Annotated in this window: 109 protein-coding genes (2 of these 109 only partly in view); 56 read left to right on the top strand and 53 right to left on the bottom strand. The window is 72.8% G+C overall.

All coding sequences use genetic code 11. The features are described 5' to 3' along the window. The 9 genes from B085_RS0125310 to B085_RS0125270 all read left to right on the top strand — a co-directional run. Window positions 1–1,409: the 3' portion of a fumarate hydratase gene (locus B085_RS0125310; RefSeq protein WP_018561402.1), read on the top strand. The gene continues 250 nt to the left of window position 1, outside the view; only the last 1,409 of its 1,659 coding nucleotides appear in the window; its start codon lies beyond the left edge, outside the window; it ends in the stop codon at window positions 1,407–1,409. A gap of 170 nt (window positions 1,410–1,579) precedes the next feature. Beyond that, entirely contained in the window at window positions 1,580–2,989 is a 1,410-nt protein-coding gene (locus B085_RS0125305) for a class II fumarate hydratase (RefSeq protein ID WP_018561401.1), read from the top strand. Between the two features lie 116 nt (window positions 2,990–3,105). Continuing rightward, entirely contained in the window at window positions 3,106–3,789 is a 684-nt protein-coding gene (locus tag B085_RS0125300) for a DUF402 domain-containing protein (protein ID WP_037732393.1), read from the top strand. 127 nt (window positions 3,790–3,916) lie between these two features. After that, a complete protein-coding gene (locus B085_RS0125295; protein ID WP_018561399.1) occupies window positions 3,917–4,603 on the top strand; it encodes a class I SAM-dependent DNA methyltransferase in 687 nt (228 codons plus the stop codon). 59 nt (window positions 4,604–4,662) lie between these two features. Next, a complete protein-coding gene (locus B085_RS0125290) occupies window positions 4,663–7,254 on the top strand; it encodes a SpoIIE family protein phosphatase (protein WP_026251420.1) in 2,592 nt (863 codons plus the stop codon). A 162-nt stretch (window positions 7,255–7,416) separates the two neighbouring features. Next, window positions 7,417–8,865 (top strand): catalase, encoded by a 1,449-nt coding sequence (locus B085_RS0125285; RefSeq protein WP_018561398.1) that lies wholly within the window; start codon window positions 7,417–7,419, stop codon window positions 8,863–8,865. Between the two features lie 234 nt (window positions 8,866–9,099). Next, a complete protein-coding gene (locus B085_RS0125280; protein ID WP_018561397.1) occupies window positions 9,100–9,624 on the top strand; it encodes a PadR family transcriptional regulator in 525 nt (174 codons plus the stop codon). A 17-nt stretch (window positions 9,625–9,641) separates the two neighbouring features. After that, entirely contained in the window at window positions 9,642–10,307 is a 666-nt protein-coding gene (locus tag B085_RS0125275; RefSeq protein WP_199789237.1) for an ABC transporter ATP-binding protein, read from the top strand. Continuing rightward, window positions 10,304–12,697 carry an FtsX-like permease family protein gene (locus B085_RS0125270; RefSeq protein ID WP_018561395.1) on the top strand — a complete coding sequence of 798 codons (2,394 nt, stop codon included), beginning with the start codon at window positions 10,304–10,306 and terminating at the stop codon, window positions 12,695–12,697. The genes B085_RS0125275 and B085_RS0125270 overlap by 4 nt, the downstream gene beginning before the upstream one ends. 18 nt (window positions 12,698–12,715) lie before the next feature. Here B085_RS0125270 and B085_RS0125265 read toward each other — a convergent pair whose 3' ends face one another. After that, window positions 12,716–13,618: a hydrogen peroxide-inducible genes activator gene (locus tag B085_RS0125265; protein ID WP_018561394.1), complete on the bottom strand. Its 903-nt coding sequence runs from the start codon at window positions 13,616–13,618 to the stop codon at window positions 12,716–12,718. 295 nt (window positions 13,619–13,913) lie between these two features. Between B085_RS0125265 and B085_RS0125260 the strand changes: the two genes are divergently transcribed. Together B085_RS0125260 and B085_RS0125255 are read left to right on the top strand one after the other, a co-directional pair. After that, the gene (locus tag B085_RS0125260) at window positions 13,914–14,468 is read left to right on the top strand and encodes a peroxiredoxin (protein ID WP_018561393.1); all 555 of its coding nucleotides are present in this window, start codon (window positions 13,914–13,916) and stop codon (window positions 14,466–14,468) included. Between the two features lie 2 nt (window positions 14,469–14,470). Continuing rightward, window positions 14,471–15,007 (top strand): alkyl hydroperoxide reductase, encoded by a 537-nt coding sequence (locus tag B085_RS0125255; protein ID WP_026251418.1) that lies wholly within the window; start codon window positions 14,471–14,473, stop codon window positions 15,005–15,007. 325 nt (window positions 15,008–15,332) lie between these two features. Here the strand turns inward: B085_RS0125255 and B085_RS0125250 are convergent, their stop codons facing one another. From B085_RS0125250 to B085_RS0125235, 4 genes are all read right to left on the bottom strand, one after another. Beyond that, complete coding sequence (locus B085_RS0125250; protein ID WP_018561391.1) at window positions 15,333–16,652, bottom strand: AI-2E family transporter; 1,320 nt, start codon at window positions 16,650–16,652, stop codon at window positions 15,333–15,335. 112 nt (window positions 16,653–16,764) lie between these two features. Then, window positions 16,765–17,433: a transglycosylase SLT domain-containing protein gene (locus B085_RS0125245; protein ID WP_018561390.1), complete on the bottom strand. Its 669-nt coding sequence runs from the start codon at window positions 17,431–17,433 to the stop codon at window positions 16,765–16,767. Window positions 17,434–17,831: 398 nt separating this feature from the next. After that, a complete protein-coding gene (locus tag B085_RS0125240; RefSeq protein WP_018561389.1) occupies window positions 17,832–19,151 on the bottom strand; it encodes a PhoH family protein in 1,320 nt (439 codons plus the stop codon). 439 nt (window positions 19,152–19,590) lie between these two features. Continuing rightward, window positions 19,591–20,364, bottom strand: coding sequence for an isoprenyl transferase (locus B085_RS0125235; protein ID WP_018561388.1), 774 nt, complete (start codon window positions 20,362–20,364; stop codon window positions 19,591–19,593). Between the two features lie 110 nt (window positions 20,365–20,474). Between B085_RS0125235 and mgrA the strand changes: the two genes are divergently transcribed. After that, the gene (gene mgrA, locus B085_RS0125230; protein ID WP_086020731.1) at window positions 20,475–21,515 is read left to right on the top strand and encodes an L-glyceraldehyde 3-phosphate reductase; all 1,041 of its coding nucleotides are present in this window, start codon (window positions 20,475–20,477) and stop codon (window positions 21,513–21,515) included. A 32-nt stretch (window positions 21,516–21,547) separates the two neighbouring features. Here the strand turns inward: mgrA and B085_RS0125225 are convergent, their stop codons facing one another. Beyond that, entirely contained in the window at window positions 21,548–22,261 is a 714-nt protein-coding gene (locus tag B085_RS0125225) for a prepilin peptidase (RefSeq protein ID WP_018561386.1), read from the bottom strand. A 47-nt stretch (window positions 22,262–22,308) separates the two neighbouring features. On the opposite strand from B085_RS0125225, the gene B085_RS0125220 reads away from it, so the two are divergent. Next, window positions 22,309–22,743 (top strand): DUF192 domain-containing protein, encoded by a 435-nt coding sequence (locus tag B085_RS0125220; RefSeq protein WP_018561385.1) that lies wholly within the window; start codon window positions 22,309–22,311, stop codon window positions 22,741–22,743. Here the strand turns inward: B085_RS0125220 and B085_RS43710 are convergent. The 12 genes from B085_RS43710 to B085_RS43700 all read right to left on the bottom strand — a co-directional run bounded on the left by B085_RS43710 (window position 22,740) and on the right by B085_RS43700 (window position 32,716). After that, window positions 22,740–23,240, bottom strand: coding sequence for a DUF3592 domain-containing protein (locus B085_RS43710; protein ID WP_158689822.1), 501 nt, complete (start codon window positions 23,238–23,240; stop codon window positions 22,740–22,742). The two genes, B085_RS0125220 and B085_RS43710, sit on opposite strands and share 4 nt — an antisense overlap. A 412-nt stretch (window positions 23,241–23,652) precedes the next feature. Beyond that, window positions 23,653–24,306: an OmpA family protein gene (locus B085_RS0125210; protein ID WP_018561383.1), complete on the bottom strand. Its 654-nt coding sequence runs from the start codon at window positions 24,304–24,306 to the stop codon at window positions 23,653–23,655. A 3-nt stretch (window positions 24,307–24,309) separates the two neighbouring features. Further along, window positions 24,310–24,885 carry a hypothetical protein gene (locus B085_RS0125205; protein WP_018561382.1) on the bottom strand — a complete coding sequence of 192 codons (576 nt, stop codon included), beginning with the start codon at window positions 24,883–24,885 and terminating at the stop codon, window positions 24,310–24,312. 14 nt (window positions 24,886–24,899) lie between these two features. Then, a complete protein-coding gene (locus B085_RS49520; protein ID WP_267881098.1) occupies window positions 24,900–25,454 on the bottom strand; it encodes a pilus assembly protein TadG-related protein in 555 nt (184 codons plus the stop codon). 32 nt (window positions 25,455–25,486) lie between these two features. Then, window positions 25,487–25,690, bottom strand: coding sequence for a hypothetical protein (locus B085_RS49515; RefSeq protein WP_037732388.1), 204 nt, complete (start codon window positions 25,688–25,690; stop codon window positions 25,487–25,489). Window positions 25,691–25,969: 279 nt separating this feature from the next. Continuing rightward, entirely contained in the window at window positions 25,970–26,854 is an 885-nt protein-coding gene (locus B085_RS0125190) for a DUF5936 domain-containing protein (RefSeq protein WP_026251417.1), read from the bottom strand. 19 nt (window positions 26,855–26,873) lie between these two features. Beyond that, window positions 26,874–27,812, bottom strand: coding sequence for a type II secretion system F family protein (locus tag B085_RS0125185; protein WP_392610137.1), 939 nt, complete (start codon window positions 27,810–27,812; stop codon window positions 26,874–26,876). Further along, window positions 27,809–29,146 carry a CpaF family protein gene (locus B085_RS0125180; RefSeq protein ID WP_018561377.1) on the bottom strand — a complete coding sequence of 446 codons (1,338 nt, stop codon included), beginning with the start codon at window positions 29,144–29,146 and terminating at the stop codon, window positions 27,809–27,811. Before B085_RS0125180 ends, B085_RS0125185 begins: the two co-directional genes overlap by 4 nt. Continuing rightward, window positions 29,143–29,538 (bottom strand): TadE/TadG family type IV pilus assembly protein, encoded by a 396-nt coding sequence (locus B085_RS0125175; RefSeq protein ID WP_018561376.1) that lies wholly within the window; start codon window positions 29,536–29,538, stop codon window positions 29,143–29,145. The genes B085_RS0125180 and B085_RS0125175 overlap by 4 nt, the downstream gene beginning before the upstream one ends. Further along, a complete protein-coding gene (locus B085_RS0125170) occupies window positions 29,535–31,100 on the bottom strand; it encodes an AAA family ATPase (protein ID WP_018561375.1) in 1,566 nt (521 codons plus the stop codon). Before B085_RS0125170 ends, B085_RS0125175 begins: the two co-directional genes overlap by 4 nt. Continuing rightward, entirely contained in the window at window positions 31,097–31,810 is a 714-nt protein-coding gene (gene cpaB, locus B085_RS0125165) for a Flp pilus assembly protein CpaB (protein ID WP_026251416.1), read from the bottom strand. Before cpaB ends, B085_RS0125170 begins: the two co-directional genes overlap by 4 nt. Before the next feature lie 12 nt (window positions 31,811–31,822). After that, the gene (locus tag B085_RS43700) at window positions 31,823–32,716 is read right to left on the bottom strand and encodes a hypothetical protein (RefSeq protein ID WP_018561373.1); all 894 of its coding nucleotides are present in this window, start codon (window positions 32,714–32,716) and stop codon (window positions 31,823–31,825) included. Window positions 32,717–32,947: 231 nt separating this feature from the next. On the opposite strand from B085_RS43700, the gene B085_RS0125155 reads away from it, so the two are divergent. Continuing rightward, window positions 32,948–34,453 (top strand): chitinase, encoded by a 1,506-nt coding sequence (locus B085_RS0125155; protein ID WP_018561372.1) that lies wholly within the window; start codon window positions 32,948–32,950, stop codon window positions 34,451–34,453. Window positions 34,454–34,588: 135 nt separating this feature from the next. On the opposite strand, the gene B085_RS0125150 is transcribed toward B085_RS0125155, so the two are convergent. The 3 genes from B085_RS0125150 to B085_RS0125140 are packed head-to-tail and all read right to left on the bottom strand — an operon-like array spanning window position 34,589 to window position 36,656. Next, the gene (locus B085_RS0125150) at window positions 34,589–34,993 is read right to left on the bottom strand and encodes a RidA family protein (RefSeq protein WP_018561371.1); all 405 of its coding nucleotides are present in this window, start codon (window positions 34,991–34,993) and stop codon (window positions 34,589–34,591) included. After that, a complete protein-coding gene (locus B085_RS0125145) occupies window positions 34,990–35,748 on the bottom strand; it encodes an IclR family transcriptional regulator (RefSeq protein WP_018561370.1) in 759 nt (252 codons plus the stop codon). Before B085_RS0125145 ends, B085_RS0125150 begins: the two co-directional genes overlap by 4 nt. Next, complete coding sequence (locus B085_RS0125140; RefSeq protein WP_051102165.1) at window positions 35,745–36,656, bottom strand: sugar kinase; 912 nt, start codon at window positions 36,654–36,656, stop codon at window positions 35,745–35,747. Before B085_RS0125140 ends, B085_RS0125145 begins: the two co-directional genes overlap by 4 nt. A 125-nt stretch (window positions 36,657–36,781) precedes the next feature. Here B085_RS0125140 and B085_RS0125135 point away from each other — a divergent pair, with 125 nt between their 5' ends. Beyond that, window positions 36,782–38,032 (top strand): alanine racemase, encoded by a 1,251-nt coding sequence (locus B085_RS0125135; RefSeq protein WP_018561368.1) that lies wholly within the window; start codon window positions 36,782–36,784, stop codon window positions 38,030–38,032. Between the two features lie 293 nt (window positions 38,033–38,325). On the opposite strand, the gene B085_RS48240 is transcribed toward B085_RS0125135, so the two are convergent. Beyond that, window positions 38,326–40,857: a hypothetical protein gene (locus B085_RS48240; protein WP_018561367.1), complete on the bottom strand. Its 2,532-nt coding sequence runs from the start codon at window positions 40,855–40,857 to the stop codon at window positions 38,326–38,328. Window positions 40,858–41,229: 372 nt separating this feature from the next. Here B085_RS48240 and B085_RS0125125 point away from each other — a divergent pair, with 372 nt between their 5' ends. The 3 genes from B085_RS0125125 to B085_RS0125115 all read left to right on the top strand — a co-directional run bounded on the left by B085_RS0125125 (window position 41,230) and on the right by B085_RS0125115 (window position 44,580). Then, window positions 41,230–42,798 carry an N-acyl-D-amino-acid deacylase family protein gene (locus B085_RS0125125; RefSeq protein WP_018561366.1) on the top strand — a complete coding sequence of 523 codons (1,569 nt, stop codon included), beginning with the start codon at window positions 41,230–41,232 and terminating at the stop codon, window positions 42,796–42,798. Between the two features lie 76 nt (window positions 42,799–42,874). After that, the gene (locus B085_RS0125120; protein WP_018561365.1) at window positions 42,875–44,086 is read left to right on the top strand and encodes a pyridoxal phosphate-dependent aminotransferase; all 1,212 of its coding nucleotides are present in this window, start codon (window positions 42,875–42,877) and stop codon (window positions 44,084–44,086) included. Between the two features lie 92 nt (window positions 44,087–44,178). Beyond that, window positions 44,179–44,580, top strand: a complete 402-nt coding sequence (locus tag B085_RS0125115; RefSeq protein ID WP_018561364.1) for a hypothetical protein — start codon at window positions 44,179–44,181, stop codon at window positions 44,578–44,580. 191 nt (window positions 44,581–44,771) lie between these two features. Here the strand turns inward: B085_RS0125115 and B085_RS0125110 are convergent, their stop codons facing one another. Then, window positions 44,772–46,592, bottom strand: coding sequence for a phosphoenolpyruvate carboxykinase (GTP) (locus tag B085_RS0125110; protein ID WP_026251413.1), 1,821 nt, complete (start codon window positions 46,590–46,592; stop codon window positions 44,772–44,774). 254 nt (window positions 46,593–46,846) lie between these two features. Between B085_RS0125110 and trhA the strand changes: the two genes are divergently transcribed. Together trhA and B085_RS0125100 are read left to right on the top strand one after the other, a co-directional pair. Further along, window positions 46,847–47,548: a PAQR family membrane homeostasis protein TrhA gene (gene trhA, locus B085_RS0125105; protein ID WP_026251412.1), complete on the top strand. Its 702-nt coding sequence runs from the start codon at window positions 46,847–46,849 to the stop codon at window positions 47,546–47,548. A 97-nt stretch (window positions 47,549–47,645) separates the two neighbouring features. Next, window positions 47,646–48,257, top strand: a complete 612-nt coding sequence (locus tag B085_RS0125100; RefSeq protein ID WP_037732386.1) for a TetR family transcriptional regulator — start codon at window positions 47,646–47,648, stop codon at window positions 48,255–48,257. Between the two features lie 72 nt (window positions 48,258–48,329). Here the strand turns inward: B085_RS0125100 and B085_RS0125095 are convergent, their stop codons facing one another. Further along, window positions 48,330–50,360 carry a thioredoxin domain-containing protein gene (locus tag B085_RS0125095; protein WP_018561360.1) on the bottom strand — a complete coding sequence of 677 codons (2,031 nt, stop codon included), beginning with the start codon at window positions 50,358–50,360 and terminating at the stop codon, window positions 48,330–48,332. 118 nt (window positions 50,361–50,478) lie between these two features. Here B085_RS0125095 and B085_RS0125090 point away from each other — a divergent pair, with 118 nt between their 5' ends. Continuing rightward, window positions 50,479–50,868, top strand: a complete 390-nt coding sequence (locus B085_RS0125090) for a helix-turn-helix transcriptional regulator (RefSeq protein ID WP_234018650.1) — start codon at window positions 50,479–50,481, stop codon at window positions 50,866–50,868. A gap of 61 nt (window positions 50,869–50,929) precedes the next feature. On the opposite strand, the gene B085_RS49510 is transcribed toward B085_RS0125090, so the two are convergent. Next, the gene (locus tag B085_RS49510; protein WP_158689821.1) at window positions 50,930–51,214 is read right to left on the bottom strand and encodes a hypothetical protein; all 285 of its coding nucleotides are present in this window, start codon (window positions 51,212–51,214) and stop codon (window positions 50,930–50,932) included. Between the two features lie 181 nt (window positions 51,215–51,395). Between B085_RS49510 and B085_RS0125080 the strand changes: the two genes are divergently transcribed. After that, complete coding sequence (locus B085_RS0125080) at window positions 51,396–54,557, top strand: tetratricopeptide repeat protein (protein WP_018561357.1); 3,162 nt, start codon at window positions 51,396–51,398, stop codon at window positions 54,555–54,557. A gap of 82 nt (window positions 54,558–54,639) precedes the next feature. After that, on the top strand, window positions 54,640–54,951 hold the full coding sequence (locus B085_RS0125075) for a hypothetical protein (RefSeq protein ID WP_018561356.1): 312 nt from the start codon (window positions 54,640–54,642) through the stop codon (window positions 54,949–54,951). Between the two features lie 49 nt (window positions 54,952–55,000). Here the strand turns inward: B085_RS0125075 and B085_RS0125070 are convergent, their stop codons facing one another. Together B085_RS0125070 and mca are read right to left on the bottom strand one after the other, a co-directional pair. Further along, window positions 55,001–55,279, bottom strand: coding sequence for a hypothetical protein (locus B085_RS0125070; protein WP_018561355.1), 279 nt, complete (start codon window positions 55,277–55,279; stop codon window positions 55,001–55,003). A gap of 4 nt (window positions 55,280–55,283) precedes the next feature. Next, the gene (gene mca / locus B085_RS0125065) at window positions 55,284–56,156 is read right to left on the bottom strand and encodes a mycothiol conjugate amidase Mca (protein ID WP_018561354.1); all 873 of its coding nucleotides are present in this window, start codon (window positions 56,154–56,156) and stop codon (window positions 55,284–55,286) included. A gap of 106 nt (window positions 56,157–56,262) precedes the next feature. Between mca and B085_RS0125060 the strand changes: the two genes are divergently transcribed. Together B085_RS0125060 and greA are read left to right on the top strand one after the other, a co-directional pair. Then, complete coding sequence (locus B085_RS0125060; protein WP_018561353.1) at window positions 56,263–56,673, top strand: DUF4307 domain-containing protein; 411 nt, start codon at window positions 56,263–56,265, stop codon at window positions 56,671–56,673. Between the two features lie 180 nt (window positions 56,674–56,853). Beyond that, entirely contained in the window at window positions 56,854–57,351 is a 498-nt protein-coding gene (greA, locus tag B085_RS0125055; RefSeq protein ID WP_018561352.1) for a transcription elongation factor GreA, read from the top strand. Between the two features lie 85 nt (window positions 57,352–57,436). On the opposite strand, the gene B085_RS0125050 is transcribed toward greA, so the two are convergent. The 3 genes from B085_RS0125050 to ilvA all read right to left on the bottom strand — a co-directional run bounded on the left by B085_RS0125050 (window position 57,437) and on the right by ilvA (window position 60,630). Further along, the gene (locus B085_RS0125050; RefSeq protein ID WP_018561351.1) at window positions 57,437–58,294 is read right to left on the bottom strand and encodes an ABC transporter permease; all 858 of its coding nucleotides are present in this window, start codon (window positions 58,292–58,294) and stop codon (window positions 57,437–57,439) included. Beyond that, entirely contained in the window at window positions 58,291–59,253 is a 963-nt protein-coding gene (locus B085_RS0125045) for a daunorubicin resistance protein DrrA family ABC transporter ATP-binding protein (protein ID WP_026251409.1), read from the bottom strand. Before B085_RS0125045 ends, B085_RS0125050 begins: the two co-directional genes overlap by 4 nt. A 216-nt stretch (window positions 59,254–59,469) precedes the next feature. After that, the gene (ilvA, locus tag B085_RS0125040) at window positions 59,470–60,630 is read right to left on the bottom strand and encodes a threonine ammonia-lyase (RefSeq protein ID WP_234018654.1); all 1,161 of its coding nucleotides are present in this window, start codon (window positions 60,628–60,630) and stop codon (window positions 59,470–59,472) included. A gap of 232 nt (window positions 60,631–60,862) precedes the next feature. Here ilvA and B085_RS0125035 point away from each other — a divergent pair, with 232 nt between their 5' ends. From B085_RS0125035 to B085_RS48235, 3 genes are read left to right on the top strand one after another with little or no spacing between them, the layout of a single operon-like run. After that, window positions 60,863–61,357 carry a MarR family winged helix-turn-helix transcriptional regulator gene (locus B085_RS0125035; RefSeq protein WP_018561348.1) on the top strand — a complete coding sequence of 165 codons (495 nt, stop codon included), beginning with the start codon at window positions 60,863–60,865 and terminating at the stop codon, window positions 61,355–61,357. Between the two features lie 32 nt (window positions 61,358–61,389). After that, on the top strand, window positions 61,390–61,854 hold the full coding sequence (locus B085_RS0125030) for a sigma factor-like helix-turn-helix DNA-binding protein (protein WP_018561347.1): 465 nt from the start codon (window positions 61,390–61,392) through the stop codon (window positions 61,852–61,854). Continuing rightward, window positions 61,851–62,093, top strand: a complete 243-nt coding sequence (locus tag B085_RS48235; RefSeq protein ID WP_018561346.1) for a hypothetical protein — start codon at window positions 61,851–61,853, stop codon at window positions 62,091–62,093. Before B085_RS0125030 ends, B085_RS48235 begins: the two co-directional genes overlap by 4 nt. Window positions 62,094–62,165: 72 nt before the next feature. Here B085_RS48235 and B085_RS0125020 read toward each other — a convergent pair whose 3' ends face one another. After that, window positions 62,166–63,320 (bottom strand): cystathionine gamma-synthase, encoded by a 1,155-nt coding sequence (locus B085_RS0125020; RefSeq protein WP_018561345.1) that lies wholly within the window; start codon window positions 63,318–63,320, stop codon window positions 62,166–62,168. A gap of 66 nt (window positions 63,321–63,386) precedes the next feature. Between B085_RS0125020 and B085_RS0125015 the strand changes: the two genes are divergently transcribed. The 3 genes from B085_RS0125015 to B085_RS0125005 all read left to right on the top strand — a co-directional run bounded on the left by B085_RS0125015 (window position 63,387) and on the right by B085_RS0125005 (window position 66,259). Further along, window positions 63,387–64,427, top strand: a complete 1,041-nt coding sequence (locus tag B085_RS0125015; RefSeq protein WP_026251407.1) for a membrane protein — start codon at window positions 63,387–63,389, stop codon at window positions 64,425–64,427. Next, window positions 64,424–65,068 carry a peptide-methionine (S)-S-oxide reductase MsrA gene (gene msrA, locus B085_RS0125010; protein WP_026251406.1) on the top strand — a complete coding sequence of 215 codons (645 nt, stop codon included), beginning with the start codon at window positions 64,424–64,426 and terminating at the stop codon, window positions 65,066–65,068. The genes B085_RS0125015 and msrA overlap by 4 nt, the downstream gene beginning before the upstream one ends. Before the next feature lie 75 nt (window positions 65,069–65,143). Then, complete coding sequence (locus B085_RS0125005; protein WP_018561342.1) at window positions 65,144–66,259, top strand: EstA family serine hydrolase; 1,116 nt, start codon at window positions 65,144–65,146, stop codon at window positions 66,257–66,259. Window positions 66,260–66,326: 67 nt separating this feature from the next. Here the strand turns inward: B085_RS0125005 and B085_RS0125000 are convergent, their stop codons facing one another. Then, a complete protein-coding gene (locus B085_RS0125000; protein ID WP_018561341.1) occupies window positions 66,327–67,337 on the bottom strand; it encodes a LacI family DNA-binding transcriptional regulator in 1,011 nt (336 codons plus the stop codon). Between the two features lie 160 nt (window positions 67,338–67,497). Here B085_RS0125000 and B085_RS0124995 point away from each other — a divergent pair, with 160 nt between their 5' ends. After that, on the top strand, window positions 67,498–68,010 hold the full coding sequence (locus B085_RS0124995) for a hypothetical protein (RefSeq protein ID WP_018561340.1): 513 nt from the start codon (window positions 67,498–67,500) through the stop codon (window positions 68,008–68,010). A 68-nt stretch (window positions 68,011–68,078) separates the two neighbouring features. On the opposite strand, the gene B085_RS0124990 is transcribed toward B085_RS0124995, so the two are convergent. Further along, window positions 68,079–68,765, bottom strand: a complete 687-nt coding sequence (locus B085_RS0124990) for an ABC transporter ATP-binding protein (RefSeq protein ID WP_018561339.1) — start codon at window positions 68,763–68,765, stop codon at window positions 68,079–68,081. A 48-nt stretch (window positions 68,766–68,813) separates the two neighbouring features. Continuing rightward, window positions 68,814–70,262, bottom strand: a complete 1,449-nt coding sequence (locus B085_RS0124985) for an ABC transporter permease (RefSeq protein ID WP_018561338.1) — start codon at window positions 70,260–70,262, stop codon at window positions 68,814–68,816. A gap of 311 nt (window positions 70,263–70,573) precedes the next feature. Here B085_RS0124985 and B085_RS0124980 point away from each other — a divergent pair, with 311 nt between their 5' ends. From B085_RS0124980 to B085_RS0124970, 3 genes are all read left to right on the top strand, one after another. Then, entirely contained in the window at window positions 70,574–71,911 is a 1,338-nt protein-coding gene (locus tag B085_RS0124980) for a hypothetical protein (protein WP_018561337.1), read from the top strand. Window positions 71,912–72,215: 304 nt separating this feature from the next. Continuing rightward, the gene (locus B085_RS0124975; protein WP_026251405.1) at window positions 72,216–73,091 is read left to right on the top strand and encodes a hypothetical protein; all 876 of its coding nucleotides are present in this window, start codon (window positions 72,216–72,218) and stop codon (window positions 73,089–73,091) included. A gap of 69 nt (window positions 73,092–73,160) precedes the next feature. Beyond that, complete coding sequence (locus B085_RS0124970; protein WP_267881097.1) at window positions 73,161–73,427, top strand: aldo/keto reductase; 267 nt, start codon at window positions 73,161–73,163, stop codon at window positions 73,425–73,427. Window positions 73,428–73,449: 22 nt separating this feature from the next. On the opposite strand, the gene B085_RS0124965 is transcribed toward B085_RS0124970, so the two are convergent. Both B085_RS0124965 and xylA read right to left on the bottom strand, forming a co-directional pair. Continuing rightward, window positions 73,450–73,953, bottom strand: coding sequence for a GNAT family N-acetyltransferase (locus B085_RS0124965; protein WP_018561334.1), 504 nt, complete (start codon window positions 73,951–73,953; stop codon window positions 73,450–73,452). 53 nt (window positions 73,954–74,006) lie between these two features. Continuing rightward, entirely contained in the window at window positions 74,007–75,176 is a 1,170-nt protein-coding gene (gene xylA / locus B085_RS0124960) for a xylose isomerase (protein WP_018561333.1), read from the bottom strand. A gap of 73 nt (window positions 75,177–75,249) precedes the next feature. Here xylA and xylB point away from each other — a divergent pair, with 73 nt between their 5' ends. The 3 genes from xylB to B085_RS0124945 all read left to right on the top strand — a co-directional run bounded on the left by xylB (window position 75,250) and on the right by B085_RS0124945 (window position 79,017). Next, entirely contained in the window at window positions 75,250–76,662 is a 1,413-nt protein-coding gene (xylB, locus tag B085_RS0124955) for a xylulokinase (protein ID WP_018561332.1), read from the top strand. Window positions 76,663–76,830: 168 nt separating this feature from the next. Next, complete coding sequence (locus B085_RS0124950) at window positions 76,831–77,982, top strand: ROK family transcriptional regulator (protein ID WP_018561331.1); 1,152 nt, start codon at window positions 76,831–76,833, stop codon at window positions 77,980–77,982. Window positions 77,983–78,129: 147 nt separating this feature from the next. After that, entirely contained in the window at window positions 78,130–79,017 is an 888-nt protein-coding gene (locus B085_RS0124945; protein ID WP_018561330.1) for a prohibitin family protein, read from the top strand. Window positions 79,018–79,118: 101 nt separating this feature from the next. On the opposite strand, the gene B085_RS0124940 is transcribed toward B085_RS0124945, so the two are convergent. Both B085_RS0124940 and B085_RS43695 read right to left on the bottom strand, forming a co-directional pair. Further along, window positions 79,119–80,408: a L,D-transpeptidase gene (locus tag B085_RS0124940; RefSeq protein WP_018561329.1), complete on the bottom strand. Its 1,290-nt coding sequence runs from the start codon at window positions 80,406–80,408 to the stop codon at window positions 79,119–79,121. 246 nt (window positions 80,409–80,654) lie between these two features. Beyond that, complete coding sequence (locus tag B085_RS43695; RefSeq protein WP_078620047.1) at window positions 80,655–81,050, bottom strand: hypothetical protein; 396 nt, start codon at window positions 81,048–81,050, stop codon at window positions 80,655–80,657. Window positions 81,051–81,239: 189 nt separating this feature from the next. Here B085_RS43695 and B085_RS0124930 point away from each other — a divergent pair, with 189 nt between their 5' ends. Further along, on the top strand, window positions 81,240–81,530 hold the full coding sequence (locus tag B085_RS0124930) for a hypothetical protein (protein WP_018561327.1): 291 nt from the start codon (window positions 81,240–81,242) through the stop codon (window positions 81,528–81,530). Between the two features lie 46 nt (window positions 81,531–81,576). On the opposite strand, the gene hutH is transcribed toward B085_RS0124930, so the two are convergent. The 5 genes from hutH to B085_RS0124905 all read right to left on the bottom strand — a co-directional run bounded on the left by hutH (window position 81,577) and on the right by B085_RS0124905 (window position 87,681). After that, the gene (gene hutH, locus B085_RS0124925) at window positions 81,577–83,157 is read right to left on the bottom strand and encodes a histidine ammonia-lyase (RefSeq protein WP_026251402.1); all 1,581 of its coding nucleotides are present in this window, start codon (window positions 83,155–83,157) and stop codon (window positions 81,577–81,579) included. A gap of 155 nt (window positions 83,158–83,312) precedes the next feature. Next, window positions 83,313–84,464: a sensor domain-containing diguanylate cyclase gene (locus B085_RS0124920; RefSeq protein WP_018561325.1), complete on the bottom strand. Its 1,152-nt coding sequence runs from the start codon at window positions 84,462–84,464 to the stop codon at window positions 83,313–83,315. A gap of 98 nt (window positions 84,465–84,562) precedes the next feature. Continuing rightward, window positions 84,563–85,366: an enoyl-CoA hydratase/isomerase family protein gene (locus B085_RS0124915; protein ID WP_018561324.1), complete on the bottom strand. Its 804-nt coding sequence runs from the start codon at window positions 85,364–85,366 to the stop codon at window positions 84,563–84,565. 232 nt (window positions 85,367–85,598) lie between these two features. Next, a complete protein-coding gene (locus tag B085_RS0124910) occupies window positions 85,599–86,747 on the bottom strand; it encodes an adenylate/guanylate cyclase domain-containing protein (protein ID WP_018561323.1) in 1,149 nt (382 codons plus the stop codon). A gap of 91 nt (window positions 86,748–86,838) precedes the next feature. Further along, window positions 86,839–87,681 carry a biotin--[acetyl-CoA-carboxylase] ligase gene (locus B085_RS0124905; RefSeq protein WP_018561322.1) on the bottom strand — a complete coding sequence of 281 codons (843 nt, stop codon included), beginning with the start codon at window positions 87,679–87,681 and terminating at the stop codon, window positions 86,839–86,841. Window positions 87,682–87,898: 217 nt separating this feature from the next. Here B085_RS0124905 and B085_RS0124900 point away from each other — a divergent pair, with 217 nt between their 5' ends. The 4 genes from B085_RS0124900 to B085_RS0124885 all read left to right on the top strand — a co-directional run bounded on the left by B085_RS0124900 (window position 87,899) and on the right by B085_RS0124885 (window position 90,559). Beyond that, window positions 87,899–89,488: an acyl-CoA carboxylase subunit beta gene (locus B085_RS0124900; protein ID WP_018561321.1), complete on the top strand. Its 1,590-nt coding sequence runs from the start codon at window positions 87,899–87,901 to the stop codon at window positions 89,486–89,488. Window positions 89,489–89,503: 15 nt separating this feature from the next. Beyond that, window positions 89,504–89,710 carry an acyl-CoA carboxylase subunit epsilon gene (locus B085_RS0124895; protein ID WP_018561320.1) on the top strand — a complete coding sequence of 69 codons (207 nt, stop codon included), beginning with the start codon at window positions 89,504–89,506 and terminating at the stop codon, window positions 89,708–89,710. A gap of 91 nt (window positions 89,711–89,801) precedes the next feature. Further along, a complete protein-coding gene (mmpB, locus tag B085_RS51505; RefSeq protein ID WP_018561319.1) occupies window positions 89,802–89,933 on the top strand; it encodes a morphogenic membrane protein MmpB in 132 nt (43 codons plus the stop codon). Window positions 89,934–89,947: 14 nt separating this feature from the next. After that, window positions 89,948–90,559, top strand: a complete 612-nt coding sequence (locus B085_RS0124885; RefSeq protein WP_026251400.1) for a nucleoside triphosphate pyrophosphatase — start codon at window positions 89,948–89,950, stop codon at window positions 90,557–90,559. 53 nt (window positions 90,560–90,612) lie between these two features. Here the strand turns inward: B085_RS0124885 and B085_RS0124880 are convergent, their stop codons facing one another. Next, complete coding sequence (locus tag B085_RS0124880; protein WP_026251399.1) at window positions 90,613–91,080, bottom strand: hypothetical protein; 468 nt, start codon at window positions 91,078–91,080, stop codon at window positions 90,613–90,615. A gap of 376 nt (window positions 91,081–91,456) precedes the next feature. On the opposite strand from B085_RS0124880, the gene B085_RS0124875 reads away from it, so the two are divergent. Continuing rightward, on the top strand, window positions 91,457–93,229 hold the full coding sequence (locus B085_RS0124875; protein WP_018561316.1) for an acetyl/propionyl/methylcrotonyl-CoA carboxylase subunit alpha: 1,773 nt from the start codon (window positions 91,457–91,459) through the stop codon (window positions 93,227–93,229). 83 nt (window positions 93,230–93,312) lie between these two features. Here the strand turns inward: B085_RS0124875 and B085_RS0124870 are convergent, their stop codons facing one another. Then, complete coding sequence (locus tag B085_RS0124870) at window positions 93,313–94,302, bottom strand: DeoR/GlpR family DNA-binding transcription regulator (RefSeq protein WP_018561315.1); 990 nt, start codon at window positions 94,300–94,302, stop codon at window positions 93,313–93,315. 180 nt (window positions 94,303–94,482) lie between these two features. Next, the gene (locus B085_RS0124865) at window positions 94,483–95,931 is read right to left on the bottom strand and encodes an NAD(P)H-quinone dehydrogenase (protein WP_026251398.1); all 1,449 of its coding nucleotides are present in this window, start codon (window positions 95,929–95,931) and stop codon (window positions 94,483–94,485) included. A gap of 63 nt (window positions 95,932–95,994) precedes the next feature. Here B085_RS0124865 and B085_RS0124860 point away from each other — a divergent pair, with 63 nt between their 5' ends. The 3 genes from B085_RS0124860 (at window position 95,995) to B085_RS0124850 (ending at window position 99,415) form a co-directional block, all read left to right on the top strand. Further along, window positions 95,995–96,432 (top strand): gamma-glutamylcyclotransferase, encoded by a 438-nt coding sequence (locus tag B085_RS0124860; protein WP_026251397.1) that lies wholly within the window; start codon window positions 95,995–95,997, stop codon window positions 96,430–96,432. A 134-nt stretch (window positions 96,433–96,566) separates the two neighbouring features. After that, a complete protein-coding gene (locus tag B085_RS0124855) occupies window positions 96,567–97,400 on the top strand; it encodes a purine-nucleoside phosphorylase (protein ID WP_018561312.1) in 834 nt (277 codons plus the stop codon). Window positions 97,401–97,684: 284 nt separating this feature from the next. Next, complete coding sequence (locus B085_RS0124850) at window positions 97,685–99,415, top strand: phospho-sugar mutase (protein WP_018561311.1); 1,731 nt, start codon at window positions 97,685–97,687, stop codon at window positions 99,413–99,415. A 75-nt stretch (window positions 99,416–99,490) separates the two neighbouring features. Here the strand turns inward: B085_RS0124850 and B085_RS0124845 are convergent, their stop codons facing one another. From B085_RS0124845 to B085_RS0124835, 3 genes are all read right to left on the bottom strand, one after another. Continuing rightward, window positions 99,491–100,144, bottom strand: a complete 654-nt coding sequence (locus B085_RS0124845; protein ID WP_018561310.1) for a PH domain-containing protein — start codon at window positions 100,142–100,144, stop codon at window positions 99,491–99,493. Between the two features lie 78 nt (window positions 100,145–100,222). Beyond that, entirely contained in the window at window positions 100,223–101,164 is a 942-nt protein-coding gene (locus B085_RS0124840) for a hypothetical protein (protein WP_018561309.1), read from the bottom strand. Next, window positions 101,161–101,754: a SigE family RNA polymerase sigma factor gene (locus tag B085_RS0124835; protein ID WP_018561308.1), complete on the bottom strand. Its 594-nt coding sequence runs from the start codon at window positions 101,752–101,754 to the stop codon at window positions 101,161–101,163. The genes B085_RS0124840 and B085_RS0124835 overlap by 4 nt, the downstream gene beginning before the upstream one ends. Before the next feature lie 130 nt (window positions 101,755–101,884). Between B085_RS0124835 and deoC the strand changes: the two genes are divergently transcribed. Genes deoC through B085_RS0124820 form a run of 3 tightly spaced genes read left to right on the top strand, consistent with a single transcriptional unit; the run spans window position 101,885 to window position 105,283 of the window. Further along, entirely contained in the window at window positions 101,885–102,880 is a 996-nt protein-coding gene (deoC, locus tag B085_RS0124830; RefSeq protein ID WP_026251396.1) for a deoxyribose-phosphate aldolase, read from the top strand. An 8-nt stretch (window positions 102,881–102,888) separates the two neighbouring features. Continuing rightward, the gene (locus B085_RS0124825; protein WP_018561306.1) at window positions 102,889–104,379 is read left to right on the top strand and encodes an aldehyde dehydrogenase family protein; all 1,491 of its coding nucleotides are present in this window, start codon (window positions 102,889–102,891) and stop codon (window positions 104,377–104,379) included. Continuing rightward, window positions 104,369–105,283, top strand: a complete 915-nt coding sequence (locus B085_RS0124820; RefSeq protein ID WP_018561305.1) for an aldehyde dehydrogenase family protein — start codon at window positions 104,369–104,371, stop codon at window positions 105,281–105,283. Before B085_RS0124825 ends, B085_RS0124820 begins: the two co-directional genes overlap by 11 nt. Window positions 105,284–105,406: 123 nt before the next feature. On the opposite strand, the gene B085_RS0124815 is transcribed toward B085_RS0124820, so the two are convergent. Beyond that, window positions 105,407–105,757 (bottom strand): hypothetical protein, encoded by a 351-nt coding sequence (locus tag B085_RS0124815; RefSeq protein WP_018561304.1) that lies wholly within the window; start codon window positions 105,755–105,757, stop codon window positions 105,407–105,409. A gap of 174 nt (window positions 105,758–105,931) precedes the next feature. On the opposite strand from B085_RS0124815, the gene B085_RS0124810 reads away from it, so the two are divergent. After that, window positions 105,932–106,555, top strand: coding sequence for a uridine kinase family protein (locus B085_RS0124810; protein WP_026251394.1), 624 nt, complete (start codon window positions 105,932–105,934; stop codon window positions 106,553–106,555). A 148-nt stretch (window positions 106,556–106,703) separates the two neighbouring features. Here the strand turns inward: B085_RS0124810 and B085_RS0124805 are convergent, their stop codons facing one another. Further along, window positions 106,704–107,480: a SigE family RNA polymerase sigma factor gene (locus B085_RS0124805; protein WP_018561302.1), complete on the bottom strand. Its 777-nt coding sequence runs from the start codon at window positions 107,478–107,480 to the stop codon at window positions 106,704–106,706. Window positions 107,481–107,667: 187 nt separating this feature from the next. Between B085_RS0124805 and B085_RS0124800 the strand changes: the two genes are divergently transcribed. From B085_RS0124800 to B085_RS0124780, 5 genes are all read left to right on the top strand, one after another. Next, window positions 107,668–108,345 carry a response regulator transcription factor gene (locus B085_RS0124800; protein WP_026251393.1) on the top strand — a complete coding sequence of 226 codons (678 nt, stop codon included), beginning with the start codon at window positions 107,668–107,670 and terminating at the stop codon, window positions 108,343–108,345. Then, entirely contained in the window at window positions 108,342–109,895 is a 1,554-nt protein-coding gene (locus B085_RS0124795) for a sensor histidine kinase (RefSeq protein ID WP_018561300.1), read from the top strand. Before B085_RS0124800 ends, B085_RS0124795 begins: the two co-directional genes overlap by 4 nt. Then, entirely contained in the window at window positions 109,892–110,563 is a 672-nt protein-coding gene (locus B085_RS43690; protein ID WP_018561299.1) for a hypothetical protein, read from the top strand. Before B085_RS0124795 ends, B085_RS43690 begins: the two co-directional genes overlap by 4 nt. Window positions 110,564–110,616: 53 nt before the next feature. After that, window positions 110,617–111,105, top strand: a complete 489-nt coding sequence (locus B085_RS0124785; protein ID WP_018561298.1) for a VanZ family protein — start codon at window positions 110,617–110,619, stop codon at window positions 111,103–111,105. A gap of 84 nt (window positions 111,106–111,189) precedes the next feature. After that, window positions 111,190–111,390, top strand: coding sequence for a PspC domain-containing protein (locus tag B085_RS0124780; RefSeq protein WP_018561297.1), 201 nt, complete (start codon window positions 111,190–111,192; stop codon window positions 111,388–111,390). A gap of 76 nt (window positions 111,391–111,466) precedes the next feature. Here B085_RS0124780 and B085_RS0124775 read toward each other — a convergent pair whose 3' ends face one another. Together B085_RS0124775 and B085_RS0124770 are read right to left on the bottom strand one after the other, a co-directional pair. Next, window positions 111,467–111,796 (bottom strand): hypothetical protein, encoded by a 330-nt coding sequence (locus tag B085_RS0124775; protein ID WP_018561296.1) that lies wholly within the window; start codon window positions 111,794–111,796, stop codon window positions 111,467–111,469. A 165-nt stretch (window positions 111,797–111,961) separates the two neighbouring features. Beyond that, a protein-coding gene (locus B085_RS0124770; RefSeq protein WP_018561295.1) for an adenosine deaminase crosses the window boundary here: on the bottom strand, window positions 111,962–112,466 show its 3' end. It continues 689 nt past the right edge of the window; only the last 505 of its 1,194 coding nucleotides appear in the window; its start codon lies beyond the right edge, outside the window; the stop codon is at window positions 111,962–111,964.

Raw genomic sequence — 112,466 nt, 5'->3', positions numbered from 1 at the left:
TCGCCCTGGACCTGCTGAAGAACGCCAACATCGCCGCGGCCGGCGTCCTGCCGATGTGCCAGGACACCGGCACCGCGATCGTGATGGGCAAGCGCGGTCAGAACGTGCTCACCCAGGGCGGCGACGAGGCAGCCCTGTCGCACGGCATCTTCGACGCGTACACCAAGCTCAACCTGCGCTACTCCCAGATGGCCCCGATCACCATGTGGGAGGAGAAGAACACCGGCTCCAACCTGCCCGCGCAGATCGAGCTGTACGCGACCGACGGCGGCGCCTACAAGTTCCTCTTCATGGCCAAGGGCGGCGGCTCCGCCAACAAGTCGTTCCTCTACCAGGAGACCAAGGCGGTCCTGAACGAGGCCTCCATGATGAAGTTCCTGGAGGAGAAGATCCGTTCACTCGGCACGGCCGCCTGCCCGCCGTACCACCTGGCGATCGTGGTCGGCGGCACCTCCGCCGAGTACGCGCTGAAGACCGCCAAGTACGCCTCCGCGCACTACCTGGACGAGCTGCCCGGCGAGGGCTCCCCGACCGGCCACGGCTTCCGGGACAAGGAGCTGGAGGAGAAGGTCTTCGAGCTGACGCAGCGGATCGGCATCGGCGCGCAGTTCGGCGGCAAGTACTTCTGCCACGACGTGCGTGTGGTGCGGCTGCCCCGGCACGGCGCCTCCCTGCCGGTCGCCATCGCCGTGTCCTGCTCCGCCGACCGCCAGGCCGTCGCGAAGATCACCGCCGAGGGCGTCTTCCTGGAGCAGCTGGAGACCGACCCCGCCCGGTACCTGCCCGAGACCACCGACGAGCACCTGTCGGACGACACCGTCGTACGCGTCGACCTCAACCGCCCGATGGACGAGGTGCTGGCGGAGCTTTCCAAGTACCCGGTCAAGACCCGGCTGTCGCTGACCGGCCCGCTGGTCGTCGCCCGCGACATCGCGCACGCGAAGATCAAGGAGCGGCTGGACGCGGGCGAGGAGATGCCGCAGTACCTGCGCGACCACCCGGTCTACTACGCGGGCCCGGCCAAGACCCCCGAGGGCTACGCCTCCGGCTCCTTCGGCCCCACCACCGCCGGCCGCATGGACTCCTACGTCGAGCAGTTCCAGGCCGCGGGCGGCTCCAAGGTCATGCTCGCCAAGGGCAACCGCTCGAAGCAGGTCACCGACGCGTGCGCCGCGCACGGCGGCTTCTACCTCGGCTCGATCGGCGGCCCGGCGGCGCGCCTGGCGCAGGACTGCATCAAGAAGGTCGAGGTCGTCGAGTACGCCGAGCTCGGCATGGAGGCGGTCTGGAGGATCGAGGTCGAGGACTTCCCGGCCTTCATCGTCGTCGACGACAAGGGCAACGACTTCTTCACCGATCCGGCCCCCGCGCCGACGTTCACCAGCATCCCGGTGCGCCCGGGGGCGTGACCCTTCCGGGACGGCCCGGCACCGCGTGCGCGGTGCCGGGCCGTCCTGTGTCCGCGGGCCCGCTCCGGGGGAATGAAACCTCCCGCGCCGCTGTCCTACCGAGGGATTCGGGTTCTACTGGGAAGTGCCCGGTACACCCGGCGATGTCCGCGATGGAAGGAATTCCGGCCATGCCCGAGCAGGACGCAGGGGACCAGCACGAGTACCGCACCGAGCACGACTCGATGGGCGAGGTGCGCGTCCCGGCACACGCCAAGTGGCGGGCGCAGACGCAGCGGGCGGTGGAGAACTTCCCCATCAGCGGACGGGGGCTGGAGCGCGCCCACATCGAGGCGCTCGCCCGCATCAAGGCGGCGGCGGCCAAGGTCAACGCGGAGCTGGGCGTCCTGGACAAGGACGTGTCGGAGGCGATCCAGGAGGCCGCCGCCGAGGTGGCCGAGGGGCGCTGGGACGGGCACTTCCCGATCGACGTGTTCCAGACCGGGTCCGGCACCTCCTCCAACATGAACACCAACGAGGTCATCGCGACCCTGGCGAGCGAGCGGCTCGGCCGCGCGGTGCACCCCAACGACCACGTCAACGCGAGCCAGTCCTCCAACGACGTCTTCCCCTCCTCCCTGCACATCGCCGCGACCGCCGCGGTGACCGGCGACCTGATCCCGGCGCTGGAGCACCTGGCGGCCTCGCTGGAGCGCAAGGCCGCGGAGTTCGGTGACGTGGTGAAGTCCGGCCGTACGCATCTGATGGACGCCACGCCGGTGACGCTGGGCCAGGAGTTCGGCGGCTACGCGGCCCAGGTCCGGTACGGGGTGGAGCGGCTGCGGGCCTCGCTGCCCCGGCTGGCGGAGCTGCCGCTGGGCGGCACCGCGGTCGGCACGGGGATCAACACCCCGCCCGGCTTCTCGGCGGCGGTGATCGCCGAGGTGGCGCGGACGACCGGGCTGCCGCTGACCGAGGCGCGGGACCACTTCGAGGCGCAGGGCGCCCGCGACGGCGTCGTGGAGACCTCCGGGCAGCTGCGCACGATCGCCGTGGGCCTGACCAAGATCGCCAACGATCTGCGCTGGATGGGCTCCGGGCCGCGCACCGGTCTCGCCGAGATCGCCCTGCCGGACCTGCAGCCCGGTTCGTCGATCATGCCGGGCAAGGTGAACCCGGTGATCCCCGAGGCGGTGCTGATGGTGTCCGCGCAGGTCATCGGCAACGACGTGACGATCACGACGGCCGGCGCCGCGGGCAACTTCGAGCTGAACGTCATGCTCCCGGTGATCGCCCGGAACGTCCTGGAGTCGGTCCGGCTGCTCGCGAACGTCTCCCGGCTGCTGGCGGACCGCACGGTCGACGGGATCACGGCGAACGTGGAGCGGGCCCGCGAGTACGCGGAGTCCTCGCCGTCGGTCGTCACCCCCCTCAACAAGTACATCGGCTACGAGGAGGCGGCCAAGGTCGCCAAGCGATCGCTGGCCGAGCGGAAGACCATCCGCGAGGTGGTGCTGGAGACCGGCTACGTGGAGCGCGGGCTGCTCACCCTGGAGCAGCTGGACGAGGCGCTGGACGTGCTGCGGATGACCCGGCCCTGACGGCGCGGCACGCCGCCGCCCCGGCCGTCCCGCGCCCGGCGTGACGAACGTCCGGCGTGACGAACGTCCGGCTCAAGGGTGACGCCTCCGTAACACGGGGTCCGTAAGATCCGTTCATGACAGCGGACATCCTTCTTTCCCAGGGAGCGGGCCGGGACGGTGGCACGGGCCACTGGGCCCCCGGCGAGCAGGTGCTGTGGCGTTACCGCGGCAACGGCAGCGACGCGGTGCACATCTGCCGTCCGGTGACCGTGGTCCGCGACGACCCGGAACTGCTCGCGGTGTGGATGGCGCCGGGCACCGAGTGCGTCAAGCCGGTCCTCGCGGACGGCTCGCCGATCCACCACGAGCCGCTGGAGACCCGCTACCTCAGGCCGCGCACGACGTGCGTCGACCGCTGGTGGGGCGCGGGCGTGCTCAAGCTGGCCCGGCCGGACGAGCCCTGGTCGGTGTGGCTGTTCTGGGAGCAGGGCTGGCGCTTCAAGAACTGGTACGTGAACCTGGAGGAGCCCCTGCGCCGCTGGTCGGGCGGGGTCGACTCGGAGGACCACTTCCTGGACATCCACGTCACCCCCGACCGGGACTGGCAGTGGCGGGACGAGGACGAGTTCGCCCAGGCGCAGGCCGCCGGCCTGATGACGGCTGCGACGGCCGAGCGGGTGCGGGAGGCCGGCCGCCGGGCGGTCGACGTGATCGGAGCCTGGGGGCGGCCCTTCCGGGACGGATGGGAGCACTGGCGTCCGAATCCGGCGTGGCCGGTACCGGCCCTTCCGGTTGACTGGGATCGTCCGGCAAGGTGACCGCGTGAGCGGCTTGCCGGGGACCCCTGCCCCAATCGTAAGATCGTGGCCCATAGTGCTGCACAAAACACAGGCTCACACTAGAGTTTGACGCTATGTCACCAAGGTCATACGGGAGGCCCGGGCTGTGGGAGTCGGCGGCTACGAGGACATACGGCTGGACCGCACCGGCCAGGCCGAGGGGTTCGACGCCATAGGTGACCGCTACGACGAGGCCTTCCCGCACAAGGAGGGCCAGGTCACCGCGGGCGAACGGCTCCTGACGCGACTCCCCGCGGGCTCCCGGGTCCTGGACCTGGGCTGCGGAACGGGGCTGCCGACCAGCCGTCAGCTGGTCGAGGCCGGGCACAAGGTGACGGGTGTGGACCTCTCCGCGGGGATGCTCGCGCTCGCCCGCCGGCACGTGCCGAGGGCGGACTTCCACCGGGCCGACATCGCGGACCTGCGGACCGGCGGCCGCTACGGGCCGGGCGGCCCCGAGGACCTGGGCCGCTTCGACGCCGTCGTGGCCTTCTTCTCGCTGCTGATGCTGCCTCGGGTGGAGATCCCGCTGGCCCTGCGCAGCGTCCACGACCTCCTCCTCCCGGGCGGTATGTTCACCCTTTCGATGGTGGAAGCCGACGTGGACGACTTCGCGATTCCGTTCCTTGGTAACACCATCCGGGTATCGGGTTATCTACGGGATGAATTGCGCCAGGTGGTCGCCGAAGCGGGATTCACGGTCCTTGAGGAGGATTCGTACGCGTACGCGCCGCACAGCACCGAAGTGCCGCCGGAGGAGCAGCTCTTCCTGCACTGCCGACGACCCGCCTGACGCGGCTGCCCCGCCACGTGCCCGGCATGTGACGCACCCGACCGGATGGAACGACCAGCGTGAGCACGGAGCGCATTTCTGAGCAGGCCGCCGTCCAGGAGACGACGGCAGGCCCGGCACGTCCGGGCGACACCGAACCGGTACCGGATCCACGGGCCGGCTTCCGGCTGCCCGCGGACCCCGCCCCGGGCGACGAGGCGGTCGCGCCCCCGTCCGCGGCGCAGGCCCCCGGCCGGTCCCCGGACCCGGCCGGGGCAGGCGGCCGCCCGCGCCGGGGCCGCCGGGGCGGCGGCACCAAGCGTGGCGCGGCCGCCGGCGGCACGGGCGATCCCGGCGGCGCGGCCACGCCGCCGGCGCAGCGTCAGACCCCCTCGGACGCCCCCACGTCGGCTCCCGCCCCCGTCAAGCCCGGCCGCGGCGGCGGGCGTGCGCGCGGCGGACGTTCCGCGCGGCGGTCCTCCGAGGTGCGGGACCGTCAGGCCGCCCGGGTGGTGGCCGGGGAGGGCGTGGCCGCCGTCCAGCACATGACCGCCGTCCCCGCCGACGGCTCCCGCGGACGGCAGACGGTACGGCTGCGCACCCCCGAGGCCCCCGACGGTGCCCCGGCGACCGGCGAGTCCTGGAACCGCTCCGCGGGCCGGAACCGGCGGGCCGCCACCGCGATGGCCGCCCCCGTGGAGCCCGGCCGCCGGGCCACCGCGGGCGGCGGGACCCCGGGCGTCCCGGGCCCCGCGCAGCCGGAGGGCGGCGAGTCGCGCGCCCGTCAGCGCACCCCGGACACGACGCTGCCGACCTCCCGGGCGACCGGCCGGCAGGGCGGCCGCGGAGGCCCCGCGGGCGGGCACCCCGTCGACGAGGACTCCACCGGCGGCCAGCCGCTGAAGAAGATCGGCCCGCAGAACCGCGGCCGGGCGGGACAGGCCGAGACCGATCGGCTGCGCTACATCGGCGCGGCCACCCGCCGCATCGCCCGCGGCCTGGACCTGGACGAGATCGTGCTGGGCCTGTGCCGCTCCGCGGTGCCCGCCTTCGCCGACGCGATCCTGGTCTACCTGCGCGACCCGCTGCCCGTGGGCGACGAGCGCCCCTCCGGTCCGCTGGTGCTGCGGCTGCGGCGCACCGACCGGGTGCCGGACGAGGACGCCCCGGAGCCGGTCGAGGGCCTGCTCATGCCGGTCGTCCCCTCCACGGAGGGCGCCTACGGCTCGGCCGCCGAGGTCGTGAACGTCCCCACGGACGGCCCGCTGGCCGAGGTCCTGCGCGGGGTGCGGCCGGTGTTCTCCGAGAACGCGCAGTCCACGGCGGCCCTCCACGAGCTGGTCGGAGGCTGCCGGGAGGCCGAGTTCGGCGGGACGTTAGACCTTCCGGCCGGACGCCGGGCGATCCTGGCACCGCTGCGCGGCCGCCGCCGGGTGATCGGCGCGACCGTGCTGCTGCGCCGTCCCGAGCGCGCCCCGTTCGACCCGGACGACCTGCTGATCGCGGCCCAGCTGGCCACCCACACCGCGCTCGGCGTGGACAAGGCGGTGCTCTACGACCGCGAGGCGTCCATCGCCGACTCCCTGCAGCGCGAGATGCTGCCGGACTCCCTGCCGGAGCCCACCGGGGTCCGGCTGGCGAGCCGCTACCTGCCCGCCGCCGAGTCGGCCCGGGTCGGCGGCGACTGGTACGACGCGATCCCGCTGCCCGGCAGCCGGGTGGCGCTGGTGGTCGGCGACGTCATGGGCCACTCCATGACCTCGGCGGCGATCATGGGCCAGCTGCGGACGACCGTGCAGACCCTGGCGGGCCTGGACCTGTCGCCGCAGGAGGTGCTCTACCACCTGGACGAGCAGGCCCAGCGGCTCGGCCAGGACCGCATGGCCACCTGCATCTACGCGGTCTACGACCCGATAGCGCACCGGGTGACCATCGCCAACGCGGGCCACCCGCCACCGGTGCTGCTGCACGCCAGCGGCCTCGCCGAGGTGCTGCGCGTGCCGCCGGGCGCGCCGATCGGCGTGGGCGGCGTGCCCTTCGAGGCGGTGGAGCTGCCCGCCCCGGCCGGGGCGACGCTGCTGCTGTACACCGACGGCCTGGTGGAGTCACGGGCCCGTGACGTGTGGGGCGGCATCGAGATGCTGCGCGAGCGGCTGCACACGGCGTCGGCGGTGGTGTGCCCGCCGCCTCTGGAGCCGCTGTGCGACGAGGTGCTGGAGATCGTCGGCCCGGGCGACCGGGACGACGACATCGCGCTGCTGGCCGCCCGCTTCGACGGCATCGCGCCGCGCGACGTCGCCTACTGGTTCCTGGAGCCGCGGGCGCAGACGGCCGGCCGGGCCCGGAGGCTGGTGCGCCAGGCGCTCAGCCGCTGGAACCTGGAGCCGCTGGCCGAGGCGACGGAGTTGCTGGTCAGCGAGGTGGTGACCAATGCGGTGCGGTACGCCGAGCGCCCCATCACCCTGCGGCTGCTCCGCACCGACGTGCTGCGCTGCGAGGTCGGCGACGACGCCCCGACGCTGCCGCGGATGCGCCACGCCCAGCCGCAGGACGAGGGCGGGCGGGGGCTCTACCTGGTCAACCGGATGGCGCAGCGCTGGGGAGCGACCCGGCTGAGCGCCGGGAAGGTGGTCTGGTTCGAGATGGGCATTCCGGGCGGTGTCGACCGGTAGACACTCCGTGTCCGTACACGTTTTATTTTTGGACATTGTCCAGATCCATGGCGTGAAGCCATTGTCCGGCGTGCCGAGCCGGTGATTCAGTGTTTGTGTGGTCGTTAGCGACCAGGAGCCCCCGACGGACTCTTCCGAAGATCGACGGGAGGACACACTCACATGAGCACCCCCTACACCACCAACAACGCCGGGATCCCGGTGGAGAGCGACGCGCACTCGCTCACGGTGGGCTCGGACGGCCCGGTCCTTCTCCAGGACCACTACCTGATCGAGAAGATGGCGCAGTTCAACCGCGAACGGGTCCCGGAGCGTGTGGTGCACGCCAAGGGCTCGGGCGCGTACGGCGTCTTCGAGGTGACGAACGACGTCAGCCAGTTCACCAAGGCCGACCTCTTCCAGCCCGGACGCCGCACGGAGATGCTGGCCCGCTTCTCCACCGTCGCCGGCGAGCTGGGCAGTCCCGACACCTGGCGCGACCCGCGCGGCTTCGCCCTGAAGTTCTACACCGAGTACGGCAACTACGACCTGGTCGGCAACAACACCCCGGTCTTCTTCGTACGCGACGCGATGAAGTTCCAGGACTTCATCCGCAGCCAGAAGCGCCGTCCCGACTCCGGCCTGCGTGACAACAACATGCAGTGGGACTTCTGGACACTGTCCCCCGAGTCGGCACACATGGTCACCTGGCTGATGGGCGACCGCGGCGTGCCCAAGACGTACCGCCACATGAACGGCTACGGCTCCCACACCTACATGTGGGTCAACGGCGGCGGCGAGCGGCACTGGATCAAGTACCACTTCAAGACCGACCAGGGCATCGACTTCCTCACCCAGGAGGAGGCCGACCACCTCGCGGGCGCCGACGGCGATCTGCACCGCCGGGACCTCTTCCAGGCCATCGAGCGCGGCGAACACCCCTCGTGGACGCTGTACGTGCAGGTCATGCCGTTCGACGACGCCGCGGACTACCGGTTCAACCCCTTCGACCTCACCAAGGTGTGGCCGCACGGCGACTACCCGCTGATCGAGGTCGGCCGGATGACCCTGAACAGGAACCCCGAGGACTACTTCATCCACATCGAGCAGGCCGCCTTCGAGCCCAGCAACATGGTGCCCGGCATCGGCCCCTCGCCGGACAAGATGCTCCTCGGCCGGCTCTTCTCGTACGCCGACACCCACCGCTACCGGATCGGCCCCAACTACGCCCAGTTGCCGCCGAACCGGCCGCACACCGAGGTGCGCTCGTACGCCAAGGACGGCCCGATGCGCTACGAGCCGTCGCGCGCCGCCGCCCCCTACGCCCCGAACTCCGTGGGCGGGCCCGAGGCCGACATCGCCCGCTTCGGCGACCCGGCCGGCTGGGAGGTCGCGGGGAACATGGTGCACGAGCCGTACAAGCTGCACCGCGAGGACGACGACTTCGGCCAGGCCGGCACGATGGTCCGGAAGGTCCTGGACGACGCCGCCCGCGACCGGCTGGTCTCCAACGTGTCGGGCCACCTGAAGAACGGGGTCAGCGCCCCCGTCCTGGCGCGCGCGGTCGAATACTGGCGCAACATCGACAAGGAGGTCGGCGACCGCATCGCCGCCAACGTCAACGGCCTGTAGGCCGCACCTCCCCACGGCCGCAGCCCCGGAGCACGTGATGTCCGTCCGTGCCTCGGGGCTGCATCGCGCTCCGGGACGAAACCGGGCGGGCCGGGCTGCGAGCCCACCGCGTATCAGACGCGTCCCGGGCACGGAATGAGAAAGGACCTGTTCAGGAGGGGTCAGGTCACCGGTGCGTCACTATGCACAAGATCTATACACCGTAGGTATACGCGTCGTGTAGAGTCCTCGGTCATGAGCATCGGCCACACCCTGCTCGGACTCCTGGAGTCCGGCCCGCGTCACGGGTACGACCTGAAGCGGGCATTCGACGGCAAGTTCGGTCACGACCGCCCGCTGCACTACGGGCAGGTCTACTCGACGATGGCACGGCTGCTGAAGCACGGGCTGGTCGAGGTCGAGGGCATCGAGCCCGGCGGCGGCCCGGAGCGCAAGCGGTACGCGATCACCGACGCCGGGATCACCGACGTCGACAAGTGGCTCGCACAGCCGGAGAAGCCCGAGCCCTATCTGCAGAACACCCTCTACACCAAGGTCGTCCTCGCGCTGCTCACCGGGCGCAGCGCCGCCGGTCTGCTCGACACCCAGCGGTCCGAGCATCTGCGGCTGATGCGGGAACTGACCGAACGCAAACGGCACGGCGACCTCGCGGACCAGCTCGTCTGCGACCACGCCCTGTTCCACCTGGAGGCGGACCTGCGGTGGCTGGAACTCACCGCCGCCCGCCTCGACCTACTCGCGGCGGAGGTAGCCGAGTGAGCACCACGGACAACCTGATGGAAGCCGTCGACCTGCACAAGGCGTACGGCCCGACCCCCGCCCTGGACGGCGCGGAGTTCGCGATCCGCGCCGGTGAGGTGGTCGCCGTCATGGGGCCGTCCGGCTCGGGCAAGTCGACGCTGCTGCACTGCCTGGCCGGCATCGTCCGGCCGGACTCCGGCAGCGTGCTGTACCGGGGACGCGACCTGACCGCGATGAGCGACGCCGAGCGCAGCGCGCTGCGCCGCGGCGAGTTCGGCTTCGTCTTCCAGTTCGGCCAGCTCGTCCCGGAGCTGACCTGCGTGGAGAACGTCGCGCTGCCCCTGCGGCTGAACGGGACCCGGCGCAAGGAGGCCGAGGCCCGGGCCTCGGAGTGGCTGGCCCGGCTGGAGGTCGACGAACTGGCGGGCAAGCGGCCCGGCGAGATCTCCGGCGGCCAGGGCCAGCGCGTCGCGGTCGCCCGGGCCCTGGTCACCGGCCCGCGGGTGATCTTCGCCGACGAGCCGACCGGCGCCCTGGACTCCCTCAACGGCGAGCGCGTGATGCGCATGCTCACCGACGCCGCCCGCGACACCGACGCCGCCGTCGTCCTCGTCACGCACGAGACGCGGGTGGCCGCCTACTCCGACCGCGAGGTCGTCGTGCGCGACGGCAAGTCCCGCGACCTGGAGAAGGTGGCATGAGTTCCGGAACCACGACGCGGGGCGGCACCCTGTCCGGCTGGGTCCGCGATGTGGGCCTGGGCTTGCGTTTCGCCACCACCGGCGGACGCGAGGGCTGGACCCGTACCGCGCTCACCGCCGTCGGCGTCGGCCTCGGCGTGGCACTGCTGCTGGTGTCCGCCTCCGTCCCGGCCATGCTGGGCGCCCGCAGCGACCGCGGCTACGAGCGGGACTACTCCTGGTTCAAGGAGCCGCCCAAGGTCAGCGCGAGCACCGTGCTGTTCGCCGTGGCGAACACCACCTTCCGTGAGGACGAGATCCGGGGCCTGCTCCTCAAGGCCGAAGGCGACCGGCCCGCACTGCCGCCCGGCCTCACGAAGATGCCCGCCGCCGGCGAGATGGTCGTCTCCCCCGCGCTGCAGAAGCTGCTCGAGCAGCCCGGCAGCAAGCTGCTGCGCGAACGCCTGCACTACCGGATCACCGGCGTCATCGGCGACCAGGGCCTGGTCGGCCCCGCCGAGATGGCCTACTACGCGGGCAGCGACAAGCTCGTCGCGCGGTCGGCCGACGGCTCGACGGGCAACGCCACCCGCATCCCGTACTTCGGACGCGGCTCCGTCAAGCCGGAGCCGCTCGGGGGCGTGCTGTCCCTGCTGGTGATCATCATCTTCGTGGTGCTGTTGCTCCCGGTCGCGGTCTTCATCGGCAGCGCCGTCCGCTTCGGCGGCGAACGCCGGGACCGGAGGCTGGCCGCACTGCGGCTGGTCGGCGCGGACAGCCGGATGACCCGGCGGGTCGCGGCCGGGGAGGCGCTGTTCGGCTCCCTGCTCGGACTGGCCGTCGGCACCGCGCTGTTCCTCGGCACCCGGCAGTTCGCGGCCGACGTCACGCTGTACGACGTCAGCGTGTACCCCTCCGACATCACCCCGAGCATCGGCCTCGCCCTGCTCGTGGGCCTGGCGGTGCCGGCGGCGGCGGTCGCGGTCACCCTGCTGGCCATGCGCGGCATCGCCATCGAGCCGCTCGGCGTCGTGCGCAACGCGACGGCGCGACCGCGGCGCCTTTGGTGGCGCCTGCTGATCCCGCTGGCCGGCGTCGGGCTGCTGGCCCCGCTGTTCGGCGCGATCCGCAACGAGAGCAACGTCAACGCGTACCAGGTGACCGCCGGTGTGGTCCTGCTGCTCGTGGGGCTCACCGCCCTGCTCCCCTGGGTGGTCGAGTCGGTCGTCGGCCGGCTCCGCGGCGGCCCGGTGGCGTGGCAGCTGGCCACCCGCCGGATCCAGCTCCACAGCAGCGCCTCGGCCCGCATGGTCAGCGGCGTGACGGCCGCGGTGGCCGGGGCGATCGCCCTGCAGACCCTCTTCAGCGGGGTGCAGAGCGACTTCGTCCGCGACTCCGGCATGGATCCGCACCGGGCGCAGGTGGTCGCCAATCTGAGCGTCGCGAGCGGAGCCGACGGCCACCGGGTCGAGCAGGCCTTCGCCGCCACCCCGGGCGTGCGGGGCACGCTCACCGTCCTCTCCTCGTACGCCGTGCCGGCGGACACCTCCACCAAGAAGTCCACGGCCGACCTGCACTTCGCGCCGGTCCTGGTGGCCGACTGCGCCACCCTGCGCCAGCTGGTGGACCTCAGTCGCGGTTGCGCGGACGGCGACGTGTTCCTCGCCGACGACCCGCACGTCGTCGGCGACGCCGACTCGTTCGTGCGGCCGGGTCAGGCGATCGACCTCAACGCGCCGCCGGGCGAGCACTACACCGGCACGCCTCGTCTGTGGACCGTGCCGGCCGGCGCCCGCAAGGTGACCTCGATCACCGCGCCGGACGGCGACTACGAGTCGGGTGTGCTGGCCACCCCCCGGGCTCTGGACGTGGCATCGCTGCGCAGCCCGGAGGCGAAGGTCATGCTCCGGACGGACCCGCACGTGCCGGACGCGGTCGAGCAGATCCGCAACACCACGGATCGCCTCGACCTCTGGGCCGACGTGTTCCAGCTCCAGGCGAAGAGTGAGGACTCGAAGTTCGCCAACATCCGGCGCGGCCTGCTCGTCGGCGCTGCCGCCACCCTGGGCCTGATCGGCGCGAGCCTGCTCGTCTCGATGCTGGAGCAGCTGCGCGAGCGCAGGAAGCTGCTGGCGGTCCTGGTCGCGTTCGGCACCCGGCGCTCGGTGCTCGGGCTCTCCGTGCTGTGGCAGACCGCGCTCCCGGTCGCGCTCGGTATGGCCCTGGCCGTCGTCGGCGGTGCCGGGCTGGGCGCCGCCCTGCTGAAAATGGTCGGCGCGCCACTGGACCTCGCCTGGGGCAGCGTCGCCGCGATGAGCGGCATCGCCGCGGGGGTCGTCCTGCTGGTGACCCTGTTGGCCATGCCGCCGCTGTGGCGCATGATGCGGCCGGACGGGCTGCGCACCGAGTGACCCCGGGCGGTTCGCCCGTCAGCGGGCGAACCGCACCGGAAGCGGTTTCAGGGCACCGCGCAGCGCGGAGGCGAAGGCCTCGAACTCCTCCGCGCGCGCGGTGCCCGCGCGCATCGCCAGCGCGATGCTCCGCGACGGCGCCGGGTCCGCGAAGTACCCCGTGGCGAGGTCCGCGCTGCGTCCGGTCTCCACCGGGACCGCCGTGCGCGGAAGCAGCGTCACCCCGAGCCCGCCGGCCACCAGTTGTACCAGTGTGGACAGTCCCGCCGCGGTCGTGGTGGCGGTGGCCCCCTCCGTGCGGCCCGCCTCCCGGCAGACGTCCAGCGCCTGGTCGCGCAGGCAGTGGCCCTCCTCCAGCAACAGCAGGTCCAGCTGCCGCAGGGCCTCCCGCGGGATGTCCGTCCGTCCGGCCAGCCAGTGGTCCCGCGGGGTGACCAGGACGAAGTCCTCGTCGAAGAGCGGTAGTTCGGCGACGGAGGGAACACCGAGCGGGACGGCGAGCAGCAGCAGGTCGAGGCGGCCCGCCGCGAGGCCGTCCAGCAGCGAGGACGTCTGCTCCTCGTGCACCTGGAGGTCGAGTTCCGGGTACGCGTCGTGGACCAGCCGCAGCACGGTCGGCAGCAGATAGGGCGCGACCGTGGGGATCACCCCGAGGCGCAGCACCCCGGTGAAGGGCGCGCGCGCCGCCTCCGCCTCGTCCAGCAGGTCGCCGAGCGCCTCCAGCACCGCCCGCGCCCGGACCGCGACGCGCTCCCCCGCCGAGGTCAGCAGAACCTTGCGGGTCGTGCGCTCCACGAGGACCACTCCGAGCGTCTCCTCCAGCGCGGCGACCGCCCCGGACAGCGCCGGCTGGCTCGTCCCGATCGCCGAGGCCGCGTCCCTGAAGTGCAGGTGCTCGGCGACCGCCGCGAAGGCCCGCAACTGGGACAGACTGGGCTGGCGCTGGGTCGCGCGCTGACTGGCGATAACCGCCTCCGATCAAGAAGCTCCAGTCTAGTCGCGCAGCCGATCAATGGCCTGGGGCCCAGGCGGCCGCGGACCCTAGCCGAAGCCGTCACTCTCCGCAGCGACCTCATGGATCGATAAGTGCGGCCGATCAATGCCACCCGCTGCGGCGATTTCACTGATCAAAGGGCGCATGGCAGGGTGATCGGGACCAGACAAGGGACCGGTGCGCCACCCCGCAACCGGCTCCCCACCCTCACAAGGAGTGCGCGTGCTCACCGTCGGTGACAAGTTCCCCACGTTCGAACTGACCGCCTGTGTGGACCTCGACCCGGAGAAGGCCTTCGCCCAGATCGACCACAAGTCGTACGAGGGCAAGTGGAAGGTCTACTTCGCGTGGCCGAAGGACTTCACCTTCGTCTGCCCGACGGAGATCGCGGCGTTCGGCAAGCTGAACGACGAGTTCGCCGACCGTGACGCGCAGATCCTCGGCTTCTCCGTGGACTCCGAGTTCGTGCACCACGCCTGGCGCAAGGACCACGAGGACCTGCGCGACCTGCCCTTCCCGATGCTGTCGGACATCAAGCGCGAGCTGTGCACCGACCTCGGCATCCTCGGCGAGGACGGCGTCGCCCAGCGCGCCACCTTCATCGTGGACCCGAACAACGAGATCCAGTTCGTCATGGTGACCGCCGGCTCCGTCGGCCGTAACCCCAAGGAGGTCCTGCGGGTCCTCGACGCGCTGCAGACGGACGAGCTGTGCCCCTGCAACTGGAAGAAGGGCGACGAGACCCTCGACGTCGTCAAGCTGCTGGCCGGTGAGTGACCGTGGCGCTCGATGAGCTGAAGTCCGCGCTGCCGGACTACGCCAAGGACCTCAAGCTCAACCTGGGCTCCGTGATCGGCAACTCCGAGCTCCCGCAGCAGCAGCTGTGGGGCACGGTGCTGGCGACCGCCATCGCCTCCCGCTCCGCGATCGTGCTGCGCGCGCTGGAGCCCGAGGCCCGGCAGAACCTCTCGCCGGAGGCGTACCAGGCCGCCAAGGCCGCCGCCGCCATCATGGCGATGAACAACGTCTACTACCGGACCCGGCACCTGCTGTCGGACCCGGAGTACGGCAACCTGCGGGCCGGTCTGCGGATGAACGTCATCGGCAACCCGGGCGTCGACAAGACCGACTTCGAGCTCTGGTCGCTGGCGGTCTCGGCGATCAACGGCTGCGGGATGTGCCTCGACTCGCACGAGCAGGTGCTGCGCACGGCGGGTGTCGAGCGCGAGACGGTCCAGGAGGCCTTCAAGATCGCCGCCGTCGTGCAGGCGGTCGCGGCGACCCTGGACGCCGAGGCGGTCCTCGCCGACGCGTGACGCGTGCTCCCCGGGGCCCGGCCACCCTTGCGGTGGCCGGGCCCTCGGGTTGTCAGGCGCCGGGCGACCGCGCTCGACGCCTGACAACCCGGTGGAAGTGCGGGGACTGCGGCAGCCGCCGGGGACCACGCCGTCCTCGAAGGCGCGGGCCGGGCCGTAGGCGTCGGCGAGGCAGGCCTCCAGTGCCCTGACCCGCCGGGGCGGTCCTGGCCGCACCCGGCCGCTCGAACATCTCGTCCCATGCGCCGGTCACGGTGCGATTCCCGGGGAGCGCGCACGCGCGCGGCCGCCCCGAGGGGCGGCCGCGGCACCGGGTGTCACGCCGTCAGGCGGTCCCCTCCGGCGTGCCGTCGGGCAGCCCGGGCGCGCCGACCGGCGCCACCTCGGCGGCCGTCGCGCCGTGCGGCGGGGGCTCGTCGGCCATCGCCGACTCCCGGGCGTGGGCGCGCAGGTAGCCGACGACGGTGTTGGCGACCGCGACCAGCGGCACGGCGACGACCGCCCCGCCGATCCCGGCGATGAGCGAACCCGCCGCCACCGAGAGGATCACACCGAGCGGGTGCACCCGCACCGCCCGGCCCAGGATGAACGGCTGCAGGATGTGGCCCTCGATCTGCTGCACCAGCAGGACGACGAAGAGCACCATCAGCGCCGTGAACGGACCCTCCGTCACCAGCGCCACCACCATCGCGATGGCGCCCGAGGCGACCGCGCCGACCAGCGGCACGAACGCGGCCAGGAAGATGATCACGGCCAGCGGCACCGCCATCGGCACCCCGAGGAAGAAGATGCCGATGCCGATGAAGATGGCGTCGATGAGGGCCACTATCACCGTGCCGCGCACATAGAGGGTGAGCGTGCGCCAGGCGCGCGGCCCGGCGCCGCCGAGCCCGTCGCGGGCGGCCACGGGGAAGAGCTTGAGGAACCAGTTCCAGATGTTCCGGCCGTCGTAGAGCAGGAACAGCGTGCTGAACATCGCCAGCAGGATGCCGGTCAGCATCTCCACCACGACGGTGACGCCCTGCAGCCCGGCGTCGGTCAGCGCCTTGGAGTTGGTGCCGATCGCCTCCTGGAGGTTCTTGGCGATCTGGTTGATCTGGTCCTCGGTCACGTGGAACGGGCTGTTGAGCAGCCAGCGCTTCAGCTCGGTGACGCCGTCCTGGAGGCTGTTGGAGAGGTTGTCGACGTTCTCCATGACCTGCCAGACCACGAACCAGCCGACCAGGCCCATCATCACGAAGCCGCCGATGAAGACGATGGCCGTGGCGAACCCGCGCGGCACCCCCATCCGCTTCAGCCGGCCCACGAAGGGCTGCAGCAGCGCGGTGATCAGGAGCGCGGCGACGAAGGCGAGGACGACGAGCTGTATCGTGCCGATCACCCGCATCAGCACCCAGACGGTGCCGGCCAGCACCAGCAACCGCCAGGCGAGTTCGGCGGCGACCCGCATGCTCCACGGCACCTGGGCGACCGGGTCGCCGGGGCCGGAGGCCCGCGGCACGTGCCGGCGCGCGATCTGCTCCTCCTGGCGGCGGGCCTCCTCGCGGGCGCCCGCGGCCGCGGCACGGCGCTGCTCCTCCAGCCTCCCGGCGAGCTTGGCCAGCTCCGACGCCAGCCCGGAGCCCCATTGGCGCTTCTCCGACATCACTTCCCCTGTCCCCCGCCCCCCGGCCTGTCCGACCGCACCACCGTACGCGCAACAAGCCCCCGATCCCTCAAGGGGTCGGGGGCTCGTCGGCGTTTTGTGGACAGGCGGCCTAGTACCAGTGGTTGGCCTGCCAGAACGACCAGGCACCGCAGGGGCTGCCGTAACGGACGTTCATGTAGTTGAGGCCCCACTTGATCTGGGTGCCGGGGTTGGTGCGCCAGTCGGCGCCCGCGGAGGCCATCTTGGAGCCGGGCAGGGCCTGGACGAGGCCGTAGGCGCCGGAAGAGGCGTTCGTCGCGGTGTAGTTCCAGCCGCTCTCACGGGTCACGATGTTGGAGAAGCACTGGTACTGGGAGGCGTCGCCGATGATCCCCTGCGCCATGGCCTGGACTTCGGCGACGGTGTACGAGGCCTTGACGACCAGCGCGGCGCGCTCGGCGGCGCGGGAGGCCTCCTTGGCCTTGCGCTCGGCCTCGGCCTTCTCCTCCGCCTTCTTGCGGGCAGAGGCGTCCTTGGCGGCCTGCTTGCGGGCCGACTCCTCGGCGGCCTTCTTGGCCCCGGCGTCGGCGGCGTCGGACTGCGCCTGCACCTGCTGGGTCAGGGAAGCCTGCTGAACCTGCTGTCCCGCGGGTATGTCCGCGAGGACGGTCGGCGCATCGGCGGCGGCGACGGGCTGTACGACGCCCTCGCTGCCGGAGGCGACACCGACGACGGCGCCCACAGTGGTGACCGCAGTGGCCGAAGCCACCGCGAATCCCCGGACCGAGATCCGGCTCACACGGTTTCCTTCCAGCGTCGCCCGCTTGGTGACCTCGCGGACGCGATCGTGCCCCTTCGCACTGGCTCCTACTGCACCGGTCACAGAAGCACTGGCCCGGTGGGGCTCCCCCCGACGGGGCGGGAGTCCGCTGATTCAACTCGGGCGGCCCACGGCGAACGCTGTTCAGTTCTGAGGTTCCGTACGTTTGCGGGTACGGGTGTGCCGAGGGCGGGGGCCTGACAGAACCGACAGCCTGCCGTAGCCGGACGCGTCAACGCAATTCCCCGTTGCGTGTCAAAGCTCACACGCCACGTGGGCCACAGAAATTTCCGTTACGCATCCGTAGCCTCCGCGGACGGCGCTAGGCTGCTGCGCCCTTGCGGCGCAGCAGCCTAGCGGACCGTCCAACTCGCCTGTTACGCCCGGCCGTCCTCCAGCATCTCCGTCACGAGCGCGGCGATCGGCGAGCGCTCGGAGCGGGTCAGGGTGATGTGCGCGAAGAGCGGGTGGCCCTTGAGCTTCTCGACGACGGCGACCACGCCGTCGTACCGACCCACCCTCAGGTTGTCGCGCTGGGCGACGTCATGGGTCAGGACGACCCGGGAATTCTGCCCGATTCGGGACAACACGGTCAGCAGGACGTTGCGCTCCAGGGACTGCGCCTCGTCGACGATCACGAAGGCGTCGTGCAGGGAGCGGCCCCGGATGTGCGTGAGGGGCAGGACCTCCAGCATGCCGCGCGCCACGACCTCCTCGATGACCTCCTTAGACGTCACCGCGCCCAGGGTGTCGAAGACCGCCTGGGCCCACGGGCTCATCTTCTCGGCCTCCGAGCCCGGCAGGTAGCCGAGCTCCTGGCCGCCCACGGCGTACAGCGGCCGGAAGACCATGACCTTCTGGTGCTGCTGACGCTCCAGCACCGCCTCCAGCCCCGCGCACAGCGCCAGCGCCGACTTGCCGGTGCCGGCCCGGCCGCCCATCGACACGATGCCGACGTCCGGATCGAGCAGCAGGTCCAGCGCGATCCGCTGCTCGGCGCTGCGGCCGTGGATGCCGAAGGCCTCCCGGTCGCCGCGCACCAGCCGGACCCGGCCGTCGGCCGTCACCCGGCCGAGCGCCTTGCCGCGTTCGGACTGCAGGACCAGACCGGTGTGCACCGGCAGCCCCTCCACGTCGGGCAGGTCGACGGTCTCCGACTGGAAGAGCTCGTCCACCTCCTCGGCCGCGATCTGCAGCTCGTGCATGCCCGTCCACCCGGAGGTGATCGCCAGCTCGGCCCGGTACTCCTCGGCCAGCAGGCCGACGGAGGAGGCCTTGACGCGCAGCGGCAGGTCCTTGGAGACGACGGTGACGTCGTACCCCTCGGCCTGGAGGTTCCGGGCGACCGCGAGGATCCGCGAGTCGTTGTCGCCCAGCCGGAACCCCGCGGGCAGCACGCCCGGGTCCGAGTGGTTCAGTTCGACGCGCAGGGTGCCGCCCAGCTCGCCGATCGGGATGGGTGCGTCCAGCCGCCCGTACCGGATCCGGTACTCGTCGAGCAGCCGCAACGCCTGGCGGGCGAAGTAGCCGAGCTCGGGGTGGTGGCGTTTGGCTTCCAACTCGGTCACCACCACGACCGGCAGGACCACCTCGTGCTCGTCGAAGCGGAGGAGGGCATGCGGGTCGGCAAGCAGCACGCTGGTGTCGAGTACGTAAGTGCGCCGGTCGTGCTCACGGCGATTCTTGCTGGTCACCACGTGTGGACGAACCCCCTCGGAAGAGGTGCGGGTGCGACGGCGTCGCGCGGGACAGGGCCGGGACCGACCAGAAGGGCCGGACCGCGGCCCTTCGAGTCGACGCGGTCAATGCCGTCCGAGTCAAGGGTTGACAACGGCACGTCCGTGAGCAATGGGCCTCCCGGGCGGACGGGCCAGGTGCCGTCCGCTTCTGTCCGACATCCATGGGCCGGATGTCGGTCTGACGGGTCTATTCCCTCGAAAGTGAAGGCCTATGCGACTGCATATGACAGGTGTTGGCCCGGGCCCTACCCTTGCCGTCCCGTCGCCGCGCGTTCCCGCGCCCTTCGCCGGGACGTAATCAGGCCACCGCGCCTTCCGCCGTTCACCGCGACCACGGTGTGGCGCATCTCTCCCCGGTACCGCCGTTCGGGTGACACCCGAAGCCGGGGTCCCGCGCTCAGGACCCGTAGCGCCGGTGCCGCGCCGCGTAGTCGCGCAGCGCCCGCAGGAAGTCCACCCGGCGGAACGCCGGCCAGAACACCTCGCAGAAGTAGTACTCCGAATGCGCGCTCTGCCAGAGCATGAAGCCCGACAGGCGCTGCTCGCCGGAGGTGCGGATGACGAGGTCGGGGTCGGGCTGGCCGCGGGTGTAGAGGTGCTCCGCGATGTGGTCGATGTCGAGGATCTCCGCGAGGTCCTCGATGGAGGTGCCGCGGCCGGCGTGCTCGTGGAGGAGGGAGCGGACCGCGTCGGCGATCTCCTGGCGGCCGCCGTAGCCCACGGCGACGTTGACGAGTATGCCCTCGACGCCCTCCGTGGCCTGTTCGGCCTCCTTGAGGACGGACTGGGTGCGGGCGGGCAGCAGGTCCTTCGCGCCGACGTGGTGGACACGCCAGCGGCCGGTCGCGGCGAGGCCGCTGACCGCGTCCTCGATGATGCCGAGCAGCGGGACGAGCTCCTCCGCCGGGCGGTCGAGGTTGTCCGTGGAGAGCAGCCAGAGCGTCACGACCCCGACGCCGGTCTCCTCGCACCAGCCGAGGACCTCGGTGATCTTGTCCGCGCCGGCCCGGTGGCCCTGCTCGGTCGTGCGCGCCGCGGCCTTGGCCCAGCGGCGGTTGCCGTCGAGGATGACGCCGATGTGCTTCGGGGCCTGGGCCAGGTCGAGACGACGCTCCACACGATGGGCGTACAGGTCGGTCAACCTCAGACGTACCAGGTCGCGCAGATTCATTGGCGGGCCCCTCCTGCGGTCGTCACCCCTTCGCCACCCTACTGCGCGCGTCTGCGGGCCGCCGAACCGGGTGCGAGGCTGTGGACCACCGTCGTGATAGGACCGTTTCTGTGGATATTCGTTCTCTCTACCGCGCCGCCGACGAGCGCTACGACGCCATGGCGTACCGCCGTACCGGCCGCAGCGGCCTGAAGCTCCCCGAGATCTCGCTCGGGCTCTGGCACAACTTCGGTGACGACCGCACCCTCGACTCGCAGCGCGCCATCCTGCGCCGCGCCTTCGACCTCGGCGTCACCCACTTCGACCTGGCCAACAACTACGGCCCGCCCTACGGTTCGGCCGAGAGCAACTTCGGGACCATCCTCGCCCAGGACTTCCGGCCGTACCGCGACGAACTGGTCATCTCGACCAAGGCGGGGTACGACATGTGGCCCGGCCCGTACGGCGAGTGGGGCAGCCGCAAGTACCTGCTCTCCTCGCTCGACCAGTCCCTGGGCCGGATGGGCCTGGACTACGTCGACATCTTCTACTCGCACCGGTTCGACCCCGACACCCCGCTGGAGGAGACGATGGGCGCCCTCGCGTCCGCCGTCCACCAGGGCAAGGCGCTCTACGTCGGCATCTCCTCGTACAGCGCGCAGCGCACCCGCGAGGCCGCCGGACTGCTGCGCCAGATGGGTGTGCCGGCGCTGATCCACCAGCCCTCGTACTCGATGATCAACCGCTGGGTCGAGGACGACGGGCTGCTGGACGTCCTGGACGAGGAGGGCATGGGCTGCATCCCCTTCGTCCCCCTGGCCCAGGGCCTCCTGACGGACAAGTACCTGAACGGCATCCCCGAGGGATCGCGGGCCGCCCAGGGCAAGTCCCTCGACCCCACCCTGATCACCGACGAGGTCGTGCGGCGGCTGCGCGGCCTCAACGACATCGCCTCCCGGCGCGGCCAGTCGCTGGCGCAGCTCGCGCTGAGCTGGGTGCTGCGCGACAGGCGGATCACCTCCGCGCTCATCGGGGCGTCGAGCGTCGCCCAACTGGAGGCCAACGTCGCCGCGGTGGGCGCCGCCCCGCTGACGGCCGAGGAGCTCGCCCAGATCGACGAGTTCGCCCTCGAGTCGGGCGTCAACCTCTGGTCCCGCAGCAGCGACGCGTGACAAGCGACGCGTGACGTCGGCGGGCGCCCTGGTCAGGACGGCAGCAGCGGTCCGGCCAGGGCGCCGGCCAGGATGAACGGCCCGAAGGGCAGCGGCGTCCGGCGCCCGGCGCGGCGAGCCGCCAGCAGCACCAGGCCCGTGACCGCGCCCAGCCCGAAGGCAGCGAAGGTGCCGGCGGCGAGCGTCCCCCAGCCGTACCAGGCGAGGACCAGGCCCGCGGTGGGGGCGAGTTTGACGTCGCCGAAGCCCATGCCGTCCGGGTTGACCAGGTGCAGGGCGAGGTAGAACAGGCCCAGCGCGGCCGCCCCCAGCAGCGCCCGGGGCCAGGAGCCCTCGTGGCCCGGGAGCAGTGCGGCCGCCCCGAGCAGCGCGGCCGTCCCAGCGGCGGCGGGCAGTGTCAGCACGTCCGGGAGCCGCAGCACCGTCAGGTCGACGCGGGCGAGCAGCACTCCGAGCGGGACGAGCAGCAGCCACACCGTCAGCTCGGGCCGCGGCCCGGTCGCCGTCGCCACCGCCGCGCAGACCACGGCGGTGAGCAGCGCGGAGCGCCAACCGGACGCCGGGTGCCCGGCGTTGCGCACCGGCCCCGCCCAGCCGCGCCATCCGCCCGGATAGGGCAGGTCCGCCGGGCACCGGTCCAGCCGGGGCCGCTCCGGCGCGACGGACAGGCGGTACGCCGCGCGCGGCAGGGCGAGCCCCGTGACGGTTCCCCACACGACGGCCGCGGCGATCGGATAGACATGCATCGCGCCCGACCGTACACGGGCGCACCACGCGAAGGGACGTGAGCCGCATGGGTGACCTCCGCCGCGACGGGACCGGGCTGCTGCGCCTCGCCGGGGCCACGGACGGGGCCACGGACGGCGCGGGACGGGCGGACGGCGCGGGGATACCGCTGGAGATCGCGGCCTCCTACCGGGCCCGCACCCGGGGGCTGCTGGGCCGTACGGGCATCGCCGGGGCGCTGCTGCTCACTCCCGCCGCGAGCGTGCACACCCTGGGCATGCGCTTCGCCATCGACGTCGCCTACCTCGACCGCCGGCTGCGGGTGCTCGCCGTCCGCACCATGCCGCCGGGCCGGCTCGGCCGCCCGCGGCTGCGGGCCCGTCACGTGCTGGAGGCGGAGGCCGGCGCGATGGCGGCCTGGGGCCTGGTGCCGGGTACGGAGGTGACCGTGGAGAAGCAGGCGGGGCGGGACGGGGCGGCCGGACACCGGTCCGGGGCCTAGAAGCCCTCGCCCCCGAAGCCGGCGGGGTCGGAGACGCCGCCGAAGGCGTCGGCGAACTGCACACCACCCACGACCAGCACGATGCCCACGGCGACGAAGAGCCCCAGGAACGCGAGCGTCAGCGCGAGTTGGCCGTACGGCACCCGGTAGCCGGCCGGGACGACCAGCGCCCGCTCCGGCGCCCCGGGGACATAGGCGACCGTCAGGCGGTCGCCCTCGATCGTCGTGCCCGGCGCGCCCGGGTCCTCGAAGCGCACGTCGCGGCCGTCGGCGGTGCGGAACTCGAAGACGAAGTGCTGCCGTGAGCGGGTCGGGCCCTCACTCGTCGAGCCCACAGTCGTGTACACCCGCACGCAACGCCCTTCGGCGCGCGACCCGCCGTGCACGGCCCGCCGGATCCACAGCAGGCGGTGGCCGGCGCGTACCGCGATCGCCAGCGGTACGAGCGTGATCAGCACGGCCACCAAGGTGAAGACCACCGGTATCGCAGCGTCCATCGGCATCCCCCGTCACTGCGAGGGGGCGCACGCCCCCGTCGTCGTACGGAGACACCCGGCACGCCCGGGCGGTTCCCGCCGGAGCGGGGCGCGGGGGGCAAAGAAGACGGGCCGGTCCGCAGGGGGGGAGAGCGGACCGGCCCGAGGGGGGGGTTTCCAAGGTACCGCGCCGGAACCGCTCTCCCGGTCCAAGGTCATGAGGGAGATGTGAAGGTTCCCCCGAAGAAGTTGCGCGAACGGTGGGCGATTAGTCCGAATGGCCGCGAATGACACGACTCGCCCCCTCGCGCCACATCCGCACCGCACACGCTCCGTCACGGAACGCACCGGGTCCTCGGCACGGAATTCAAGGACTCCGTCACCGGGCCGTACCCGTGCAGGTGAGCCGTTCTGTTGACCGCGGCCCGGCGCGCTACGAGGGACGGAACGTGATCTCCACGCGGCGGTTCTGCTTGCGACCCGCCTCGGTGGAGTTGTCCGCGATCGGGTAGTCCTCGCTGTACCCGCGCACCTGGAAGGCGTGGCCGGAGCTGCCGAGCGAGCCCAACTCCTCCGCGAGGATCTTGTAGACGGCGTCGGCCCGCTTCTTGGACAGCACCTTGCCGTGCTCGTACGAACCCAGGTCGTCCGTGAAGCCGAAGACACGGATCGGCTGCGTGACGCCCTTGGCGTCGATGTCGGCCGCGATGGCCTTGAGCCGGGCGGTCGCCGCAGCGTTCAGCTTGGCGCTGTCCTTGCCGAACAGGACGTCCGACTGGAGGGCGTAGGTGACGGACGAATTCGACTCCTCGTGCCGCTCCTCGCCGTCGTCGGCGGAGGCGTTCTCGGAGGACGACGCGTCGGTCACGGAGACGATGTCCAGCACCTTCGGCGGTGCCAGCGTCGCCCCCTCGGGCAGTTGCAGGTCCTCGTCGTCCGCGTCCACCTTCACGGGCGCGGACGGGGTGGGCTGCGCCGTCGGGTCGTCGTCCGCCCGCGCGCTCGCGGCGGTGAGCGGCGTGAGCACGAGCGCGAGGCCGAGCACGACCGCGACGCCGGGGCGGGTGTGCGGACGGGGACGGTGCACGGTTCACCCCTCCGCGATCGTGATCTTGGCCGGGGGCATCGTCGGCAGCTGGAACTCCATCTCGGTGGTGCCTTCCGGCGGTGCCGGGAACTGGGCGAACAGGGGCCGCGTCTCGCCGGGCTTGATCAGGGTGAGGCCCATCGTGCACAGGCACTTGCCCTCGGTGTCCCGGAGCACGTAGTAGCGCTTCTTGCCGGCCGCGTCGACCAGCACGGCACCGGCGACGGAGGCGCCGGATTTCTGCACGGCGACCTCAGGCCCCACCCAGGAGATCGCATTGAAGATCTCGGTGCCGTCGTTGGTGAGCGAGCCCTTGACCGTGACGAAGCCGCCGGAGTCCCGCGTGACCTCGTTGAGGGTGACCGTGATGCCCCCCTCACCCTTCATCTGGGCCAAGACCTCGGTCGGATCGTCCGAAGGAGTCCCTCTCGGCTTGTCCGCACTACTCGGAGCTGTCTTGTTCGCGGACGATGTGGGGCTGGCCTTGCCGTCGTCGCCACCACCGCCGCACCCGGACAGCGCCGCGGCGAGGACCACAGCGACGACGACCGCCGCCGGGCCCAGCTTCTGGATACGCATCAGTCCCCCGTTCCTCACTCGCTGAGATGGACGGAGTAGAACTCCGCCAGGTTCAGATCGAAGTCGTCGGCGGTGGCGTCCACCGTCAGGTCACCCTGGCTGCAGGTGAACGAGATCGAGTCACCAGCCTTGTCCTTGACGGAACAACGGGCTTCCACGACACCGGTGGCGGTCGCCCGCGCGTGCATGTCCTGCGTCCCGTCGATGACGGAGTCGCCGACGGTACCCCGCGTCCTCAGCGCCACGGTGGCACCGTTGGGACCGCTCGTGAGAGTGCATCCCTCAAGGTCCGCGTCATTTTGCGCAGCATAGGAACCTGCCGCACCGCAGGCACTCGCTCCGCTCATTCCGCTGCCCGCCAGGAGATCATCCAACTCGTCGAGATCGCCGTCCTCCAACGCATCGAGGAAGTCGTCCCGGACGCTGTCGCGAGTTTCCCGGGCCGCTGCCAGCGCCGCGGCGTCCGCGGCCGTCTGTGCGCTGTTGCGCACTACGGAGGCCTGCCCGACTGCGAAGAACGCAAAGGCCAGGAAGAAGAGCGCTCCCACGGCAACGATGTACAGACCCAGGGTCTGGCCACCGTCCCCGTGGGCTCGCCCGTTCAGCCCCCTCCGACAATCCTGGTGATCGCGCTCAGGATGCCCGTCTTCACGGCTTGTCCGATGTCCGTCGTCGCCAGCACACCGATGATGACCGCGATCACCACCGCGATGCCCAGGTACTCGAACGACGTCTGCCCCGAGTCGCCGCGGAGGCGCACACGCGTGCGCAGCGCGGTCAGTCGCTTCACAACCCACCTGCTCATCTTCCGTGCCCCAAACCGTAGTCACGAGACGTGCGCCGGCCGCGCCCCTTGCGTCGGCCGGGGTCTGGCTATCGCCGCGGGCGGTCGCGGTGCCGGTGAGGTCCACGGCGCACCGCCTCCCATCGGCTCAACCCGCTGCGATTCGCGCCTGATTGCAGGTGCAAATATGGTTGCGACTGCAAATGTACACCGCAACCCTGGGCTCCGCACCCAATATGACGGCTCCCGTCACTACCCATCACCCGCACCGCGAATGCGTTCACCACCCCGTCACCCCCATCACCCCAGCAGGTCGCCGAAGTTGATGCGCGACCCGAGGATCGTGCCCGTCATCAGCAGGATCATCGTCGCGGGGACGAGGAGCGTGGTGACCACACCGGTCGCGCGCGGCACGGTGCGGGCCGCGCGACGGCGGGCGTTCTGGGCCTCGGTGCGGCGCATGTCCGTGGCGATCTGGAGCAGCGTGCGGGCGATGGGCGCTCCCAGCTCCTCGCCCTGCTGCAGGGCGGTGACGAACTGCCCGACCTGTTCGCTGCCGTTGCGCCTGCGCAGCTGGTCGAAGGCGTCTCGGCGGCTGACGCCGACGTCCATCTGACGCAGGGCGATGCGGATCTCGTCGCTCCAGGGCCCCTTGTAGACGGAGGCGACGCGTTCGAGGGCCTGGCGGAAGCCGAGGCCGGCGCTCACCACCACCGCGAGGACGTCGAGGAAGTCCGGGAGCGTGCGCTCGATCTCGTCGCGTCGTCTGCGGACCGCGAGCCGGATGCCGAGGTCCGTCCAGCCGAGGCCGTAGGCGACCATCAGCAGGGCGGCGAACCAGTGGCCGGCCTGGAGGAGCACCAGGGCCGCCAGGGCTCCGAGGGCGCCGTAGACGGCGCGCCGGGCGGCGTAGCGGTCGACGGTGAGGCCGTAGGGGTGCCCGGCGTGGTCGATGCGGGTGCGGATCCGGTTGACCCGGGCGGGGCCCATGAGACGCAGCACCAGAGGCGCCCAGCGCATCCCGAGGCGGTCGACGGCGTTGCCGACCTTGGTGGTGCGGGTCCGTCCGACCTCCAGGGCCAGTTGGAGGTCGCCGGGCAGTTTGACCTCGGAGCGGTAGAGGCCGATGCCGTAGCAGACGCCCACGGCTCCGAGGGCGGCGACGGCGGCCAGCGCGACGGCGATCAACGTTCCTCCACCCCCCTCACACGTCGATCCGCGACATGCGGCGGATGAGCGCGAAGCCGACGACGTAGAGGCCCAGGGCGACGAGGACGGCGATCCGCCCGGCCCCGGAGCCGGTCATCGCGCCCAGGGAGCCGGGCATGATCCGGTCGAGCAGCAGCAGCGACCCGATGCCGATGACGGGGACGGCGTACGCGGTGACCGTGACCTGGGACATCTGGGTGCGGACCTCGCGCCGGGTCTCCTTGCGCTCCTCCAGCGTCACCGTGAGGTTGCGCAGCGACTCCACCACCGAGCCGCCGGCCCGGGAGGACAGGACGAGCGTGGTGACCAGCACCACCAGTTCCCGGCTGGGCAGCCGCTCCTGCAGTTCTGCCATGGCGTCCTCGATGGAGTGCCCGAGCGTCATGGCGTCGGCGACCTTCCGCAGTTCCTCGCCGGCCGGGGCCTCCAGTTCCTCGGCGGCCATGCCGACGGCGGTGCGCAGCGCGAGCCCGGCCTGGGTGGCGTTGGCCAGGACGCGGGCGAGTTCGGGCAGCTGGGCGATGAAGCGCTCGGTACGCACCCGTCGCCGCCACCCGAGGAAGGAGCTGACCGCCCAGGCCGCCAGGAGCGCGGCGATCGGCCCGAAGAAGGGCGCCAGCACGATGTCGGCGACCAGCCAGGCGCCGCCGACGACGCCGACGGCGGCCGCGGTGAACTGTCCCGGCGTCAGGCCGGTGCCGGTGGCGGCGAGCCGCGCGGCCAGCCGCCGGCCCCAGTCGGTGCGCCGGACCCGCCGGTCGAGGCCGGCGAAGGGCACCGCATGCCGCTCCGCGGCCGGGACGTCGGCCAGCCGGTCGACGAGCGCGGCGCGGTCGGCACGTCCGCCTCTCCAGGCGTGCAGGCCCCAGACGCCCAGTACCAGCGCGAGGCCGGTCACGCCGAGCACGGCCAGGGCCATCGTTGGCGTGTTCACTTCGCCTCCCTGCTCGACAGCTCCAGTTCCGTCTCGCCGATCCCGAACGCCGCCGGGACGGACTCGCCCGCCAGGTGGAAGCGCTCGGCAAGTTCCCGCGGTACGGGCTGGTGGTGGAACCACCCCCGTACGATCCGGTCGGGCCCCATCGGCTCGGCGCGGAAGCGGCTCGCGGTGGTCAGCCGGAAGGTGTCGCGGCCGCGTGAGGACAGCACGGCGATCTCGGCGATCCGGCGGGTGCCGTCGACGTCGCGGCGCAGCTGGACGATGACGTCGACGGCGCTGTTGATCTGGTCGCGCAGCGCCTCGAAGGGGATCTTCACCTCCGACATGGAGGCCAGCGTCTGCAGCCTGAGCACCGCGTCCTCGGCGGAGTTGGCGTGCACCGTCGCCAGCGAGCCGTCGTGGCCGGTCGACATGGCCTGCAGCATGTCGAGGGTCTCGCCGCCGCGGACCTCGCCGACGATGATCCGGTCAGGGCGCATGCGCAGCGAGTTCCGCACGAGGTCGCGGATAGTGATCCGGCCCTGCCCCTCGACGTTGGGCGGCCGGCTCTCCAGACGTACGACGTGCTCCTGCTGGAGCTGGAGTTCGGCGGCGTCCTCGACGGTGATGATGCGCTCGCCGTCCGGGATGAGCCCGGACAGCGAGTTGAGCAGCGTGGTCTTGCCCGAGCCGGTGCCGCCGCTGACGATGATGTTGAACTTGGCCCGCACGAACGCGGAGAGCAGCATCAGCATGTGCTCGTCGAGGGTGCCGAGGCCGATCAGCTCGTGCAGGGCGTACGCGCGCGGGAAGCGGCGGATGGTGAGGACGGGGCCGGTCAGCGACAGCGGCGGGATGATGACGTTGACGCGCTCGCCGGAGGGCAGCCGGGCGTCCACCATCGGGTTCGACTCGTCCACCCGGCGGTTGACGGTCGACACGATCCGTTCGATGGTCTGCAGCAGCTGCTCGGGGCTGCTGAACCGGGCGGCGACGGGCTCCACCCGGCCGGCCCGCTCGATGTAGATGCGGTCCGGGCCGTTGACCATGATCTCGGTGATGGAGGCGTCCTCCAGCAACGGTTCGAGGATGCCCAGGCCCAGGGCCTCGTCCACGACGCGGCGGATGACGCCGGCGCGCTCCTTGGTGGAGAGCACCGGGCCCTCGCGGCTGATGATGTGGCCGAGGACGCGTTCCAGGCGCACCCGGCGCTCGGCGGCGGCGAGGGAGGACATCTCGGCGAGGTCGATCTCCTGGAGCAGCTTGGCCCGGTAGACGGCGACGAGGTGGCCCTCCTGCGTCTGCGGGGCGGTGTCCTCGTTCGCGGCGATACGGTCGCGCAGGCTCATTCGTCGGCCCCTTCGTCGTCCTCCCTGGGCATCGTGGCGGTCCGGGTGACGGAGCCGGGGCGCAGGCCCGGGAGCACCGACGGGATCTCCACGGTCGCCGTCGCCCGCACCGAGTCCCCGCCGCCGGTGGTGCCGATCCGCGTACCGTCCTGCAGCCAGGAGCTGACCGCCTGCGTGCCCGCGACGGAGCCGCTCACCGGGGGGTCGTGCAGCGCCGCCATGCGCGCGGCGGCGCGGGCGGCCGTGCCGGCCTGGGCCGCGGTGTAGGCGGCGAGGCCCAACTGCACGCCCGCGAGGGCGATCAGCAGCAGGATCGGCAGCATCCCCAGGAACTCCAGGGAGGCGCTGCCGCGGTCGCGGGAGCGGGGGCGGGGGCGGGCGCGGGCCGTCACGGTGTGACCGCCTCTTCGTCGACGGCCGAGGCGTGGCCGTGGACGGTCAGCGGGAAGTCGATCGCGCCGGGGAAGAGGACGGGGACCTTCAGGCCCACGGTGACCCCGACCATGCCGTCGGCCCCGGTGGTGCCGAAGTCCTCGATCCGCCAGGCGCCCGGCAGGTCCTCGGCGGCCGCCGCCCGGGCGTCCTCGCCGACCGCCGCCGCGCGGGCGGCCCGGTCGGCGGCGTGGCCGGCCAGGGTGAAGGTGTACCCGGTCAGCACCGCCTGCCAGACCAGGACGAGCACCAGCAGGATCAGCGGTGTCATGCCGAGCGTCTCCAGGGTGACCTGGCCCTGTTCGCCGCGGCCGCGGCGGCCCCGGCGGGCCGGCACGGCCTGCCCGGGTCCCGTGAGGCCGATCTCCGCGGCGAGCGTCCACACGCCCTGTTTGACGGTGGAGCGGTTGTCGAGGTCCTGGAGCCGTCCGGCGTCCACCACCGACTGCAGTTCCCGGAAGGCGGCGGGGACCACGGCGGAGGCGATCCGGGTGCCGGTGATCCGGGCGATCAGCGAGGGCTGTATCTCGCTGCCGCGGGTGTGCCGGTTGACGGCGGCGACGACGTCCTGGGGCTTGCGGATCTGCAGCCGGTCCCACATCCGCACCATGCGCTTGGCGGCCCGCACGGCGACCACGTCGGGCGTGGTGACCAGCAGCGCGGTGTCCGCGGTCTCGACGGCGACCGCGTTGGCGCCGGTCATCTGGGTGCCGCAGTCGACGACCACGACCTCGTACCGCTGCCGCAGCGCGTGCAGTACGTGCCGGGCGGCGCGGTCGGTGACCTCCTCGCCGCGTTCGCCCTCCCCGGGCGCGAGCAGCAGCGCGGGCCCGGACTCGTGGGCGTACATCGCGTCCTGCAGCACGCGGGTGGTCACGTCGGCGATGTCCGCGAGGTCGGCGACGGAGCGGCGGAACTGGACGTCGAGGTAGGAGGCGACGTCGCCGCCCTGCAGGTCGAGGTCGACCAGGGCGGTGGACTTGCCTGCGGCCTGCGCGGCGAGGGCGAGCTGGACGGCGACGACGGTGGTGCCGACCCCGCCCTTCGCTCCGGCCACGGCGACCAGCCTGCCCCCGGGCACGGCGGCCAGTGCGGGCTGCTGGGGGCTGAGGTGGCGGCGTACGCCGGCCGCCCAGGCGGCGGCCGCCTCGACGCGGGTGCCGAGTTCGTCGTAGGACAGCGGCACCCCGGCGACGCCGCGCGCCCCGGCGTCCATGGCGCCGGACAGGACGGCCGGGCTCGGGTCGGCGGTGAGCAGGATGACGCCGACCGCGGGGAAGCGGAGCGCGATCTCGCGGATGACCTCGAGCGCGGGCACCGGTGTGATGCGGTCGTGGACGACGACGACCTCGGGCAGTTCGTCGATCCCGGTCTCGGCGGCGCGCGCGAGGACGTCCAGCAGCGTGGTGGAGTCCGGCAGGGCCGGCCCTGGTTCGGCTCCCGGCAACTGGTGGAGCACGCCGGTCAGGGCCCGGGCGGTGTCGGGGTCGGGGGTGCCCGACAGGATGCGTACGCCGGTCACGAGGCGGCTCCGTCGCGGGCGAGGGTGTAGGTGCGGTCCCGTTCGGCGGGGGCGGTCGCGTCCCCCGGGGCGACGAGGGCAAGGCGTACGTGCCGGGCGAAGGACTCGGCGAAGGCGACCCGCTGGGCGTCCGCGGCGTCGAGGGCGAAGGTGATGGGGACTCCCTGGCTGCTGACGCGGCGGTTGTCGGCCCCGGTGTCGAAGGCCTTGATCTCGCCGACGTCGATGACCCGGGCGCCCGCGACGATGATCTTCGAGACCTCGGGGTCGGTGTCCCTGCGCGGTGCGAAGGTGGCGAAGATGTTGACCCTCGCCCCCGGGGTGATCTTCCCGGCGACGCCGGTCTCCGCGTCGATCATGATCGCGATCTCCATCTGCCCGGCCCGCAGCGCGGGCCGTTCGGCGACCATGTCCGTCTGCAGCAGGGAGCCGCGGTGCAGCGGGACGGCGGCCATCTTGCCGTCCAGCCGGCCGAGGTCGCGGACGGCGGTGGCGGGCAGCCACCGCTCGGGTATCCGGACCGCCTGCAGTTGGCCGCGGCCGACGGCCTCGTACGCGGGCACGTCCGCGGCCAGCCGGTACGCGGTCACCTTCGGCCCGACCTGGGAGCGGGCGTCCCCGATGACGCTGACGACCCCGGCGAACGCGGCGAGCGCGCACAGCGCGGAGACCACGAGGAGGACGACGCCGCGACGCTGACGTGAGTTCATAGAGGTGGGGCCCTATCGCTCAAGTGCCGAGTGGTGGTGGGGGGATACCTGCGGGGCCGGGGACGCCCTGGGCGCCAGGGAGGGCGCGCGGGGGCCGGGGTGCACGACCTGACGCGGCCGCTCGGGGGGCCGGACGCGCTGCTGCCCGTCCACCGTGGCCGAGCAGAACAGGCAGCGGTCGCCGATGACGGCCAGCCCGCACCAGCCGCAGGTGTCCCGGCGGACCGAGGTGACCAGTTGGTACAGCACGCCCACGTCGGCGATGTAGGCGGTGAACTCGACGAGCCTGCCGGTGCCCCACCAGCGCGCGGAGTCCGCCGGCAGCGGCACCTCCCGCACGTGCAGGCTCCGCCAGGCGCGGGCCAGCGGCCCGGTGACCCAGCCGGCGTCGACGCCGTGGCCGTGGGCGACGGCGAGCTGGGTCAGGAACGCCGGCCCGGCCGGCACGGCGTCGGCCCGGGCCTCGGACAGGTGCGGGTCGGGGTGCGCGAGGACGGCGAAGTGGCGCCCGGGCACCAGGGACTTCAGGTGCGCGCCGACGGGCACGTCCACCCGGTCGAGCCGGGAGACCGAGCCGAGCAGGGCGCCGGAGTGGAGGTAGTGCGACAGCAGCCGGGCGGCACCGGCAAGCACACCGGGCCCGAGGTCGGTGGCGGCGAGCTGGCGCAACTGCTCGGCCAGAAGCAGGGCGGCCAGCGGCGGCAGGTCGACCGGGACGATCGCCACCCGGTCCGCCTCCAGGGCCGCGCGCACGGTGTGGACGCGGCGGCGCAAGGGATCGGTGGGCTCCGGCGGGACGAGTACGACGAGGTGGCCGTGGGCCTCCAGGGCCGCGGCGGTGCGCATCACGTGCTGCTCCAGCGGGAGCGCGAGATCGTCCGCCGTGACCGCTATGACGCTCGACACCCGCGACCTCCCGGAACTCCCGCCCAGTCCCTGCCCGGAGAGCTTATCCCTGCGTAGCCGGAGCAGTGCGGAAAGTCGCCGAACAGTTGATGAAGTCGGTGGTACCCGCGGGACGCGGGACTACGCACGCCGGCAGAGGTATTGACCACAGGATTGGTCTGGACCAAACTGCGTCCACACAAGAGTGGCCACTCGCGTACCCGCCCAACTCCTCGCCCCCAGGAGGCAGTAGTGGAACACGCACGCCCACGGAGCACCGCCCTCAGAGCCGCGGCGGCCGTCGGCGCCGCCGCCCTCGCGGTGGCGGGGCTCGTCGCCACGTCCGGCAGCGCCAGTGCCGCGGACCCCGACCTCGTGACCAACGGCGGTTTCGAGAGCGGCCTGTCCGGCTGGACCTGCACCGCCTCCAGCGGCGCGGCCGTGAGCGGCCCGGTGCACGGCGGCGGAAAGGCCCTGCAGGCCACCCCGTCCTCCTCGGACAACGCCCGCTGCTCGCAGACGATCAGCGTCCGGCCGGGCTCCACGTACCGGCTGAGCGCCTTCGTCCAGGGCAGTTACGTCTACCTCGGCGCGACCGGCAGCGGGATGACCGAGGTCTCCACCTGGACTCCGTCGGCGTCCTCGTACCAGCAGCTGTCCACCGGCTTCACCACCGGAGCGACCACCACCTCGGTCACGGTCTACGTGCACGGCTGGTACGCCCAGCCCGCCTTCCTCGCCGACGACGTGAGCCTGCTGGGCGCGCCCGGCACCGCGACACCCACCCCGACCCCGACGCCGACGGACCCCACCCCGACGCCGACTCCGACACCCACACCCACACCGACGCCCACGCCCACGCCCACCGGCGGCGGCTCGCTGCCCAAGCACGTACTGACCGGCTACTGGCAGAACTTCGCCAACGGCGCGGCCGTCCAGACCATCGCCCAGGTGCCGGGCCAGTACGACATCATCGCGGTGTCGTTCGCCGACGCCACGACCACGCCGGGCGCGGTCTCCTTCACCCTCGACCCGGCGCTGGACTACTCGGTCAGCCAGTTCAAGGCGGACGTCGCGGCGAAGAAGGCGGCCGGCAAGAAGGTCGTCGTCTCGGTCGGCGGCCAGAACGGCACGATCAGCGTCAGCGACTCCGCCTCGGCGAACAACTTCGCCAACAGCGTCTTCTCGCTGATGCAGACGTACGGCTTCGACGGCGTCGACATCGACCTGGAGAACGGGATCAACGCGACCTACATGACGCAGGCGCTGCGCTCCCTTTCGGCCAAGGCCGGCTCCGGGCTGGTCATCACGATGGCCCCGCAGACCATCGACATGCAGTCGACCTCCTTCGGCTACTTCCAGACCGCGCTGAACATCAAGGACATCCTGACCGTCGTCAACACCCAGTACTACAACAGCGGCACCATGAACGGCTGCGACGGCAAGGTGTACGCGCAGGGCACGGTCGACTTCATCACGGCGCTGGCCTGCATCCAGTTGCAGAGCGGTCTCTCGCCCTCCCAGGTGGGCATCGGCCTGCCCGCCTCGACCCGGGCGGCCGGCAGCGGCTACGTGGCGCCTGCCGTGGTCGACAACGCCCTGGACTGCCTCACCAAGGGCACCAACTGCGGTTCCTTCAAGCCCCCCACGACCTGGCCGGGGCTGCGCGGCGCGATGACCTGGTCCACCAACTGGGACGCGACGAACGGCAACGCCTTCTCGAACACCGTCGGCCCCCACGTGCACGGGCTGCCGTAACCGGCGGGACCGTCACCGACGCACCGCACCCCCGGGAGAGGTCCCGTCCCCCGGGGGTGCGGTGTCCCGCCGGCCGCCGCCAGGCCGGCGGCGAACGGCTGCGGCCGCGCCTTGATGACGAGGAACGGCGGGAGGTCAGTCCAGGACGGCGAGCGCGTCGATCTCGACGAGCAGCCCGGCGGGCAGACCGACGTAGACCGTCGTACGGGCGGCGGGGGCGCCCTTCAGGCCGGCGAAGAACTCGTCGAAGAGGGCGTTGAACTCGGGGAAGTGCGCGGTGTCGGTGAGGTAGACGCGGACCATGACGACGTCCTCCCACGAGGAGCCGCCCTCCTCCAGCACCGCCTGCACGTTGGCGAGGGTCTGCAGGGTCTGCTCCCGCAGACCCGGCCCCACCGGCGCGGGTGCCTGCCCCGGCACGGCGGGGCCGAAGCCGACCTGGCCGGCCACCTGCAGGATGCCGCCCTTGCGGACGCCGTGGGAGAACCTGGCCGGCGGGGTGCTGTGGCCGGCCGGGGTGATCGCGGTCTTCTCGCTCATCTGGTTCCTTCGCTCGGTCTTCCGGAGTACTCGCGGCTGATGGCCTCCGCGGTGCGCTGGACCTGCGGACACAGCTTCAGCAACTCCTCGGCGCTGACCACCACATTGGGGGCGGAGATGGAGCAGGCGGCGGCGACGCGCCCGTCGGCTCCGCGGATCGGCGCGGCGACGCAGTTGATGGACTCCTCGTGACCGCCGAGGTCGCTCGCCCAGCCCTGCTCGCGGACCCGGGCGAGTTCGGCGAGGTGGGCGGCGGGGTCGGTGATCGAACGCGCGGTGTAGCGCGGGTACTCCAGGCTCCGCGCGACCGCGCGCCGCTCCGCCTCGGGCAGGTCGGCCAGGAGCAGTTTCGCCACGGCGGCCACGGTGATGGCGACGGGCTTGCCGATCCGCGAGTACATGCGCACCGGGTAGCGGCTCTCCACCTTGTCGATGTAGACCACCTCGCCCTCCTCGTACACCGCGAGGTGGACGGTGTGCCCGGTCAGCTCGTTGAGGGCCACGAGGTGGGGGTGGGCGATACCGCGGACGTCCAGGTTCTCCATCGCCTCCTGGGCGAGGGCGAACAGCCGGGCGCCGAGGCGGTAGCGCTGGTCGTCCTGGCGGTAGACCATGCCGTGCTCGTGCAGGGTGCGCAGCAGGCGCAGCGCGGTGGACTTGTGCACGTCCAGGCGGGTGGCGACCTGTTCGAGGTTGGCGGGCCCCTCCGCGAGCAGGGGCAGGATGCGCAGTGCGCGGTCCACGGTCTGGCTCATGCGCGCAGTCTCCCCCATGCCTCCTCGCCGAGGGCGGCGAGCGAGTCGCCCCGCACCCCGATCACCGCGGCGGCCAGGGCGTGGCCCCGGGCGAGCCGGTCCCGCAGCGGGAGCGCGCGCAGCGTCGCCGACAGGAAGCCCGCGGCGAAGGCGTCACCGGCCCCGACGAGGTCGACGACGGGCGTGTCCGGCGCGGGCACGAACACCCCGTCCGCGCCGCCCTCGTACGCGGTGGCACCGCGCGCGCCCTGCTTGACGACGAGGACGGCCGGATCCGGCAGGGCCTCGCGCACGGCGTCGGCGTCCGGCAGGCCCCACGCGGCCGCGGCCTCGTCCTCGCCGACCAGGACGAGGTCGCAGCGGGCGGCGAGGACGGCGAGCCGTCCGGGGTCGGCCGAGCGCCACAGGGCGGGACGGTGGTTGACGTCGAAGGAGACCAGCGGGCGGTCCGGCCCGGGGGCGGTGAGCCCGTGGACGAGGTCCGCGCACCCCTGGGAGAGGGCCGGGGTGATGCCGGACAGGTGCAGCACCCGGCCGGCCCAGGCGTCGCGCCGGTCGACGTTCCCCGGGTCCATGGCGGTGGCGGCCGAACCGGACCGGTAGTAGGCGACCTCGCCGTCGCCGGTGCGGAAGTAGACCCCGGTGGGGCGGCCGGGGTCGCGGCGCACCTCCGAGACGTCGACGCCGGCCGCGGCGATCGCCGTCACCAGATGGTCCCCGAACGGGTCGGCGCCCACCCGGCTGATCCAGCGCACGGCATGGCCCAGACGGGCCAGCGCGCAGGCGACGTTGGACTCCGCGCCGCCCGCCCCGCGGTCGAAGGCGGCCGCGTCGGCGAGGCGCTGCCCGGGCGCGGAGGGAACAAAGGTGATCATGGACTCGCCCACGCACACGACGTCCACGGCCATGGTGCCGGTCACATCCGCTCCTCTCCGCGCACCGTTGACCCGGTGCTGGCCGGGATGTTAGACAGCGGGAAACACAGTGCGCAACGGCCGTTGCACATATTGCAACAGCTCCGGACGGAGGCGGGATGGACCAGGTCACGGGCATCGACGAGCTGCACCGGGAGCGGGTGGACCACCGTTTCAAGGGACTCCCGCCGGACGCCGACGGCCTGACCGTCGGCGAACTGGCCGCCCAGCGCCGCACCGTCTTCGACGGCGGCTTCATCACGCCGCTGCTCACGCTCTCCGAGCCCGCCCTGGAACACAACCTCGCCCAGCTCGCCGACTGGGCCGGCAGGCACGGCCTCGCCTTCGCGCCGCACGGCAAGACCTCCATGGCCCCGCAGCTCTTCGCCCGCCAGCTGGCCCACGGCGCGTGGGGCATCACCGCCGCGACCCCGCACCAGGTGCGGGTCTACCGGGCGTTCGGCGTGCGGCGCGTCTTCCTCGCCAACGAGCTCGTCGACGCGGCGGCGCTGCGCTGGCTGTCCGGCGAGCTCGCGGGCGACCCGGAGTTCCGCTTCGTCTGCTACGTGGACTCCGTGCGCGGGGTGGAACTGATGGACGCGGCCCTCACGGCCGCCGTGGACGTCGTCGTCGAACTCGGCGCGGAGGGAGGCCGCACCGGCGTGCGCGGCTCCGCGGAGGCGGCGCGCGTCGCCGACGCGGTCGGCGCGGCGCGGCACCTGCGCCTCGTAGGCGTCGCGGGCTACGAGGCGGCGGCCCCGGACCCGCGCGGCTGGCTCGGTGAACTGGTCGCGCTCGCCAAGGACTTCGACGCGGCCGGGCGGTTCGCCGAAGCCGGGGAGATCGTGGTGAGCGCGGGCGGCAGCGAGTGGTTCGACGCGGTGGCGGACGCGTTCGGCACGCTCGGGAACCTGTCCCTGCCGGTGCTGGGGCTTCTGCGGTCCGGGGCGTACGTCACCCACGACGACGTCCACTACCGCGATCTGACGCCGTTCCGCGACCGCATCCCCTCGGAGGGCTCGCTCGAACCCGCGTTCCGGTTGTGGACCCAGGTGCTCTCCCGGCCCGAGCCGGGGCTCGCCCTCCTCAACGCGGGCAAGCGCGACGCGCCGTACGACCTCGACCTGCCGGTGCCGCAGGTCGTACGCCGCGCCGACGGTTCCGCCGTCCCGGCGGCCGGGCTCACGGTCACCAGGCTGGCCGACCAGCACGCGTTCGTGGAGGTCGCCCCCGGGGCGGGGGACCTGGCGGTCGGCGACTGGGTGGGGCTGGGGGTGTCGCATCCGTGCACGGCGTTCGACAAGTGGCAGCTTGTGCCTGTCGTGGGCGAGGGCGGGGTCGTCACGGACTTCGTCCGCACGTTCTTCTGACGGCCCGGTTGTCGGGTGCGACGCCGTGTGGTTGCGGTTGGGGTTTCTCCCCCGCCCGCCCTCCCGATTGCCCGTGATGGTTGGTGCGGCCCACCACGCACCCCGCGAGGCCCGCACCGACCGCGCCGGATGGGGGCGCCCCCGGCCGAGGGTGGGCGGGGGCCAGCCCCCCGCAGGCGCCGCACCCGCGTCACATCTTCGCAGCACTCCGCCCCGCCGGATGAGATCCGGCGGGGCGGGTTCACCAACGGCGTCCGCGCACGGTCGGGCCCCGGTCGCTGTCGTCCTGCTCGCTATTGCACGTCGACGTAGTCGCCGGCCGCGGAGACCGCCGGGGTGGTGGTCGTTCCGGCGAAGCTGAAGCGCCAGTAGCCGTCGGCAGAGGCGGTGACGGTGGTCTTCAGCGCTCCAGCGAACGACATGACCGTCTTGACGGTCTTGTAGGTGGTCTCGCCCTTCTTGCGGAACTGCAGCCTCACCGACTGGCTGCCGTAGCCCGCGTAGGCCTTCGTGTCCGACTGCCAGTTCGCCTGGGTCAAGGTCCCGGTGACCGTGAGCGTCTTGCCCTTGGTGACCGGCTCCGGAGAAGCGTTCACCGTGAGCCGGGACTGGCGCTGCACGAGGACGCTTTGGGCGGTGTGCAGGTCGGTGTGGCTGGTGCCGTCCTTCGACCATGCCCAGGCGGCGACCTTCCAGGTGCCCGCGAGAGAGTTGAGCCCCAGGGTGGAACGCGGCCAGATGTAGGCCAGTTGCGTCTCACAGATCGAGGTGGTGGCGGACTGCGCGGTGCAGGTCGCGGGCCAGGTTCCGAGGAGTACGCCGTCAGGTGCGCCGTATGAGCCGTGGTACAGGAACAGGTCGCCTTCGGCGATGCCGGAGGGGTCGGTGGCGGTGAAGGTCGCCTTGAACTCCTGGAGCTCGTCGGTGGTGAGGACCACCGGCTTCCCGCCGTTGACGACCAGGTTCGAGATCTTCGTCGTGCCCGCCTGCTCGTCGCCCTGTATTCCCGGTCCGCCGAAGGCGCGGATCACGGTGCGCCGGACGCTGCCCCCTTCGTCGTTGACGGCCGTGGCGCGCAGCGAGACGTATGCCGCGGTGTGCGGGACGGTCAGAGTCGCGGCGGTGCCGGTGTCGTTGGTGGTGAGCGGGAGCCGGGTCCAGGTGGTGCCGTCATCCGTGGAGTACTCCAGGGCGGTGACGGTCTCCACCGCCTCGGAGTTGCGGGTCGCGGCTGTGACGCCCACGGTCACGGGGGCGGTGCCGGCCGCGTTGCGGGCGTTCAGTGCGGATACGGAGAAGGAGGTGTCGATCAGGGGCAGCGCGCGGGAGCTGCTGCTGCCCGTGGAGGTGAAGGTCCATTCGTTGCGTGCCAGCGTCGACAGGCGTGAGTAACCGGTCCTGCGCGTGACGGTGTGTGTCAGCTGGTAAGTGGCGGTGGTGCTCGGGACGGTGGCGGACAGCCCGGAATACGGCGACAGGCCGTCGGCCGACGCGAGGATCCGCCCGCCGGAGGTGAGCTGGTAGGAGGACTTCGAGCGGCCGTCGGTGCCGGGGTTGCCTGCCGCGTCGCTCAGGGTCGCCGACTCGGTCAGGCTCATCGTCGTGGAGCTGCGGGTGGAGCGGTTGCCCGCTGGGCCGGGGCCGAAGGGGGCCGCACCCACGGTGGGTCCGGCCGTGGTGGTGCCGGCGGCCAGGGTGCGGTCGGGCAGCGAAAGGGAGTGGTCGCCGGCGCCGTAGTCGACCAGGCGCGAGTACGAGATGCCCGGGGTGACGTACTCGGTGGTGGTCGCGCCGGTCTTCACCCAGTCGCCGATGAAGACGCCGGTCCATTCGCCGGTCTGCGGCACCGTCTGCAGATACGCCCGCACGGCGACGCCCTGGGCGCGGATCGGGGTGGTGGCCTTGGCGAGACTCGCCTGTCGTACCGACGCGATCGGCGAAGAGGGGACGGTGTTGTCGAAGGAGTGCGTCAGGTCGTACCGGTACGGGCTGGGGGCGGAGGCGGAGGACCCCTTCTCGGTCAGCACCTCGTGAACGCGCAGGGAAGCCCCGGTGACCGAGAAGGGCGTGGTGTAGACCTTGTCCATACCGCGGCCGGCGAAGCCCGCCAGGTTGCCGCCGGGGACCGAGATCCACACCGCGGCCGCGTCGCGGGCGGCGGTGGTGTCGTCGGTCCTGATGGCCGTCTCCTTGGCCAGCTTCTGGTCGAGTTTCACCGTCAGACCGGAGGTCGTCACGGTGAACGCACGGGTGAGGAGGTAACTGGGCTGCCCGTAGTCGGAGTGCAGCGCGACGGCGAAGTAGCTGCCCGGCGCGAGCTTGGCGGTGGCGTCCGGGCCGTAGCCGTCGTCGTTCACCGGTACCGCGGCCCAGGTGGAACGGTTCCACAAAGCGATCGACTTGGTCGTGACGTCCGCATTGGTGATGGAGAACTTCACCGAGTACGTCGCCGCCGCCTGGACCGCCGCCATGGGCGCAAGTGACGGCGTCGCGCCGACGCGCATCCGCGTCCCGGCAGATGGCCGCTGTCGGCCCACGGGGCGGACACCGATCGAGCCGTCCGTCGAGGTGATGGCGTAGTGCCCCGCGTCCTGCCCGTTTCGCTGCGCGATGTCGAGATACTTACCGTCGACCAGTTCCACCCGCTCCCCCGTCGCCAGCCGCGCGACGTCCCGGGCGTCCTTCATCTGCGCGACCGTGCCGACCACTCCACGGCCGTGAGCGGATTCGGACCCCGCCGCCGACTCGGCGCCGACACCGACGCCCGAGACGACCAGAGCCGATGCCGTGGCCACAGCGCCCGCCAGGACCGCCAGCCTCACCACGCGGGGTGTTCCGTGTCTTCTGCGACCCGCCCGTACGGTCGACGCCATCTGCGTCCTCCCCCTGCTGTCCCTCGAGCTCGTCGGATGCGAACCCGCCGGCGGACACCCTAAGACCGCGCTGTCGACGAACCCACCGCGGGGCCCCGTTATGGAGCCGGCCCGCTCCGCAGTGGCGGGTCGTGGCTGCGGCCCGCGGAATTCGGCTCCGGGAGACCCGCGTTGCCGCAGGTGCGACCCGGGGTGCGGGGAACAGATCTTGATGTGTGCGGGTATCGGCGCCTGGCAGCTACTGCGGCGTGCCTGGTCGGCGCATTTCGCCGGTGCCCCGGCAACCGGACGCGACACGGACCGACCGGCAGAGGGAAGGCCCGCATGGACTTGGCGATTCGCGGCGCGACCGTCGTGGACGGGACCGGGACGACCACGGCGTACCCGGCGGACGTCCGCATCGAGCACGGCCGCATCACGGAGATCGGCACGGTACGCGGCGCACGCCGCACCCTGGACGCCCGCGGGCTCGTGCTCGCCCCCGGGTTCATCGACATGCACGCCCACAGCGACCTGGCCCTGCTCACGGACCCCGCGCACGAGGCGAAGGCGGCGCAGGGCGTGACCCTGGAGGTGCTGGGCCAGGACGGGCTGTCGTACGCCCCCGTGGACGACCGCACGCTGGCCGAGCTGCGCCACCAGATCGCGGGGTGGAACGGCGACCCCGAGGGCCTGGAATACGACTGGCGCAGCGTCGGCGAGTACCTGGACCGCCTGGACCGGGGCATCGCCGTGAACGCCGCGTACCTGGTCCCGCAGGGCACCGTGCGGATGCTGGCCGTCGGGTGGGAGGACCGCCCGGCGACCCCGGCGGAGCTGGACCGGATGAGGGAACTGGTCGCCGCGGGGCTGGCGCAGGGCGCCGTGGGGATGTCGTCCGGGCTGACGTACACCCCGGGGATGTACGCCTCGGACGCCGAACTGACGGATTTGTGCCGGGTCGTGGCGGCCCACGGCGGCTACTACTGCCCGCACCACCGCAGTTACGGCGCCGGCGCGCTGGAGGCCTACGCGGAGATGATCGCGGTGACCCGGGAGGCGGGCTGCGCCCTGCACCTGGCGCACGCCACGATGAACTTCGGCGTGAACGCGGGCCGCGCCCCCGAGCTGCTCGCGCTGCTGGACGAGGCACTCGCCGCGGGGGCGGACATCACCCTCGACACGTATCCCTACCTGCCGGGCTGCACGACGCTCGCGTCGACCCTGCCGAGCTGGGCGACGGAGGGCGGTCCGGAGGCGACCTTCGCCCGGCTCCGGGACGACGCGCAGGCCGAGCGCATCCGGCACGCGATGGAGGTGGTGGGCTCGGACGGCTGCCACGGCGTGCCCGTGGAGTGGCGGACGCTGGAGGTCTCCGGGGTGCGCGAGCCCGCCCTGGCGGGCCATGTGGGGCGCCGGCTGGCGGACTTCGCGACGGCGCGCCGGCTGCTGCTGGAGGACCGCCTGGGCACGACGGTCCTGCAGCACGTCGGCCACGAGGAGAACGTCCGGGCGATCATGCGCCACCGCGCCCACACCGGCGGCAGCGACGGCCTGCTCGTCGGGGACAAGCCGCACCCCCGGGCGTACGGCACCTTCCCGCACTACCTCGGCCGCTATGTGCGCGAGCTCGGCGTGCTCGGGCTGGAGGAGTGCGTCGCGCACCTCACCGGCCGCCTCGCGGCCCGGCTGGGGCTGTCCGACCGCGGCCTGGTCCGCGTGGGCCACCGCGCGGACCTGGTGCTCTTCGACCCGGGAACGGTCGCCGCGGGCGCGACGTACGAGGCGCCGCGCACACCGCCCACCGGCATCCCGCACGTACTCGTCGACGGGCGGTTCGTCATCGAGGACGGCCGCCGGACGGACGTCCTGGCCGGTCGTTCCGTGCGCAACGAGAAAGGGCGGCGAAGGTAGCGCCACTTCACCATTCGGCGCATACGTGGCCAAGAACACGGGGCGGTCCCCGGTACGTGGCCGTAAGCTCGCGGGCATGCAGGTGATCCAGTCCACGAAGCTCTCCAACGTCTGCTACGACATCCGCGGCCCGGTGCTGGAGGAGGCCATGCGGCTGGAGGCGGCAGGTCACCGCATCCTGAAGCTGAACACCGGCAACCCCGCCGCCTTCGGTTTCGAGTGCCCCCCGGAGATCCTGGAGGACATGCTGCGCTCCCTCGGCGGCGCGCACGGCTACGGCGACTCCAAGGGCATCCTCCCGGCGCGGCGGGCGGTCATGCAGCACTACCAGACCAAGGGCATCGAGCTGGACGTCGAGGACGTCTACCTCGGCAACGGCGTCTCCGAGCTGATCCAGATGTCGATGCAGGCGCTGCTGGACGACGGCGACGAGGTGCTGATCCCGGCGCCCGACTACCCGCTGTGGACGGCCGCCGTGTCGCTGTCGGGCGGCACCCCGGTGCACTACCGCTGCGACGAGCAGGCGGACTGGTTCCCCGACCTCGCCGACATCGAGCGCAAGATCACCGACCGCACCAAGGCGCTGGTGATCATCAACCCGAACAACCCCACAGGCGCGGTCTACGACGACGAGCTGCTGCGGCAGCTGACCGACATCGCCCGCCGGCACAACCTGATCGTCTGCTCGGACGAGATCTACGACAAGATCCTCTACGACGACGTGACCCACACCCCGACCGCGGCGATCGCCCCCGACCTGCTGACGCTCACCTTCAACGGGCTGTCGAAGGCGTACCGGGTGGCCGGCTACCGCAGCGGCTGGCTCGCGGTGTGCGGCCCGAAGGAGCACGCGACCAGCTACCTCGAGGGCCTGACGATCCTGGCGAACATGCGCCTGTGCGCGAACGTCCCGGCACAGCACGCGGTGGCCACCGCCCTGGGCGGCCGGCAGTCGATCAAGGACCTGGTCCTGCCGGGCGGCCGGCTGGCCGAGCAGCGGGACGTGGCGTACGACCTGCTGACGCAGATCCCGGGGGTGACCTGCGTGCGGCCCAAGGGCGCGCTGTACGCGTTCCCCCGGCTGGACCCGAAGGTCTACAAGGTCAAGGACGACCAGCAGATGGTGCTGGACCTGCTGCGGGCGGAGCGGATCCTGGTGGTGCAGGGCACCGGCTTCAACTGGCCGGAGCCGGATCACTTCCGCCTGGTCACACTGCCCGCGAAGGAGGATCTGGCGGACGCCGTGGGCCGGATCGCGCGCTTCCTGGACGGCTACGGGCAGCCGTAACCGGGCGCCGGTCGTCCCGATGGATCGAAACACTCCCTCCTTAGACTGAGTCCAAGGTAGGATGTACTCCTGTTTGCAGGAGGAGTGCATCCATGTACGAACCGATCCGCACCACATCGGTCGATACGGCGGTGGCGCCCACCCTTCCGCGTCGGAGCCGTGACGAGGAGCTGGACCTCCAGCTCGCCGGACACCTCGCCGCACTGCTGACCGTCACGGACGAGCTGCGGGCGCTGGAGCCCTGCCCCAAGCTCGACCGTGCCGCGGAGCAGCTCGCCGAGGCCGTGGCGGATCTGCACCACGGGCACCCCCCGCTGCGGCTCTCGACGGCTCCGGCCGGACGGGGACAGGCGGAGGCGGCCCGGGTGGCGGCCCTGCACCGTAGGGCGCGCGCGCTCGCCGGCCGGGCCCTGGTGGTCGCCGAGTCACGCCAGAACGCGGAGGCCGCGGCGCTCGCCGAGCGCCACATCGCGGTCCACACCGCAGCCGCCTAGGAACCGCCCGAGGGCCGGGACCGGAGGTCGTCGCCTCCGGCCCCGGCCCTCGGTGTGAGGGTCGGCTCGGTCCGCCCCGCGGGGCGACGGTCAGGGTCGGGGACACCCGCGGCCGGGCCAGGCCCACCACCGGACCGCCCGCCCGCGCCGCACACGCGGGGAGGGCCGGGCCGCCCGGATTCCGGCGAAGGCTAGCCCAGGCGCTCGACCAGGGCCCGGTACTCGTCCCACAGCTCCTTCGGCGTGTGGTCGCCGAAGGTCTCCAGGTGGGACGGGATGAGCGAGGCCTCGTGCCGCCAGGTCTCGACGTCGACGGAGAGCAGCAGGTCGAGGTCCTCCTGCGAGATGTCCAGGCCGTCGGTGTCCAGGGAGCCCTCGGCCGGCAGGATGCCGATCGGGGTCTCGACGCCCTCGGCCCGGCCGTTGAGTCGGTCGACGATCCACTTCAGCACGCGGCTGTTCTCGCCGAAGCCGGGCCACACGAACCGGCCGTCCGCGTCCTTGCGGAACCAGTTCACGTAGTAGATCTTCGGGAGCTTGTCGGCGTCGTGCTTCTGGCCGAGCCCCACCCAGTGGCCGAAGTAGTCGCCCATGTTGTAGCCGCAGAAGGGCAGCATCGCGAAGGGGTCGCGGCGCAGCTCGCCGACCTTGCCCTCGGCGGCGGCGGTCTTCTCGGAGGCGACGTTGGCGCCGAGGAAGACGCCGTGCTGCCAGTCGAAGGACTCGGTCACCAGGGGCACCGCGGAGGCGCGGCGGCCACCGAAGAGGATGGCCGAGATCGGCACGCCCTTGGGGTCCTCCCACTCCGGCGCGATCGTCGGGCACTGCGCGGCGGGGACGGTGAAGCGGGCGTTGGGGTGGGCGGCCGGGGTCCCGGACTCCGGCGTCCAGGAGTTCCCCTTCCAGTCCGTGAGGTGGGCCGGGAGCTCCTCGGTCATGCCCTCCCACCAGACGTCGTTGTCGTCGGTGAGGGCGACGTTGGTGAAGACCGAGTTGCCCCACAGGGTCTTCATGGCGTTGGCGTTGGTGTGCTCGCCGGTGCCCGGTGCGACGCCGAAGAAGCCCGCCTCGGGGTTGATCGCGTAGAGGCGGCCGTCCGCGCCGAAGCGCATCCAGGCGATGTCGTCGCCGATGGTCTCCACGGTCCAGCCGGGGATGGTCGGCTCCAGCATGGCGAGGTTGGTCTTGCCGCAGGCGCTCGGGAAGGCGGCGGCGACGTACTTGACGGCCTCGGCCCCACCGCGCGGCGGGGTGAGCTTGAGGACGAGCATGTGCTCGGCCAGCCAGCCCTCGTCACGGGCCATGACCGAGGCTATGCGCAGGGCGTAGCACTTCTTGCCGAGCAGGGCGTTGCCGCCGTAGCCGGAGCCGTAGGACCAGATCTCACGGCTCTCCGGGAAGTGCGAGATGTACTTGGTGGAGTTGCACGGCCACGGGACGTCCTCCTGGCCGGGCTCCAGCGGGGCGCCGACGGAGTGCACGGCCTTGACGAAGAAGCCGTCCTCGCCGAGTTCGTCGAGCACGTCCTGGCCCATGCGCGTCATGGTCCGCATGGCGGTGGCGACGTACGCGGAGTCGGTGATCTCCACGCCGATCGCGGACAGCTCGGAGCCGAGCGGGCCCATGCAGAACGGGACGACGTACATGGTGCGGCCGCGCATGGAGCCGCGGAACAGCCCCTTCTCGCCGCTGAAGATCTCCCGCATCTCGGCGGGGGCCTTCCAGTGGTTGGTCGGGCCGGCGTCCTGCTCCTGCTCCGAGCAGATGAAGGTGCGGTCCTCGACACGAGCGACGTCGGTCGGGTCGGAGGCGGCGTAGTACGAATTGGGGCGCTTGATCGGGTCGAGCTTCTTGAAGGTGCCCTTCGAGACGAGCCCGTCCGCGAGGCGCTGGTACTCCTCCTCGGAGCCGTCGCACCACACGATCTCGTCCGGCTGGGTCAGCTCGGCGATCTCGCCGACCCATGCGATCAGGTCCTGGTGATTGGTGGGAGCCGCTTTGACGCGCGCCACGATCGCTCCGTTCCGCCCGGTGTGCACTCACCTGGCGTCAGATTCCGAGGGTGTTGTTGTCGGCCCCTTGGGGGCTGCGACCCGGATGCTGCTGTCGTGGATGCTCATCCGGTGCCGTCCGCACTCATATGAGTATCAGGACAGGAAACGCGATCTGTCCAGGGCGCGTGGGGTGAGCATCGCCACTCCCAACGCCCGGCGACACCGCCTACTACGTATCGGTAACCTACGCAACCGTAGGTAGCATTGATTTCATGAGCTCCGTGGACGAGACTCCCGTTGTGCCCGCCGCGCTTGAAGAACTCGCATCCGCCGCCGCCCCCTTGAAGCCGAAGCTGAGGGGGTGGCTCCATGCCGGGATGTTCCCCGCCGTCCTCGTCGCGGGGGTCGTCCTGACCGCCTTCGCCGAGAGCACCCGCGGGCGGATCGCCTGCGCGGTGTTCACGCTCACCGCCTGCGCGCTGTTCGGCGTGAGCGCGCTCTACCACCGCGGCGACTGGGGCCCCCGGGGCTCGGCGGTGCTGCGCCGGATGGACCACGCGAACATCTTCCTGATCATCGCGGGGACGTACACGCCCTTCACGCTCCTGCTGCTGCCGGACGGCAAGCAGGAGGTCCTGCTCTGGCTGGTCTGGTCGGGCGCCCTGGCGGGCGTCGCCTTCCGGGTCTTCTGGGTGGGCGCGCCGCGCTGGCTCTACACGCCCTGCTACATCGCGCTGGGCTGGGCGGCGGTCTTCTTCCTGCCCGACTTCCTGCGGCAGGGCGGCGTCGCCGTGCTCGTCCTGATCGTCGTGGGCGGCCTGCTGTACAGCGTCGGAGCCGTGGTCTACGGGACCAAGCGCCCCAACCCCTCACCGCGCTTCTTCGGCTTCCACGAGGTCTTCCACTCGTTCACTCTGGCCGCGTTCATCGTCCACTACGTGGGCATCTCGCTGGTCGCCTACAACCACGCGTAGTGACAGCCGCTCCTTTTCGGTAGTCACTGTCACCAGTGCGGCCGGCGCCCGTGCCCGCCGCAGCCCACGGGACCGCGCGCACCGTCGATGCCCGACAATGACGAGCGTGACCGTACCGACCGGACCGAGCCTCCGCGAGCGCAAGAAGATCCGGACCCGGCGGGACATCCGCCGCGCCGCCCTCCGGCTCTTCGAGGCGCAGGGGTACGACGGGACCACCGTCGAGCGGATCGCGGAGGCGGCCGAGGTCTCGGCCAGCACGGTCTTCCGGTACTTCCCCACCAAGGAGGACATCGTCCTCCCGGACGACCACGACCCCGTCATGGTGGCCGAACTGCGCGCCCGTCCGGCGCGGGAGCCCGTCGTCGCCTCCCTGCGGCACGCCCTGCTGTGCCCGCTGCGCGGGGTCCTCGCCGACGAGGGCGCGCTGGAGGAGCTGCGGCAGCGGCTGCGCCTGGTGCGCTCGGTGCCCGCGGTCCGCGCGCGCATGGGCGAGCGCATCCGGGAGGCAGGCCGGCTGCTGGCCTCCGTCACGGCCGAGCGGCTCGGGCGCCCCGACGACGACCTCGAGGTCCGGGTCGTCGTCGCCGCTGTGATGGGTGCCTGGTCCGAGGCCGTCTTCCACTGGCTCGACTCGGACGGCACCGCCGACCCCGGCGCCGTCCTCGACCGCTCGCTGGAACTGCTCGCGGCCGGCCTCTGCCGTTAGGCCGTGTCGGCGCAGACGGGTCCCCGGGTCCGTGGCGGGCGCCGCGCGGAAAGGCGCGGCGCCCGCCCGGCCTCAGAGCGCGCCCAGTTGCTCCGCCAGGGCCTGCGGGTCCGCGGTCGGCGCCGCGCACACGAAGTGGCGGCAGACGTAGGCCGCGGGGCGGCCGCCCAGCAGCGGACGGTCGGCCAGGAGGGCGTACTCGCCGGCGCCGGGCTCCCCCACGGCCACCACGGCGCCCGGTGCGGTGCCGAGAAGCGCGGTGCGGTGCAGCGCCGCCGTGCCCGGGTCGCCCGCCGGACCGACCACGGCGATCTCGCGCGGGCCGTCGAGCGCCGCCTCCGCGACGGCAAGGCCCCAGCCGATGAACCGCGGCACCCGGCCGCCGAGGGCACCCACCACGCCCAACGCCCGCTCCGCGGCCTCGCGATGGCGCGAGGATCCGGTGTACGCGGCGTACGACAGCAGCGCGCCGGCCGCGGCCGTCCAGCCCGAGGGGGCGGCGTTGTCGGTCGGGTCCTGCGGCCGGCGGATCAGCGTCTCGGCGTCGTCTGCGGTGTCGAAGAGCGTGCCGTCCTCCCCGGTGAAGTGCCGCAGCACGGAGTCGAGAAGGAGCCCCGCGAGGTCCAGCCACACGCCCTCGCCGGTCACCGCGCCGAGCGTGAGGAAGCCCTCCGCGACGTCGGCGTAGTCCTCCAGCACGCCCGCGTTGCCGCCCACCGTGCCGTCCCGCGAGGTCCGGGCGAGCCGGCCGTGCTCGTCCATGTGGACCCGCACCAGCAGGTCCGCGGCCTCGACGGCGGCCGCGACGAGGTCCGGGCGCTCGAAGTAGGCCCCGGTCTCGGCCAGCGCGGCGATCGCCAGTCCGTTCCAGGCGGCGACGACCTTGTCGTCGCGGCCGGGGCGGGGCCGTCCCTCCCGGGCGGCGAACAGCCGCCCGCGCACCGAGGCGATCCGCTCGGCGTCCACGAACCCGGCGTCGGCGGGGAGCTGGAGCACCGACGCGCCCTCCTCGAAGGTGCCGTCCTCCGTCACCCCGAAGTACTCGGCGGCCAGCGCCGCGTCCTCCTTGCCGAGGACCTCCTCCAGCTCCGCCGGAGTCCAGACGTAGAAGGCGCCCTCGCCGTGGCCGCCGCCCGGCTTGTCGCTGTCGGCGTCGAGCGCGGAGGCGAAGCCGCCCTCGTGGGTGCGCAGCTCGCGCAGGAGGAAGTCGGCGGTCTCCAGGGCGACCCGGCGGGCCAGGTCGGAGCCGGTGGCGCGCCACAGGTGGGCGTAGAGCCGGCAGAGCAGCGCGTTGTCGTAGAGCATCTTCTCGAAGTGCGGCACCACCCACGTGCGGTCCACGGCGTAGCGCGCGAAGCCGCCGCCGATCTGGTCGTAGATGCCGCCGCGGGCCATCGCCTCGCAGGTGTCCCGCACCATCTGGAGCGCCCCCTCGGAGGCGGTGCGGGCGTGGTGCCGCAGCAGGAACTCCAGGGCCATCGACGGCGGGAACTTGGGCGCCCCGCCGAACCCGCCGTACGAGGGGTCGTAGTCCCGGGTGAGCCCGAGCAGCGCCGCCGCGAGCTGCTCCTCCCCCGGGGCGGCCGTCCCGTCGAGGGCGAGCGAACGTCCGCCCAGGTCCTTCACGATGCTCGCCGCGACCGCCCCGACCTCGTCGCGCCGCTCGCGCCAGGCCGCCTCGACGCCCTCCAGCACCTGGCGGAAGGAGGGCAAGCCGTGCCGCGGGGCGGGCGGGAAGTAGGTGCCGAAGTAGAACGGCTCGCCCTGCGGCGTCAGGAAGACCGTCATCGGCCAGCCGCCCTGCCCGGTCGCGGCCTGCACGGCCTCCATGTAGACGGCGTCGACGTCGGGGCGTTCCTCGCGGTCGACCTTCACCGGCACGAAGTGCTCGTTGAGGTACGCGGCGGTGGCCTCGTCCTCGAAGGACTCCCTGGCCATGACATGGCACCAGTGGCAGCTGCTGTACCCGACGCTGAGCAGCACCGGCACGCCGCGCTCGCGTGCCTCCGCGAAGGCCGCCTCGCCCCACGGCCACCAGTGCACCGGGTTGTCCGCGTGCTGCAGCAGGTAGGGGGACGTGGATCCGCTCAGTCGATTGGCCATGCCCCCACCCTCACACATCGCCCTGTCCGGCGTCCCGTACCCGCGCGGCGATCCCGGTTGCCCGCGGCAACGGACGTTGTCCGTGGCCGGTCGTGCTGATGGAATCGATCGCCGGACGGTGAGGGCAGAGGGCGACATGCTGGAGACGGTGGGTCTCACGGCGCCGGCCGGTCCCCGGCAGCTCAGAGCGGCGCTGGTGCGGGGGAGCAGCCTGCTGGAGGCGCTCATCGACCTGTTCCAGCACTACTGGGAGGTCGCCGCCCCGCTGCGGGTGACCGAGGAGGGGCAGATCGGGGGCGCGGGTCCGGTGGACCCCGCGGCGCCGGTCGCGGAGGACCGGCACCTGCTGTCCCTGATGGTCGCCGGGATGACCGACGAGGCGATGGCCGGGCAGCTCCGGGTGAGCAAGCGCACCGTCCAGCGGCGCGTCCAGGGCCTGATGAACCTCGCGGGCGTCGCCACCCGCATGCAGCTGGGCTGGCACGCGGCGCGCCGCAACTGGCTCTGAGCGTACGGCGGTACGGGGTCCGCCGGACGGATCCGGCGGGCCCCGCCATGCCGTGCGGCGGCTACTCGAACAGGTAGGCCTTGATCACGGTCTCCCGGAAGGAGTTGCCCGCCGCGTCCTCGACGTGGGTGCGCAGGCTGACCGAACCGCCCGAGAAGCGGCGCGGATGGTCCACGGTCACGGTGCGCTTCACCCCGGAGCCCTTGACCTCGGCCGGGTGCCAGGTCCTGCCCTCGTCGTAGGAGACCTCGGTGGTGAAGGTGCGGACGGCGACTCGGCGGCGCCGACCGGACGCTGGACCAGGACCGGGATGTCGAAGCGGTGTCCTGTCTCGGCCCGGTTCCACTCGTCCAGCCCGGGCGACATGCGCCCCTTGCGCCACGGCGCCTGAACCGCCGGGAACCGTACGGCGGTCGGGTCCGCGGACCCCGGACCCGGCCGTCCGGGGCCGTCCGGCCGCGCACGCGGTGTCGCGATGTGGCGTGTTCGGCAGGACACTTGGGGGCGGGCGGCTACCGAGGGGGCCAGTGGTGACGAAGCAGACGCCGCAACGGCGTACGCAACTGAGCACGTCCGACCGCGCCGAGGTGTTACGGCTGCTGGAACGCGCCGTCGCCGGTGAGCCGCGGGGCGGCCGCTCCGGCGAGACGGAGGAGGCGCTGCGGCAGGCACGGGCGGCGGTCGACGAGTTGGCGGCCGAGGCGGCCGCCGAGTACGCCGCGTACACCGCCGCGCTGGCGGCGGAACGCGCGGGCCGCCGGTCGTCGTTGGTCACCCCGGCGCTGGTGACCGCGGTCGCGGCCGTCGCGGCGTGCGTGGCGGACCTCGGCTGGGGCACCCCGACGTCCACGGCGCTGGGCGTGGGCGGCGTGGTGGCGCTCGCCGGGGCGGCCGTGACGGCCGCGCTGGCGACCGGCGGGGACGGCTCACGGCCGCGGGACCTGCGGCAGGCCTGGCTGGAGGCCGTGGAACAGCGCGGCGTGCGGCCGTTCCTGGAACGCCGGCGCGCCGCACCGGCCCCCGCGAAGGTGCCGGCGCAGCGCCGCACCGACCGCAGCGCCGCCGCGCGGGGGCGCAGCGTCCTGGAGCAGTCCTTCGCCCAGTTGCCCGCCATCGAGGGGCCGTTCGCCGGACGCCGGGACCCGCTGCGGCAGATCGCCCAGTGGGTGCACCAGGCGCGGGTCTCCCCCGCCTCGGAGCCCGTCGTGGTCGTCCTGCACGGCCAGGCCGGTTCGGGGCGCACCACGCTCGCGGTGCGTGCCGCGCAGCAGCTCAGGGACCAGTTCCGCGGCGCCTGCGTCGTCGACCTGCGCGGCGCCGCGCCCGGGGAGCGCCCGCTGCCCGTACGGGACGCGCTGCTGCACCTGCTCAACCGGCTCGGCGCACCCCGCGAACAACTCCTGTTCCGTGAGCGCACCTCCCAGGAGCAGCATCTGCGGCGCCTGGCCGACCAGTACCAGAAACACCTCACCGACGTGCCCGTCGTCATCGTCCTCGACGACGCCGCCGGGCCCGAGCAGGTCCGCGCCCTGGTCCCGGAACGCTCCGACAGCCTCGTCCTCGTCACGTCCGCCGAGCCGCTCGACCTCGACGTACCGGCGGCCCGCGTCTACGCGCTGCCGGTCGACCCGCTCGGCGCGGAGGCCTCGCGGGAACTGCTGGCCGGGCTCGCGCCCGGAGCCGTCACCGCGGACGGCGCCGGTCCCGCCGACGCCGTGCGGCGGCTGTGCGGCGGCCTGCCGCTCGCGCTGCGCATCGCGGGCAGTTCGCTGCCCGACCGGGGCGCGGAGCGCCTGGCGGCCGACCTGGCGGCGTACGGGCCGGTCGGCCCGGTCGACCGGGCGCTGGCACTGCGCTACCGCGACCAGCCCGAGCCGGCCCGCCGGCTGCTGCGGCGGCTGGCGCTCGCCGGGCGCACCAGCCTCGGCGCGGCGGCCGCCGCGGCCCTGCTGGGGGCGGAGGAGCAGGAGGCGGCCCGGCGGCTGGGCGAACTGGCCTCGGCCGGTCTGATCGAGCACGTGCGCGGCAGCCGCTACCGGCTGCACGACCTCGTACGGCGCTTCGCGCACGCGCGCCTGCTCGACGAGGAGGAACCGGCCGAGCGGGCGGCCGCCCAGGAGCGGCTGATCCGCAGCTACGCCGAACTGGCGGACGCGGTCATCCGGCTGGTCGACGGCCGGACCTCGACCCGCGCCGACCGCTTCGGCCCGCAGGGCTTCCCCTCGCTGGACCAGGCGCTGCGCTGGCTGGACGAGGAGTCGAGCTTCATCACCGCGGCGCTGCGGCACTCCGACGGCGTCGACCAGCGCGTGGTGCAGCACCTGCTCGGCGCGCTGTGCGACTACTGCCTGCTCCGCGGCGACCTGTACCGGCTGGGCGAGATCGGCGAGCTGGCCCAGGCGCACCAGCGGGAGGCGGACCAGTCGGTGCTGGTGCGCTCGGTGCAGTGGCGCACCGGCATCGCCGCGCGGCAGCTCGGCGAGCTGGACAAGGCCCGCTCCACGCTGTCCTCGGTGGTCGATCTGTACTTCGAGGCGCAGCACCCGGCGGGCGCGGCCCGTGCCCTGTGCAGCCTGGGCATCACCCTGCACCAGCAGGGCGGCCTGCGGGAGGCGGAGGCCAAACTGCGGGAGGCACTGGAGCTGCAGGCCGGCGACGAGCTGCGGGCCGACCGGGCCTGGACGCAGCACGCGCTGGCGGCGGTACTGCGCGACGCCGGCCGGCTGGCGGAGGCGCACGGGCTGCTGACCGAGTCGCTGACGCTGCACCGGGAGGGCGAGAGCGTGCACGGCGAGGCCTGGGCGCACCTGCAACTGGGCCAGCTGCTGCTGCGGCTCGGCGACGCCGAGCGCGGCGAGCGTGAGCTGCGCACCGCGGGCGAGTGCTACGCCGCGACCCGCGACCCGCGCGGCGAGGCCTGGACCGCCACCCAGCTCGGCCGCGCCCGCCTGCTGCGCGGGGACGCCGGCGCCGCCCAGCACCTGCTGCGCGAGGCCCTGGCCCGCCACCGGGCGAACGAGGACGCCCGCGGCGAGGCGTGGTCGCTGTACTACCTCGGCCAGGCTCTGGAGGAGGGCGGCGAGCTGGACGCGGCCCTGCGGGCCCTGGAGCGCTCCCGGACCATGTTCAGCCGGATGCGGGACGTCTACGGGCTGGCCTGCGCCCGCCACCACTCGGCGCGCGTCACCCGCGACCAGCGGGCGGCGCTCACCGGCAACCTGCGCAACAGCGGCTTCGCCCGCCAGCTCCTGCAGGACGCCCGGGCCGACTTCCACCGCGCCGGGGTGCCGCACGGCGAGGGCTGGTCCTGTGTGGAGCTCGCCGTCATCGACGCCGGCAACGGCCGGGTCCCGGCGGCCCTGGAACTCGTCCGGGAGGCGGAGCGGCACTTCGCCGGCATCGACGACCGGCGCGGCCTGGCGTGGGCGCGGTTCCTGCAGTGCACGCTGCTGCCGCTGCTCTCGCGCGAGGGCGCCGCCGAGGCCCGAGAGCGGCTCGCCCGGCTGGCGGACGACGTGTACGTGGGGCGCGACCTCGACCTGCAGGAGTACGCGGAGGCCTACGCCCTGCTGCTGGAGCGGGGGGTGGAGCCGGGCACGCCGTGGGAGGCCTGGCGGCTGGGCATGGTGCCGTCGCGGGGCGCCCGCATGGTGATGGCCGTACCGGTGGACCGGGCGGTGGAGGGCTGAGGGCCCGGCCCAGCGTGTCACCGGCCGCGCGGCGTCCCGCGGGCGACAATCGCGACGGGGACCGACCGCGAGAGGACGAACCATGGACCGGCTGCCCGCTGAGCTCCAGCCCATCCGCGACCGGGAGCTTGCGCTGCCGCGCGAGGCCAGCGTCTACCACGAGAGCCCGGTGCGGCACACGATCACCTTCGCGTGGGAGGCACCGGACGGCGCCGACGACGGCCTCGCCGTGATCGTCTCCAGCGGCATGCTCCCCGTCCCCGCCGTCGGCGGGCACGTCGCCGTGCACGGCCACGACGTACGGGTGGTCGCGGTGCGGACCTCGTACACCCGCTCGGACGACGAGGGCGTCCCGCTGCTCTTCACACGGGTCACGGTCGCCGCGCCGCGGTGAGCGCGCCGCCGCACCCGCTCCCGGGCGGGAGGGGGTGCGGCGGCGTGCCTCAGCCCTTGCGGCTGCCCGGGCCCTCGGAGCCGGAGGCGGCGGAGGCGGCCTCTGCCCGCTCCGACTGCGGCTCCGACTGCTCCGTCCGCTGCGGCTGCTCCTCGAAGTCGATCTTCTTGAACTGCTTGTTCATGTTCTTCATCAGCCACCACAGGGAGAAGCCGATGAGGGCGAAGATGACGAAGCCGAGGAGACCGGGCGTCACCTTGTTCTCGTCCAGGTCCTTGGCGGCCAGGGGGACGAGCTGGGCTGCGGCAGAGCCGAATGTCGCGTTCACGCGCTCAATTCTCCCGGATGCCCGCGAAGAGGTCGTCCTCGGGGAGGGAGGTGTCCACCCGGGACTGCGCGAGCTCGTAGTCCTCGGTGGGCCAGACCTCCTTCTGGAGCTCCATCGGGACGTGGAACCAGGAGCCGTCTGGGTCGATCTGGGTGGCGTGCGCGAGCAGCGCCTTGTCCCGGATCTCGAAGAAGTCGGCGCACGGCACATGCGTGGTGATGTTGCGCTCCGGCCGGTCGGCGGTCTGCCAGCGCTCCAGCCACTCGCCGTACGGGGACTCCAGCCCGCGGGCGAGCAGCGCCTCGTGCAGGGCGACGGTCCGCTGCCGGTTGAAGCCCTGGTTGTAGTAGAGCTTCAGCGGAGTCCACGGCTCGCCGGCCTCGGGGTAGCGCTCCGGGTCGCCCGCGGCGTCGAAGGCGACCACCGAGATCTTGTAGGTCATGATGTGGTCGGGGTGCGGGTAGCCGCCGTTCTCGTCGTACGTGGTGATCACGTGCGGGCGGAACTCGCGGATGAGCTTCACCAGGGTCCCCGCGGCCTCGTCCACGTCCTGGAGGGCGAAGCAGCCCTCGGGCAGCGGGGGCAGCGGGTCGCCCTCGGGGAGCCCGGAGTCGACGTAGCCGAGCCAGGACTGCCGGACGCCGAGAATCTGGCGCGCCTCGTCCATCTCCTTGGCGCGGACCTCGTGGATGTGCTCCTCGATGTACGTGTCGCCCTGCAGTTTGGGGTTGAGCACGGAACCGCGCTCGCCACCGGTGCAGGTGGCGACCAGGACGTCGACGCCCTCGGAGACGTACTTGGCCATGGTGGCCGCGCCCTTGCTGGACTCGTCGTCGGGGTGTGCGTGCACGGCCATCAGTCGCAGCTGCTCGGTCAAGGTCGGTCCTCAGTCATGGGTCGTAAGTAGCGGCTTCTATAGTGACCGAAGCGAGGGGCTGTTTGATTCCAAGGCGGGATTCCGCGGGCCCCGGGAGGACTGGATGATGAGCGCGGGGCCTGACGGACTGCCCGAGGGACGCTACGGGCGGGGTGCCGACGCCGACGCGCGCGCGGACCGCAGACTGCGGCTGGTCGGCTCGGTGCTCGGTGTCGTCCTGCTGCTGTTCGTCGGCTGGATCGGCTGGGACAAGCTCACCGGCAGCGAGGTCAGCGCCGAGGTGATCAAGTTCAAGGTCGTGACCGACCAGGAGGTCCAGGCCCACATCGAGGTGCGCAAGGACGCCGGGATCACGGCGGTGTGCACCCTGCGTTCGCTCGCCGAGGACCACGGCGAGGTCGGCCGTAAGGATGTTCGCCTCAATCAGCACACCAGTCGCATCGACACCGTCGTCACCATTCGCACCACGAGTCGCGGCACTTCCGCCGAACTGGTCGGCTGCCAACCCGCCGACTGATCCGACCTGCCCGGCCATTCGCCTCGTGACCTGGGTCTATGGCCTCCTGATGATTTCCCTCTCGCCCTTTGTCGGGGGGAATTGTTACGCTCGTGGTTTCGCCCTCCCGCGAAGACGCATCTTTCTGGGTAGGGCGTTCATTTGTAAGCAAGCGAGTTCGAGTACCGACGAGGAGCACCTGTGACCCAGACCAGCGAGAACGTCACCTGGCTGACCCAGGAGGCGTACGACCAGCTCAAGGCCGAGCTGGAGCATCTGTCGGGTCCCGCACGCGCCGAGATCGTCGCCAAGATCGAGGAAGCCCGCCAGGAAGGCGATCTCAAGGAGAACGCCGGCTACCACGCGGCACGCGAGGACCAGGGCAAGCTGGAGCTCCGGATCCGCCAGCTGACGCAGCTCCTGCAGCACGCCAAGGTGGGCGAGGCCCCGGCGGACAACGGCGTGGTGGCGCCCGGCATGGTCGTGACGATCGCCTTCGACGGCGACCCGGACGACACCCTGAAGTTCCTGCTCGGCTCGCGTGAGTACGTCTCCTCCGAGCTGGAGACCTACTCCCCGCAGTCCCCGCTCGGCGCGGGTGTGAACGGCAAGAAGATCGGCGAGGACGCTTCGTACGAGCTGCCGAACGGCAGGAAGGCCTCGGTGAAGATCCTCGACGCCAAGCCGCACAGCGGCTGACGCCGCCCCCGGAACGCGGACGAGCCCCCGGCCTCACGGCCGGGGGCTCGTTGCGTGCCGCGGGCGTGCGCCCGCGGGCCGGGGATCAGGCGGTCGCCGAGCGGTACTTGCGCACCGCCAGGGTCCGGAAGACCAGGATGATCACGATCGACCACAGCACCGAGGCGAGTACCGGGTGCTGCATCGGCCAGACGTCCGGCGTCCGGTAGCCGGGCGGAAGGTTGCCGAACAGCTCCCGGCAGGCCAGCACGGTGGCGCTGAACGGGTTCCACTCGGCGATGTGCCGCAGCCAGGGGGTCATCTGGTTGGAGTCCACGAAGGCGTTCGAGATGAACGTCAGCGGGAACAGCCAGATCAGACCGCCCGAGGTGGCCGCCTCCGGGGTGCGCACGGACAGGCCGATCAGGGCGCCGATCCAGGAGAAGGCGTAGCCGAGCAGGAGCAGCAGGCCGAACGCCGCGATCGCCTTGGGCAGGCCCTCGTGGACGCGCCAGCCGACGAGTACGGCGACGATCGCGAGCACCACGACCGTGAGGGCCGTCTGCACCAGGTCCGCCAGCGTGCGGCCGGTGAGCACCGCGCCGCGGGCCATGGGCAGCGACCGGAAGCGGTCGATGAGGCCCTTGTGCATGTCGTCCGCGATGCCCGCGCCGGCGCCCGCGGTGGCGAAGGTCACGGTCTGGGCGAAGATGCCCGCCATCAGGAACTCGCGGTAGAGCGCGGGGCTGGTGGAGCCGCCGACGTTCATGGAGCCGCCGAAGACGTAGCTGAACAGCACCACGAACATGATCGGCTGCACAAGGCCGAAGATCACGACCTCGGGGATGCGCAGCATGCGGATCAGATTGCGCCGGGCGACCACGAGCGAGTCGCGTACGGACTGCACGATCGCGTTGGAGGTGCGCGGCGCGCTGGTGGAGACCGCGTCGGTCACCGTGGTCACTGGGACTCCTCTTCCTTCTCCTCGGCGGCGTGGCCGGTGAGGGACATGAACACGTCGTCGAGCGTGGGCCGGCGCAGACCGATGTCGTCGATCTCGATGCCGCGGGTGTCGAGCTCGCGGATGACCTCGGCGAGCAGCTTGGCGCCGCCCGAGACGGGGACGGTGATCCGCCGGGTGTGGTTGTCGACGGTGGTCTCGCCCTTGCCGAAGCCGTCCAGCACCTCGGTGGCGGTCACCAGGTGGTCGCGGTCGTGGACGACGACCTCGACGCGCTCGCCGCCCGTCCGGGCCTTCAGCTCGTCCGAGGTGCCGCGGGCGATGACCTTGCCGTGGTCGATCACGCAGATGTCGTGGGCGAGGTGGTCGGCCTCCTCCAGGTACTGCGTGGTGAGCAGCAGCGTGGTGCCGCCGGCGACCAGGTCCTGGATGACCTCCCACAGCGCGAGGCGGTTGCGGGGGTCGAGGCCGGTGGTCGGCTCGTCCATGAACATCACCGGCGGCCTGACGACCAGCGCGGCGGCCAGGTCGAGCCGGCGCCGCATGCCGCCGGAGTAGGTCTTGGCCGTGCGGTCGGCGGCCTCGGCGAGGTTGAAGCGCTCGAGCAGCTCCGCCGCACGGGCCTTCGCGTCCCTGGCGCTCATCTGGTACAGCTGGCCGACCATCTGCAGGTTCTCTCGGCCGGTCAGGTACTCGTCGACCGCCGCGAACTGGCCGGACAGGCCGATCCGCCGGCGCACCTCGTTGGGGTGCTTCAGCACGTCTATGCCGGCCACGACCGCCTTGCCGCTGTCGGGCTGCAGCAGGGTGGTCAGGACGCGCACGGCGGTCGTCTTCCCGGCCCCGTTGGGGCCGAGGAGGCCCAGGACGGTCCCCTCAGGGACGTCGAGGTCCACTCCGTCCAGTGCCCGTACGTCGCCGAAGGTCTTCACCAGACCTTCGGCATGGATGGCGCCTGGCATGCGATGTCTCCGATTCGGGGCTGGGGTGCATGGGGACAGTGGGGTGCGGCACACGGCCATGCGGCAGCGCACCACGATGTGTCGCGAGCATCCCAGACGCGATATATCGCGTCAAGCGGATTTGTTCGCGCTCCGCCCTCACGCGCCGTCCCGCGTCCACGACACCCGACTGACTCCACCATGCCGCACACCACTGACAATCCGGCCCGAACAGCCTCAGAGCAGCACGTACCCCGCCGTCCGCAACGCCTCCGCCACGGCCGCCCGGTGCTCGGGACCGCGGGTCTCCAGGTGCAGCTCCACCTCGGCCTCGGTCAGCCCCAACCGAGGATCCGTGCGGACGTGTGCGATGTCCAGCACGTTTGCGTCACTCGCGGAAAGGATCTCCAGCAGTGCCGCCAGGGCCCCCGGCCGGTCCGTGAGCCGCAGCCGGAAGGACATGTAGCGCCCGGCGGCCGCCATGCCGTGCCGCAGGGTGCGCTCCATCAGCAGCGGGTCGATGTTGCCGCCGGACAGCACGGCCACCACCGGCCCCTCGAAGGACTCCGGCCGCGACAGCAGCGCCGCCACCGGGCTCGCCCCGGCCGGCTCGACCACCAGCTTCGCCCGCTCCAGGCAGAGCAGCAGCGCGGCGGACAGCTCGTCCTCGCTGACCGTGCGCACCTCGTCCACCAGATCCCGGACGATGGAGAACGGCACATCCCCCGGGCGGCCCACCTTGATCCCGTCCGCCATGGTCGCCACCGAGTCCAGCGCCACCGGCCGCCCCGCCGCCAGCGACGGCGGGTACGCGGCCGCGCCCGCCGCCTGCACGCCGACGACCCGCACCTCCGGACGCACCGACTTCACCGCCACCGCCACACCGGCCGCGAGGCCGCCGCCGCCCATCCCCACGACGATCGTGCGCACCTCAGGGCACTGGTCCAGGATCTCCAGACCCACCGTGCCCTGCCCCGCGACGATGTCCGGGTGGTCGAAGGGGTGGATGAAGACCGCGCCCGTCTCCTCCGCGTACTCCTGGGCGGCGCGCAGCGTCTCGTCGAAGACGTGCCCGTGCAACCGCACCTCCGCCCCGTAGTCGCGGGTCGCCGCGACCTTCGGCAGCGGGGCGCCGGACGGCATGAAGACGGTGGAGCGCACCCCGAGCAGCGACGCGGCCAGCGCGACGCCCTGCGCGTGGTTGCCGGCGCTCGCCGCGACGACGCCCGCCGCGCGCTCCTCCTGCCGCAGACCGGCGATCCGCACATAGGCGCCGCGCACCTTGAACGAGCCCGTGCGCTGCAGGTTCTCGCACTTCAGGTGCACCGGCACGGCCACCAGACGGGACAACTGCCGGCTGCCCTCCATGGGCGTCACACGGGCCACGCCGGACAGCATCTTGTGCGCGCCGCGCACATCGTCGATGGTGACCGGGCACGGCCGCGCGCCAATCGTCGCGCGGGTCGTGCGACGGGCCTGACTTGCGGGGCTTTCCATGGTCCCCAGTCTTGCAGCAGCGGCCGGCGCCCGGACCGGCCGAGGAGTTTTCCGCGGCGGGGTCCCGGGATGACGCTCTCCGCGTACTCTTCTCCCAACCTTCGCAGGACCGACAGAACGCGAGCTTCCGGCCATGCCCATTCCCCCCTCGGAGATCACGACCGACCTCCTGGAGCGCCTGCAGCACGAGGTGGCGCTCTTCGCCCGCCGCGCGGAACAGACGCGCCTCGGTGGCGTCGGCAAGGCCCGCAACTCCATGGACCGGGCCGCGTACCTGCTGCTCCACCGCCTGGACAACGAGGGCCCGATGGGCGTCAAGGCGCTCGCGGAGGGCATGGGCATCGACTCGTCCACCGTCACGCGGCAGGTCGCCCCGCTCGTCGACAGCGGCCTCGTCAAGCGCACCTCCCACCCCGAGGACGGGCGGGCGGTCGTGCTCGCGCTCTCCCCGCGCGGGCGTTCGCGCCTGGAGGAGGTCCGCAGCTCGCGGCAGCGGCTCATGGAGGTCGTGACCGAGGACTGGACGCCCCAGGAGCGCGAATCCTTCACCGACCTCCTCGGCCGGTTCAACTCCGCGCTGGCGCAGTACCACTCGTCCGTCACGCAGGGAGACGAGCAGAACTCTTGACCTGAGGTGGCCGTCTGCCGTCCCATGGCGCTGTGGGAGAGCGCCGGGAGGCAGCGGAACGCCTGCGCGAAGCCGAGTTCGAGGCCTTCGCGGCGGGCGCGGCAGGGCGGTTGCTGCACGTCGCCGTCCTGCTCACGGGGGACCGGACCGAGGGGACCGAGCTGCTCTGCGCCGCCCTGTCGCGCACCTACGCCGACTGGTTCCGGATGCGCGGCGAGGACCCGTACGCCTTCACCCGCGCCGAGATCGTCCGCCGCTTCGCCCACCGGCCCTGGTGGCGGCGCCCCCGCGGCGGGGTGCTCGGGGTGCTCAACGCGCGCGAGCGGCTGGTGATCGTGCTGCGGCTGTACGAGGGCATCGCCGAGGAACAGGCCGCCGCGCAGCTCGGCATGCCCTCGGAACGCGTACGGACGACCACGCTGCGGGCCACCGCGGCCCTGCGCAGCCGGCGCCCCCGCGGCGGGGCGGCGCCCCGCTTCCGGGAGGCCGCGTCATGAGCCCGTACGACCGCAAGGAGGACGAGGTCCGCCGACTGCTCGACGGGCCGCACCCCGGAGTCCCCGTGGACCTCGCCCCGCGCGCCGCGGAACGCGGCCGCCGCGTCCTGACGCGGCGCCGCGTGCTGCACGCCGTGCTGTGGGGGCTGCTCGTCGTGGGGGCCGTCGTCGCGCTCGTCCTCGCGGCGCGCTGGTGGCCGGCGGCGGAACCGCTCGACACGACCCCCTCCGGGTGGTGACCGGGGTCGGTTGTTGCGGCGCGTCGTCAGCCGGCCGCGAGGGGCACCCCCCGAGCACGGTGCGGCGCAGCGCTACGCGCCCAGCGCCTGGCGGAGGTCCTCCAACAGATCGTCGACGGACTCGATACCCACGGACAGCCGCACCAGATCCGCCGGCACCTCCAGCGCGGAGCCCGCGACCGACGCGTGCGTCATGCGGCCCGGGTGCTCGATGAGGGACTCGACGCCGCCCAGGGACTCGCCCAGCGTGAAGAGCCGCGCCCGGTTGCAGACCTCGACGGCCGCCTCCTCGCCGCCCGCGACGCGGAAGGACACCATGCCGCCGAACCGCTTCATCTGCTTGGCCGCGATGTCGTGCCCCGCGTGCTCGGGCAGCCCCGGGTAGTAGACCTGGGTGACCTTCGGGTGCAGCGAGAGCAGCTCCGCGACCCGGGCCGCGTTGTCGCTGTGCCGGTCCATGCGGACGGCGAGCGTCTTGATGCCCCGCATCACCAGCCACGCGTCGAAGGGGCCGGCGACGGCGCCCATCGCGTTCTGGTGGTAGGCCAGTTCCTCGCCGAGCCCCGCTTCGGCCGCGACCAGCGCGCCGCCGACGACGTCCGAGTGCCCGCCCATGTACTTGGTGGTGGAGTGCACGACGACGTCCGCGCCGAGCGCCAGCGGCTGCTGCAGGTAGGGGCTGGCGAAGGTGTTGTCGACGACGAGCCGGGCGTCCGCGCCGCGCGCGATGTCCGCGAGGGCCGCGATGTCGGTGATCCCGAGCAGCGGGTTGCTGGGCGTCTCGACCCAGATCATCCGGGTCTCGGGGCGCAGCGCGGCCCGGACGGCCGCCGGGTCGGAGGTGTCGGCGACCGACCACCGCACACCCCAGCGCTCGACGACCTTGGCGAAGAGGCGGAAGGTGCCGCCGTAGGCGTCGTTGGGGATGACCACGTGGTCGCCGGGCTTCAGTACCGTGCGCAGCAGGCAGTCCTCGGCGGCCAGGCCGGACGCGAACGCCAGGCCGCGTCGGCCGCCCTCGAGCGCCGCGAGGTTCTCCTCCAGCGCGGTGCGGGTCGGGTTGGCGGAGCGGCTGTACTCGTAGCCGCCGCGCAGGCCGCCGACCCCGTCCTGCTTGTACGTGGAGACCTGGTAGATCGGCGTGACGACGGCCCCGGTCCGGGCGTCGGCCGGCTGACCCGCGTGAATCGCGAGGGTCTCGAAATTCTGGTGCTGCTGCTCGCTCATACCGCCGAGCGTAGTGCGCGCCGCGGGCCGGGGCGCGCCTGCCGGGCCCGCGTACGCTTGTGCATCATGGAATTCCTGTGGGTGCTGTACGGCGTTCTGCTGATCTCCGCGATCGTGCTGGTGCCCCGCATGCTGCGCGGTCGCGGCGCGCGGGCCGTCGCCGCGGTCGATCCCGCCCGGTACGGCTTCGTGCCCCGGGAGGAGATCGACATCCGGCTGCCGGGGCCGGACGACGAGCTGACGCAGGCGCTGACCGTGACGCAGCGCACCCAGGACTGGCGCGCGGTCGCCGCGCTCCTCAAGGGCACCCCGGCCGAGGGCGAGCTGCGCTGGCAGCGGGTGCAGACCCTGGCGGGCGCCGCGGCGGTCGAGCTGGCCCAGTCCCCCGGCACGGGCGGAGCGTGGCTGCGCACCTGGCGGGTCGAGGACGCCAAGGACGCCGGCGGGGCGGCCGTCCACGCGGCGTTCCTGGTGCAGCGGGCCCGGCGCGAGCCGGCCGGCTCCCCGGACGTGCGGATGATCCTGGAGGAGGCCCGCACGGTCGCCGACGAGGCCGCGCTGCTCGCGCCGGGCGACCCCGTGCCGTACATCGTCGCGCTCGCCGCCGACGGGGACTTCGCCGCCGCCTGGGAGAAGATCGTCTCCCGCGCCCCGCACCACATGGGCGCCCACCTGACGGCCCTGGCCCGGCTGCCGGAGGACGCCGCACGCGACTTCGCCGAGCGGGCCGCCTCCTCCGCGCCCGAGGGAAGCCTGCTGCCGGCGCTGCCGCTCTTCGAGGTCTTCGCGCACCTGCCGGACGTCATCCTGGTGCGCAGCCTCTTCGAGAGCGAGGTCGTCTCCCGCGCCATCGGCGGCGCCCTCTACGCCACCGAGCACGCCTCCCCCTCCGACGCGGTGCTGCCCGTGGTGCGGCACCTGCTGGCGGCGTTCCTGCTGCGCGCGGAGCGCTTCCCGGAGGCGGTCGAGCAGTTCCGCGCCGTCGACGGCTACGCGGGGGCGGCCCCGTGGGCCCACGACGCCGACCCCGCCGCGTCGTACACCGCCCACCGGGCGCAGGCGCTCGCGGGGCTGGAGCGGGACTCCGTGCGGGGGCGCACCCGTTGACGCCGCGCCTGCCCTCCCGTGAGGAGGCGATACCGGGCCGGCCCGCACCCCTGTACACGGTGCCCGTCCGGCACACCGTGCTCGGCCGGCCGCTCACCGGCCCGTACCCGGCCGACCTGGAGGTCGCCGACTTCGCACTGGGCTGCTTCTGGGGCGCCGAGCGGGTCTTCTGGCGGACGCCGGGCGTGTGGACGACCCTGGTCGGCTACGAGGGCGGGTACACGGAGAATCCGACGTACGAGGAGGTCTGCAGCGGCCTCACCGGCCACGCCGAGGCCGTGCGCGTCGTCTTCGACCCCGCGCTGATCACGTACGCGGAACTGCTGAAGGTGTTCTGGGAGGCCCACGACCCCACCCAGGGCCACCGCCAGGGCAACGACATCGGCACGCAGTACCGCTCGGCGGTCTACACCCACTCCCCCGAGCAGCGCGCCACCGCCCTCGCCTCCCGCGAGGCCTACCAGTCCGCCCTGCGCGCCAGGGGGCACGGCACCATCACCACGGCGATCGTCCCCGCGGGCCCCTTCCACCCCGCCGAGGCGTACCACCAGCAGTACCTGGACAAGAACCCCGGCGGCTACTGCGGCATCGAGGGGACGGGCGTGACCTGCCCGGTCGGCATCGCGAAGGCCGGTGACTGAGGCCTTCGCGCGGGTCCCGGCCCGCGGCGGGAAATTCGATTGCCTCCGGCGGGCCGGTACCCGCTAATACGGCGCATGGCCGATATCCAGGGCACGTACGACGACCTGTTCGCCGCGGTGCCGAACGCGCTGGCGGGACTGCTGGACGAGGGGGACGCGGGCGGCTCCGTCGCGGTCTTCGTGGACGGCGAGCCGGTGGTGGACGTCTGGGGCGGGTCCGCCGACGCCGGCCGGACGGTCCCGTGGCGGCGGGACACGATCACCGGGGTCTGGTCCGTCACCAAGACGATGACCGCGCTGTGCGCGCTGGTCCTGGCCGACCGCGGCGACCTCGATCCGGACGCGCCGGTCGCCCGCTACTGGCCGGAGTTCGCCGCGGCGGGCAAGGAGAAGGTGCTGGTGCGGCATCTGCTGTCGCACACCGCGGGCCTGCCCGACTGGGACGGGCCGGTCGACGAGCTCTACGACTGGCCGGCCGCCACGGCGCGTCTGGCCGCGCTTGCCCCGCAGTGGGAACCGGGGAGTGCGGCCGGGTACCACTCGCTCACCCAGGGGTATCTCGTGGGCGAGGTCGTGCGGCGCGTCACCGGGCGGAGCGTGGGCGGTTTCTTCGCCGAGGAGGTGGCCGGGCCGCTGGGCGCCGACTTCCACATCGGGCTGCCGGCCGAGCACGACGGGCGGGTGGCGCTCGCCGTCCCCCCGCCGTCCCGGGACGAGGACTACGCCGCGAGCGCGCCCGGGGCCGACCCGTCCTCCACGTCCGGCACCGCGGTGCGGCTCCGTGACGGGAACAGCGTGGCCTGGCGGCGCGCGCAGATCCCCGCGGCGAGCGGCTTCGGCAACGCGCGCTCGGTCGCCCTCGTGCAGTCCGCGGTGGCCTGCGGCGGAACGGTGCGGGGGGTGCGGCTGCTGTCGCGGGCGGGCTGCGACCGGGCGCGCGAGGAGCAGTTCAGCGGCGAGGACCGCCTCCTGGGCGTGCCGGTCCGCTGGGGGCTGGGCTACGGGCTCTTCGGCGACTCCCTCGGGTGGGGCGGCTGGGGCGGCTCGCTCGTCATGGTCGACCCCGGGGCCCGCATGGCGGTGGCGTACGTGACCAACCAGATGCGCGAGCCCGCGGACGACAACCGCGGCCTGGAACTCGTGATGGCCGCCTACGACGGGCTCCAGGGCCTGCGGGCGGGCAAGGGCTGACCCCGCCCGTGGGGGCGGACGGCCCGTGACGCGGCGGCCACCCACCGGCGCCGCCCCCGGCCCGTCGTCAGACGGACGGCGCGGGGCCGCTGCTCGCGCGCACCGTGAGTTCGGGGCCGAGGAGGCGGACCTCCTCGGTCGGGCTTCCGTCGAGCTTGGCGATGACGAGTTCGACCGCGTGCCGGCCCATCTGCTGCGCGGGTATGGCGACCGAGGTGAGCTGGGGGGTGGCCTGGGTGGCCACCTGGTCGGGGCAGACGGCGACGACGGAGACGTCCTCGGGCACGGCGCGGCCCTGCTGGCGCAGGAGCGCGAGGAGGGGGCCGATGGCCGACTCGTTCTGGACGACGAGCGCGGTGGTGTCCGGCCGTTCCTCGAAGATGCGGGAGAGGGTGCCCGCGGTGGACTCGTAACCGCCCTCGCAGGGCCGGTGGATGAGGCGGAGTCCGCGGGCGGCGGCGCGGGAGCGCAGGCCCTGGAGGGTGCGTTCGGCGAAGCCGGTGTGGCGCTGGTAGACCGCGGCGGCCTCGCCCACGACGGCGACGGTGCGGTGGCCGAGGTCGGCGAGGTGGTCGGCGCAGACCGCGCCGGTGGCGGCGAAGTCGAGGTCGACGCAGGTGAGTCCGGCGGTGTCGGCGGGCAGTCCGACGAGCACGGCGGGCCGGTCCCCGGCGCGCAGCAGCGGGATGCGCTCGTCCTCCAGTTCGACGTCCATGAGGATCATCGCGTCGGCGAGTCCGCTGGCCGCGACCCGGCGGACCGCGGTGGGTCCCTCCTCGCCAGTGAGCAGGAGCACGTCGTGGCCGTGCTGACGGGCCGTCGTGGCGACGGCCATCGCGATCTCCATCATGACGGGCACGTACATGTCTGTACGGAGCGGCACCATGAGGGCGATGATGTTCGAGCGGCTGCTGGCCAGCGCCCGCGCGCCGGCGTGCGGGTGGTAGCCGAGTTCCTGGATGCTCTGCTCGACCCGCCGGCGCGTGCCCTCGGAGATCGACCGTTTGCCGCTCAGGACGTACGAGACGGTGCTGGCGGAGACCCCGGCGTGGCGGGCTACCTCGGCGAGTGTGGCCATCCGGATCTTCGTCTCCCCGAAAGTATCGAAGCGCTTCGACAACGAAGCTACCGGGACCTCGACATCCCTGTCCAGACATGCGTCGAAGCGCTTCGACAAACTCCGTCCGGGGATCGTCTGTCTCTTGCGCCGTGCCGCCCGGCGGGATAGGAAGCGGACCATGAATGCCACGCTCGGCGCGATGATCACCGCCGTGGTCGGTGTGCTCGGCACCCTGTTCGCGCCCGTGCTCGCCCAGCGCGGCGACGACCGGCGCCGCCTGGCGGAGGCCGCCGAGACGGAGCGGCTGCGCGTGCACGGGGAGCGGCGGGCGGCGTACACGGCGATGAACCGGGCCTCGCGGCAGTTTCACACGCTGCTCAAGGACGCCCTGCACCGGATCAGGGACGGGGTCTACACCGCCGAGGAGCGGGACCTCGTCGAGGAGTCCCGCCGCGACTACAGGGACCGTTACGCCGAGGCGCAGATGATCGTCCCGGAACGCGTCCTGGAGGCCTCGCGGGACGTCAACCGGGTCCTCGCGGCGGCCGACGCCGCGGCCAAGCGCCTCGACCGCGGCCTCGCCGCGGACGGCGAGAGCGCGCGGACCGCGCTGGAGACCCTGAAGGACGCCGAACCGCTGCTGCGGACGATGCAGCGCCTGATGCGCGAGGACCTGGGCGTCACGGACTGAACGCCGGGCGGCCCCCGGCGCCGGGCGCCGGGGGCCGGGGGCCGGGGGCCGTGTCGGGCGCGGCGCTCTCAGGCCGCGGGGGTCCGCTCGGTGACGGTGACCCGGCCCTTCTTGATGGTGGCGACCCGGGTCGCACGCCGGGCGACGGCCGAGTCGTGGGTGACCATGACGAAGGTCAGCCCGTACTCCTTCCACAGTCCGTCCAGCAGGGCGAGGATCTCGTCGCGGGTGTCCTCGTCGAGGGCTCCGGTGGGCTCGTCCGCGAGCAGCACCTTGGGGCGCTTCACCAGTGCCCGGGCGATCGCCACGCGCTGCTGCTGACCGCCCGACAACTCACCGGGCAGGTGGTGCAGTCGGTCGCCGAGCCCGACGGAGGCGAGGGCCTCGGCGGCGCGGGTACGGCGCTCGGAGGCCCTGACGCCCAGCGGGACGAGGGCGGTCTCGACGTTCTCCTGGGCGGTCAGGGTCGGGATCAGGTTGAAGCTCTGGAAGATGATGCCGATGTTCTGCGACCTGACCTTGGTCAGCCGGGCCTCGCTCAGCCGGGCCAGGTCGGTGCCGTCCAGCTCCACCGAGCCCTCGGTCGGGCGGTCCAGGCCCCCGAGCATCTGCAGCAGCGTCGACTTGCCGCCGCCGGTCGGGCCCTGGATGACGAGCTGGTCGCCGTCCTCGATCACGAGGTCGACGCCGCGCAGCGCGTCCACGGTGTCCTTGCCGCGCGAGTAGCGCTTGGTCACGCCGCTCAGCTTGTACATGAGGTGACTCCTGAAGTCCTGAAGGGAAGGGCGTGGGGCGGGTGCGGGCTACTCGACGCGGCGCAGGGCGTCGGCGGGACGCAGCCGCGAGGCCCGCCAGCCGCCGAAGGTCCCGGCGACCAGGCCGCCGGCGACCGCCAGGACCACCGCGAGGACGATGGTGTTGACGCTGACCGGTGCCTGGAGGGCGATCTCGACGGCGTCACCGGCCGCGCGCCGGGCGGGGCCGGCGAAGCCACCGGGGCCGCCGAGGCCACCCGCTCCGCCTCCACCGCTCCCGCCGCCACCGACGGTGGCGTCCAGCGTGGGGCTGATCGTCGTGATGAGGTAGGCGCAGCCGAGGCCCAGGGCGATGCCGAGGGCGCCGCCTATGAGGCCGTTGACGATCGCCTCGCCCATGACCTGGCGGGTCACCCGGCCGCTCTTCCAGCCCAGCGCCTTGAGCGTGCCGAACTCGCGCACCCGGCGGGAGACCGCGGAGGAGGTCAGCAGCCCCGCGACGAGGAAGGCGGCGATCAGGACGGCGATGGACAGCCACTTGCCGACGTTGGTCGCCAGGTTCGAGGCCGTGGACAGCGAACCGGAGACGGTCGAGGCCAGGTCGGAGGAGGTGGTGACCGTCGTGCCGGAGATGTTCTTCTGGATCGCGGACTTGACGGAGCCGATCTTCTGGGAGTCGCTCGCCTGGACGTAGATCGTGGTGACCTTGTCCCTGGCGTCCGCGAGCGTCTGCGCCTGCTGGAGCGGGATGTAGACGTTGGCGGAGGAGGAACCGCTGTCGGCGGTCGCGATGCCGATGATCTCGAACTTGGTGCCGGAGATCGTGAGCGTCTTGCCGACGGTCAGCTTCTTCTGCTTCGCGTACGCGCTGTCGAGCACGGCGACCTTGGCGTTGCCCTGCGCGCTGGTGAAGGTCTTCCCCGAGGTGATCTTCGACGAGGTCAGCGGGCCGAGGCCGGGGTGCGCGACGTCCGTGCCGAAGACGGTGAAGTTGTTGATGTCGAAGTTGGCACCGCCGCCCCGCACCGAGCCCTGCGGCCCGCCGCCGCCACGCTGCCGGTCGCCGCCACCCGGCGCCTGCTGGAACTCCCCGCGCTGGAACTGGCCGTTGACCTTGATGACGACCAGGCTGAGCCCGCCGACCGCGTCCTTGACCCCGCTCTGCTCGGAGACCTGGTCGACGACCGAGGACTTCAGCGACTGGAAGCCCTGCACCATGACGCGGTCGCTGCTCTGCTCCTTCTCGTCGCCGCGTGCGTCGAACCGGAAGCGCGGCCGGTCCGCGGAGGACGAGTCGGGGTCGGCGGCCTTGGTGACGGTCATGTCGGTGCCCAGGCCGTACAGCGACTCCAGCACTTTGCCCTGGGCCTGCGTCATGCCTGCCGACACCGAGTTGACGGTGATCACCAGGGCGATGCCCAGTGCGAGGCCCATCGCGATGACGAGCGCCGCTTTTCTGCGGCGTCGGAGTTCGCGCCGGAGGTATGTGAAGAACATGCGATTCCTCGCCGGGTCGGGAAAACGGGAGGCGGGGGGAGGACCGTGCCTCCCGGCCCGCTGCCGTGACCGTAGGAACCAGCGGTGATGGGAGCCTGAGCGGCCGATGAGAGCCGCATGAGAAACCCCTCCGCCGGGGCCCCGCTGCCACTGCAGTACCTTGCCCTGGACCGGCCGTACGCCCCACGGGCCGGGCCTGCCGAGGATGTGCGGAGGGCCGGGAGGGGACGCGGGCCGGATCAGAGGGCCGGCGCCCGGCGGGGTCGTCCTGACGGGGCGTCGGTGGCCGCACGAGGTGGGGAGACGCGCACATGACGGACGGAACGCCGTGGGGCGGCGGCGGTTGGGGCCCTGGTCACGGAACCGGCGGCACGGGAGGCGGCGGCTTCGGACCGCCGCCCCCGCCGGCGCCGCCGTACCCCCCGCAGCCCCAGGCCCACCAGGGAGCGCCCTGGTACCCGCCGCACTCCGGCTACCCGACTCCGCCGCCCCGCCGGCGCGGCCCGCTGCTGGCCGTGGCCGGGCTGGCCACCGCGGCCCTGGTCGCCGGCCTCCTCATATGGGCGCCCTGGGGCGGTGACGGCTCCGGCGACGGCAAGGGGCCGTCGGCGGCCGCGCCCAGGGACCCGGCCGCGGAGGCCGAGCGGATGCTGCGGGAGGCCGCGGAGACGATGAGCAACACCCAGGTCGTCGCCTACCGGGGCGACTTCGCCCTCGACAGCGGGGCGAGCACACCCTTCGACCTGCAGACCACGCCCGGCGGCTGGGGCCGCGGCTCGCTGCAGGACCAGGGCGCCACGGTGCGGCTGCTGACCACCGACGACCACCGCCTGACCAGGGCAGGCAAGGCGTACTGGAAGGACCGCGGCTACGCGGGCGACCTCCTCGACCGGATCGACGACCGCTGGATGGACTCCTCCGCCGACCTGCCCGAGATCGACGACCTGACGACCCCTCTGGATCCCTCCAACGTCTCCGACCTGCTGCGGGACGCCGCCGGCCGCGGCCGCCCGGCGGCAATCGCGTCCTCCACCGTCGCCGGACGGCCCGTCAAGGTGCTGACCACGGCCAACGGCCGCTTCTGGATCAGCGACTCCGTCCCCCGCACCCTGCTGCGCCTCGCCGCCGACGACTCCCCCGCCGCCTCGGGCCCGCTGCCCCTTCCCGACGGCCTCGACACCACGGTCGGCGCGCTCACCGGCGCCGACCGGGAGACGTTCACGACCGCCTACGAGCGCGACCTCTCCGCCCTGAAGTCCGCCGTCGACCCGGCGGTCGACTTCAGCACCACGGGGAAGGCCCGCTTCTCCCCCTGCGGCAACAGCAGTTGCACGGCCCGGTTCACCCTCCAGAACTCTGTCTACGAAGGCCTGGGCGACGAGGAGGCCTCCGGCGAACCCGTCTACGCGGAGATCAGCATCGCCATCACCCTCGACGGCCGCAAGGTGAAGACCTGCACCTTCCAGAGGAAGATGAAGCCCTCCGGCACCGTGTCGCTCACCTGCACGGCCACCTACAGTGCCGCGACCACCAGGAACCACACCGTCCGCGGACTTCCCGACGCATGGGCGCGCGCGGTGCCGGACCCCGAACTCGTCCGGCTGCGCGCCGACTTCGCCAAAGGCGTCACGGACAGTCAGGCGGCCTGAAGCGGCGACGGGGCGGCTCCGCGCGGCCGGGGCCGACCGCACCGGACGCCGGAGCACCGGACGCCGGTGGTCCGGCCCGGGACGGCGGCGGCCGGGGGCCGGTGGCGCAGCGGACCCCTCAAGGACCTTCTTGAGAAGGACTGGTCCCCCCTGCCCCGTCCCATCACCTGATCAGGTGATGTGGGCCGAAGGTGCCGGGAGGGGGCGGTATGGTCGCCGCAGACGACACCGCACACACGACGGCCCCGGCGGGGACGGCAATCCCGGCCGGGGCCTGACCAGTTAAGGAAGACAACCCTTCCCCATGGCTGACATCCAGTCTAGTGCGCCCTCGCGCGCCCGCGCCGGGACTCCGGCGGCCGGCGTGGTCCACGTGCGCCGCCGCCTCACGGCGAACTTCACGATCCTCTCCAACCGCCTCGCCCAGCGCCCCGGCAGCGCGGTCACGGTCGGCGTCGGCGCCTATCTCCTCTCCGTCCCGGACGGCGTGCCCGTGAGCATCGACGCGCTGCGCGCGCACTTCACCGAGAGCAGGGAGCGACTCGCCCGGGCGCTGAACGAGCTGGAGGCGGAGGGATTCCTGGAGCGCGTCGTGGTGCGCGAGGAGAACGGGCGGATCCGCACCCGGACCTATGTCCACGACGTGCCGCGGGCGGACGCGCCGGCGGCGCCGGACGGCCCCGCAGCCGCGCCCGCACCCGCACCCACGCCGCCCGCGCCCGTCGTCCCGGCCGGAGCCTGCGAGGAAGCCCCCGGCACAGCGCCGGAGGCCGTACCGGACGGCGCGGCTCCCGGCGCGCACCCCCTCGGCGCGCACCCCCTCGGTGAGGACGCCCTCGGCAAGGCCGCCGAGGCCGTCCTCGTCTCCCTCCGCGTACGCGACTCCCGCCTGCTGCTCTCCCGGCGCGACATCGCCCGTCTGTCCCCCGGTGTCGCCGCGTGGCTCCGCCTCGGTGCCGACCCCCGGAGCATCGCCGAGGCCCTCGCCGCGGACCTGCCCCCGGCCCTGACCCACCGTCCGGCCGGCCTGCTCGCCTACCGCCTGCGCACGGGGGAGCCGCCCGCCGCCGTGCCGCCACCCCGGGCGGCCGTCCCCTGGCAGGCCTGCGACTCCTGCGAACGCCCCTTCCGCGGGCACGCCCCGGCCACCTGCCGGGAGTGCCTGGCCTCAGCGGCATGACGCCGTCAGGCCCGGGCCCCGTCCCCCGCCCGGGAACACCCTTGCCGTGAGTCCACTCGAAGGCGTTCGCTGATACCCCATGAGGTACACACAACTCGGCGGGTGCAGGCCTACGAGGACCTGCTCGGCAAGCACGGTCTGGAGCCCGGGGAGGTCGCGCTGGCCTGGCTGCTGACCCGGCCCGGGGTCACCGGGCCGATCGTGGGGCCGCGCACACAGGAGCAGTTCGCCTCGGCGCTGCGGGCGGTGGAACTGGAGCTGGACGAGGAGCTGCTGGCGGGTCTCGACGAGATCTTCCCCGGGCCGGGCCCGGCCCCGGAGGCCTTCGCCTGGTGATCCGGTGCGGCGGCGGCCCGGTTCAGGCCGGTGCCGCCGCGAGCCGCTTCGTCATGAGGCGCTCCGGCCGGCCGTCCGGCATGACCCCACCGGGCCCTCCGTCGTCCTCGAAGCCGTTGCGCACGTAGAGGGCCGTCGCCACCGCGTTGCCCTCCGCGACGGCGAGGTGGAGCAGGGCGGCGCCCGCCGTGCCCGCGGCCCACTCCTCGACGGCCCGGATCAGCAGGTCGGCGACGCCGCGGCCGCGGGCCTCGCCCGCCACCCACAGGGAGATCAGTTCGGCGCTGTCCGGCCGTTCGCCGGGGACGCCGCCGGCCATGCCGGCGGGCTTGCCGTCGACGAGGGCGACCAGGTTGTACGAGCCCGGCAGGGCGAGCCGGGCGCGCCAGCGTTCCTCGCGGTCGCCGTCGCCCTGCCAGTCGGCGAGCCGGGCGCCGAAGGCGTGCGGCGCGTCGGCGAGCGCGGCGAGCCGCAGCTCGCGCCAGAGCGGCCAGTCGTCGGGAGTGAGCACGCGCAGTTCGATCACCCCCGCAGGGTGCCGCCGGGACGGACCCGGCGGCAACCCTGTTTCCCGCGGTCTCAGCGGGTGCCGAGCAGGTGGTCCATGGCGAGCTGGTCCAGCTGCTCGAAGGCGGACCCGCGGGTCGCCACGGCGTCGGCGTCGAACTCCTCGTAGGCACCGCGGTCGGCGAGCAGGCCGGCCAGGGTCTCGCCCTCGCCGAGGGTCGGCTGCGCCAGCTGGTCCAGGCGGGAGGCCTTCAGCGCCTCCTGCACGGCCGGGTCGGCGCGGAACGCGGCGGCGCGCTCCTTGAGGATGAGGTAGTTGCGCATGCCGCCGGCGGCGGACGCCCACACCCCGTCCATGTCCTCGGTCCGCGGGGGCTTGAAGTCGAAGTGGCGCGGGCCCTCGTAGCCGGCCGTCTCCAGCAGGTCGACCAGCCAGAACGCGGAGCGCAGGTCGCCGGCGCCGAAGCGCAGGTCCTGGTCGTACTTGATGCCGGTCTGGCCGTTGAGGTCGATGTGGAAGAGCTTGCCGTGCCACAGCGCCTGGGCGATGCCGTGCGGGAAGTTCAGCCCGGCCATCTGCTCGTGGCCGACCTCGGGGTTGAGGCCGACGAGCTCGGGGTGGGCCAGCTCGTTGATGAACGCCAGCGCGTGGCCGATGGTCGGCAGCAGGATGTCGCCGCGCGGCTCGTTCGGCTTGGGCTCGATGGCGAAGCGGATGTCGTAGCCCTGCTCGATGACGTACTCGCCGAGGAGGTCGAAGGCCTCCTTGAAGCGGTCGAGGGCGACCCGCACGTCCTTGGCGGCACCGGACTCGGCACCCTCACGGCCGCCCCAGGCGACGTAGACCTTGGCGCCCAGCTCGGCGGCGAGGTCGATGTTGCGGATGGTCTTGCGGAGTGCGAAGCGACGCACCTCGCGGTCGTTGGCGGTGAAGCCGCCGTCCTTGAAGACCGGGTGCGTGAAGAGGTTGGTGGTGGCCATCGGCACCTTCAGGCCGGTGGCGTCCAGGGCCTGGCGGAACCGCTTGATGTGGCCCTCGCGTGCGGTGTCGTCCGAGCCGAAGGGGATCAGGTCGTCGTCGTGGAAGGTGACGCCGTAGGCACCGAGCTCGGCCAGCTTGTTGACGCTCTCGACGGGGTCGAGGGCGGGGCGGGTCGCGTCGCCGAAGGGGTCGCGGCCCTGCCAGCCGACGGTCCAGAGACCGAAGGTGAACTTGTCCTCGGGGGTGGGGGTGAAACTCATCGCGGCGGCTCCTATTCGTAAGACCACTGAACAAATTAATATGCCATCGCCGCTTTGTGAAGGGAGCCGCAGAATGGGTAACGGACCGATCGCGCTGGGTGTGGACAGCTCCACCCAGTCGACCAAGGTGCTCGCCGTCGACGTGGAGACGGGCGAGGTACTGGCCAGAGGACAGGCCCGGCATACGGTCAGCGAGGGCGCGGGCCGCGAGACCGACCCCGAGGTGTGGTGGCGTGCGCTCGGCGCCGCCCTCGCCCAGATCGGGCCGTACGCGGAGCGCGCCGACGCCGTCTCCGTGGGCGGCCAGCAGCACGGCCTCGTCGTCCTCGACGCGGTCGGCCGGCCCCTGCGGCCGGCCCTGCTCTGGAACGACGTGCGGTCCGCGCCGCAGGCCGACGCCCTGGTGGAGCGGCACGGCGCCGCGCACTGGGCGCAGCGCTTCGGAAGCGTGCCCGGCACGAGCTTCACCGTGACCAAGTGGGCCTGGCTCACCGAGAACGAGCCCGAGACGGCCAAGGCCGCCGCGGCCGTCCGCCTCCCGCACGACTTCCTCACCGAGCGGCTGGGCGGCGCCGGCGTCACCGACCGGGGAGACGCCTCCGGCACCGGCTGGTGGGCCACGGACACCGAGACCTACGACGAGGCGCTGCTCGCCGAGATCGGCCTCGACCCGGCCCTGCTGCCCCGGGTCCTGGGCCCCGGCGAGGCCGCCGGCGTCACCCTGCCCGGGCTGCCGCTGCGCGAGGGCGTCCTGGTCGGCTCGGGCACCGGCGACAACGCCGCCGCCGCCCTGGGCCTCGGGCTCGTCCCCGGCCAGCCCGCGCTGAGCCTCGGCACCTCCGGCACCGTCTACACCCCCGCCACCACCCGGCCCACCGACCCCACCGGCATCGTGGCCGGCTTCGCGGGCGGGCACGGCGACTGGCTGCCGCTGGCCTGCACCCTCAACTGCACCCTCGCCGTCGACAAGATCGCGGGGCTGCTCTCCCTGGAGCGCGAGGCGGTCGAGGCGGGCGGCAGCGCGGTCGTGCTCCCGTTCCTCGACGGCGAGCGCACCCCGAACCTGCCGTACGCCTCCGGCCTGCTCACCGGGCTGCGGCACGACACCACCCCGGGGCAGATCCTCCAGGCCGCCTACGACGGCGCGGCGTACGCCCTGCTCACCGCCCTCGACCAGGTGCTCGCGGTCGACGGCACCGGCTCGGACGAGCCGCTGCTGCTCATCGGCGGCGGCGCCCGCGGCACCGCGTGGCGGGAGACCGTACGGCGCCTGTCGGGGCGGGCCGTGCGGATCCCCGTCGCGGAGGAGCTGGTCGCGCTGGGCGCGGCCGCGCAGGCCGCCGGGCTGCTCACCGGGGAGACCCCGCAGGCCGTCGCCCGCCGCTGGGACACCACGGCCGGTCCCTCCTACGACCCCGTCCCGCGCGACGACGCCGCCCGGGACCGCCTCGCGACGGCGCTGGCAGACGCCTTCGACGTGCGGTGAGCCGCTCGCCCGCCGGGGGCCCGTCGCCCGTCCGGCGGGCCGGGCGTGCGAGGGTGGGGGCGGGACGTTGACCAGGACGGATGACGGACGAGAGCGTAAGGGGACCGGAGCGTGGCGGAACGGCCGGGGTCGCAGGCGGGGTTGCGGCGGCGGAATCTGGCGTTGGTGATGCGAGCCGTGGCGGACCACGGCGAGGTCTCCCGCGCGGCCGTCGCCGCCGAGGTCGGCCTGACCCGGGCCACCGTGTCGACCCTCGTCGACGAGCTGCTGGCGACCGGTCTGCTCGTGGAACTGGGCACCCAGCGCCCCGGCACGGTCGGCCGCCCCGGCACCGCCCTGGCGCTGAACGACAGCGGCCCCGCGGGCCTCGGCGCGGAGGTCGGGGTGGACCACCTCGCGGCCGTCGCGGTCGACCTGCGCGGCACCGTGCGCGCCCGGGCCCGCGTCGAGGCCGACAACCGCGGCCGCCCGGCGCAGGAGGTGCTGCGCGAACTCGCGGTGCTCGTCGCCGAGGTGCGGCAGGAGGCGCGGGCCGCCGGCCTGGGTCCGGCCGGGCTGACGCTCGCCGTACCGGGCCTGGTCGGCCGGGACCGGCAGGTCGTGATGCGGGCGCCGAACCTCGGCTGGGAGGACGTCGACGCCGCGGGCTGGTTCGAGCGTTCCGGGGGCGGCGGCCTCGCCACCTCCCCCGTCCCGGTCACCGTCGAGAACGAGGCCAACCTCGGTGCCCTGGCCGAACTCTGGCTGGGCGGCCACGAGGGCGTCACCGACTTCGTGCACGTCTCGGCGGAGATCGGCATCGGCGCGGCGCTGGTCGTCGACGGCCGGCTGTTCCGCGGGGCGCGCGGCTTCGCCGGGGAGCTCGGCCATGTGCCCGTGCACCCGACGGGCCCGCGCTGCTCCTGCGGGGCACGCGGCTGCCTGGAGCAGTACGCGGGCGAGGAGGCCGTGCTGCGTGCCGCCGGCATCGCCCCGGAGCGGCCGGACGCGCTCAAGGCCCTCCAGGCGGCCGCCTCACAGGGGGACCCGGCGGCGCTCAAGGCGCTGGCGGCCGCCGGAGCGGCCTTCGGGATCGCGCTGAGCGGCGCGGTGAACCTGCTGGACCCGCAGGCCGTCGTGCTGGGCGGCACGCTGGCCTCGCTGGCGCCATGGCTGCGCTCGGCCGTCGAGCGCGAGCTGGGCCGCCGCGTGACGGACCGCCAGTGGCGGGCGGACGCCGTGCGGGTGTCCCGGCTGGGCCGCGAGGGCGTGCTGCTCGGCGCGGCGTACAGCGTGGTGCGCGCCGTCCTGGACGACCCCCAGGCGCTGCGCTCGCGGTAACCCCCCGGACAGCCCTGCGACACCCTCGCAACAGCCTCGCAACAGCTCGTCACGCGGCGCACGGCGCCGTCGCCCCCGGCCGTTACGCTGCGCTGCGCGGCGCGGCCGGGGGGCTGCGCCGGTCCGTGGCTCTCGAGGGGGACCCCTGTGTTCGTGCTGTCCATCCTGCTGCTCGTGGCGGCGGTCGTGCTGTTCTTCGTGGCCCGGGGCCAGAGCTCCGGCGGCTGGAGGCTGGGAGCGGCGCTCAGCGCCCTGGCGGGCGTGCTGGCCGGCGTCTTCGCCTGCGTCCACGTCGTCAGCGCCTACGAGGTCGGCGTCCCGGTGACCTTCGGCAAGGTCGGCTCGCCGCTGACCTCCGGCATCCACTTCAGGTCGCCGTTCACCGACGTCACGTCGTTCTCCACCCGCCCCGTCGACCTCGACCTGCACGACAAGGACGTGGTCGAGGTCCGCTCCTCGCAGGGCGGCGTCCTCTACGCCGACGTCACCGTCAAGTGGGCCGTGGTGCCCGCCAGGGCCGTCGAGCTCTACCGGCTGGCGGGCAACGAGGAGGCCATCCAGTCGCGGCTGGTGATGCCGGACAGCCGCGAGATCATCCGCAACGTCTTCGCCAAGCACACCAGCGAGGAGGGGTACGCCTCCGCCCGCGAGCGGATCGGCTCGGAGATCGACTCCCTGATCAAGCAGCGCCTCGCCCCGCGCGGCATCGACGTCGCCGCGGTGAACCTGCGCAACGTGCGGCCCTCCGAGCAGTTGCAGGAGCAGATCGACAAGAAGATCCAGCAGCAACAGGCCACCGAGCGGGCCGTCGAGGCGGCCAGGACGGCCAAGGCGGAGGCGGAGCGCAAGCGGATCGAGGCGGAGGGCATCGCGAGCGCCAACCGGATCATCGCCAAGTCGCTGAGCGACAAGGTGCTCTACAACCAGTGCCTGGACGCCTACCGCGAGGCCGCGAAGTCCCACCCCGTGTACGCGGTGCCCTGCGGTACGAACGCGAACGGCTCCCCGGTCATCGTGGACGGCACGAAGAACTGACGGCCCGCCCGCGACAGGCGCCGAAGGCGCCGGGAACGCCGCAGGGGCCCGGAACCGCGAGGTTCCGGGCCCCTGCCGCCGTTCGGGGCGGGCGAGCGGTCTCAGACCGCGCTGCCGGCCTTCCAGGCGCTCCAGCTCATGTTCCAGCCGTTGAGGCCGTTCGCCGGGTCGACGGTCTTGTCCTTGGAGTTCTTCACGATCACGACGTCGCCGACGATCGAGTTGTTGTAGAACCAGTAGGCGTCGGTGGAGGTGTCCTTGGCGCCCTTGGTGTCGTTCAGGCCGACGCAGCCGTGGCTGGTGTTGACGTTGCCGAACACCGAGTCGGCGCCCCAGTAGTTGCCGTGGATGAAGGTGCCGGACGTGGTCAGGCGGATGGCGTGCGGCACGTCCTTGATGTCGTACTCGCCCTTGCCGTCGTCGTCGGTGAAGCCGACGGTGGCGCCGTTCATCCGGGTCTGGGTGAACTTCTCCGACATCACCATCTGGCCGTTGTAGGTGGTGTTCTCGTCGGAGCCGGCGGAGATCGGGATGTTGCGGACGACCTTGCCGTCGCGGACGACCTTCATCCGGTGGGTCGAGGCGTCGACCGTGGAGACCTGGCTGCGGCCGATCTTGAAGCTGACGGTCTTCTCCTGGACGCCGTAGACGCCGTGGGCGCCCTCGACACCGTCCAGGTTCAGCTTCAGGGTGACCGTGGAGCCGGCCTGCCAGTAGGCCTGGGGGCGGAAGTCGAGCCGGGTGGAGTTGAACCAGTGGCCGACGACCTCCTGGCCGCTGCTGGAGCTGACCGTGATCGCCGACTGCACGGCCTTCTTGTCCTCGATCGCCTTGGTGAAGTTGATCGAGACCGGCATGCCCACGCCGACGGTCTGCCCGTTCTCGGGCGTGTAGTAGCCGATGAAGCTGTGCTCGGGGCTGACGGTGGTGAAGGTGGAGTTCTCGGCGGCCTTGCGGCCCTTGCCGTCCTCGGCCTCGGCGGCGATCTTGTACTTCGTGGCGCGCTCCAGCGGGGCATTGGGCGCCCAGCTCGAACCGTCCGCGGAGATCGTGCCCTCGACGTCGGAGCCGTCGGCGACCGAGGTCATGCTGACGCTGGTCAGCTCGCCCTCGGCCACCTGCACCTTGGCGCCGGTGTTGATGCTGACGTTCTCGGCGCCTGTCTTGGGGGTGATCGATATTCGGGCGTCCGACGCGTCCTTGGCCGCCTGCTCGTCGACCGAGGCCTGCGACTTGGCGTTGTTGTCGGAACCGGCAGTGCCCGCCTTGTCTCCCCCGCAGGCGGTCAGAGTGATCGCCCCGACGGCGAGCAGCGCCAGAGCTGCCAGCCCCGCTCGCCGCTTGCGAGAGAGCTTCGTGTCGGTGACTGTGCCGGTCTCGGCGCGCTTCACACAGATCTCCAATGTCGTCCGGTACGCGTTCCCCCGGCCCGCTTGCGTCGCGGGCCACGGCCCTCGATCGAGCCTCACTCGTACGTTCAGGAACTGCCAGGGTCTTTGGTCCGTTCCCCACATCGGGAAGTGTGGGGAAGAACACGTGCGTGACGCACGTGACATGGGCGCGGTCCGCGGCCCGTGCGAAACCCCGGACCCGTGAGGGGCCCGGGGCAGGTGAGTCACGCACAGGCGAAGACGCGTTCAGCGCCCCCGCGGTTCCTCCTCGTCGATGTCGGCTTCCTCGTCGGCCTCGTCCGCCTCGTCGTCCGCCTCGTCGTCGTAGAGGTCCCACTCGTCGGAGTCGGGGTCGTACTCGGTGTGGGCGCAGGACCAGGACGCCTGCACCAGCTCGATCCCCGGCACGCTGGTGACCAGGTCGAAGGGATCGACCAGGTACGCCAGCGCCTCCGACTCGTCCTGCCGCACCGACGCCTCGGCGTGCTGCCGCTCGTCGTCCGGCATGTACTCGTCGCCGCCGATCTGGTCCAGCGCGGCGTCGGTCAGCTCGCCGGACCCGGTGATCTCCAGGACCAGCTCCACCTGGAGCCGCACGTAGCGCGGCCCGCTCTCCCCGGTGGGGATGTCAGTAGTGCTCATGTGACGGAGCGTATGCGGGGGAACGGCCCCCGTTGCGCAGGCAGTCCGCTTCCGGCGCCGAAGGATACCCGCGGCGGTCCTCCGGGAACCCGTGGAAGCTCCGGTTCCGGGGTCGAACTTCCCTCCGCGGCGGTTGTCTCACTACCATCTGCTTTCACGGTCAAGTCGCCGCAACCGCTGGGGGATCCGTTGACCTCGCACCGTCCGCCCGCCTTCGTCGCCATCACGGCGGCAGCCGTCCTCGGCGCCCTGTACTTCGTGCCCAACGCGTCCGCCACTGCCGAGCACACGGCGAACACGGGCATGCAGTCGTCCGTTTCCACCGCCACCACCACCGGGTCGGGCACCGGTGGGGGGCAGCACCTCGCCGACACGGGAAGCGTGGACACCACGCCGTACCTGGTCGGCGGAACCGCCTTCCTCGGCCTGGGCGCGGCTCTCGTGATCAACGCGAGCCGCCGCGCCCGCGACGTGTACTAGGCCCCGTCAACCCCGTCCCGGCCCCAGGGCCGGGACGGGGCCGGGATCAGGCGAGCGGGCCGGTCACCGACTCGGCCGCCGCCACCAGGCCTCCGCCGCGCACGAAGTCGTACGCCGCCGCCAGGTCCGGGGACAGGAAGCGGTCCGGACCGGGGCCGCCCACTCCCGCCTCGCGTGCCGCCTTCAGCACCGCCTGGGTCGCCGGGGCGGCCACCAGCACCTCGCTGCCCTGCACGCGCAGCTCGACGGCGCGCGACGCCGCCATCAGCTCGACCGCGATGATCCGGGCCAGGTTGTCCACCGCCTGCCGCAGCTTGCGGGCCGCCGACCAGCCCATCGATACGTGGTCCTCCTGCATCGCCGAGGAGGGGATGGAGTCCACCGACGCGGGCACCGCGAGCCGCTTGTTCTCGCTGACCAGCGCGGCCTGCGTGTACTGGGCGATCATCAGGCCGGAGTCCACGCCCGGGTCGTCGGCCAGGAAGGCCGGCAGGCCGTGCGAACGGCTCTTGTCGAGCAGCCGGTCGGTGCGCCGCTCCGCTATCGAGCCGAGGTCGGCGGCGGCGATGGCCAGGAAGTCCAGGACGTAGGCGACGGGGGCGCCGTGGAAGTTGCCGTTGGACTCCACCCTGCCTCCCCCGGAGCCTTCGGCCTGGGAGGTACCCCCAGCGAACACGACCGGGTTGTCGACGGCCGAGACCAGCTCGCGGTCGGCCACCATCGTGGCGTGCGTGACGGTGTCCCGGCCGGCGCCGGCCACCTGCGGGGCGCAGCGGATCGAGTACGCGTCCTGCACCCGCGGCGCGTCGTCCTGGTGGTGCCCGGTGAGCCCGGAGCCGGCGAGCACACGGCGCATGTTCTCGGCGCTGGCCGCCTGGCCGGGGTGCGGGCGGATCGCGTGCAGCTCGGGTGCGAGCACCTTGTCGGTGCCCAGCAGCGCCTCCATCGAGAGCGCGGCGGTGACGTCGGCGGCGGTGAACAGCCGGCGCAGGTCCTCGATGGCCATGACGAGCATGCCGAGCATGCCGTCGGTGCCGTTGATGAGGGCCAGGCCCTCCTTCTCGCGCAGCTCGACGGGCTCGATGCCGTGCTCGGCCAGCAGCTCGGGGACGGGGCGCACGACACCGTCGGGGCCCTCGGCCTCGCCCTCGCCCATCAGCACCAGCGCGCAGTGCGACAGCGGCGCCAGGTCGCCCGAGCAGCCCAGGGAGCCGTACTCGTGGACGACCGGTGTGATGCCGGCGTTGAGCAGCGCGGCCATCGTCTCGGCGACGACGGGACGGACACCGGTACGACCGGAGGCCAGCGTCTTCAGCCGCAGGAACATCAGCGCGCGTACCACCTCGCGCTCCACCCGCGGGCCCATGCCGGCGGCGTGCGAGCGCACCAGGCTGCGCTGGAGCTGCGCGCGCAGCTCGGGGCTGATGTGCCGCACCGCGAGCGCGCCGAAGCCCGTCGACACGCCGTACACCGGCTCCGGCTTCGCCGCCAGGGCCTCCACGACCTCGCGCGCCGCGGCGATCCCGGCCAGCGCCTCCGCAGACAGCTCGACCCGCGCACCGCCGCGGGCCACCGCCAGCACGTCCTCCGCCGTGGCCCCGTGGGCCCCGATCACCACGTTATGCATACTCATATTCACGAACCCTACGGACTGAATCGCTACCTGTCACGTGCCGGACGGGCCTCTTCCGCGCCGCCCCGCCCCCGCCCACCGGGCCCGGTCCCGCGGCCCGTTCCCCGGCCCGCGGTCCACGGTCCACGGCCGCGGGGCCGCCGCGCCGCTCAGTCCCGCCCCCGGAAGCGGCGCCGCTCCACGTCGTGGCCCGCGGGCTGGTCGGCGAGCCGCACCACCGGGTCCTCGGGCGCCCCGCGCCCGGCGACCACCGGCTCCACCGAGTGCAGGGCCTTCGCCCGGTACTGGGCCGCGTCCGCCAGCCGGAACAGCCGGCGCCCCGAGGTCACCACGCCGATCTCGGCGTCCGTGGACGCCACCCCGACCGCGACCCCGTCGCCCAGCCCCAGCCACTTGGTGCGCACGCACAGCTCCTCGGCGACCGCCACGACCTCCTCCGCCCGGTGCCCGACCGACAGCAGGCAGAACTCGTCACCGCCCAGCCGCGCCACCAGGCTGCCCTCCAGGGCGGCCCCGCACAGCGACAGCACGGAGCCGAAGCCGACCAGCAGCCGGTCGCCGACCGCGTGCCCGAGCTGGTCGTTGACCCGCTTGAGCCCATTGAGGTCGCAGACCACGAGACTCACCGGGGTCCCGTCGGCCCGGTGCCGCTCCACCGCCTCCTCCAGCCGCTGGTCGACCGCCCGCCGGTTGGCCAGCCCGGTCAGCGGGTCGCTGAAGGCCAGCCGGCGCACCTCGGCCAGCCGCTCGGTCTGGGCGATCCCGGCCGCGGTGAGCGTCGCGAGCACGGTCGCGAACTCGGCGTCGTCCCGGTCGAAGACCGGCCGCCCCGTTCCCCGGGCCACGTACAGCTCGCCCCAGGCGAGCCCGTGCAGCAGGATCGGGGCGACGACGCAGGAGGTGCGGCCGCGCCGCCGCAGCGTGGCCACCCGCTGGTGGCAGTAGGCGCCGCCGCGGCCCTCCGAGGGGCCCTCGGCGGTCTCGATCCAGGCATGCGGCTCGCCGCCCTCGGTCCACTTGGCGTGCAGGAACTCCACGATCTCCGGGAAGTCCGCGACCGAGTACACCTCCTCGGCGGGCTGCGGCTCCTCGCCGGGCGCCAGGTCCCCGTCGTTGACCAGGACCCGCAGCCGTCCGCGGTCGCGCTCCCAGCGGGAGATCGCCGACATGGAACCGCCGAGCGCGACCCGCGCCGAGGACGCGGCGGCGACGGCCGCCTCCATGGGCGACTTCGCCGCCGCCACGGCCCGCGCGAGTTCGGCGACGGCGCGCAGTCGAGCGTCCCCGCCGGTGCCGTCCATGCGCCCGTCTCCTGTCGCAGCAGAACTTTTTACCAGTTTGCGACGTTCGCACGGCCCCGCACGTTACACACCGGCGGCACGGTCGATTTCCCGCTCAATCACTCACCCGGCCACACCGGGTCGCGCTTCTCGTTGAACGCCGCGACGCCCTCCGCGCGGTCCCCCGAGAAGGCGACCGTGCGCCAGGCGGCGTCCTCGACGTCCAGGCCGGTCCGCAGGTCCGTGCCCTGGCCCAGCCGCATCGCCCGCTTGGCCGCCCGCAGGCCCACCGGCGAGTTCGCGGCGATCCGCGCGGCCAGCGCGAGCGCCTCCGTACGGTCCTGGCCCTCCTCCGCGAGCACGTCCACCAGGCCCAGCGCCAGCGCCTCCGCGGCGGGCACCCGGCGCCCGGTGAAGATCAGCTGCGCCGCCCGTGCCGCGCCCACCCGGCGCGGCAGCAGCTGCGTGCCGCCACCGCCGGGGATCACGCCCACCGTGACCTCCGGCAGTCCCACGACGGCCGTCGGGTCCGCGACGATCACGTCGCACGCCAGCGCCAGCTCGTAGCCGCCGCCGAGGGCGAAGCCGTGCACCGAGGCCACCGACGGCATCGCCAGCTCCAGCACGGCCGTGTACGCCGCGCGCGTGTACGGGCGCTGCCGCCCGAGGTCGGCGTCGGTGAAGGAGTTGCGCTCCTTGAGGTCGGCGCCCACGCAGAACGCCCGCTCGTGGGTCGAGGTGAGCACGACGCAGCTCACCGACCGGTCGCCGGACAGCGCCTCGCACGCCTCGGTGAGCGCCCGGGCCATGTCCGTCGAGATGGCGTTCATCGCCTTGGGCCGGTCCAGCACCAGTTCCGCCACCCGCCCGGCGTCACCGTGCCTGCGTACCGCCACCCACTCGCCAAACCGCTGCTCGGCCATCGCGCCGCCACCTCCGGGTCGCCGTTAACGATCGTGAACGTCGACGGTCAGCGTAGTGGGCGCACCCGTCCTCGACGTCATGCTCCCCGGGTACGACGGGCGCTGGTGCCGGCCGGCCGCGACGCCGAGACCGCCATGCCCGCCGGGCTCGGCGTGGGCGCCGACGGCCACCTGGTCCGCCCGGGCCGGCGACCGCGCGCGGCGCTCTCCCGGGAGCGGTCGCCCGCCGGGCTCAGCCGCCCCGGCGGCTCAGCAGCCAGGGCTCGACCACGCCGAGACCGCGCACCGGCCGCCGCCACATGGGCTGCAGCCCGAAGCGGTACTTCTCCTCCGACCCGGGCGCGATCTCCGCCTCCGACTCGGGTGCCTCGCCCGCCGCGACGAGCGCCTGCGCCAGCTCGCCGTCGACGAGCACCGCGTCCCGGGGCGCTATCGAGGTCAGCCGGCTCGCCAGGTTCACCGTGGTGCCGAAGACGTCGCCCATGCGGGTCGTGACGGTGCCGAAGGCCATGCCGACGCGCAGCGCCGGCATCGTCTCGTCGCCGTTCATCGTCTCGATGAGCCGTATGCCGATCTCGGCGGCCGTGCCGGCGTCGTCCGCGACGAACAGCACTTCGTCGCCGAGGGTCTTGATGAGCCGTCCTCCGTGCGCGGCCACCTGGTCGGCGGCCGTGGTCTCGAACGCCTCGACCAGCTCGCCGAGTTCCTCCTCCTCCAGCCGGCGGGTGAGCCGGGTGAAGCCCACGAGGTCCGCGAAGCCGACCGCGAGCCGGCGGTCCACGGCCTCCTCGTCGTCGGAGCGGACGACCCGGCTGGTGGCCGCGGCGAGCTGCCGGCGCCACACGTACGTCAGGAACTCCTCCAGCTCCGGCAGCAGCAGCTCGACCAGCGGATAGGCCACCTCGCCCCGGGTCATGCCGGGTTCGGGCGGCTCGGTGAGCTCCTCCAGGAAGGAGTCGGTCTGCCACTCCGCCAGCCGGGCCGTGGTCTGACCGGTGGACCGGGCGACCTGGATCGCCGTGCTCTCGCTGATCAGCCCGGCCTCGACCATGCCGGCCAGGCGCCGCAGCGCCAGGACGTCGGCCTCGGTCAGCGCGCGAGCCTGGCCGATGTCGGCGAAGCCCATCGCGCGCCAGAACCGGGCGGCGAGGTCCATGGAGACGCCGGCGCTGCGAGCCGCCTGAAAGGGTGTGTAGTGCCGTCCGGAGCCGAGGATCAGGTGCTCCAGGCGGAGCGCGATCGGATCCTCCTCGACGGCGTCCGCGCGGGCGGATCCGCCCCGTTCCTCGGGCTCTTCGAGCTCCTCGGGTTCCGGCTGCCCGCCGTGCCGGCCGCCCGGCTCCTCGTGCGGCGGGAGGTCGCTCGCGTCGTCCACGGTCACCGCCCGCCCCCTCCTGAGTCCCTGCGCACCGGCCCTTCCGATCACCGCGTCGGAGGCTGCCGCCTCAACAATACGGCAGGTGTGTCCTGGCTCACTCTCCCGCCGGGCGTACGTGGACGACGTCGCCGGCGCCGACCGCCCGCTCGCCCTCGGCGGTCGCGACGACCAGCCTCCCGTCGTCGTCGACGGCCACCGCACGCCCGCTGACCTCGCCCCCACCCGGGAGTTCGGCACGCACGGTGCGGCCGAGTGTCACGCAGCCGGCGGCGTACGCCTGCTGCAGCCGGGAGGCGGTGGGGTCGCCGTCGGCGCGCAGCCACTCGCCGTACCAGTCGGCGAGCGAACGCAGCACCGCGCGCAGCAGCGGATCTCGGTCGGTGCCATTGGCCCCGGCGAGCGCCAGCGAGCCCGCGGCGGGGACCGGCAGCTCCTCCTCGCGGAGCGTGACGTTGAGGCCGATGCCGATCACCACGGCGTCGTCGCCGACGCGCTCGGCGAGGATGCCGCCGGTCTTGCGTTCCTCGCCGTCGACGGTGACGAGCACGTCGTTGGGCCACTTCAGCCCGGTGTCGACGCCCGCCGTGCGCGCCACGGCGGAGGCCGTCGCCACGCCGGCCAGCAGCGGCAGCCAGCCCCAGCGCCGGGGCGGGACGGCGGTCGGCCGCAGCAGCACCGAGAAGAAGAGCCCGGAGCGGGCGGGGGCCTGCCACTGGCGGTCCAGGCGGCCGCGGCCCGCGGACTGCTCCTCGGCGACCAGAACGGCGCCCTCGGCGGCGCCCTCCCGGGCCCGGGCGCCCAGGTCGCTGTTGGTGGAGCCGGTGGAGCCCACCACGTCCAGGTCGGTCCACATGCTGTCGGGGGTGACGATCGCACGGCGCAGGGCGGCCGCGTTGAGCGGCGGTCGCTCCAGGTCGGACCAGCGGTTCGAGGTCATGTGTCCAGCCTAGGGTCTGCCCTGCGGATCGCCGCGGACGCGGCCCGTCCGGGTCCGGGACGACGCGGCGGCCGGGAAGGCGGACCCTGGGAGTGGAGTGTGGCCAACGCCGCACTGACCGGGCAGCATCCACGCGGTTACGCTACGAAAACAGTATTACTCGCGAGTCACGTCACACCCTCAGCACGACCCGACGAGAGCAGGAGAGCCGCCTCCCATGGCCGAGCCGGAGATCGACATCCACACCACTGCGGGCAAGCTGGCGGACCTGCGCCGCCGGATCGACGAGGCGACCCACGCCGGCTCGGCGCGTGCGGTGGAGAAACAGCACGCCAAGGGCAAGCTGACCGCGCGTGAGCGCATCGAACTGCTGCTGGACGAGGGCTCCTTCGTCGAACTGGACGAGCTGGCCCGGCACCGCTCGACCAACTTCGGCCTGGAGCGGAACCGCCCCTACGGCGACGGCGTCGTCACCGGCCACGGCACCGTGGACGGCCGTCCGGTGGCCGTGTTCTCGCAGGACTTCACCGTGTTCGGCGGCGCGCTCGGCGAGGTCTTCGGCGAGAAGATCGTCAAGGTCATGGACTGGGCGCTGAAGACCGGCTGCCCGGTCATCGGCATCAACGACTCCGGCGGCGCGCGCATCCAGGAGGGCGTCACCTCACTCGGCCTGTACGGGGAGATCTTCCGGCGCAACACCCACGCCTCCGGCGTCATCCCGCAGATCTCCCTCGTCCTCGGCCCCTGCGCGGGCGGCGCGGTCTACTCCCCCGCCATCACCGACTTCGTGGTGATGGTCGACCAGACCTCGCACATGTTCATCACCGGCCCGGACGTCATCAAGACCGTCACCGGTGAGGACGTCGGCTTCGAGGAACTGGGCGGCGCCCGGTCGCACAACACCGTCTCCGGCAACGCGCACCACATGGCCGGTGACGAGAAGGACGCCATCGAGTACGTCAAGGCGCTGCTGTCCTACCTGCCGTCCAACAACCTCCAGGAGGCCCCCGCCTTCCCGCAGGAGGCGGAGTCCGAGGTGTCCGCGGAGGACCTGGAGCTCGACACCCTGATCCCGGACTCGGCGAACCAGCCGTACGACATGCACCAGGTCATCGAGCACGTCCTGGACGACGGCGAGTTCCTGGAGACCCAGGCGCTGTTCGCGCCCAACATCGTGACCGGCTTCGGCCGGATCGAGGGCCGCCCGGTCGGCGTCGTCGCCAACCAGCCGATGCAGTTCGCCGGCTGCCTGGACATCGACGCCAGCGAGAAGGCGGCGCGCTTCGTCCGCACCTGCGACAGCTTCAACGTCCCGGTCATCACCTTCGTCGACGTCCCCGGCTTCCTGCCCGGCACCGACCAGGAGTGGAACGGCATCATCCGGCGCGGCGCCAAGCTGATCTACGCGTACGCCGAGGCCACCGTCCCGCTGATCACCGTCATCACGCGCAAGGCCTTCGGCGGCGCCTACGACGTCATGGGCTCCAAGCACCTCGGCGCGGACCTCAACCTGGCCTGGCCGACCGCCCAGATCGCCGTCATGGGCGCCCAGGGCGCCGTCAACATCCTGCACCGCCGCACCCTGGCCGAGGCCGGCTCCCCCGAGGAGGCGGAGGCGCTGCGCGCCCAGCTGATGCGGGAGTACGAGGACACCCTGCTCAACCCGTACGTCGCCGCGGAGCGCGGCTACGTCGACGCGGTCGTCCTGCCGTCGGAGACCCGCATGCACCTGGTGAAGGCCCTGCGGACGCTGCGCAACAAGCGCGAGAGCCTGCCCCCCAAGAAGCACGGCAACATCCCCCTGTAAGGAGCGCGCCCAGCAATGGTGATCAAGGTCGAACGGGGCAACCCGACCCCCGAGGAGCTGGCGGCCGTCATAGCCCTCGTCCAGGCCCGGGCCGCGGCGGCCGCGGGGCCCGCCGACGGCCCGCGGGCGGCCGACGAGTGGGCCTCCCCGGCGCGCAACGTGCCCGGCCGGATGCCGCTCCCGGCGCCGGCGTCCTGGCGCAGCACCTACTGGCCGCACTGACCCCCGGCGGACGGAAATGGTCCGCTTGCCCGCCCGCGCCTGAGTACCCGTACTCAGGCGCGGGCGTTCTCCACGGCGCAACCTGGACGGCATGCTGTGGTCAGACCCGTCCGACGAACCCCCCGAGGAGATGCGGCAGGCGCAGGCGATGCTGCGCCGCGCGATGCTCGTGATCGCGGTCGCCGTCCCCCTGATCACCGCCCTGGTGGCCTGGCGCTGCTGACTACGATGACGGTCATGACCGACAGCAGCCGCAGCCCCCGCCCGCTCGTCCTCGCCTCCGCCTCGCCCGCGCGCCTGGGATTGCTGAAGCAGGCCGGGCTGGACCCGCGGGTCGTCGTCAGCGGTGTCGACGAGGACGCGATCAGCGCCGGCAGCCCCGCCGAGCTCGCCCGGGTACTGGCCGAGGCCAAGGCCTCCGCGGTCGCCGCGGGGCTCTCCGACGGCGAGGTCGTCATCGGCTGCGACTCCGTCCTGGACCTGGACGGAGTGGCACTGGGCAAGCCGGTCGACGCCGAGGACGCGACGTCCCGCTGGAAGTCCATGCGCGGCCGCTCCGGCGTGCTGCGGACCGGGCACTGCGTCATCGACCTCGCCACCGGCCGCCGCGTCTCGGAGACCGCCTCCACCACGGTGCGGTTCGGCACCCCGGACGACACCGAGATCGCCGCCTACGTCGCTTCGGGCGAGCCGATGCACGTGGCCGGCGCCTTCACCCTCGACGGCCGCTCGGCGCCGTTCGTCGAGGGCATCGAGGGCGACCACGGCAACGTCATCGGCATCTCGCTGCCGCTGCTGCGCCGGCTCTTCGCCGGGCTGGACCTGCGCATCACCGACTTCTGGGTCTGATCGGCCGCCCGCTCGGACCGGCCCGCTCGGACCGGCCCGTTGTTCCGGGCCGGTCAGACGGCGGCGGGGGCGACGGGCGGCGGGGGCGCGCCTCCGCCGGGCTCGCCGTCCGGGCCGGAGGCTGAGGCGGGCGCCTCTCCCGCGTACAGCACCAGGGCGAGCACGACGAACCCCAGGACCACCATCATCCCCACGAAGGCGGCCCAGCCCACCGGGGCGGCCAGCCCCGCGCCCAGGACCCCGTGGGTCACCGCGCACACGATGAGAAGGATCCGGCCGAAGCGGCCCGGGGACCGGTCGCGCTGCGCCATACGGACGAGCACGACCGCGCAGGCGATGAGGAAGAGCGCCATCAGCACGCCCGCCGCCCATGCGCCCACCGCCATCGCGCCCGGATCGAGCCCGGCCAGGGACATCTGCTGATGCCGTACGGCGATACCCATGATCCAGTTGACGAAGGCGAAGCCGAACGCCTCCAGGATCAGCAATACGGCCGCCGCCACGGCGACACTTCTGCGCACTGCGCGCCCCCTGTCCCAGACCCCTATTACCGGCGGTATTTCGCTGGCCGAACGCTACTAACGGGTAGGAGTTGCGGCAAGAGTCCGCGCGGCACCACCCGTATGGGGCGCCGGTCCGGCAAAGATTTACCCGGGCCTTCGTGGAGTTCCCACAAAAAAAGCGCCACGTCGGTCACGGTGGAGGACGGTGACCCGGCCCACACCCCAGGGCCGCAAGCACCGGGATAAATGGGGCTTTACCGTAGGAAGCCTAGGCATCCGGGTCCTGATTGGGGGCCCGTATCACCCTCCGTGTGGGCAAGCTCACCCCCAGGGGTGCCTCGGCACGAAGTGTCGCCAGTACCTAAACTCTGCTTGTTTCAAGGAGGGAGCCATCGTGCGCAAGGTGCTCATCGCCAACCGCGGTGAAATCGCAGTCCGCGTCGCCCGTGCCTGCCGGGATGCCGGGATCGCCAGCGTGGCCGTCTACGCGGAGCCGGACCGGGACGCGCTGCACGTGCGCGTGGCCGACGAGGCATACGCGCTGGGCGGTGACACCCCGGCCACCAGTTACCTGGACATCTCCAAGGTGCTGGCGGCCGCAGCCGAGTCCGGGGCCGACGCCGTCCACCCCGGCTACGGCTTCCTGTCGGAGAACGCCGACTTCGCCCAGGCCGTCCTGGACGCCGGGCTCACCTGGATCGGCCCCCCGCCGCAGGCCATCCGCGACCTCGGCGACAAGGTCGCCGCGCGGCACATCGCGCAGCGCGCCGGAGCCCCCCTCGTCGCCGGCACCCCGGACCCCGTCTCGGGCGCCGACGAGGTCGTCGCCTTCGCGCGGGAGAACGGCCTGCCGATCGCGATCAAGGCCGCCTTCGGCGGCGGCGGCCGCGGCCTGAAGGTCGCCCGCACCCTGGACGAGGTCCCCGAGCTGTACGAGTCGGCCGTCCGCGAGGCCGTCGCCGCCTTCGGCCGCGGCGAGTGCTTCGTCGAGCGCTACCTCGACAAGCCGCGGCACGTGGAGACCCAGTGCCTGGCGGACAGCCACGGCAACGTGGTGGTCGTCTCCACCCGTGACTGCTCGCTGCAGCGCCGCCACCAGAAGCTGGTGGAGGAGGCCCCCGCGCCGTTCCTGACCCCGGAGCAGAACGCCCAGCTCTACGCGGCGTCCAAGGCCATCCTCAAGGAGGCCGGCTACGTCGGCGCCGGCACCTGCGAGTTCCTGGTCGGCACGGACGGCACCATCTCCTTCCTCGAGGTGAACACCCGTCTGCAGGTCGAACACCCGGTCACCGAGGAGGTCACCGGCATCGACCTGGTCCGCGAGATGTTCCGCATCGCCGACGGCGAGGAACTCGGCTACGACGACCCGCCGCTGCGCGGCCACTCCTTCGAGTTCCGCATCAACGGCGAGGACCCGGGCCGGGGCTTCCTGCCCGCCCCCGGCACTGTCACCCGTTTCGACGCGCCCACCGGCCCCGGTGTGCGTCTGGACGCGGGTGTCGAGGCCGGCAGCGTGATCGGCCCCGCCTGGGACTCCCTGCTCGCCAAGCTCGTCGTCACCGGCGCCACCCGGCAGCAGGCCCTGCAGCGCGCGGCGCGCGCCCTGGCCGAGTTCCAGGTCGAGGGCATGGCCACCGCCATCCCGTTCCACCGCGCGGTGGTCGGCGACCCGGCGTTCGCCCCCGAGGTCAACGGCAAGACCGGTCCGTTCACCGTCCACACCCGGTGGATCGAGACCGAGTTCGTCAACGACATCAAGCCCTTCGCCGCCCCGGCCGACCCCGAGGACGACACCGAGCCCGGCCGCGAGACCGTGGTGGTCGAGGTCGGCGGCAAGCGGCTGGAGGTCTCCCTGCCCGCCTCGCTGGGCATGACCCTGGCCCGCACCGCCGCCGCCGGCGGTGCCCGGCCCAAGCGCCGCGCCACCAAGAAGGCCGGCTCCGCGGCCTCCGGCGACTCCCTGACCTCCCCGATGCAGGGCACGATCGTCAAGATCGCGGTCGAGGAGGGTCAGCACGTCGAAGAGGGCGACCTCGTGGTGGTGCTGGAGGCGATGAAGATGGAACAGCCCATCAACGCCCACCGCGCCGGCACCATCAAGGGCCTCACCGCCGACGTCGGTTCCTCCGTGTCCTCGGGCGCCCTCCTCTGCGAGATCAAGGACTGACGCCCGTCCGCGGACGGCAGCACGAACGCCGCGGGCCCCGGCCGATCACTCGGCCGGCGCCCGCGGCGTTCCGCCGTCACCGTCTAGCGTCGGCGCGGCGCCAGATCGGCGATCCGGGCGGCCTGCTGTTCCCCGGCCAGTTGGGCGGTGCGCAGCGGGGACATCCCCGACACGCCGCCGGCCGACTGGCCGGCGGCCCTGGCGCGCGGCTCACCGGGAGCCGAACCGCCCGGATAGTTGCCGGAGGGGTGCTGGTGGCGCCGGGGTCCCGGCACGGGCGGCATCTCCCGTCGCTGCCGCCCGTGGGTCATCCCGTTGTCCGCCCCGTCCGTCGACGCGACGGCGACCTGCACACCGCGGTCGGCCAGCGCCTGGAGCTCCGTGGCGGCGCGGTCGTCGCCCGCCGGTGGCTCGTCCGTGACCAGATGGGTGATCAGATCCGTGGGCACGGTCTGGAACATGGTGTCCGTGCCCAGCTTGGTGTGGTCGGCCAGGACCACGACCTCCGCCGCCGCCTGGACCAGGGCCCGGTCGACGCTGGCGGAGAGCATGTTGGACGTGGACAGCCCGCGTTCGGCGCTCAGCCCCGCCCCGGACAGGAAGGCCCGCGACACCCGCAGCCCCTGCAGGGACTGCTCGGCGCCGCTGCCCACCAGCGCGTAGTTGGAGCCTCGGAGCGTGCCACCGGTCATGACCACCTCGACCCGGTTCGCGTGCGCCAGGGCCTGCGCCACCAGCAGGGAGTTGGTGACGACGGTCAGCCCCGGCACCCGGGCGAGCCGGCGTGCCAGCTCCTGGGTGGTCGTGCCGGCGCCGACGACGATGGCCTCGCCCTCCTCGACGAGACCGGCGGCGAGATCGGCGATCGCCGTCTTCTCCGCGGTCGATAGATGGGATTTCTGCGGGAAGCCGGACTCCCTGGTGAAGCCCCCCGGCAGCACCGCACCGCCGTGCCGGCGGTCGAGCAGTCCTTCTGCCTCCAGCGCCCGCACGTCACGCCGTACGGTCACTTCCGAGGTCTGGACGACACGGGCGAGCTCACGGAGCGAAACCGCTCCGTTGGCACGCACCATTTCGAGGATCAGTTGGCGACGTTCTGCTGCGAACACGAAACTGACAGTAACGCCAATGACCTTCCGCTATCAGCAGTTTGCACCGATTAACAGAAGTTGTTCGCAGGGCCGGACGCCCCGTGCTATATAGGCGAAGGCTTCCGCTCCGGTGACGCGCCGGAGCCGGTGCCGAAGGCCCTGTCAGAGCTCTCCGGCCGCCTTTCGGGTCGCCAACTGCCGTGCCGCTTCGGCGATCGAACCCGACAGCGACGGATAGACCGTGTAGGTGTTCGCCATCTGTTCGACGGTCAGGTTGTTGTCGACCGCGATCGAAATGGGATGGATGAGTTCGCTGGCGCGCGGCGAGACGACCACGCCGCCGACCACGATGCCGGTGCCAGGACGGCAGAACAGCTTCACGAAGCCGTCCCTGATGCCCTGCATCTTGGCGCGCGGGTTGCGCAGCAGCGGGAGCTTGACGACCCGTGCGTCCATCAGGCCCGAGTCGACGTCCGCCTGGGTGTAGCCGACGGTCGCGATCTCGGGGTCGGTGAAGACGTTCGAGGAGACCGTCTTGAGGTTGAGCGGGCCGACCGTCTCGCCCAGGAAGTGGTACATCGCGATCCGGCCCTGCATGGCCGCGACCGAGGCGAGCGCGAAGACGCCCGTGACGTCACCGGCCGCGTACACGCCGGGCGCCGAGGTGCGGGAGACCTTGTCGGTCCAGATGTGCCCGGACTCCTTGAGCTTGACGCCCGCGCCCTCCAGGCCCATGGCGGAGGTGTTCGGTATCGCGCCGACGGCCATGAGGCAGTGGCTGCCGGTGATGACCCGGCCGTCGGAGAGGGTGACCTCGACGCGGTCGCCCACCCGCTTGACGGCCTCGGCGCGCGAGCGGGCCATGACGTTCATGCCGCGGCGGCGGAAGACGTCCTCCAGGACGGCGGCGGCGTCCGGGTCCTCGCCGGGCAGGACGCGGTCGCGGGAGGAGACCAGGGTCACCTTCGAGCCGAGCGCCTGGTACGCGCCGGCGAACTCGGCGCCCGTCACGCCGGAGCCGACCACGATGAGCTCCTCGGGGAGCTCGTCCAGGTCGTACACCTGCGTCCAGTTGAGGATCCGCTCGCCGTCCGGCTTCGCGTCGGCCAGCTCGCGGGGGCGGCCGCCGGTGGCGATCAGCACGGCGTCGGCGGTGAGGGTCTCGGAGGTGCCGTCGGCCGCCTCGACGATGACGGTGCGGGAGCCGTCGATCGCCTGCATGCCCTCCAGCCGGCCGCGGCCGCGCATCACCCGTGCGCCCGCACGGGTGACGGAGGCGGTGATGTCGTGGGACTGGGCGAGCGCCAGGCGCTTCACCCGCCGGTTGACCTTGCCGAGGTCGACGCCGACGACCCGGGCGGCCTGCTCGATGTGCGGTGTGTCGTCCGCCACGATGATGCCCAGTTCCTCGTACGACGAGTCGAAGGTGGTCATCACCTCGGCCGTCGCGATCAGGGTCTTCGACGGCACGCAGTCGGTGAGAACCGAGGCCCCGCCCAGCCCGTCGCAGTCGACGACGGTCACCTCCGCCCCCAGCTGGCTGGCCACCAGGGCCGCTTCGTATCCGCCGGGTCCGCCACCAATGATCACGATCCGATTCACGTACCCCATTGTCCCGCACGCGCCAAGTGATCACTTACGGGGGCGGTGTCCCGCTGTCGTACTCTCATGACCATGTCGCTCTACGCCGCCTACGCCGGCAACCTCGACGCCCGGCTGATGACGCGCCGCGCCCCGCACTCGCCCCTGCGCGGCACCGGCTGGCTCAGCGGCTGGCGCCTGACCTTCGGCGGCGAGCAGATGGGCTGGGAGGGCGCGCTCGCCACCCTGGTGGAGGATCCGCTGCACCAGGTCTTCGTCGGGCTGTACGACATCGCCCCGGTCGACGAGGAGCCGATGGACCGCTGGGAGGGTGTCCCGCTGGGCATCTACCGGCGCCACATGGTCCGGGCGCACACCCTCGACGGCGACCTGCCCGCGTGGATCTACGTCCTCAACGACTACGAGGGCGGTCTGCCGTCCGCGCGCTACCTCGGGGAGATCGCGGACGCGGCGGAGTCGGCGGGCGCTCCGTACGACTACGTCATGGAACTGCGCAAGCGCCCCTGCTGACCCGGCGGCAGCCCGGGCGGGGCGGCCTCCCCACGGCCCCCCGGACCCCGTCAATCGGCGGATCCTCCGAAATTCCGCAGACCGTGACCTGGGACGTCTACGCGCGTAGGAGATAACCGGCTACTCTCATCGGCGTGAACTCTTCCGCAACTCCCCACGCCGCCCGCACCCCGCTCGGCGACCCGTACGCCGCCGCCACGGCCGCCGCCGCCCGCCTGCGCGAGCTGACCGGCGGCGAGACCCACGACGTCGCCCTGGTCATGGGCTCCGGCTGGGTGCCTGCCGCCGACGCCCTCGGCGAGGCCGATCACGAGTTCGCGGTGACCGAACTGCCGGGCTTCCCGCCGCCGGCCGTGGCCGGGCACTCCGGCAAGGTGCGCTCCGTGCGGATCGGCGACAAGCGGGCGCTGGTCTTCCTGGGCCGCAACCACTTCTACGAGGGCCACGGCGTCGCCACCGTCGCGCACGGCGTGCGCACCGCCGTCGCCGCCGGCTGCAAGACCGTCGTCCTGACCAACGGCTGCGGCGGGCTGCGCCCCACCTACCGCCCCGGCCAGGCGGTGCTGATCGGCGACCACATCAACATGACGGCCGCCTCGCCGATCGTCGGTGCCAACTTCGTCGACCTCACCGACCTGTACTCGCCGCGGCTGCGCGCCCTGTGCAAGGAGGTCGACCCCTCCCTGGAGGAGGGCGTCTACGTCCAGCTCCCCGGCCCGCACTACGAGACCCCGGCCGAGATCAACATGGTCCGGGTCATCGGCGGCGACCTCGTCGGCATGTCCACCGCGCTGGAGGCCATCGCGGCCCGCGAGGCGGGCGCCGAGGTGCTCGGCATCTCCCTGGTGACCAACCTCGCCGCCGGCATGACGGGCGAGCCGCTGAACCACGAGGAGGTCCTGGAGGCCGGCCGCGACTCCGCCGCGCGGATGGGCAGCCTGCTCGCCCAGGTGCTCGAGCGCATCTGACCGCCCCACGCCCCCGGGTGGGCGGACCGGCGCCCCCGCGCCGGCACACCGCGCGCGATCCCAGGGGTGCCCGCACCCTGGTTGGGGAAGGCGGCCTACGGGGAGGTAACCGGGCGGCGCTCGTCGCGGCGGCCCGCTCCGCCGCCGCCCGGCCGGACGGGATCCCGCCGCGCGGCCTCCCGCTGTGGCACCGGTCGCGGGCATGACGGGCCGAAGGCAGGCCCCAAACCGACCCGCGCGCGGCGCGAGCGGCACCGAAGACCGAGACATCGCAGGAGCATCACGTGGCAAGCGCAAGCGAGAACGCGGAGCTGATCCCCCAGGCGCGCGCCTGGCTGGCCGAGGACCCCGACCCCGACACCCGTGCCGAGCTCGAGGCCCTGCTCGCGGCCGTCGAGTCGGGTGACACGGCGGCGGCCGGCGACCTCGCGGACCGGTTCGCCGGCACCCTGCAGTTCGGAACGGCGGGGCTGCGCGGGGAGGTCGGCGCGGGCCCGATGCGCATGAACCGCTCCGTGGTCATCCGGGCGGCCGCCGGTCTCGCCGCGTACCTCACGGCGCAGGGCAAGGGCGACGGGCTGGTCGTCGTGGGCCACGACGCCCGCCACAAGTCGCTGGACTTCGCCCGCGACACCGCGGCCGTCATGGTCGGCGCAGGCCTGCGGGCGGCCGTGCTGCCCGGACCGCTGCCGACGCCGGTTCTGGCCTTCGCGATCCGCCACCTCGGCGCCGTCGCGGGTGTCGCGGTGACCGCGAGCCACAACCCCCCGCGGGACAACGGCTACAAGGTCTACCTGGGCGACGGCTCGCAGATCGTGCCGCCCGCCGACGCGGGGATCGCCGACGAGATCGCGGGGATCGGCCCGCTGTCCGGCGTACCGCTGGCGGCCGGCGGCTGGCAGGTCCTCGGCGAGGAGGTCGTCGAGGCCTACCTGGACCGCGCCGCCTCCGTCGTGGACCGGCACACCCCGCGTGACCTCTCGGTCGTCTACACCCCGCTGCACGGGGTCGGCCGCGATGTGCTGACCGCCGCCTTCGAGCGCGCCGGGTTCGCCGCCCCGCACGTCGTCGCAGAACAGGGCGAGCCGGACCCGGACTTCCCGACCGTCGCCTTCCCCAACCCGGAGGAGCCGGGGGCGATGGACCTGGCCTTCGCCGCTGCCCGGGCGCTCGGCCCCGACGTCGACATCGTCATCGCCAACGACCCCGACGCCGACCGCTGCGCCGTGGCCGTGCCGGACCGCGCCGCCGGGGGCGGCTGGCGGATGCTGCGCGGCGACGAGGTCGGCGCGCTGCTCGCCACCCACCTGGTGCACCGCCGGGCCGACGGCACCTTCGCGGCGAGCATCGTCTCCTCCTCCCTGCTCTCCCGCATCGCGGCGCGCGCGGGGCTGCCCTACGCCGACACCCTGACCGGCTTCAAGTGGATCTCCCGGGTGGAGGGCCTGCGCTTCGGCTACGAGGAGGCGCTGGGCTACTGCGTCGACCCCGCGGGCGTGCGCGACAAGGACGGCGTCACCGCCGCCCTGGCCCTCGCGGAACTGACCGCCGAGCTCAAGGCCAAGGGCCGTACGCTCTCCGACCTGCTGGACGACATCGCCCTGGAGTACGGGCTGCACGCCACCGACCAGCTCTCGGTGCGGGTCGCCGACCTGTCGGTCATCGACGACGCGATGAGCCGGCTGCGGGAGCGGCCGCCCAGCTCGCTGGCCGGTCTCGCCGTCGTCACCGCCGAGGACCTCTCCAGGGGCAGCGCCGAACTGCCGCCCACCGACGGCCTGCGCTACCGGCTGGCCGGCTCTCCGGGCGCCGGTGTGGAGTCGGCCCGGGTGATCGTGCGCCCGAGCGGCACCGAGCCCAAGCTGAAGTGCTACCTGGAGGCGGTCCTTCCCGTGCCCGGCGCCGACCGGCTGGCCACCGTCCGCGCCCAGGCCGCCGAGGTGCTGGCGGCCGTCAAGGCCGACCTCGCGACCGCCGCCGGACTCCCCCGGGACGAGGCCCCGGCGCAGGCCTGACGCCCTGCTGACGACGCCGCCCCGGTCGTGCCCGCCCGGGCGCGACCGGGGCGGCGTTCGCGCCCTGTCTCGGGCTCAGCCGATGGCCATCAGGACGATCAGCACGACCGCCCCCGCCACCGCCGGGGCGATCACCTCGTACGCCCAGCGGACCGTGACCTCGCTCGGCGCGCCCTCCCGGGCGCCGTGCCGCTCCGCGAGCTCGCGCAGCTCGTCCACCACGCGGTCGGACCAGGCCCGGGTCGTGTCCGGCGCGCCGGGGCGGGCCCCCAGCGTCGCTCCCGGGTCGCCCGCGGCGGCGGCGCGCGTCCTGGCCCGCGCGGCCCGCTTGCGGGCGCGCATCGACACCGGGACGGCCCACAGCTGGTACTTCTTGCCCTCCACGAACAGCTCGGTCGAGTAGCCGGAGCGCAGTCCCTCCACGGCGCCCCAGGACGCGGTGACGGTACGGAAGGGGTTGCGGACCAGCAGACGGTCGTCCCCGGCCCGGACGACCGGGCGCAGGGTGAACGCGACGACCAGCGGCACGATCAGCAGCATCAGCGCGAGGGCCAGCCAGGGGGTGTTCCCCGTACCGCGGACGATCGCGTCGATGCCGAGCCACAGCGTGACGGCGAGCATGATCACGCCACCGGCGACACCGGCCGCCGAGCGGTAGGCGCGCTCGGCGTACTTCGGCTGCCCGGGGTCGGGCTGCGGTTCGGGGGCGGGGTTCTCGGAGCTCGTCATGAGATCAGATTGTGCCCGACCCCGGGCCCGCGCCCGGCGGGGCGGAGGTTGCGTTAGTGCATCGGCGTCGGCGGCCGCCTACTGGTACCCCTTGTCCTTCGTCGAGTCGTACACGAGCTTGCCCGCCGCGTCGTAGCCCTTGATGTGCGGCAGGGAGTCCTCCGCCGCGGCCAGGACCCCGGTCGCGGCGAAGTAGCCGTGGTCGAGCGCGGCCTGCCGCGTGACGCCGCCCCAGGAGACGGTGACCTTGGCGACCCCGGGCTCGACCGTCCCGATGCTGCCCCAGCGGAAGGGGAAGTGGTACGGCAGCCCCGGTCCGGTGGCGCCGTCCTGCTTGTAGAGCCGGTAGGCGTTGTCGTCCGGCACGACGGGTCCACGGCCCGCAGCGCCGTCCGCTCCGATGCTGCTGTCGATACCGCCCGCCTCCCCGTCCTTGTCCGTGCAGATCAGGCGGACGGGGTCGCCGTCCACGGTTGCGACCGCCACGACACGGATGCCGTCGCCCGGGGAGTTCTCGTCACCCGAGGCGTTCAGCGCGAGTATCACGCGGTAGTCCTCGGCGTTCCCGTGGTCGCGTGCGAAGGGGAACCCCTTGGGTCGGTGTTCCCCGCCGTACGCGAGGCACCTCCCCAGCACCTCGGCCGCCCGCTCCATCGTGATCCCGTCGGCCAGCTGCCCCGGTGTCGCCGGCGCCATGGGCCCGCTCGGCGACGCGCTCGTCCGCTCCGAGGTACTCGCCGGCATCGACAGTCGGGTGTCATGTGCGGGCTGGGCAGCGCCTGGCTGGTAGTGCCACGCGACGGCCGTACCGGGCACCGCGAGCAGCGCCGCCAGCCCGGCCCCCGCGGCGAACATCCGGCGTCTGCGGCCCAGCCTGCCCCGCCGCACGATGGTCGCGTAGGGCGCCTCGCCCGTGCGCAGCCCGTCCGTCTGGTCCTCCAGGAGTTCGCGCAGCTGCGCCTCGAACTCCGAGTCACCGTCCCCTGTGCCGTGACCCGCCGTGTCTCCCGCGTCCCTCATCGGGCCCCTCCTCCGACCTTCGTGTGCTTCGCCGTGCCCCACGGCCCGCTCCTCGTCCCCGCACCCGCACCCGCACCGGCCCCGACGGGTTCCGCGGCCATCACGGCGGTGCCCAGCCGGGCCCGCAGCTTGGCCAGGCCGCGGGCCGCCTGGCTCTTGACCGTCCCGGCCGAGCAGCCGAGCGCGTGGGCGACCTCGGTCTCCGACAGGTCGTCCCAGTACCGGAGCACGACCACGGCCCGCTGCCGCGCCGGCAGTTCGCCGAGCGCCGCCAGCAGCTCCTCGCGCTGCGCCACCCGCGCCGTGGGATCGGCGCCGGCGCCCTCGGGCGGTACGTCCGTGAGCCGTTCGGCCACGCGTTTCTTGCGGAACCGGTCCTTGTTGCAGCTGATCAGGATCCGCCGCACATACGCGTCCGGATTGTCGCTGCGCTGCACCCGCCGCCACGACCGATAGGCCTTGGCCAGCGCGGTCTGCGCGAGGTCCTCGGCGTGATGCCCGTCACCTGTGAGCAGATAGGCGGTCCTGACCAGATGGGCCCATCTGGCACGGACGTAGCCTTGGAACTCCGCCTCGTCGTCTGGATTCATCGATGACCCCCTTCACCCACCAGACCACCGGTTCCGCCGATTCGGTTGCCGCACCCCCCGTAAGGGGACGGACGGATCCGCCCGGACCGGTGACATTCGCTACGCGCGTAGATATGCTGGGCTGGTGACCATGCCCACCACTGTTCCCGCTCACGGCCCCGACGCCGCGGCCCGGCTGGCGTCCATGGCCGACGTCACGGCCTCCGACGCCGCGCTGCGCCGCTTCCTGCACGGGCTGCCCGGCGTCGACGCGGTCGGCCTCGAAGCCCGCGCCGCAAGCCTCGGCACCCGTTCGATCAAGACCACGGCGAAGGCGTACGCCATCGACCTGGCGATCTCGATGATCGACCTCACCACGCTCGAAGGCGCGGACACCCCGGGCAAGGTCCGGGCGCTGTCCGCCAAGGGCGTCAACCCGGACCCGACCGACCGCACGACGCCCAGGGTCGCCGCGATCTGCGTCTACCCGGACATGGTCGCGACCGCCAAGGAGGCCCTGGGCGACTCCGGCGTGCGCGTCGCGTCCGTCGCCACCGCCTTCCCGGCCGGCCGCGCCGCGCTGCCGGTCAAGCTCGCCGACACCGCCGACGCGGTGGCCGCGGGCGCCGACGAAGTGGACATGGTCATCGACCGCGGCGCCTTCCTGGCGGGCCGCTACCTGAAGGTCTTCGAGGAGATCAAGGCGGTGAAGGAGGCCTGCCGCCGCCCCGGCGGCGGCTCCGCCCACCTCAAGGTCATCTTCGAGAACGGCGAACTGGCGACGTACGACAACATCCGCCGCGCCTCCTGGCTCGGCATGCTCGCCGGCGCCGACTTCATCAAGACCTCCACCGGCAAGGTGGCGGTCAACGCCACCCCCGCCAACACCCTGCTGATGCTCGAGGCCGTGCGCGACTTCCGCGCCACCACGGGCGTCCAGGTCGGGGTGAAGCCCGCCGGCGGCATCCGCACCTCCAAGGACGCCATCAAGTTCCTGGTCCTCGTCAACGAGACCGTGGGCGACGACTGGCTGAGCAACGAGTGGTTCCGTTTCGGCGCGTCCAGCCTGCTGAACGATCTGCTCATGCAGCGCCAGAAGCTGAGCACCGGCCGCTACTCCGGTCCCGACTACGTGACGGTGGACTGAGAACTCCGATGACACAGAACAAGAAGAACCAGCAGCCCCAGCCGGCCGCGCAGCCGAAGCCGGGCTCCGCCTTCGCGTACGCCCCGGCGCCGGAGTCCCGCTCCGTCGTCGACATCGCTCCCTCCTACGGCCTGTTCATCGACGGCGAGTTCACCGACGCCGCCGACGGCCGGGTCTTCAAGACCGTCAGCCCCTCCTCCGAGGAGGTCCTCTCCGAGGTCGCCCAGGCCGGCGAGGCGGACGTGGACCGGGCCGTCAGGGCCGCCCGCAAGGCCTTCGGGTCGTGGTCGGCGCTGCCCGGCTCCGAGCGGGCCAAGTACCTCTTCCGCATCGCCCGGATCGTCCAGGAGCGCTCGCGCGAACTGGCCGTCCTGGAGACGCTGGACAACGGCAAGCCGATCAGGGAGACCCGCGACGCCGACCTCCCGCTGGTCGCCGCGCACTTCTTCTACTACGCCGGCTGGGCCGACAAGCTCGCACACGCCGGCTTCGGCCCGGCCCCCCGCCCGCTGGGCGTCGCCGGCCAGGTCATCCCCTGGAACTTCCCGCTGCTGATGCTGGCGTGGAAGATCGCCCCGGCGCTGGCCACCGGCAACACGGTCGTCCTCAAGCCGGCCGAGACCACCCCGCTGTCGGCCCTGTTCTTCGCCGACATCTGCCGCCAGGCGGGCCTGCCCAAGGGCGTCGTCAACATCCTCCCCGGCTACGGGGACGCCGGCGCCGCGCTGGTCGCGCACGAGGGCGTCGACAAGGTCGCCTTCACCGGCTCCACCGCCGTCGGCAAGCAGATCGCCCGCACCGTCGCCGGCGGCAGGAAGAAGCTCACCCTGGAGCTGGGCGGCAAGGGCGCCAACATCGTCTTCGACGACGCGCCGATCGACCAGGCCGTCGAGGGCATCGTCAACGGCATCTTCTTCAACCAGGGCCAGGTCTGCTGCGCGGGTTCCCGGCTGCTGATCCAGGAGTCCGTCGCGGACGAGGTGCTGGACGCGCTCAAGCGCCGGCTGTCGACGCTGCGCGTCGGCGACCCGCTGGACAAGAACACCGACATCGGCGCCATCAACTCCGCCGAGCAGCTGGCCCGGATCACCGCGCTCGCCGAGGCCGGCGAGGCCGAGGGCGCCGAGCGCTGGTCGCCGGCGTGCGAACTGCCCTCCGCGGGCTACTGGTTCGCGCCGACGCTCTTCACCGGGGTCACGCAGGCGCACCGCATCGCCCGCGAGGAGATCTTCGGCCCGGTGCTCTCGGTGCTGACCTTCCGCACCCCGGCCGAGGCCGTGGAGAAGGCCAACAACACCCCGTACGGCCTGTCGGCGGGGATCTGGACGGAGAAGGGCTCGCGCATCCTGTCGGTCGCGAACCAGCTCCGCGCCGGTGTGGTGTGGGCCAACACGTTCAACAAGTTCGACCCGACCTCGCCCTTCGGCGGCTACAAGGAGTCGGGCTTCGGCCGCGAGGGCGGTCGCCACGGTCTGGAGGCGTACCTCGATGTCCGATAAGTCCGAGAAGGCCGAGGCAGTGCGGCTGTCCGTCTTCAAGACCTACAAGCTGTTCGTCGGGGGCAAGTTCCCCCGCAGCGAGAGCGGGCGGGTGTACGAGGTGACCGACGCCAAGGGCAAGTGGCTCGCCAACGCCCCGCAGTCCTCCCGCAAGGACGCCCGTGACGCGGTGTCCGCCGCCCGCAAGGCCTTCGCCGGCTGGTCGGGCGCGACCGCGTACAACCGGGGGCAGATCCTCTACCGCATCGCGGAGATGCTGGAGGGCCGCCGGGAGCAGTTCGTCCGCGAGGTCGGCGAGGCGGAGGGGCTGTCGAAGTCCAAGGCGGCGGCCGTGGTGGACGCCGCGATCGACCGCTGGGTCTGGTACGCGGGCTGGACCGACAAGATCGCCCAGGTCGTGGGCGGCGCCAACCCGGTGGCCGGGCCGTACTTCAACCTGTCGAGTCCTGAGCCGACCGGGGTCGTCGCGGTCGTCGCGCCGCAGGAATCCTCCTTCCTGGGCCTGGTCTCGGTGGTCGCCCCGGTGATCGCCACCGGCAACACCGCGGTCGTCGTGGCCGGCGAGCGGGTCCCGCTGCCCGCGCTGTCGCTGGGCGAGGTGCTGGCCACCTCCGACCTGCCGGGCGGGGTCGTCAACATCCTGTCGGGACGCACCTCCGAGATCGCGCCGACGCTCGCCGCGCACATGGACGTCAACGCCCTGGACCTGGCGGGCACGGTGGACGACGCGGCGCTCGCGAAGGAGCTGGAGATCGCGGCCGCGGACAACCTCAAGCGCGTGCTCCGTCCACAGGCTGTGGACTGGGCCGCCGAGCCCGGCACGGACCGCATGACGGCCTTCCTGGAGACCAAGACCGTCTGGCACCCCGCGGGGGCCGGGGCGGCCTCGGGCTCCGCGTACTGATCCCGTCCCCCGGCGGCCCGTCCCGCCGCCGGGGGACGGCAGCGCCCGCACGACCCGGCGGCGGGCCCCCGCGACCGATGTGTCCCCGCGGGGGCCCGCCGCCGTACGCGTTCCGGCGCCGCGTCAGCCGCCCTGCAGGGTCCTGACCGCGTCGCCGAGCAGCGGCAGGTCGGAGACCGTGCGGCTGTCGGCGACCGGCTTGGTGACGTCCGCGGTGGAGACCGGCTTGAAGTCGGCGACCTGCGAACCCACCGAGTTGTCCAGCGGGTTGACGCTGGTCTGCGCGAACGGGTTCACCGGCACGTGGTTCACCGTGCCGATCAGGGCCGACGTCGCGGCCCGGCCGGCCTTGGCGGCCGTGGCCGCCCCTTCGCTCTGGGCGTCCGCGTGCGCCGCCCCCGCCGAGGCGACGGCCGCGGCGGACGACACCGCGAGGACGGCGGCGCGGAGAAGAGTGCGGGAGAACTGCGGCATGAGGATCCACCTGCCTGGTCGCCGGCCCGCTCACGGGACCGGTCCCGGAACGGCGTTGACGACCGTCCCCGTACGCGACAATGACGTCACTCACCGTAGTTGGTTGAACATCACGTATCCAAAGCATGTCCCGGCGGGTCACTCCAAAGACGGAATGCCTCACACTGGTGTCCCGTGAGCTCTCGCCCTCCCGCCGCCCGCGTGATCCTGCTGACCGGTCCCTCCGGGTCCGGCAAGTCCTCCCTCGCCGCCCGCACCGGCCTGCCGGTCCTGCGGCTGGACGACTTCTACAAGGAGGGTGACGACCCGTCCCTCCCGATGCTGCCGAGCGGCGTGGGGGCCGACTGGGACTCCCCGCTGTCCTGGAACACCGACGCGGCCCTCGCCGCCGTCGCCGAGCTGTGCGCCACGGGCCGGACCGCCGTCCCGGTGTACGAGCTCTCCACCAGTTCCGTCACCGGACGGGCGGAGCTGGACATCGACGGGGCGCCGCTCTTCATCGCCGAGGGCATCTTCGCCGCCGACATCGTCGCGCGCTGCGCCGAACTCGGCCTGCTCGCCGACGCGCTGTGCCTGAGCCGCGGCGCGGTCACCACCGCGCGCCGCCGCTTCGTCCGCGACCTGCGCGAGGGGCGGAAGTCGCTGCCCTTCCTGCTGCGCCGCGGCTGGAACCTGATGCGCGCCGAGCGGGACATCGTCGCCCGGCACGCGGAGCTCGGGGCGCATGTGTGCGACCGGGACGAGGCACTGGAACGGATCGGTCGCGCAACTTTTCCTTCGATCGCCGTCCGAGTCTGAACGAAACGGCGCGCGGGTCCGTAAGGACATGCGTGAGGGAGCGGTGCGCACAGACCCCCCGCTGTGCGCGACCGCTCCCTCTTGCCTCCCCCGGTTCCCCCCGTGGGCCCCCGCTTCCCCGTTCCCCGTTTCCCCGTTCCCCCCGGCGTCAGGCCACCAGCTCGCCGAACGCCGCCTCCTCGTCGACGCCCGCGCTGAGCGTCTGGTCCTCGCGCAGCCGGCGCAGGGAGCGCCAGATGCTGCTCTTCACCGTGCCGACGCTGATGCCGAGGATCTCGGCGATCTCCGGGTCGGTGCGGCCCTCGTAGTAACGGAGCACCAGCATCGTGCGCTGCGGCTCCGGAAGCTTGGCCAGCGCCTGCCACAGCACGGCCCGCAGTTCGGTGCCGCGCATCGCGTCCGTCTCGCCCGCCGTCTCCGGCAGCTCCTCGGTCGGGTACTCGTTGAGCTTGCGGCGCCGCCAGGCACTGATGTGCAGGTTGGTCATGGTCCGGCGCAAGTAGCCGCCGACCGCGGCCTTGTCGCTGATCCGGTCCCAGGCCCGGTAGGTGGAGAACAGCGCGCTCTGCAGCAGGTCCTCCGCCTCGTAACGGTCCCCCGTCAGGTGGTAGGCGGTCGCGTACAGGGAGGCCCGGCGCTCCTGGACGTAGGCGGTGAAGTCCGCGTCCGCCGTGAAGCACCGCTCCCCCGGGATCTCCCGGGCCCCCGTGGCCTCCCCGTAGGCGACACCCCCGTGCCCCCCGTCTCCCCCGTGACCCCCTTCGATCGCCGTGATGTACGGCGGCCGGTTGCGGACCACCTGACGCCCGGCGCCACGAGCGCACCCCCGCCCGCCCGTGGCACCGGACTTCTCGACGCCCCGGCCCGCGGTGTGCAGGCGCGGCTGAAGGACTGCGGTGGTCGTCGTGCTGTGCAGTGCGTTCATTTCGCGCCCCCCGTGGGTGGAGCCGGTCTGGTCTTCATACCTGTCCGGCGAGGGCCGCCCGGTGGCGTCCCCGTCGATGGGCAATAGCCTGCCGCGTCAGTTTCATGGCGTTGTCCGCCGAGTGTCACAGCCCCGTCACAGACCACGGCGGTACCTTCCACGGCTCCTCTTGGGAGAGAATGCGAACGTGCCTTTCCTGTTGCTGATCGAGGACGACGACGCCATCCGAGCGAGCCTCGAACTCGCCCTGTCGCGCCAGGGCCACCGTGTGGTGGCCGCGGCGACGGGCGAGGACGGGCTGAAGCTGCTGCGCGAACAGCGGCCGGACCTGATCGTGCTGGACGTGATGCTCCCGGGCATCGACGGCTTCGAGGTGTGCCGGCGCATCCGTCGCACCGACCAGCTGCCGATCATCCTGCTGACCGCGCGCAGCGACGACATCGACGTCGTCGTGGGCCTGGAGTCGGGGGCGGACGACTACGTCGTCAAGCCCATCCAGCCGCGTGTGCTGGACGCCCGCATCCGCGCCGTGCTGCGCCGCGGCGAGCGGGACAGCACCGACGCGGCCGCCTTCGGCAGCATCGTCATCGACCGCTCGGCGATGACCGTCACGAAGAACGGCGAGGACCTGCAGCTCACGCCGACCGAGCTGCGCCTGCTGCTGGAGCTGAGCCGCCGCCCCGGTCAGGCCCTGTCCCGGCAGCAGTTGCTGCGCCTGGTGTGGGAGCACGACTACCTCGGCGACTCGCGTCTGGTGGACGCCTGCGTGCAGCGGCTGCGCGCCAAGATCGAGGACGTGCCCTCGTCGCCGACCCTGATCCGTACCGTCCGGGGTGTCGGGTACCGCCTGGACGCGCCGGCGTGAATCCACCGCACGACGAGTACCCGGCCTCCGACGACGGGACGGACCGGCGGCTGAGCGGCTGGAGGTCACGGCTGCTGCGGCTCACCAGCCTGCGGCTGCGCCTGGTCGCCGTCTTCGCCGCCGTGGCGCTGGCGGCCGCCGTCTCCGCCTCCGGCATCGCGTACTGGCTCAACCGCGACGCGGTGCTGACGCGCGCCCAGAACGCCGCCCTCAACGACTTCCGCGCCTCGATGACCCGCAACGCGGGCTCCCTGCCGCGGTACCCGTCCTGCGACAAACTGGCCGAGGCCGCGCGCAGCATCGGCGCCAGCACCCAGAACTACCAGGTGCTGCTGATCGGCACCGGCCCGGACGGCGAGCGCTGCGCGCCCAAGTCGCTGAGCGACGGCTTCTCGCTGGACGCCGTCCCCTCGACGCTGCGCAAGGCCGTCAGCAAGCGCAACCCCAAGACGGGCGACCCCGCCGAGTACCACCTGTACTGGCAGCGGGTCACGCGCAACGGCCAGCCGTACCTGGTCGGCGGGGCCAAGGTGATCGGCGGCGGGCCGACCGGCTACATGTTCAAGTCGCTGGAGGCCGAGCGCAAGGACCTCAACTCGCTGGCCTGGTCGCTCGGCATCGCCACCGCCCTCGCCCTGATCGGCGCGGCCCTGCTCGCCCAGGCCGCGGCCTCCACCGTGCTGCGGCCCGTGGCCCGCCTCGGGGACGCCGCCAGGAGGCTCGGCGAGGGCAAGCTCGACACCCGGCTGCGGGTCACCGGCACAGACGAACTCGCCGAGTTGTCCCGGACGTTCAACCGCACCGCGGAACGGCTGGAGATGCGGGTCGACGAGCTGAGCCAGCGCGAGGCGGCCAGCCGCCGCTTCGTCGCCGACATGTCCCACGAGCTGCGCACCCCGCTGACCGCGATCACCGCCGTGACCGAGGTGCTGGAGGACGAGGCGGACTCCCTCGACCCGATGATCGCCCCGGCGGTACGGCTGGTGGTGAGCGAGACCAAGCGGCTGGGCGAGCTGGTGGAGAACCTGATGGAGGTCACCCGCTTCGACGCGGGCACCGCGCGCCTGGTCATGGACGACGTCGACGTCTCCGACCTGGTCACCGCCTGCATCGACGCCCGCGCCTGGCTCGACGCGGTGGAGCTGGACGCGCCGCGCGGCATCATCGCGCTGCTCGACCCGCGCCGCATGGACGTGATCCTCGCCAATCTGATCGGCAACGCCCTCAAGCACGGCGGCTCGCCGGTCCGGGTCAAGGTCAGGCAGGACGGGGACGAACTCGTCGTCGAGGTCGCCGACAACGGCCCCGGCATCCCGGAGGACGTGCTGCCGCACGTCTTCGACCGGTTCTTCAAGGCGGACGCCTCCCGGGCCCGTTCCGAGGGGAGCGGCCTGGGCCTGTCCATCGCCCTGGAGAACGCGCACATCCACGGCGGAGAGATCGCCGCGGCCAACGCCCCCGCCGGCGGAGCGGTGTTCACGCTGCGGCTGCCGATGCGCACCGGGGCCGGCCAGGCGGCGGAGACCGAGGAAGGAAACGAGGGCACGTGACGCAGCCGTCCGGGGGCGCCGCCCCGCACCCCCCGGGTCTGCCGTCCGCGGGCGCCGCCCGTCGCCGGCGCGGCCCGCTCCTCGCCCTGCTCGGCGTGGTCCTGCTGGCCGGCTGCGGCATCCGCACCACCTCGGTGCCGGTGGACGCCGGACCGGCGCCCTCCCGCGTCTCCTGCGCGGTGCCGGACGAGGAGGCGAGCGCCTCCGCGACGGCCTCCGCGACGGCCTCCGCCTCGCCCCGGGGGCTGACCGCCCGGGTGTACCTGGTGTGCAGCGCCCAGGTGGCCGGGGTGAACCGCTCCGTGCGGACCGAGAGCCTGGACCAGCTGGGGGTTGCCGTGCTGCTCCTGCGCGAACTGCAGCGCAAGCCGCGCGGCGGCGAGTCGTCGGCCGGCTTCACCACGGCCGTGCAGGGCGACCTGGCGGTGAAGGGACCGCGCCGCGACGACCCCCGCGAATCGCTCCGGATCAGCGCGCCGCTGAGCGACCTGCCGCCGTTCGCGCTCGCCCAGCTGGTGTGCACCTACGCCGGTACGGGCGCGGCCGCCGGCAGCGGCGGGGTGCTCCTGGGCGGCTCCGACGACACCCCCGTGCGCCGCTTCACCTGCACCGGGGACCTGCGCACCGACCCCGAGGCGGCGGAGACCGCTGGAACCGCCGTGAAGTGACAGACGTCCTTCCAGGCGTGCGGCGCGACGGCTCTCTCCCGAAAGTGCGCGCGGTGGGCCTGGTACTCGCCGCGGTGCATCTGGCTCTGGTCGGGTGGCTGATGCTGCGTCCGCAGTACGTGCCCTGGGTGGACGCCCCCAATCTCCGTCCGTTCGCCACCATCCGCTCCGACCTCGCCATGGGGCCCGCGGAGGCGGCCGGCCGGATCGCCTCGGGGATGGCGCTGCTGGCCCCGCTGGGCGTGCTGCTGCCGATGGCCGGCGGCCGGGTGCGGGCCTCGGTGACGGGGTCGTTCGCCCGCACGGTCTTCGCGGGCCTGATGATCTCGCTCGCCCTGGAGTTCGTGCAGACCGGGGTGCCGGGGCAGATCTTCGACGTGGACGCCCTGCTGCTCAACACGGCCGGGGTCGCGCTGGCGCACCTCGCCGTGGTGCCCGCGGCACGCGCGTGGGTGCACCGCCGCAGCGTCCGCCGGCAGGCCCGGCTGACCGCGGCTCAGGGGCGGACCCCGAGGATTCCCAGGGTCGGGATCGCACCGTAGAGCGATGGTTCGCGGTGTTATGCGCTCGTACGGTGATGTCATCGGCCGGAGAGACCGGCCTCGACTCCCGAAGGAGCACCCGCCATGTCCGCACTGGTCCGCCCGCGTCACGGCCGGATGATCGCCGGGGTCTGCGCCGGGCTCGCAGACCGGTTCGGCACCTCCGCCACCACGATGCGCGTGATCTTCCTGCTGTCGTGCCTGCTGCCCGGGCCGCAGTTCCTGCTCTACCTCGCGCTGTGGCTGCTGCTGCCGAACGAGGGGAGCACGAAGGCCGCGGTGTGACGCCACGGCCCGAGAAGCACCGACGGGCCGCACCCCCGAGGGGGTGCGGCCCGTCCGCCGTTCGTCCGGGCGGCGCTCAGCCGCCGATCGGCAGGCCCTGCAGCGGGAGCTGACCCAGCGGCAGCTGGCCGCCGACCGGGAGGCCGCCGAGCAGCGTGCTCACGCCCTGGGGGGCGTTCTGCACACCGGGGACGAGGTTGGTCGACTTCGGCAGGCCGCTGGTGACGGCACCGACCGGGACCGACTTCGCCACGTTGGCGACCGGCACGGAGGCCGGCAGGGCCGAGGCGTCCGGCAGGCCCAGGTTGGTGTCCGTCGGAGCGGCGGAGGCGACGCCCGCGGCGGCCCCGACGAAGGCCACGCCCAGCGCGGCGGCACCGAGAGTCTTGACGGTTCCGGTCTTCATGGTTGCGATCCTCGTGATGGGGGATGGTGCGTCCGCCGCGGCACACACGGATGGTGTTCGCGGGATTTCGGAACGTAGCGACGGAACGCGGGGCGGTGCAAGCACCGCGAACGGCCGCCCCGGGCCCGGGCCGGCCCGCCGCCGCACGGCGGGACGGCCCGGACCTCATCCCTCTTCCGGCGAGGAATCGCTGGCCACGGCGGTGGCGGCGGCCGTCTGACGGAACAGCCACTCGGCCTTCAGCTCCGAGTATCCGGGCTTGATCACGTCATTGATCATCGCGAGACGTTCATCGAAAGGGATGAAGGCGGACTTCATCGCGTTGACCGTGAACCACTGCATGTCGTCGAGCGTGTAGCCGAACGCGGCCACCAGCTCGGCGAACTCGCGGCTCATGCTCGTACCGCTCATCAGGCGGTTGTCGGTGTTCACCGTGACCCGGAAGTGCAGCCGGCGCAGCAGTCCGATGGGGTGCTCCGCGTACGAGGCGGCCGCGCCGGTCTGCAGGTTGGAGGTGGGGCACATCTCCAGGGGGATGCGCTTGTCGCGCACATAGTTGGCCAGCCGCCCGAGGGAGACCGTGCCGTCCTGCGCGACCTCGATGTCGTCGATGATGCGCACGCCGTGGCCGAGCCGGTCGGCGCCGCACCACTGCAGGGCCTGCCAGATG

The sequence above is a fragment of the Streptomyces sp. BoleA5 genome (assembly GCF_000373665.1).
Classification (GTDB): domain Bacteria; phylum Actinomycetota; class Actinomycetes; order Streptomycetales; family Streptomycetaceae; genus Actinacidiphila.
This window is presented reverse-complemented; position numbering and strand designations above follow the sequence as displayed.

What these genes read in the sequence shown, in the direction of transcription:
- B085_RS0125305 (WP_018561401.1), top strand. Translation starts at nt 1,580, where the DNA reads ATGCCCGAGCAGGACGCAGGGGACCAGCACGAGTACCGCACCGAGCAC.
- B085_RS0125300 (WP_037732393.1), top strand. Translation starts at nt 3,106, where the DNA reads ATGACAGCGGACATCCTTCTTTCCCAGGGAGCGGGCCGGGACGGTGGC.
- B085_RS0125285 (WP_018561398.1), top strand. Translation starts at nt 7,417, where the DNA reads ATGAGCACCCCCTACACCACCAACAACGCCGGGATCCCGGTGGAGAGC.
- B085_RS0125280 (WP_018561397.1), top strand. Translation starts at nt 9,100, where the DNA reads ATGAGCATCGGCCACACCCTGCTCGGACTCCTGGAGTCCGGCCCGCGT.
- B085_RS0125275 (WP_199789237.1), top strand. Translation starts at nt 9,642, where the DNA reads ATGGAAGCCGTCGACCTGCACAAGGCGTACGGCCCGACCCCCGCCCTG.
- B085_RS0125270 (WP_018561395.1), top strand. Translation starts at nt 10,304, where the DNA reads ATGAGTTCCGGAACCACGACGCGGGGCGGCACCCTGTCCGGCTGGGTC.
- B085_RS0125250 (WP_018561391.1), bottom strand. Translation starts at nt 16,652, where the DNA reads ATGTCGGAGAAGCGCCAATGGGGCTCCGGGCTGGCGTCGGAGCTGGCC.
- B085_RS0125235 (WP_018561388.1), bottom strand. Translation starts at nt 20,364, where the DNA reads ATGAATCTGCGCGACCTGGTACGTCTGAGGTTGACCGACCTGTACGCC.
- B085_RS0125225 (WP_018561386.1), bottom strand. Translation starts at nt 22,261, where the DNA reads ATGCATGTCTATCCGATCGCCGCGGCCGTCGTGTGGGGAACCGTCACG.
- B085_RS0125220 (WP_018561385.1), top strand. Translation starts at nt 22,309, where the DNA reads ATGGGTGACCTCCGCCGCGACGGGACCGGGCTGCTGCGCCTCGCCGGG.
- B085_RS43710 (WP_158689822.1), bottom strand. Translation starts at nt 23,240, where the DNA reads ATGGACGCTGCGATACCGGTGGTCTTCACCTTGGTGGCCGTGCTGATC.
- B085_RS0125205 (WP_018561382.1), bottom strand. Translation starts at nt 24,885, where the DNA reads ATGCGTATCCAGAAGCTGGGCCCGGCGGCGGTCGTCGTCGCTGTGGTC.
- B085_RS49515 (WP_037732388.1), bottom strand. Translation starts at nt 25,690, where the DNA reads ATGAGCAGGTGGGTTGTGAAGCGACTGACCGCGCTGCGCACGCGTGTG.
- B085_RS0125180 (WP_018561377.1), bottom strand. Translation starts at nt 29,146, where the DNA reads ATGAGCCTGCGCGACCGTATCGCCGCGAACGAGGACACCGCCCCGCAG.
- cpaB (WP_026251416.1), bottom strand. Translation starts at nt 31,810, where the DNA reads ATGAACTCACGTCAGCGTCGCGGCGTCGTCCTCCTCGTGGTCTCCGCG.
- B085_RS0125150 (WP_018561371.1), bottom strand. Translation starts at nt 34,993, where the DNA reads ATGAGCGAGAAGACCGCGATCACCCCGGCCGGCCACAGCACCCCGCCG.
- B085_RS0125145 (WP_018561370.1), bottom strand. Translation starts at nt 35,748, where the DNA reads ATGAGCCAGACCGTGGACCGCGCACTGCGCATCCTGCCCCTGCTCGCG.
- B085_RS0125140 (WP_051102165.1), bottom strand. Translation starts at nt 36,656, where the DNA reads ATGGCCGTGGACGTCGTGTGCGTGGGCGAGTCCATGATCACCTTTGTT.
- B085_RS0125135 (WP_018561368.1), top strand. Translation starts at nt 36,782, where the DNA reads ATGGACCAGGTCACGGGCATCGACGAGCTGCACCGGGAGCGGGTGGAC.
- B085_RS0125125 (WP_018561366.1), top strand. Translation starts at nt 41,230, where the DNA reads ATGGACTTGGCGATTCGCGGCGCGACCGTCGTGGACGGGACCGGGACG.
- B085_RS0125120 (WP_018561365.1), top strand. Translation starts at nt 42,875, where the DNA reads ATGCAGGTGATCCAGTCCACGAAGCTCTCCAACGTCTGCTACGACATC.
- B085_RS0125115 (WP_018561364.1), top strand. Translation starts at nt 44,179, where the DNA reads ATGTACGAACCGATCCGCACCACATCGGTCGATACGGCGGTGGCGCCC.
- trhA (WP_026251412.1), top strand. Translation starts at nt 46,847, where the DNA reads ATGAGCTCCGTGGACGAGACTCCCGTTGTGCCCGCCGCGCTTGAAGAA.
- B085_RS0125100 (WP_037732386.1), top strand. Translation starts at nt 47,646, where the DNA reads ATGACGAGCGTGACCGTACCGACCGGACCGAGCCTCCGCGAGCGCAAG.
- B085_RS0125095 (WP_018561360.1), bottom strand. Translation starts at nt 50,360, where the DNA reads ATGGCCAATCGACTGAGCGGATCCACGTCCCCCTACCTGCTGCAGCAC.
- B085_RS0125075 (WP_018561356.1), top strand. Translation starts at nt 54,640, where the DNA reads ATGGACCGGCTGCCCGCTGAGCTCCAGCCCATCCGCGACCGGGAGCTT.
- B085_RS0125060 (WP_018561353.1), top strand. Translation starts at nt 56,263, where the DNA reads ATGAGCGCGGGGCCTGACGGACTGCCCGAGGGACGCTACGGGCGGGGT.
- B085_RS0125045 (WP_026251409.1), bottom strand. Translation starts at nt 59,253, where the DNA reads ATGCCAGGCGCCATCCATGCCGAAGGTCTGGTGAAGACCTTCGGCGAC.
- ilvA (WP_234018654.1), bottom strand. Translation starts at nt 60,630, where the DNA reads ATGCTGTCCGGCGTGGCCCGTGTGACGCCCATGGAGGGCAGCCGGCAG.
- B085_RS0125035 (WP_018561348.1), top strand. Translation starts at nt 60,863, where the DNA reads ATGCCCATTCCCCCCTCGGAGATCACGACCGACCTCCTGGAGCGCCTG.
- B085_RS48235 (WP_018561346.1), top strand. Translation starts at nt 61,851, where the DNA reads ATGAGCCCGTACGACCGCAAGGAGGACGAGGTCCGCCGACTGCTCGAC.
- B085_RS0125020 (WP_018561345.1), bottom strand. Translation starts at nt 63,320, where the DNA reads ATGAGCGAGCAGCAGCACCAGAATTTCGAGACCCTCGCGATTCACGCG.
- B085_RS0125015 (WP_026251407.1), top strand. Translation starts at nt 63,387, where the DNA reads ATGGAATTCCTGTGGGTGCTGTACGGCGTTCTGCTGATCTCCGCGATC.
- B085_RS0125005 (WP_018561342.1), top strand. Translation starts at nt 65,144, where the DNA reads ATGGCCGATATCCAGGGCACGTACGACGACCTGTTCGCCGCGGTGCCG.
- B085_RS0125000 (WP_018561341.1), bottom strand. Translation starts at nt 67,337, where the DNA reads ATGGCCACACTCGCCGAGGTAGCCCGCCACGCCGGGGTCTCCGCCAGC.
- B085_RS0124995 (WP_018561340.1), top strand. Translation starts at nt 67,498, where the DNA reads ATGAATGCCACGCTCGGCGCGATGATCACCGCCGTGGTCGGTGTGCTC.
- B085_RS0124990 (WP_018561339.1), bottom strand. Translation starts at nt 68,765, where the DNA reads ATGTACAAGCTGAGCGGCGTGACCAAGCGCTACTCGCGCGGCAAGGAC.
- B085_RS0124985 (WP_018561338.1), bottom strand. Translation starts at nt 70,262, where the DNA reads ATGTTCTTCACATACCTCCGGCGCGAACTCCGACGCCGCAGAAAAGCG.
- B085_RS0124980 (WP_018561337.1), top strand. Translation starts at nt 70,574, where the DNA reads ATGACGGACGGAACGCCGTGGGGCGGCGGCGGTTGGGGCCCTGGTCAC.
- B085_RS0124975 (WP_026251405.1), top strand. Translation starts at nt 72,216, where the DNA reads ATGGCTGACATCCAGTCTAGTGCGCCCTCGCGCGCCCGCGCCGGGACT.
- xylA (WP_018561333.1), bottom strand. Translation starts at nt 75,176, where the DNA reads ATGAGTTTCACCCCCACCCCCGAGGACAAGTTCACCTTCGGTCTCTGG.
- xylB (WP_018561332.1), top strand. Translation starts at nt 75,250, where the DNA reads ATGGGTAACGGACCGATCGCGCTGGGTGTGGACAGCTCCACCCAGTCG.
- B085_RS0124950 (WP_018561331.1), top strand. Translation starts at nt 76,831, where the DNA reads ATGCGAGCCGTGGCGGACCACGGCGAGGTCTCCCGCGCGGCCGTCGCC.
- B085_RS43695 (WP_078620047.1), bottom strand. Translation starts at nt 81,050, where the DNA reads ATGAGCACTACTGACATCCCCACCGGGGAGAGCGGGCCGCGCTACGTG.
- hutH (WP_026251402.1), bottom strand. Translation starts at nt 83,157, where the DNA reads ATGCATAACGTGGTGATCGGGGCCCACGGGGCCACGGCGGAGGACGTG.
- B085_RS0124920 (WP_018561325.1), bottom strand. Translation starts at nt 84,464, where the DNA reads ATGGACGGCACCGGCGGGGACGCTCGACTGCGCGCCGTCGCCGAACTC.
- B085_RS0124915 (WP_018561324.1), bottom strand. Translation starts at nt 85,366, where the DNA reads ATGGCCGAGCAGCGGTTTGGCGAGTGGGTGGCGGTACGCAGGCACGGT.
- B085_RS0124905 (WP_018561322.1), bottom strand. Translation starts at nt 87,681, where the DNA reads ATGACCTCGAACCGCTGGTCCGACCTGGAGCGACCGCCGCTCAACGCG.
- B085_RS0124900 (WP_018561321.1), top strand. Translation starts at nt 87,899, where the DNA reads ATGGCCGAGCCGGAGATCGACATCCACACCACTGCGGGCAAGCTGGCG.
- B085_RS0124895 (WP_018561320.1), top strand. Translation starts at nt 89,504, where the DNA reads ATGGTGATCAAGGTCGAACGGGGCAACCCGACCCCCGAGGAGCTGGCG.
- mmpB (WP_018561319.1), top strand. Translation starts at nt 89,802, where the DNA reads ATGCTGTGGTCAGACCCGTCCGACGAACCCCCCGAGGAGATGCGGCAG.
- B085_RS0124885 (WP_026251400.1), top strand. Translation starts at nt 89,948, where the DNA reads ATGACCGACAGCAGCCGCAGCCCCCGCCCGCTCGTCCTCGCCTCCGCC.
- B085_RS0124870 (WP_018561315.1), bottom strand. Translation starts at nt 94,302, where the DNA reads ATGGTGCGTGCCAACGGAGCGGTTTCGCTCCGTGAGCTCGCCCGTGTC.
- B085_RS0124865 (WP_026251398.1), bottom strand. Translation starts at nt 95,931, where the DNA reads ATGGGGTACGTGAATCGGATCGTGATCATTGGTGGCGGACCCGGCGGA.
- B085_RS0124860 (WP_026251397.1), top strand. Translation starts at nt 95,995, where the DNA reads ATGTCGCTCTACGCCGCCTACGCCGGCAACCTCGACGCCCGGCTGATG.
- B085_RS0124845 (WP_018561310.1), bottom strand. Translation starts at nt 100,144, where the DNA reads ATGACGAGCTCCGAGAACCCCGCCCCCGAACCGCAGCCCGACCCCGGG.
- B085_RS0124840 (WP_018561309.1), bottom strand. Translation starts at nt 101,164, where the DNA reads ATGAGGGACGCGGGAGACACGGCGGGTCACGGCACAGGGGACGGTGAC.
- B085_RS0124835 (WP_018561308.1), bottom strand. Translation starts at nt 101,754, where the DNA reads ATGAATCCAGACGACGAGGCGGAGTTCCAAGGCTACGTCCGTGCCAGA.
- deoC (WP_026251396.1), top strand. Translation starts at nt 101,885, where the DNA reads ATGCCCACCACTGTTCCCGCTCACGGCCCCGACGCCGCGGCCCGGCTG.
- B085_RS0124825 (WP_018561306.1), top strand. Translation starts at nt 102,889, where the DNA reads ATGACACAGAACAAGAAGAACCAGCAGCCCCAGCCGGCCGCGCAGCCG.
- B085_RS0124820 (WP_018561305.1), top strand. Translation starts at nt 104,369, where the DNA reads ATGTCCGATAAGTCCGAGAAGGCCGAGGCAGTGCGGCTGTCCGTCTTC.
- B085_RS0124815 (WP_018561304.1), bottom strand. Translation starts at nt 105,757, where the DNA reads ATGCCGCAGTTCTCCCGCACTCTTCTCCGCGCCGCCGTCCTCGCGGTG.
- B085_RS0124805 (WP_018561302.1), bottom strand. Translation starts at nt 107,480, where the DNA reads ATGAACGCACTGCACAGCACGACGACCACCGCAGTCCTTCAGCCGCGC.
- B085_RS0124780 (WP_018561297.1), top strand. Translation starts at nt 111,190, where the DNA reads ATGTCCGCACTGGTCCGCCCGCGTCACGGCCGGATGATCGCCGGGGTC.
- B085_RS0124775 (WP_018561296.1), bottom strand. Translation starts at nt 111,796, where the DNA reads ATGAAGACCGGAACCGTCAAGACTCTCGGTGCCGCCGCGCTGGGCGTG.